This window comes from Geodermatophilus saharensis (assembly GCF_900188205.1).
Classification (GTDB): domain Bacteria; phylum Actinomycetota; class Actinomycetes; order Mycobacteriales; family Geodermatophilaceae; genus Geodermatophilus; species Geodermatophilus saharensis.
The window spans coordinates 57,253-171,208 of sequence record NZ_FZOH01000006.1; the positions used below are offsets into that span (position 1 = coordinate 57,253).

Below are 113,956 nucleotides of genomic sequence, written 5' to 3' on the forward strand. Positions count from 1 at the left end.
TCGTCGTGCTGGCCACCCTGCCCGGCCCCGGCGGCGGCGACGGGCTGGTCCACCTGCGCCGGCAGCGTCACCAGGACCTGCTGCTGGTCCCCGGCCCGCCCACGCCGGGCCCGCGCGTCACCTTCGCCGCCGGGGAGGAGGACCTCGACGAGCGGGCCGCGCAGCTGCGGAGGCGCGCGGCCGGGGGGTCGGTCGAGGGACCGGTGGACACGCCGTGGTCCACCCGCGACCTCGTGGCGACCGACCCGGACGGCTACGTCGTCGTCCTCACCGCGCCGCGGCTCGCCGACGTCGCGGCGGCCCCGGAGTGGACCGACGCGGTCACCGGCTCCCTGGGCCGCCGGCCCGGCGAGGGCGGGTGGCGCAGCGGCGGGGAGCTCAGCGCTCCTGGTCGGTGGGCCGGACGAGGACCTCGTTGACCGCCACGTGCCGCGGCTGGCTGACGACGTAGACGATCGCCCGGGCGACGTCCTCGGCCTGCAGCGGCGTCATCCCGCCGACCATCTGCTGCGTGGCCGCCTTCGCCTCGGGCTGGGTGATGTGGTCGGTGAGCTCGGTGGCCACCGCGCCGGGCTCGACGAGCGAGACCCGCACGCCGCGGGTGGTCACCTCCTGGCGCAGCGACTCGCTGAACGCGTTCACCGCCCACTTGCTGGCGTTGTAGACGCCGGCGCCCTTGCGCGCGGTGCGCCCGGCGACGCTGGAGACGTTCACGACGTCGCCGGAGCCCTGCTCCAGCATGCCGTCGATCGCCGCGTGCGTCGTGTACATCGGGCCGAGCACGTTGGTGGCCATCATCCGCCGCCAGTCCTCGACGTCGGCGCCGACGATGGTGCCCAGCAGCATCACGCCGGCGTTGTTCACCAGGACGTCGAGGCCGCCGAGGTCCGCGCGGGTCCGGGCGACGGCGGCGCGGCAGGACGCCTCGTCGGTGACGTCGAGGTCGAGGGCCAGCACGCGGGCGCCCTCGCCGCGCAGCCGCTCGGCCAGGGCGGAGAGGCGGTCGGCGCGGCGGGCGCCGACCGCGACGGCGGCACCGGCCCGGGCGAGCGCGACCGCCGTCGCCTCGCCGATCCCCGACGACGCCCCGGTGACCAGGGCGACCCTCCCGGACAGTGGTCGGCCGGCGTCGGTCATGCGGTCCTCCTCCCGCGCCACGGGGTGCGGCACCCCCGACAGCCTGCGACCGGACGCGGGATCCGGCAGCGCGGGGAACGGGCGGCTTCCCAGCCGCCCGCTCCCGGGTCTAGACCGTTCCCATGACGACGAGGCGAGGGTTCCTGCTGGGGGCCGGGGCGGGCGTGGCCGGCCTGGCGGTGGGCGCGACGGGCGGCGCGCTGGTCACCGCCGGCGACGACGACGTGCGGCGCCGGGCGACCGCGAGCGCCGAGAAGCGCTTCTTCGAGGCCGCCGGCGCCGCCGACGAGGGCGAGGGGGTGGCCCGGCTCGGCACCCGCCGGGTCGTCTGGAACACCACGGTGACCGAGCCGGTCGCCGCGATCACCTTCGACGACGGCCCGACCCCGGAGTACACCCCGCGCATCCTCGACGCGCTGGAGCGGGCGGGGCTGACCGCGACGTTCAACGTCATGGGCTGGAACGGCGTCCACCACCCCGAGGTGCTGCGCGACGTGGTGGCCGCGGGGCACGAGATCGGCAACCACACCTGGACCCACCGGGACCTCACCACGCTCACCCAGGAGCAGACCCGGGAGGAGATGGTCCGCTGCAAGGACGAGATCGAGGCCCTGCTGGGCCGGCCGTTCACCAGCTTCCGGCCCCCGCGCGGGGAGCTCACCGGCTACGCGCTGCGCATCGCCGCCGAGCTCGGCTACGACACCTACATCTGGTCGGTCACCCGCGGCCCGGGCGACAAGAAGGAGGTCGGCGAGATCGAGGACTACATGGGCCGGACGGTCCAGGCCGGCGACGTCCTGGGCCTGCACGACGGCATCGGCCGCGGCACCTTCGACCCCGAGGCGGCCTTCGCGGTGGCGCTGGCGCAGCGGCGCGAGCTCGAGGTGGCGGCGCTGCCGACCGCGCTGCAGCAGATCGCCGACCGCGGGATCACCCTGGTCAGCGCCAACCGGCTGCTCGAGCGCAGCGTGCCCGAGCCCATCGGGGGCAGCCCGCCACCGCCGTCCGACGGCGACTGAGCGGGCGTCAGACCCGGACGACGATCCCGCGGCGCAGCAGCGCGGCGCACAGCGCCCAGACCACCGCGACCGACAGCACCGGGTAGAGCCAGGCGGACACGACCGCACCGGCGACCGAGGTCACCCAGCCGTCGACCGCGGGCTGCACCGCGTGCGACAGGACCGCCCGGAACACGATCTCGGAGAACACGAACGCCACGACCGCGTTGACCCCGAGCACCTCCAGCGGCCGGAACGGGCGGACGACGCCGCGGACGTCGACCACCCAGTGGCACAGGGCCAGGGCCAGCAGCGCGATGCCGCCGGTGACGAGGACGAACGACGGCGACCACAGCCGCTTGTTGAGCGGGACGACGGGCGCGAGCGCCAGCCCGGCGACCACCAGCCCGGTCCCGCCGGCCACCAGCCGGGTCAGGGCCGCCCGCCCGGGGTGGGAGGCCAGCACGCGCCCGGCGAGCACGCCGAGGAAGACGGTGACGGCGCTGCCGAGGTAGGAGTGCGGCGCCTCGGCGGAGAAGGACACCCCGAGCGCGTCGTCCACGGTCCGCCCCCACGACCGGTCCGGTCCCGCCCCGAGGGTGACGGTCAGGACGCTCAGCGTGGCCAGCACTCCCGCGGCGACCGGCACCTGCACCGGGCGGGGCAGCCGCAGCAGCAGCCAGCACAGCAGGTACGCGCCGGCGATGTGCCCCAGCACGCCCACCCCGGCGGTGAGCGACCAGTACTTCGCCGTCACGACCAGCCAGCCCAGGGCGGCCAGGCGCAGCACCCGGCGCAGCGCCTGCCGCGGCTGCTGGGCCCGCCGGGAGAACGGCACGGACACGCCGACGACCAGCAGGAAGACCGGGAAGACGACGTCGGCCACGCGCAGCCCGTCCCAGGCCGCGTGCTCGAGCTGGTCGTGGATCGCCGCGTTGCCGCGGTTGTCGACGAGCAGCATCCCGACGACGGCGAGCCCGCGCAGCACGTCGACCCCGCGCAGCCGCGACCGCGCCCGCTGCGGCGGCGGCGCGCCGGCCTCCACGCGGGGGGCGCCCGGGCCCGTGGTCACCCCTCCACGCTAGGGCCGCTCACCCCTCCGGCAGGAGGACGCCGAAGCCGCGGACGGCCAGCCGCAGCAGCACCGGCCCGGACCGGCGCAGGTCGGCCACCCGGGCGGCGCTGACCGCCTCGAGCTGGGCCTCCCGGCGGGCGTAGGCGGCGGGGCCCTCGAGCCGCGCCGCGTGCAGCGCCAGGGTGTTGACCCACACCTTGCGCCGCGACTCCCGCAGCACCACCCGGACGGCGGCGCGGTTGACCCCGCCCATGACGCGGTCGAGCGCGGTGCGCCGGCTGCCCGCCGCCGCCAGCGCCCGGTCCTCCGCGCCCACCCGCGCCACGAGGACCTCGTCGATGCGCTCGTGGTCGCGGCGGCGGCTGTCCAGCAGCGGCGGGTCGGCGAAGTCGGCCGGGCCGATCACCCGCACCAGCGACCGGGGCAGGTCGTAGTTGATGTGCGCGTTCATGCCCAGCAGCACGTGGCCCTCGGGCCGGGTGCCCTCGCCGGTGTCGAAGGCCGCCCGCCACGGCGCCGGCGGGGTGGCCGGGTCGCGGCGGTGCGCCTCCAAGGCGTCGAGGTAGAGCCCGGCGAAGTCGACGTCCCAGTCGGTGACCCAGTCCGGGTCCTCGAACCGCCCGGCGTCGATCGCCGCGCCGACGGCCTGCGTGGTGCGCAGGTAGGTGCCGAGGAAGTGACGCGCGGGATCACCCTCGGCGGTCAGCCCGTCGAGCAGCCCCTGCATGCGGTCGATGAGCTCGTCCACCGGCGCGGTCACGCCCGCGATGGTGCCGCGCGAGGGCCGGCTCCGCAGGCCGGCTCCCCGTCAGCGGTCCAGCAGGCCGGAGAGCCGGTCGAGGGCGGCGGTGAGCAGGGCGGGCAGGTCGCCGGCCGTGCCGGCGAGCCAGTCGGCCTGCGCCACCTCGAAGCACCCGAGCGCCAGCTCGGCCAGCAGCAGCGCGTCGCCGGGCGCGACGCCCCGGGCGGTCAGCCCGTCGGCCAGCGCCGACTCCCACCGCCGGTGCTTGGCGGCGGCCCGGGCGGCCAGCGCCGGCACCGTGGCCACCACCTGCTCGCGGGCCAGCAGCAGGTCCCGCAGCGGGGCCACCTGCTCGGCGATGCGCACCGCGGCCGCCCGCAGCGCCGCCCAGGGCGGCAGCTCCGGCGGCACGTCGGCGACGGCGGCCGAGGCAGCCGCGAGCAGGTCGTCCTCGAGCCCGAAGAGCAGGTCCTCGTCGGCGAAGAGCCGGAACAGGGTGCTGCGCGAGAGGTCGGCCGCCGCCGCGACCTGCTCGGTGCTGGTCGCGGCGTACCCCTGGGCGGCGAACAGCGCGACGGCGCGGCAGGTCACCTCGGTCCTCCCGAGCCGCAGGAGCCGTCGTGGACAGGACCCGCACCGCACTCGTCACCGGCGCCACCTCCGGGCTCGGCCGGGCCACCGCCGGCCTGCTCGCCGCCACGCCGGGCTGGCGGGTCCTGCTCGGCGTCCGCGACGTCCCCCGGGGCGAACGGGTCGCCGCAGCGCTCGGTGCGGGGACGGGCGTGGTGGAGCGGGATCTCGCGTCGCTGGCCTCCGTCCGCGCGGCCGCCGCCGAGATCGCCGCCGAGATCGCCGCCCGGAGGCCGCTCGACGTCCTCGTGCTCAACGCCGGCGTCCAGGTGCGCAGCACCGAGGCCGCCTCCGCCGACGGGTACGAGCTCACCTTCGCGGTCAACCACCTCGGCAACCACCTGCTCACCCGGCTGCTGCTGCCGCACCTCGCGCCGGGGGGCCGCGTGGTGGTGCTCAGCAGCGGCACCCACGTCGGCACGCTGCGGAGGTCCGGGCCCTTCCCCCGGCCGCGCTGGGAGTCGCCGCGGGTGCTGGCCACCCCGCGCCCGGGGTCGGGCCAGGTGGCCTACGCGACGTCGAAGCCGGCCACCGTCTACTTCGCCCGGGAGCTGGCCCGCCACTTCCCCGACGTCGACGCGGTCGCCGCCGACCCCGGCCTGGTGCCGGCCACCGGCCTGGCCCGCGCCCACCCGGCCTGGGCCCGCGCGGTTTACCGCACGCTCACACCGCTGCTCGAGCGGCTCCCGGGGGCGCAGACCGACCCCGGGGCGGGCCGCCGCCCAGCTCGCGGCGGTGGCGACCGGCCCGGGCGGGACCAGCGGCCGCTACGTCGAGCGCGGCGTCGAGGCGCCGTCGTCGCCGGAGAGCCTCGACCCGGTCCGGGCGCGCGAGCTGTGGAACGTCAGCGACGAGCTGGTGGGGGCGGCGCCCGCCGGCCGCAGCGCCTAGACGAGGGCGTCGAACCCGTCGTCGGGCGGGAGCAGGCCGGCGTCGACCGGCGGCCGGTGCGGCTGGTCGAGGCCGCGCATCCGGGCCGCGTGCAGCGCCAGCAGCAGGTTCAGCCGCAGCGTCGGGTCGGTGGTGAAGGGCCCCAGCAGCCGCTCGAGCTTGCCGATGCGGTAGCGCATCGTGTTGTAGTGGAAGTGCAGCCGGCGGGCGGACTCGGCGACGTTGAGGTTGGTCTCCAGCAGCACCCGCAGCGTCTCGCGCAGGTCGGCGGAGTCGGGGTCGGCGGCGTCGGCCAGCGAGCCGAGCACCTCGTCGACGTAGCTGCGCAGCTCGGTGCTGTCGGGGATGAGCGACAGCAGCCGGAACACGCCCAGCTGGTCGAAGTGGGTGACGGTGGCCGGGCCGTGGATCTCCTGGCCGACGCCGAGCGCCCGCTGCGCCTGCTGGTAGGCCTCCCCCAGCGCCGACAGCGACCCCGCCGGGCGGCCGATGCCGGTGGCCAGCACGCGGCCCACCCGCCGGACCCGGGCGTTGACCCGGCTGGTGACCGCGGTGACCAGGGCGGTGATCTCCTCGGGGGTGCGGCCGTCGAGCGGCAGCACGGTGACGATCTCGGTGGACAGGCCCGCCACCGCGGCCCCGGAGACCTCCGACTCCAGCGCGGCCCGCCAGCCGTCGGCCAGCCGGTCGAGGACGTCGAGGGCGCGGGTGGGGTCGGCGGCGGGGTCGGCGGCGGTCTCGGTCGCCGTCACCAGCACCACGACCGGGCCGTCGAGGCGCCAGCCGAAGGACCGGGTCTGCGCCAGCGCGCGCTCGGTGTGCCGCAGCGACCCGGCGACCAGCCGGCGGACCAGGTCGCCCTGGAACCGCAGCTCCACCGAGTGCACGGCCTGCTGCCGGATGACCGACAGCGCCGAGACGACGGCGGCCCGCTCGAGGACACCGCCGGCGCCGACCACCATCTGCCCGGTGCGGTGCACCGCCACCAGCCAGCCGTGCCGCTGCTCACCGGCCATGATCGGCGCGACGGCGTACTCCCCCACTCCGCCGGGCAGCTCGTGGTGGCCCGGGACGAGCAGGATGCCGTCGGCCGGGGACAGGTCGGCGTCGGCGAGCACGTCGGCCGGGGTGACGACGGTCTGGTCGGCGCGCACCCCCGAGAGCCGGTTGGCCGGCGCCATCATCGCCAGCTCGTCCTCGGCCTCGGCGTCGAGGAGCCACAGCCAGTCGCTGATCTCGGCGACGTCCTCGGGCGGCCCGGCGGAGGTGACGATGTCGCGGTCGGGACCCAGCCCCAGCACCGCGGCACCCTCCAGGTAGGTGGCCAGCCGGTCGGTGACCTCGGCCAGGCCGCCGCCGCTGAGTGCGACGTCGATGAACTGGTCGTGCATGCGCGCCGAGAGGGTGAGCGCCTCCCCCTGCTTGCGCACAACCGCGCCGAGCACCTCCGACACCGCCTCGTCCATGCGCACCGTGGGCGGCAGCGCGAGCACCGGCAGCCCGCGGCGATCGGCCTCGGCGAGCACCTCGGCGGGCACGGCCGGCGGGCCCTCGGTCCGGCGGTAGGCCAGGGCGGCGGTGCCGGCCTGGTCGAGCCGGTCGACCAGCGCGCGGCAGTCGGCGACGTCGGCCGGGGGCAGCCGGGCGCCGAGGACCACGACGACGTCGGGACCGGCGGTGGCCAGCGGGACCGCGGGGTCGTCGACCACCATGTGCCTCACCACCCGGTCCAGGCCCGAGCGGCCGGCGACGACCTCGGTGCCGGTGAGGCGGGGCAGCCGCAGCGCCTCGTCGAGCCGCAGGCCGACCCGGTCGCGCCACTCGTGCCGCGGGGTCGCCGCCCGCGCCGCCCCGGCGGACTGCCATCCGCGCGGGAACGACATCGGTGCGGTGGGGTAGGACCCGGAGGCCATCGAGACCTCACCCTGCGTCACGACTCGCCCTCCTAGTGGCCCGATGGTGTTCTCGAGTTGCTTGAACCTGGCAGGTGTGCCTGGACGGCACCCCCCATTCTTGGCCACATTCGCCATACGAGGACGTGCGACTCGCCGCTTAGCTTCGAAGCCGGCCAGTTCCCGTCCGCTGGATGGTAGGCGGTCACCGATCCCGGTGCCCTCCCGCCTCCGGCGGTGGGACCGGCCCCGTGGGAGGACCCGAGCGGAGGGTCGTACCCATTGTCCCGACGGGGAAGGACGAAGCGGATGCGCACCATCGACCACACCACCGGCGGCGCCGGGACGGATCGGGGGCGCGCGGCCCGCGCCGGTGTCCCCCTGATCCCGCTCCCGCGCGCATCGGTCCAGGAGACGCTGCGGACGGCGTCGCCGGCCCGTACCGCCTCCGCCGTCCCGTCCTCGGCCAGCACCGGGGTGGCCGACCTGCTGCGCGGCCCGGTGCGCCCGGCCCGCGTGCTGATGAGCGCCCCCGCGGCGGTCTACCTGCAGGTCCCCACCGACCGCGGCAGCGACGTCGTCGGCGTCCTCACCAGCGACGCCGCCCGGCTGCCCCTGGGCTGCGTGCTGTTCCGGCCCAGCAACGGCCGCCCGCTCGTCTCGCTGCCCAGCGGCGCCCCCGCCGAGGTGGGCGGCGGCCGCATCGTCGTCGGCGACCTGGTGGTGCGCGCCGCCGCGTGGTGGGACCCCCGGCCCCGGCTGCCCAGCCCGCGCCCGGCCCTGCTGCCCGAGGGCGTGCGCCAGCTGCGCACCACCCTCTACGGCGAGGGCGTGCCGCACAGCGCCTTCACGCTGCCCGGCCTGCCCGCCGGTCCCGGTGGCCCGCTGGCCGCGCTGCGCGGCGCGGTCCGCCGCGCCGACCTCGACGCGGCGCTGCGCACCGCGGCCCGGCTGGTGGGCCTCGGCCCCGGCCTGACCCCGGCCGGCGACGACGTCATGGCCGGCACCATGGCCGGCCTGGTGCTGCTCGGGCACCCGGCCGCCGAGCGGTTCGCCGCCGGCGTCTACTCGCTGGCCGCCGGCCGCACGACCGAGCTGTCGCGGGCGCTGCTGCGCCACGCGGCGGCCGGCCGGGTCAGCGGCGAGTACGCGGCGGTCCTGCAGGGCCTGGTCGGTGAGCGGCCGCTGGGCCCGGCGATCGAGGGCCTGCTGGCCACCGGCTCCACCAGTGGCCGGGCCATGGCGCTGGGCCTGTGCACCGCGATCGACCTGGTCGACCGCACCACGCGGGTGCGCTGACCCCACCGGCACCGACGGCGGCGGCCCCCTCCCCACCCGGGGAGGGGGCCGCCGTCGCGTGCGGGGGCCGGAGGACTCAGCCGTGGCCGCCGTGGCGGCCGAGGGTCTGCTCGGGGGTCGCGCCGGGGCGGGTCCACTGCGGCACCGGCCGGCTGGTGGGGCCCCTGGTGGCGTTCCCGTCCGCGTCGGAGCGCCAGTACCAGCAGATCGGCGCGCCGTGCCCGCCGACCGGCGAGCCCACCTGCGGGGCCGCGGGCCAGCCCTCGGGGACGTCCTCCCACGCCTCGCGGCGGCCGTAGGGGGTCAGGTCGAGCAGGCCGAAGGTCCCGGCGGCCGGCTCGTTGCCCCGGCCGGTCGTGGCGTAGGTGAGGAACGCGCGGTCGCCGTCGCGCAGGAAGACGGTGAGCGAGCCCATGTCGCCGCCGACCGGCGCGGCCAGCCCGCGCACCGGGTACCAGGGCTGGGGGTAGCCCATGAACGCGACGTAGGGGGCCACCTCCTCCCACCGGCCGGAGGTCAGGACGGCGGAGGAGACGCCGCGGGCGTCGAGGTAGGCGGTGTCCCTGAGGTGCCACGTGGTGAAGGTGCAGCCCTCGCACTGCCCCTGGTGGGGCGCGCCGTCGTACCACATGTGCTTGTAGACGACGAGCTCGTCGCGGCCCCGGAACAGGTCCAGGAACGGGACCGGGCCGTCGGGGCCGGTGACCTCGACGCCCGCGGCGACCTCGACCATCGGCAGCCGGCGGCGGGCGGCGGCGAGCGCGTCGCCCTCGCGGGTGTGGGCCTTCTCGCGGGCCAGCAGCTCGTCGCGGGCGGCCTGCCAGGTGGCCAGGTCGACCACGGGCGGGCGGCCGCGCGGCGTGGGGGTCGGGTGGTCCGGGATGGTCGTCACGGTGCCCTCCGGGGGTCTCGTGCCGGACGGCGTCCGGCGAGGGTCACCAGGACGGACCCGCCGCCGGGCCGGAACTCATCGCGGCGGGAGCGCCCTCAGTCCCGGCAGCGGGTCGCCGACGCCGACCGGGCCGGGCAGCAGCGGGCCCAGGGCGTCCCACTGCGCGATCCGGCAGCCGTCGGTCCGCGACAGCGCGCGGTCGACCGGGACGCCGCCCCAGGTGCCGGTGACGCGGGCGGTCTGCGGCCCGCCGTAGACCTCGGTGCAGGCGACGTCGTCGGGCAGCGGCGCGAACGGGTCCTCGAGGCCGGCCAGGTGCGCGCAGGCCGCCGCCGGGTCGGGGTGGTCCCCGGCGGGGACGTCCCCGCAGGTGAGCGTGTACCGCGCGGCGGCCACGCCGCCGCCCGGGTCGACCTCGACGAGCAGCTCGTCGGCCGGCGGCCGGGTCGCCGCGCCGGGGCCGGTGGGCCCGCTCCCCCGGTCGGCGCAGCCGGCCACCAGCAGCGCGCCCGCCAGGACCAGGGGTGCGCCCTGGGCCCTCACAACCGGCAGGCGTGGATGCTGGTGACCAGGATGGCGCGCGCGCCCAGCTCCCAGAGCTCGTCCATGACCCGGTTGGTGTCGCTCTGCCGGACCATCGCCCGCACCGCCGACCAGTCCGGGGTCTGCAGCGGGCTGACCGTCGGCCCCTCCAGACCCGGGGTGAGCGCGGTGGCGCGCTCGAGCAGCTCGTTGGGGCAGTCGTAGTCGAGCATCACGTACTGCCGGGCGACCAGCACCCCGCGCAGCCGGCGGCGCAGCTGGGCGACGGCGGGGACCTCCTCGGCGCCCTCGCGGCCGACGAGCACCGCCTCGCTGGTCAGCAGCGGCTCGCCGATGATCCGCAGGCCCGCGGCGCGCAGCGTCGTCCCCGTCTCGACGACGTCGCAGACCGCGTCGGCCACCCCGAGCCGGCAGGCGGTCTCCACCGCGCCGTCGAGCCGGACCACGCTCGCCTTGATGCCCTGCTCCTGCAGGTGGTGCTGCAGCAGCACCGGGTAGGCGGTGGCGATCCGCCGGCCGGCGAGCTGCTCGACGGAGTCGATGCCGGACTCGACGGGGCTGGCGAACCGGAAGGAGGACCGGCCGAACCCCAGCGGCATCACCTCGACGGCGGCGGGGCCCTCGCCGTCGGCCGGGGTGGTCTCCAGCAGCATGTCGCGGCCGGTGATGCCGACGTCGAGGGTGCCGGAGGCGACGTAGACGGCGATGTCGCGCGGGCGCAGGTAGAAGAACTCGGTGTCGCTGTCGGGGTCGTAGACGGCGAGGTCCTTGGTGCTGCGCCGCTGGCGGTAGCCGCTCTCGGCGAGCATCGCGGCCGCCGGCTCGCTGAGGACGCCCTTGTTGGGCACGGCGACACGCAGCACGGTCGATCTCCTTCGCAGAAGCGGTTCGGCCCCGTCCAGAGGCTCGCCCCGAGCCTGCGAGGGGTGAGGAGGACGGGGTCCTTCGTCAGAGGTGGGTGTAGACGTCGTCGAGGGTCAGCCCGCGGGCGAGCATGAGGACCTGCACCCGGTAGAGCAGCTGGCTGATCTCCTCCGCGGTCCGCTCGGGGCCCTCGTGCTCGGCGGCCATCCAGGACTCCGCGGCCTCCTCGACCACCTTCTTGCCGGCGGCGTGCACGCCGTCGCGGACGGCGGTGACGGTGCCCGAGGCGGGATCGCCCGCGGCGACCTTGGCCGACAGCTCGTCGAAGAGCGCGTCGAAGGTCTTCACGCCCGGTTCCCGAGAGCGGGGCCCGGCCCGGACGCCGGGACGGCCTGGAAGCCGGTGGTGTGCCGCGGCCCGCGGAGGTCGCGGAGGGTGAGCGCGGTGGCCAGCGCGGCGATCGCGGCCTCCCAGCCCTTGTCCTCGGCCGAGCCGGGCAGGCCCGCACGGTCGCGGGCCTGCTGCTCGGTGTCGCAGGTCAGCACGCCGTTGCCGACCGGCCGGCCGGCGTCGAGGGCGACCCGGGTCAGGCCCGCGGTGACCGCGTCGCAGACGTACTCGAAGTGCGGCGTGCCCCCGCGGATGACCACCCCGAGGGCGACGACGGCGTCGTGCCGCTCGGCGAGCGCCTGGGCGACGACGGGCAGCTCCACGGCACCGGGCGCGCGGACGACGGTCGGCTCGGGGACGCCGCTGGCGCGGGCGGCCTCGACGGCGCGGGCGAGCAGGCTGTCGGTGATCTCGGCGTGCCAGGTGGTGGCGACGATGCCGAGGGAGAGCCCGGCGGCGTCGACCGCCCCCGCCTCGGGCCGGCCCCGACCACTCACAGCCGCTGCTCCTGCTGCCCCAGCGGCACGTCGGTGCCCGGGACGGTGGCCGGGCTGGCGGTAGGGCTCGCGACCGGGACGTCGGCCGGGCCGGACTCGGTCTCGGGCTCGATGATGTCGAGCAGGTGCCCCATCCGGTCGCGCTTGGTGCGCAGGTAGGACAGGTTCTCCGCGGTCACGTGGCTGGGCAGCGGCACCCGGCCGGTGATCTTCAGGCCGTAGCCCTCGAGGCCGGCCCGCTTGGCCGGGTTGTTGGTCAGCAGCCGCATGGTGTGCACGCCGAGGTCGACGAGGATCTGCGCGCCGGTGCCGTAGTCGCGGGCGTCGGCGGGCAGGCCCAGGTCGAGGTTGGCGTCGACGGTGTCCACGCCGGCGTCCTGCAGCTGGTAGGCCTGCAGCTTGTGCAGCAGGCCGATGCCCCGGCCCTCGTGCCCGCGGATGTAGAGCACGACCCCGCGGCCCTCCTGGGCGACGGCGGCGAGCGCGGCCTGCAGCTGCGGGCCGCAGTCGCAGCGCAGCGAGCCGAAGACGTCGCCGGTGAGGCACTCGGAGTGCACCCGCACCAGCACGTCCTCGCCGTCGCCGACGTCGCCGTAGACGAAGGCGACGTGCTCGCGGTCGTCGTAGGAGCTGCGGTAGCCGACGGCGGTGAAGGTGCCCGGCCCCAGCGGCACGGTGGCCTCGGCGACCCGCTCGACGAGCTTGTCGAAGCGCTTGCGGTAGGCGATGAGGTCGGCGATGGAGATCAGGCACAGGTCGTGCTCGTCGGCGAAGACCCGCAGCTCCTCGGCGCGGGCCATGCCGGTCGGGTCCTTCTCGCTGACCAGCTCGCACAGCGTGCCCGAGGGCCGCAGCCCGGCGAGGACGGCGAGGTCGACGGCGGCCTCGGTGTGCCCGGGCCGGCGCAGCACGCCGCCGTCCTTGGCGCGCAGCGGCACGATGTGCCCGGGCCGGGCGAGGTCGGCCGAGGAGGTCTGGGCGTCGGCGAGCAGCCGGATGGTGTGCGCGCGGTCGGCGGCGGAGATGCCGGTGGTGACGCCCTCGCGGGCGTCGACGGTGACGGTGTAGGCGGTGCCGCGGCGGTCCTGGTTGACCCGGAACATCGGCGGCAGGTCCAGCCGGTCGGCGTCGGCCTCGGTGACCGAGACGCAGATGTAGCCCGAGGTGTAGCGGACCATGAAGGCCACGAGCTCGGGGGTGGCGAGCTCGGAGGCGAAGATGAGGTCGCCCTCGTTCTCGCGGTCCTCGTCGTCGATGACGACGACGGGGCGGCCGTCCTTGACCGCGGCGATCGCGCTCTCGACGGTGTCCAGGCGGACCGTTCCGGTCATCGGCGGGCTCCCAGCAGGCGTTCCACGTACTTGGCGATCACGTCGACCTCCAGGTTGACCGGGTCCCCCGGGGCGCGGCCGCCCAGCGTGGTCTCGCGCAGGGTGGCGGGGATGAGGCTCACCTCGAGCCACGGCTCGGGGTCGTCGGCGGCGCTGAGCGCGCTGACCGTGAGCGAGACGCCGTCGACGGTGATCGAGCCCTTCTCGACGACGTAGCGGGCCAGCTGCGGCGGCACGGCCAGGCGCACCACGTCCCAGTGCTCGCCGGGCGTGCGCGAGAGCACCGTGCCGACGCCGTCGACGTGGCCCTGCACGATGTGCCCGCCCAGGCGGGTGGTGGCGCTGACCGCCCGCTCCAGGTTGACCGGGTCGCCGTCGGCGAGCCCACCGAGGCTGCTGCGCCGCAGCGTCTCGGCCATGACGTCGGTGGACCACACGGCGGTGCCGTCGCCGTCGGGCTCGACGCCGGTGACGGTGAGGCAGACGCCGTTGACCGCGATGGAGTCGCCGAGGGAGACGTCCTCGAGCACGCGGCGGGCCCGGATGCGCAGCACCGCGGCGTCGCCCCGGGGTCCGCCGAGGTCCTCGCGCACGACGAGGGTGCCGACCTCCTCGACGATGCCTGTGAACACCTCAGTCCCTCCCGTCCGCCTGACGCCCGACACCAGTGTGCCGGGTGGGCCGCAGGCGCACCTGCACGTCCCCGCCCAGGACCATGACGTCCCGTACGCGCAGGTCCAGCGCCGCGCCGATCGTCGTGATTCCCAGGTCCCCCACCAGCGAGGGACCGGCGCCGAGCAGCTTCGGCGCGAGGTGGACGACGGCCTCGTCGACCAGCCCGGCGCGGAGGAACGCCGCGGCCAGGGTCGGGCCGCCCTCGAGCAGCACCCGCCGGACGTCGCGGTCGAACAGCTCGGCGAGCAGCTCGGCCGGCCCGGCGGCGCGGCTGACCAGGGTGGGCGCGGCGCCGTCGAGGACGCGCGCGCCGGACGGCACCCGGCCACGCCGGTCGTGGACGACGCGCAGCGGCTGCCGGGGCAGGTCGCGGCCGTCGGCGTCGCGGACGGTGAGCCGGGGGTCGTCGGCGAGCACGGTCCCCGAGCCGACGACGACGGCGTCGCAGGTGGCGCGCAGCGCGTGGACGGCGGCACGGGCCACCGGGCCGGTGATCCAGCGGCTGGTGCCGTCGGCGGCGGCGACCCGCCCGTCGAGGGTGGCGCCGGCCTTCCACACGACGAACGGCCGGGACTCGCGGACGCCGGTCAGCCACGCGGCCAGCGCGCCCTCCTCGGCGGCCTGCCGCTCGATCCCGAGCTCGACGTCGACCCCGCCGGCGCGCAGCCGCTGGGCACCGCCGACCGCGAGCTGCGTGGGCTCGGGCACCGCGACGACGACGCGGGCGACGCCGGCGGCCAGCAGCGCGTCGGCGCAGGGGCCGGTGCGGCCGGTGTGCGCGCACGGCTCGAGGGTGACGACGGCGGTACCGCCGCGGGCCCGCTCGCCGGCCTGCGCCAGCGCGTGCACCTCGGCGTGCGGCCCGCCGGGCGGGGAGGTGGCCCCCTCCCCCACCACCGCGCCGGCCGCGTCGAGGACGACGGCGCCGACGGCGGGGTTGGGGCTGGTGGTGCCGAGGACGGACGCGCCGAGCTCGCGCGCCCGGGCCATGGCGGCCGACTCGGCCGGGGTGACCGTCACCCGGCGGCCGCCGCCGTGGCCCGCGCACGGAGGGCGGCGATCGCACGGGCGGGGTCGTCGGCGCCGTAGACGGCCGAGCCCGCGACGAAGACGTCGGCGCCGGCCTCGGCGGCCTGCTCGATGGTGTCGGCGTTGACGCCACCGTCGACCTCGACCAGCAGCGTGAGGTGGCCGGTGTCGACCAGCTCGCGGGCGCGGCGGACCTTGGGCAGCACCTCGGCGATGAAGGCCTGGCCGCCGAAGCCGGGCTCGACGGTCATGACCAGCAGCGTGTCGAAGTCGCGCAGGACGTCCTCGTACCGCTCGAGCGGGGTGCCGGGCTTGATCGCCAGGCCCGCCAGGGCGCCGGCGGCGCGCAGGTCGCGGGCGACGTCGCGGGGGTCGCCGGTGCAGGCCTCGGCGTGCACGGTGACGTTGCGGGCGCCGAGCTCGGCGTAGCCGGGGGCCCAGCGCTCGGGCGCCTCGATCATCAGGTGGCAGTCCAGCGGAACGGGGCTGACCCGCGCGATCGCCTCGACCACCGGGCCGCCCAGGGTCAGGTTGGGCACGAAGTGGGCGTCCATGACGTCGACGTGCAGCCAGTCGGCGTCGGCCACGCGGGCCACCTCGTCGGCCAGCCGGGCGAAGTCCGCGGACAGCAGGCTGGGGGCGATCATCGGGGTCCGGGCCACGCCGTCGGAGTCTAGGTGCGGGTGTGATCACCGTCCGCCGGGCCCGGTCGGGGCGCCGTCAACGGACCGCGCCGTCTCGTATGTCACGGCTTGGTCACGGTCTGTCGACATGTCTCCCTCGACTACCTAGCGTCAACCCGGGCTGCCCGACAGTGACCCTCGGTGGTTCCCCACCGGCGGTCGGCGGCCCTCGTCCGACAACGGGAGACGGTCCTTGACGAAGAGAGCTCTTCCCCTGGTCGTGGGTGCCGCGCTGGTCGTGGCCCTGCCCGCGACCGCGAACGCGGCACCACCCCCGGAGGACCCCGGCGCGGTCCCCGCCCGGGCGCACGACCTGCCCCACCCGCTCGGTGACAAGCAGCGCGAGCTGCGCCAGCAGGCCCTCGAGGAGGTCCTCTCCGGCGAGGCGACGCCGTCCGGCGACAACAGGGTCGTCGAGGTCGCGCGCGGCCAGTACGTCGAGCTGGCCCAGGAGGACAGCGACGCGATCTGGACCGTCCTCGGCGAGTTCGGCGACCTCTCGCACAACGCGATCCCGCAGCCGGACCGCAGCGTGGACAACACCACCATCTGGACCCGGGATTTCTCGCAGGGCCACTACGACGAGATGCTCTACTCGTCGGCCGCCGGCGTGAACTCCGTCGCCAACTTCTACGAGGAGCTGTCCTCGGGCCGCTACACCGTCACCGGCGAGGTCGAGGACTGGGTCACCGTCGACGACCACCCGGCGGCCTACTACGGCGAGGGCGACGACGGCCGGCGCCCCTGGGAGTTCGTGAACGAGTCGGTGAACACCTGGTACGCCGACCAGCTGGCGGCGGGCCGGACGGCCGAGGAGATCGACGGGTACCTCGCGCAGTTCGACGTCTGGGACCGCTACGACCACGACGGGGACGGCGACTTCGACGAGCCCGACGGCTACATCGACCACTTCCAGGCCGTGCACGCGGGCATGGGCGAGGAGGTCGGCGGCGGCGCCCTCGGCGAGGACGCCATCTGGAGCCACCGCTGGTATAACCAGACCACCCGCGTCGGGGCCGGCGGCCCGACCCTCGACGACGGCAGCCAGAACAAGCTCGGTGGCACCCAGGTCGGCGGGTCGCGGTTCTGGATCGGCGACTACACGATCGAGCCGGAGAACGGCGGGGTCGGCGTGTTCGCCCACGAGTTCGGCCACGACCTCGGCCTGCCCGACCTCTACGACACCTCCGGCAACAGCGGCGGTGCCGAGAACAGCACCGCGTTCTGGACGCTGATGTCCTCGGGCTCCTACGGCAACAGCGGCGAGCCCGCCGACGGCATCGGCACCCGGCCGATCCACATGGGCGCGTGGGAGAAGATGCAGCTGGGTTGGCTGGACCCCCAGGTGGTGCTGCCCGGCGCGCGGGCCAACGTCAAGCTCGGCCCGGCCACCGCGACCACCAAGCAGGCGCAGGCGCTGGTCGTCGTGCTGCCCGACCGCGAGGTCACCACGACCATCGGCACGCCGTTCGAGGGCCCGGACTTCTGGTACTCGGGCGCCGGTGACGACCTGGACACCACGATGCTGACCGCGCTGCCCGACGGCGCGGGGACGCTGACCGCGAAGGTCAAGTACCAGATCGAGCAGGACTGGGACTACGCCTACGCCGTCTACACCACCGACGGCGGGCAGACCTTCACCTCGCTGCCGACGAACCGGTCGACCACCACCGACCCCAACGGCCAGAACGCCGGGCAGGGCATCACCGGCAGCACCGGCGGCCAGTGGGTCGACCTGTCCGCCTCGCTGGCCGGCGTCCCGGCCGGTGCCCAGGTGGGCTTCCGTTACTGGACCGACGGCGCGGCCACCGAGCCGGGCCTGCAGGTGGACGCGGTCGCGATCGACGGCACCCCGGTGACCGACTGGGCCCTCGACGGGTTCACCGTCTCCACCGGCACGGCGACGGAGTCGTTCTTCAACGCCTACGTCGCCGAGAACCGGGCCTACACCGGCTACGACGCCGGCCTGCGCACCGGGCCGTACAACTTCGGCGACCCGGAGCACCCCGACTGGGCCGAGCGGCTGCCGTACCAGGACGGCCTGCTGATCAGCTACTGGAACAGCCAGTACGCGGACAACAACGTCGGCGCCCACCCCGGCGCCGGGCTGATCCTGCCGGTCGACGCCCACCCGGGGCTGCTGTACGAGCCGACCGACGACGAGGCCGACGCCGTTCCCGGGGAGAGCTGGCGGCCGCGAATCCAGTCGCACGACGCCACCTTCGGGCGGCAGGCCACCGACCGGATCACGCTGCACGACCCGGACACCGGGGTGGCCGGCACCTACGGTGGGCTGCCCGCCGTGCCGACCTTCGACGACACGCAGGACTGGTACGTGGCGCCGGGTGAGCAGCCCGACGCCAACGGCTGGAGCGGCGTGGACGTGCCGAGGACCGGCACCCGGATCACCGTGGTGAGCACCAGCGCGCACGACGGCTTCATGCAGGTGCGGGTGAACTGACCCGCAGCAGGGAAGGACGGCCCCCCGGCGCACGCCGGGGGGCCGTTCCGCGTCCCGGGGGGCTCAGTCCCGGTCGGGCAGCGCGACCCACTCCGCCCAGGTGAGGTCCCGGCCGACCAGGCGCGGCGCCCGCAGCGGCCAGTCGGCGGCCAGCCAGCGCGGCACGAACGCGTCCAGCGCCGCCTCGACCTCGCTGCCGACCAGCCGGTCGACGACCCACCAGGAGACCTCGGCGTCGGCGTCGCCGGCCTTGGTCGGCGGGTCGACGTACAGGCAGCCGAGCAGCTCGGCCTCGTCCTCCTCGAACAGGCCGTAGAGGAAGCTCTCGTGCGCCTCGATCTCGCGCTCGTGGTGGGCGAGGTCCTCGCGGTCCTGCTCGGGGGTCATGTGCGCCGGCGGCCAGCCCCACGCCTGCCCGTACATGGTCCACAGCCGCTCGCGCGAGCCCATGACGGCCGGGAAGTCGATCTCGGTGTCGGCCGGGCCCATCGGCCGCAGGTGCTGGCCGGTGGGCAGGTCGGCGCGGAGGGGGTGGGCGAAGTCGTCGGGGAGCCAGGTGCTGGAGGGTGCGGACACGGCGGGGCACGCTAGGCGACCGAGGCCGGTCGTGGGAGCCCCGCGCTCCTCAGCGGGTGCGGCGCAGCAGGGCGAGGAACATCGCGTCCGTGCCGTGCCGGTGCGGCCACAGCTGGCCGTACCGTCCGCGCTCGACCCCGGGCACCCCGGGGAACAGTGGCGCCACCGGCAGCACCTCGACGTCGTCGCGCGCGGCAGCGCCGTCGGCGACCGCGACGGTCTCGGCGGCGTGCGGCGAGCAGGTCACGTAGGCGACCACCCCGCCGGGCCGCACGGAGGCCAGCGCCCGGTCCAGCAGCGCCGTCTGCAGGTCGACCAGCGGGCCGACGTCGGCGGGCGTGCGCCGCCAGCGCACCTCCGGGCGGCGGCGCAGCGCGCCCAGCCCGGTGCACGGCGCGTCCAGCAGCACCCGGTCGAAGGAGCCGGGCGCCCACGGCGGCTCTCGCCCGTCGGCCACGAGCACCTCGACGTCGTCCTCGCCGGCCAGGACGCCGCGGACCAGCTCGGCGCGGTGCGGCGCGCGGTCGGCGGCGGTGAGGTGCACCCCCGCCGGGCGGACGGCGGCCAGCAGCCCCGCCTTGCCGCCGGGGCCGGCGCACACGTCGAGCCAGCGCGCGTCGGGGCCCTCCAGCGGGGCGCGGGCCAGCAGCAGCGCGGCGAGCTGGCTGCCCTCGTCCTGCACCGCGGCCGTGCCGGCCCGCACCGACGGCAGCCGCCCGGGGTCTCCCCCGCCCAGGCGCACCGCGTACGGCGACCACGGCCCCGGCGTCCCGCCGGACTCCTCCGCGAGCGCGTCGCGGGACACGTGCCGGGCGACCAGGTGCACCTCCGGGGCGGCGTCGTCGGCCAGCAGGGCCTCCTCGAGCTCGGCGTCCCCGCCGAGGGCCTCGCGCCAGGCGGCCACGATCCAGTCCGGGTGGTCGGTGGCCAGGCCCAGCCGCCGGTCGCCGTCGGCGTCCAGCCGCGCCAGCCACGCGGCCCGGTCGCCGCCGGCGGCCACCTTGCGCAGGACGGCGTTGGCCAGCCCGGACGCGCCGGAGCCGACGATCGCGCGGACGAGGTCGACGGTGGTGGCGACGGCGGCGTGCGCGGGCACCCGCAGGTCGACCAGCTGGTAGGCGCCCAGGCGCAGCAGGTCGAGCAGGCGGCGGTCGAGCTCCTCGAGCGGGCGGTCGACCAGCCCGGCGAGGACGGCGTCGAGGGTGCCCTGCGCGCGCAGCGCGCCGTAGGCGAGCTGGGTGGCGAAGGCGGCGTCGCGCGACTCGAGGTCGCGCTCGCGCAGCAGCTGCGGCAGCAGCAGGTTGGCGTAGGCCTCCCGCGCGGAGACGCCGTCGAGCACGTCGTAGGCGGTCAGCCGGGCGCCGTCGAGGGGTGCCCGGCGGGGCGGACGGCGGTCGCGCCGCCCGCCGCGGGGACCGGCCGGGCGCCGGGGCGGCCCGCTCATGCCCCCAACCGCTCCCCCGGCCGCGGGCGGGCGCCGCGCGCCCAGTCGGCGGCCGGCTGCACCCGCTTGCCGGCCGGCTGCACCTCGCCCAGCCGCACCGCCCCGCGGCCGGTGCCGACGACGACGCCGTCCCGGTCCACCGCCACCTCGCCCGGCTCCAGGGGCGGCCCGGTCAGCGGCTCGACCGGACCGAGCCGGAGGCGGTCACCGCGCCAGGTGGTCCACGCGCCCGGCGCCGGGGTCACCCCGCGCACCCGCCGGTCGACGACGTGCGCCGGCAGCCCCCAGTCGACCTCGGCGTCGGCGGTCTCGATCCGCGGGGCCAGGCTGACGCCGTCGGCCGGCTGCGGGCGGGCCTCCAGGGTGCCGGCCTCGATGCCGTCGAGGGTGGCCACCAGCAGCCGGGCCCCGCTGACGGCGAGCCGGCCCAGCAGGTCGCCGGCGGTGTCGCGCGGGCCGATCGGCTCGGTGACCACGCCGAACACCGGCCCGGTGTCGAGGCCCTGCTCGAGGCGGAAGGTGCACGCGCCGGTGACCTCGTCACCGGCCATGACCGCGTGCTGCACGGGCGCGGCGCCCCGCCAGGCCGGCAGCAGCGAGAAGTGCAGGTTGACCCACCCGTGCCGGGGCAGGTCGAGGGCGGCCGGCGGCACGAGCGCGCCGTAGGCGACGACCGGCGCGCAGTCGACGGCGAGGTCGGCGAGCTGCGCGAGGAACTCCGGCTCGCGCGGCGAGCGGGGCTGCAGCACCGGCAGGCCGGCGGCGTCGGCGCGCTCGGCGACCGGGGAGCGGCTGACCCGGCGGCCGCGGCCGGAGCGGGCGTCGGGCCGGGTGAGGACGGCGGCGACCTCGTGTCCGGAGGCGAGCAGCGCGTCGAGGGAGGGGACGGCCGCCTCGGGCGTCCCGGCGAAGAGCAGCCTCAGTGGGGGCTCACCTCCACCCGCGGGACCCAGGCGGCCACGTCCTTCCACTCGGCCTCGGCGAGGGCGGCGAGGGCGGCGGCGCGGGCCTCGGGGTCGAGCCGGTCGACGAACACGACGCCGTCGAGGTGGTCGACCTCGTGCTGCACCGCGCGGGCGAGCAGGTCCGAGCCCTCGACGCGGACCGGGTCGCCGTGCTGGTTCCACCCGGTGGCGACCACGTGCAGGTGGCGGCGGCAGTCGAAGCGGTAGCCGGGGATGGACAGGCAGCCCTCGGGCGCCTCCTCCGTCTCGTCGCCGACCAGGTCGAGGGAGGGGTTGACCAGGTGGCCGACCTCGCCGTCGACGTACCAGGTGAACACCCGCAGGCCGACGCCGATCTGCGGCGCGGCCAGGCCCGCTCCCCCGGCGGCGTGCATGGTCTCGGTCAGGTCGGTGACCAGCCGCCGCAGCTCGGCGTCGAAGTCGACGACGGGCGCCGCGGGCCGGTGCAGGACCGGGTCGCCGAGGAGCCGGATGGGGGTGACGCTCACCGGTCCAGCGTAGGTGGCGCCCTCCGGGCACTTCCGCGGAAGTGCCCGGGGCGGTCGCTCGCGTCGGGGCGCGCGCCGCCGAGTGAGCACTGGTGGCGGCTCGGCACGGCGTGCCGGCGCGGGTCGCCGACCGCAACTGCCCACTCGGGTCGCGGTCGGCGCCCACCGGGCACTTCCGCGGAAGTGCCCGGGCAGGACCGTCAGACGAGCTCGAGCGGGTCGAGCTGGACGCGCACGTGCTCGCGGGCCTTGCGGGCGCTGCGCACCCCCTGCACCGCGGCCAGCGCGGTGGCCAGCGCGGTGCCCTCCCCGCGCGGCACCCGCACCAGGTAGCGCGCCCGCTCGCCCTCCTGTCCCGGCCGCGGCGGCTCCGGGACCGGCCCGAGCAGGTCGGCGCCGTCGGGCAGCCGGGCGGCGTCGAGGAACTCCGCCAGGGCCGCCGGCGACCCCGACAGGGCGGCCATCCGGGTGGCCGGGGGGAAGCCGAGGGCGCGGCGGTCGGCGAGCTCGCGCGCGGCGAGCCAGGCCGGGTCCCAGCGCACCAGCGCCTGGACGACGGGGTGCGCGGCGTCGGCGGCGACGACGACCGACCCGTGCGGGCGCACCAGCGTGGCGGCGTTCATCCAGCGGCGCAGCGTCTCCTCCCCCGCCCGCAGGTCCGCGCGCCCGAGCAGCGCCCACGAGTCGAGCAGCAGCGCGGCGCCGTAACCGCCCTCGGCCACCGGCTCGGCGCCCGGCGTGGCCACGACCAGCGCCGGCCCGGACGGCACCGACGGCACCACCCCGGACGAGCGCCCCGACACCCGCACGGGCGCGCCGGGGAACGCCCGGCCGAGCTCCTCGGCGGTCCGGGCGGCGCCGACGACCGAGGCGCGCAGCTTGCTCCCGTGGCAGTGCGGGCAGTCGAAGATGGCCGCCGGGCGGGCGCACCAGCGGCAGGCCGGCACCCGGGAGCCGCCCGGGCCCGGCGTGGGAGCAATGCCCAGCGGCCCGGAGCAGACGGCGCACCGGGCCGGTGCCCGGCAGCGGTCGCAGGACAGCCCCGGCGCGTACCCGGCGCGCGGCACCTGGACCAACACGGGGGCGCCCTCGGCCAGCGCCGCGCGGGCCACCCGGTGGGCGAGGCTGGGCAGGCGGGCGGTGCGCGCCGCCGGGTCGCGGGCCAGCTCGGAGTCCTCGCCGAGTGCCTGCACGCGCGGGCCGGCCGCACGCAGCGTGGCCCGGTCGGCGACGAGCTCGTGCGCCCAGCCGCTCTCCACCAGCAGCGTCGCCTCCGCGGTCCGCGCGGTGGCCGCGACGACGGCCGCGCACGAGGCCAGGTGGGCGCGGTGCACCAGCACGTCACGGGCGTGCGCGTAGGGAGCGCGGGGCTCGGCGTGCAGGTCGTCGCCGTCGTCCCAGACCACCACCAGGCCGAGGTCGGCGACCGGCGCGAACACCGACGCCCGGGTACCGAGGACGACCTTCGCGCTGCCGCGGGCGGCGTCGAGGAAGCGGCGGTAGCGGGCGTCGGGGGCGGCGTCGGCACGGAGCACGACGAACGACCCCGCCGGCAGCCGCGCCGTGGCCGCGGCCTCCAGCCGGTCGAGGTCGCGGCCGTCGGGGACGACCACCAGCGCACCACGCCCGCCCGACAGAGCCGCCTGGCACAGCTCGGCCAGCCGGGCGGGCCAGTCCTCCCCGGGCAGCGCCGTCCACACCGCGCGGGCCGGGCGGCCCTCGGCGACGGCGGCCAGCAGGGCCGGCCCGGTCGGGTAGCGCGCGAAGCCGGCCGGGTCCGGCGGCGCCGGGGGCGCGGGCGGGTCGGCCGGCGGGCGCTTCTCCGCGGCGGCGCGGCGCGGCGGGACGGCCAGCCGCAGGACGTCGGGGAGCGTGCCACCCCAGCGCTCGGCGACCGCGCGGGCCAGCGCGGCGACCTCCGGGGTGAGCACCGGCTCGGGCGAGACCAGCTTGGCCAGCGGGGCGAGCGCGCGGCCGGACTCGCTGACGTCGGTGAGCTCCAGGACGAACCCGTCGACCAGCTGCCCGGCGAACCGCACCCGCACCCGGCAGCCGGCCCGGACCTCGCCGGCCATCTCGTCGGGGACGGCGTAGTCGAAGGCCCGGTCGAGGTGGGCCAGCGGCACGTCGACGACGACCCGCGCCACGCGGTCCGGCCCCGCGCGGAGGCTCGCCCCGAGCTCGCGAGGGGTGTGGGGCGCGGGGTCCTTCGACAGGGCCGTCCTCCGTTCGGCGGGGTCGTCGCGCAGCAGTGTCCCCGCCGGGTACGACGGTCCCCGGGCACGGTCACGGGCCCGGGACGGCCCGCCCGCAGGGTCCCGCCGGGAGCCTGCGAGCGGTGGGGGGCGAGGGGGTCCGTCAGCCCACGGCGGAGCGGAGCGCCTCGACCCGGTCGGTGCGCTCCCACGGCAGCTCGACGTCGGTGCGGCCGAAGTGGCCGTAGGCGGCGGTGGGCCCGTAGATCGGCCGCAGCAGGTCCAGGTCGCGCACGATCGCGCCCGGCCGCAGGTCGAACACGGTGGTGACCGCCTTCTCCAGGACGTCGTCGGGGACGGTGCCGGTGCCGTGGGTGTCGACGAACAGGCCGACCGGGTGCGCCGCACCGATCGCGTAGGCCACCTGCACCTCGCAGCGGCGCGCCAGGCCCGCGGCGACGACGTTCTTGGCCACCCAGCGCATCGCGTAGGCGCCCGACCGGTCGACCTTCGAGGGGTCCTTGCCGGAGAAGGCGCCGCCGCCGTGGCGGGCCATGCCGCCGTAGGTGTCGACGATGATCTTGCGGCCGGTGAGGCCGGCGTCGCCCATCGGGCCGCCGATGACGAACTTGCCGGTCGGGTTCACCAGCAGCCGGTAGCCCTCGGTGGGCAGGCCCAGCGCCGTCAGCTCCGGCTCGACGACGAGCTCCTGCACGTCGGGGGTGAGCAGCTGCTCGATGGAGATGTCCTCGGCGTGCTGGGAGGAGACGACGACGGTGTCGACGCCGACCGGCCGGTCGTCCTCGTAGACCACGGTGACCTGGGTCTTGCCGTCGGGGCGCAGGTAGGGCACCGAGCCGTCCTTGCGGACCGCCGACAGCCGGCGTGCCAGCCGGTGCGCCAGCGCGATGGGCAGCGGCATCAGCTCGGGGGTCTCGTCGGTGGCGTAGCCGAACATCAGGCCCTGGTCGCCGGCGCCCTGCCGCTCGATCTCGTCGTCGGCCGCGCCGGAGGTGCGCGCCTCGTAGGCGGTGTCGACGCCCTGGGCGATGTCGGGCGACTGGGCGCCGATCGAGACGCTCACCCCGCAGGAGGAGCCGTCAAAGCCCTTGCGGGAGGAGTCGTAGCCGATCCGCAGGACGGTGCGGCGGACGACGTCGGCGATGTCGACGTAGCCGGCGGTGGTGACCTCGCCGGCGATGTGCACCTGGCCGGTGGTGATCAGGGTCTCCACCGCGACCCGGCTGTGCGGGTCCTGGGTGAGCATCTCGTCGAGGATCGCGTCGCTGATCTGGTCGGCGATCTTGTCCGGGTGGCCCTCGGTCACCGACTCGGACGTGAAGAGGCGGCGTGGCACTCGGTTCTCCCTGCTTCGGTGACGGGGCTCGCGGTCACGAGGTGCGGCGCGGGGCGGTCCGCGCCGGGGGTGCACGTTACCGGCGCGCTCCGGGCGGGGCGGCCGGCGGTCGGGCCAGCCGGGGCAGCACGGCCTGCCAGACCGCGGCGGCGACGGCGTCCTTGGTGCCGTGGGGCACCTCGGTGGCGGTGCCGTCGGCGGCCAGGACGACCGCGGCGTTGTCCGGCCGGCCGAACACCCCGCCGCCGGAGACGTCGTTGACGACCAGCAGGTCGCAGCCCTTGCGGGCGAGCTTGGCCCGGGCGTGGGCCAGCACGTCGCCGGTCTCGTCCCCGGTCTCGGCGGCGAACCCGACCACCAGCTGCCCGGGGGGGCGCTTGGTGACCAGCTCGGCGAGCACGTCGGGGTTGCGCACCAGGGGCACGCTGCCGGGCTCGCTCGCGCTGTCCTTCTTCAGCTTGGTGGCCGCGACCGTCGCCGGCCGGAAGTCGGCCACCGCGGCGGTCATCACCACGACGTCGGCGTCCGGGGCCTCGGCCACCATCGCGGTGCGCAACTCCTCCGCCGTCCCCACCGGGACGACGCGCACACCGAACGGCGCGGGCAGGTCGACGTTGGCCGCGACCAGGGTGACGTCGGCGCCGCGGGCGGCGGCGACGCGGGCCAGCGCCCACCCCTGCTTGCCGGAGGAGCGGTTGCCCAGGTAGCGGACCGGGTCCAGCGGCTCGCGGGTGCCACCGGCGCTGACCACGACGCGGCGGCCGGCGAGGTCGGCGCGCAGCGCGTCGGCGCCGGCGGTGAGCGCGACGTGGGCGAGCGCGGCGACGTCGGCGGGCTCGGGCAGCCGGCCGGGGCCGGAGTCGGGGCCGGTGAGCCGGCCCACGGCCGGGGGGAGCACGACCGCGCCGCGGCGGCGCAGCGTGGCCACGTTGTCCTGGGTGGCCGGGTGCAGCCACATCTCGGTGTGCATGGCCGGCACGAAGACCACCGGGCAGTGCGCGGTGAGCAGCGTCGCGGTGAGCAGGTCGTCGGCCCGGCCGGCGGCGGCGCGGGCGAGCAGGTCGGCGGTGGCCGGGGCGACGACGACGAGGTCGGCGGTCTGCCCGATCCGGACGTGGGCGACCTCGGGGACGTCGGACCACACGTCGGTGGTCACCGGGTTGCCCGACAGCGCCTCGAAGGTGGCCGCCCCGACGAAGTGCAGCGCCCCCGGGGTGGGGACGACGCGGACGTCGTGCCCGGCCTCGGTCAGCGCGCGCAGCAGCAGCGCGGCCTTGTACGCGGCCACGCCCCCGGCGACGCCCAGCACGATCCGGCTCATGCGCTCCATCCTCCCGCAGACACGACGACACCCCGGCACAGGTGCCGGGGCGTCACTCGTGAGGGCCTGGAACGGCCCCTGCGCAGGGCCCCGCCGCGAGCCTGCGAGCGGTGGGGGGCGAGGGGGTCCTCCTAGTTCTCGCCGGCGGTGTGGGTCAGCAGACCCTCGTTGATCTCGCGCAGCGCGATCGACAGCGGCTTCTCCTGCGGCGCGGTGTCGACCAACGGGCCGACGTACTCCAGGAGGCCCTCGGAGAGCTGGCTGTAGTAGGCGTTGATCTGCCGCGCGCGCTTGGCGGCGAAGATCACCAGGCCGTACTTGCTGCTGGTGCGCTCGAGCAGCTCGTCGATCGGCGGGTTGGTGATGCCCTCGGGGGCAGGTGCGACTCCGGACACGGGCGCGGAACTCCTCGGCTGGTTCGACGGGAGTGAGGGGCCTCGGGGGCCGGTCACTCGGAGGCGCCGGTCGTCTCCGACGACGGCGCAGCAAGCAAGGATACCAACTCGTCGGCGGCCCTGGCGACGTCGTCGTTGACCACCACGACGTCGAACTCCCCCGCGGCGTCCAGCTCGGCCTGCGCGATGGCCAGCCGGCGCTCCTGCACGGCGGGCGGCTCCGAGCCCCGGCCGGCCAGCCGGCTCTTCAGCTCGGCCCACGACGGCGGTGCCAGGAAGACCAGCTGGGCCCCGGCGTCGCGCGCGCGGACCTGGCGGGCGCCCTGCAGCTCGATCTCCAGCAGCGCCGGCGCCCCGGTCGCGAGTCGCTCGCGGACCGGGGCGGCCGGTGTGCCGTAGCGGTTGCCCGCGTACTCCGCCCACTCCAGCAGGCCGTCCTCGGCGACGAGCCGGTCGAACTCGGCGTCGTCGACGAAGTGGTAGTGGACGCCGTCCACCTCCCCCGCCCGCGCCCGCCGGGTGGTCACCGACACCGACACCCACACCTCGGGGTACCGGCGGCGGACCTCCGCCACGACGGTGCCCTTGCCGACCCCCGAGGGGCCGGAGAGCACCGTGAGGCGCGCCGGGGCCGGGGACCGTGGTGCAGTGGGCAACGCGTCGTCCTCGTCCTCGGGGCAGTGGTCCTCGGTGCGGTGCTTCCCGGTGCGGTGGTGCGGTGTGCGGGTGGCGGCCCGGGTCAGCTGGCCGAGTCGGCGGGCACCTGGTCGGCGACCACCTGCTCGCCACCGAACTCCGACTCCAGGGCCCGGCGCTGGTTGGCGCCCAGGCCGCGGACCCGGCGGGTCGGGGAGATCTCGAGCCGCTCCATGATCTTCGCAGCCCGCGCCTTGCCCACGCCGGGCAGGGACTCCAGCACCGCCGACACGCGCATCTTCCCGATGACCTCGTCGGTCTCGCCCTGGCGCAGGACGTCGCCGACCGTGGCGCCCTTGCTCTTGAGCCGCTCGCGCAGCTCGGCACGTGCCTTGCGGGCCGCGGCGGCCTTCTCCAGGGCGGCGGCGCGCTGTTCCGGGGACAGGTCAGGCAGGGGCATGGTGCGTCCCAATCGTGTCGTCGCGGGGGTCTGCACCCCGGCGTCTCGGTGCTGTGTCCGTGCCGTGCGGCACCCGTGGTCTCGGGCCCGGCGGTCAACCTAGTAACCGGGAATCCGCAGGTCACGCGCGGTGCGCGCGGAGTTTCCGATCTCCGTCCGTCCGCACCTCACGCTCCGTCCACTGGCTGTGTGACGATGCGTGAGACCCGCAGGTCACGAAGTATACGGAACGTATTAGGCCCGCAAGGACCCGGCGAGACACGCGGAGGACGACACGCCGGTCGCCCCGAGGATCAGCTCCGCGGACGGCGGGCGGAGCGGCGGCCCAGCGCCCACCCGCCGACCCCCGTGAGCACGAGCGCACCCGCCACGAGCAGGCCCGCACCCACCAGGTGGCCACGGTCCCAGAGCACTGCCCACCCGCTGTCGACCGTGGGGGTCAGCGTGCTGTCGTGGGCGTCCACGGGCTCCAGCGGCGCGGAGCCGCGGGGGATCCCCGCTGCCGCCGGGTGGGTGTTCGTCCACCAGAACACGACCACCCCCGCGACGGTGAGGGCCGCGCCCAGCAGCCCGGTCCCCCACGGCAGGGCCCGTCTCACGCCGCGAGCTCCCCCGCCCAGCGCGCCGCCGCCGCGCGCAGGGCGGCCGGGTCGGGACCGGCGGTGAGCACGTCGCGGGAGACGGTCGGGACGACGGCGCGACCGGCGCCGAAGAGCCGGCGCAGGTCCGCCGGCGTCCCGCCCTGGGCGCCCAGCCCGGGCGCGAGCACCGGGCCGCCGAGCCCGTCGAGGTCGACGTCGAGGTCGCGCAGCGTCGCCCCGACCACGACCCCGAAGGACCCGGTGGCCGCCCCCCAGCGGCTGCCGAGGTCCTGCACCGCGCCGAGGTCGGGCAGCGGGTCGCCGACCACCCAGCCGGGGGTGTTCCAGCCGCGCACGGTGTCGACCACGACCTGCGCCACCGACCGCGCCCCCACCGCCGCGGACTGCAGCGCGCCGGCGTCGGGGTTGGAGGTGCGGGCCAGCACGAACAGGCCGCCGCCGGTGAGCCGCGCGGTGTCCACGGCCGGCTGCAGCGCGCCGGGGCCGAGGTAGGGGCTGACGGTCAGCGCGTCGACGGCGCACGGGTGCTCCGGGCGCAGCACGTCGGCGTAGGCGTCCATCGTGGAGCCGATGTCGCCGCGCTTGGCGTCGAGCAGCACCAGCGCGCCGGCGGCGCGGGCCCGGGCGACGCCGTCCTCGAGCACCGCCACGCCGCGCGAGCCGTGCCGCTCGTAGAACGCCGACTGCGGCTTGAGGACGGCGACCTCCCCGGCCAGCGCGCCGACGACGGCGTCGGTGAACCGGGCCAGGCCGTCCGGGGAGTCGGGCAGGCCCCAGCGCTCCAGCAGCCCGGCGTGCGGGTCCAGGCCCACGCACAGCGGGCCGCGGGCGGCGACGGCGTCGGCCAGCCGCTGCCCGAACGGCGCGCTCACCGCGGCACCGCCCGCGGCAGGGTGTCGCCGTGCGCGGCGATGCAGTCGCGGGCCAGGAAGGGGTCGGCGAACGCGCCGGAGGCCGACTGCACGGCGTCGGCGCCGGCGTCGTACAGCGCCCGGAACGAGGCCGGGTCGGTCACCCCGCCCGTCGCCAGCACGTCGAAGCGGTGCCCGCCGGCCTCGCGCAACCCGACCAGCCGGCGGGTGAACTCCAGGGCCTGCCCGCGGACGGCGGCCCCGGACAGCCCGGCCACCGCGCGGCCGGGGAAGGTCGGCTCGCCGTCGCTGCGCACCACCCGGCGGGCGAGCGTGTTGATGCCGGCCACGCCGTCGACCAGCGGCGCCAGCCGGGGCACCAGCGCGGCGAGGCGCTGCTCGTCGAGCCAGGACAGCTTGGCGACCAGGCCGGTGCGGTCGTCGAGGTCGCGGCGCACCGTCTCGACCACCGCGACGGTGGCGTCGGCGTCCAGGCACAGCGGCGGCTTCACGCCGTCGGGGGACGCGGTGAGCGTGTTCGGGCAGGAGAGGTTCAGCTCGACCACCGTCGCGCCGGCCTCCTGCGCCAGCCGCGCCGTCGCGGCGAAGTCCCCGGCCAGGGCCGGGCCGTCGCCGGACCCCATCACGCTGACCAGCAGCAGCTGGTCGTCGTCGACCGCGGCCAGCGACCGCTCGAGGTCGGGCATCCACTCCTCCGGCGCCGGCGAGGGCACCCCGAAGGAGTTCACCGTGCTCACCCCGGGGTTCCCGGGCTCCACCCAGTCCCACGGGTCGGAGACGACGACGTCGCCGTCCGCGGGCCGCGGCGCGAAGGTCCAGTTGGGCCGGGCGTTGGGCTCGTGGGCGCGGCTGCGCACCGTCTTGTAGGTGAGCACGCTGAACCCGTTGCGGGCGTGGAAGCGGACCCACTCCTCACCGCCGCCCAGCACGCACGCGGGCACGCCGAGCGGGAAGCCGACGTCGCGGCCGAGCACCCGCCACCGGCGGTCCCCCGCCCGCGGGCGCTCCGGCAGCCGCGGGCCGACCGGCGTCGCCAGGTTCTCCCGGTAGGAGCGCTGCAGGTCGTAGGACGGCGTCCGGACGCCGTGCGCGGCGAGCACCCCGCCGTGCCCGGCGACGAACAGCACCCGGGTGAGCAGCGGCAGGTCGCTCGTCCCCGCCTCCCCCGCGGCGAGCCGGCCGGCCAGCGCGGCCGCGGGGGCGGTCAGGGCGCCGAGGTCGGGCGGCGTCGCGAAGCGGGTGAGTCCGGCGGTGTAGGCGTCGACGAGCCCGTGGAGGAGCCCGCGGGCGACGAGGTCCTCGCGCACCCGCCCGACCACCCCGTGAGGGGTGCCATTGTCGCGATAATGGCCGCTCACGACGGCGTGGACAGCGCCGCGTGGACCTCCTGCAGGCTGCGCACGCCCAGGCCCCCGCGGCGCAGCGCCTCGATCCCCTGCACCGCCGCGGCCATGCCCTGCACCGTGGTGATGCACGGGATGTCCGCGGCGACGGCGGCGGTGCGGATCTCGTAGCCGTCCAGCCGCGGCCCGCTGTTGCCCGGCGACCCGAACGGCGTGTTGACGACGATGTCGACGTCGCCGGCGAGGATCCGCTCCACGCAGTTGCCCGGGCCCTCGCTGTACTTGCCCACCACCTCGCACTCGACGCCGTTGCGGCGCAGCACCTGCGCGGTGCCGGCGGTGGCGAGCACGCGGAAGCCGAGGTCGGCCAGCCGCTTGACCGGGAAGACGGCGGCCCGCTTGTCCCGGTTGGCCAGCGAGACGAACACCGTGCCGGTCGTGGGCAGCGGGCCGTAGGAGGCCACCTGCGACTTGGCGAACGCGGTGCCGAAGCCGTCGTCGAGGCCCATGACCTCCCCGGTGGACTTCATCTCCGGGCCGAGCACGGTGTCGACGCCGTGGCCGTCGACGGTGCGGAAGCGGTGGAAGGGCAGCACGGCCTCCTTGACCGCGATCGGTGCCCGCTCGGCCAGGTCCGCGCCGTCACCGGTGGCCGGCAGCACGCCCGCGGCCCGCAGCTGGGCGACCGTCTCCCCCACCGCGATGCGGGCCGCGGCCTTGGCCAGCGGCACGGCGGTGGCCTTGGAGACGAACGGCACCGTCCGCGACGCCCGCGGGTTGGCCTCCAGCACGTACAGGACGTCGTCCTTGAGCGCGTACTGCACGTTGAGCAGCCCGCGCACCCCGATCCGGGCGGCCAGCGCCTCGGTGGCGGTGCGGATCCGCGCCAGGTCGGCCGAGACGAGCGTGATCGGCGGCAGCGCGCACGCGGAGTCGCCGGAGTGGATGCCGGCCTCCTCGATGTGCTCCATGACCCCGCCGAGGTAGAGCTCGGTGCCGTCGTAGAGCGCGTCGACGTCGATCTCGACGGCGTCCTCGAGGAACCGGTCGACCAGCACCGGGTGGGCGGGGCTGACGTCGGTGGCCTTGGCGATGTATGCCTCGAGCGTGGCGTCGTCGTAGACGATCTCCATGCCGCGGCCGCCGAGCACGTAGGAGGGGCGCACCAGCACCGGGTAGCCGATGCCGGCGGCGATCTGCCGGGCCTCGGCGAAGGCGGTCGCGGTGCCGTGCTCCGGGGCGCGCAGGCCGGTGTCGGCCAGCACGCGGGAGAACGCCCCGCGGTCCTCGGCGGCGTCGATGGACTCCGGCGAGGTCCCCAGCACCGGCACCCCGGCGTCCTTGAGCCGCTGCGCCAGGCCCAGCGGCGTCTGCCCGCCGAGGGTGCAGACCACCCCGGCGACCGGGCCGGCCGCCCGCTCGGCCTCGACCACCTCGAGGACGTCCTCGAAGGTCAGCGGCTCGAAGTACAGCCGGTCGGCGGTGTCGTAGTCGGTGGAGACGGTCTCGGGGTTGCAGTTGACCATCACGGCCTCGTAGCCGGCGTCCTGCAGCGCCATGACCGCGTGCACGCACGAGTAGTCGAACTCGATGCCCTGGCCGATCCGGTTGGGCCCCGAGCCGAGGATGAGCACCGCCGGCTTCTCGCGCGGCTCGACCTCGGTCTCCTCGTCGTAGGACGAGTAGTGGTAGGGCGTGCGGGCGGCGAACTCCGCGGCGCAGGTGTCGACGGTCTTGAACACCGGCCGGATGCCGAGGCGCCGGCGCAGCACCCGCACGCCGTCCTCGCCGGCGAGCTCGGGCCGCAGCGCGGCGACCTGGCGGTCGGAGAGCCCGTGCCGCTTGGCCCGCCGCAGCAGCTCCGGCGTCAGCGACGGCGCGTCGCGCACCTGCTCGCCGACCTCCTGCACCAGGGCGACCTGGTCGACGAACCACGGATCGAAGCCGCTCGCCTCGGCCACCTGCTCCACCGTCGCGCCCGCGGCCAGCGCCCGCTCGGCCAGGTACAGCCGGCCGTCGACGGGCGTGCGCAGTGCCTCGAGCAGCTCGGCGGCCGAGCGGTGCTCCGGCGGCCCGGTCCAGAAGCCGGCGGCCTTGGTCTCGGTGGACCGCATCGCCTTGCCCAGCGCCTCGGGGAAGTTGCGGCCCAGCGCCATGACCTCGCCGACGCTCTTCATCGTCGTGGTCAGCCGCGGGTCGGCGCCGGGGAACTTCTCGAAGGCGAACCGCGGGATCTTCACCACCACGTAGTCCAGCGCCGGCTCGAAGCTGGCCGGGGTGACGCCGGTGATGTCGTTGGTGATCTCGTCGAGGGTGTAGCCAATCGCGAGCTTGGCGGCGATCTTGGCGATCGGGAAGCCGGTGGCCTTGGACGCCAGCGCCGAGGACCGCGACACCCGCGGGTTCATCTCGATGACGACCAGCCGCCCGTCGGCCGGGTCGACGGCGAACTGGATGTTGCAGCCGCCGGTGTCGACGCCGACCTCGCGCAGCACCGCGATGCCGACGTCGCGCATCCGCTGGTACTCGACGTCGGTGAGCGTCATGGCCGGCGCGACGGTGACCGAGTCGCCGGTGTGCACGCCCATCGCGTCGACGTTCTCGATGGAGCAGACGACGACCACGTTGTCGCTGCGGTCGCGCATGAGCTCGAGCTCGTACTCCTTCCAGCCGAGCACCGACTCCTCGACGAGCACGGTGTGCACCGGGGAGTCGGTCAGGCCGTGCGTGGCCATCCGGCGCAGCATCGCCTCGTCGGTGGCGAAGCCCGACCCGAGCCCGCCCATCGTGAACGACGGCCGGACGACGACGGGGTAGCCGACCTCGGCCGCGGTGGCCAGGGCCTCCTCGACGGTCGAGCAGACCCGCGAGCGCGGGGTGTCGGCGCCGACCGCGCGGACGATGTCCTTGAACAGCTGCCGGTCCTCGCCGCGGTTGATCGCGTCGACGTCGGCGCCGATGAGCCGCACGCCGTACCGCTCCAGCGTGCCGTTCTGGAACAGGCCGATCGCGATGTTGAGCGCCGTCTGCCCGCCGAGGGTGGCCAGCAGCGCGTCGGGGCGCTCCCGGGCGATGACCCGCTCGACGAACTCCGGCGTCAGCGGCTCGACGTAGGTGGCGTCGGCGACCTCGGGGTCGGTCATGATCGTCGCCGGGTTGCTGTTGACCAGGCTGACCCGCAGCCCCTCCGCGCGCAGCACGCGGCAGGCCTGGGTGCCGGAGTAGTCGAACTCCGCGGCCTGCCCGATGAGGATCGGCCCGGAGCCGATGACCAGGACGTGCGAGATGTCGGTGCGCCGGGGCATCAGCGGGCCTCCCCCATCAGGTCGGTGAACCGCTCGAACAGCGGCGCGGCGTCGTGCGGGCCGGCGGCGGACTCGGGGTGGAACTGCACGCTGAACGCCGGGGCGTCGAGGCAGCGCAGCCCCTCGACGACGTCGTCGTTGAGGCCGACGTGGCTGACCTCGACCCGCCCGTAGGCGGTGTCGGTGGGGCGGTCCAGCGGCGCGTCGACGGCGAACCCGTGGTTGTGGCTGGTCACCCGCACGGTGCCGCTGACCCGGTCGAGCACCGGCTGGTTGAGCCCGCGGTGGCCGAAGCGCAGCTTGTAGGTGCCCAGGCCGAGCGCGCGGCCGAGCACCTGGTTGCCGAAGCAGATGCCGAACAGCGGCCGGCCGGCGTCGAGCACGCCCCGCACGGCGGCCACCGCGTAGTCGGCCGCGGCGGGGTCGCCGGGCCCGTTGGAGAGGAAGACGCCGTCGGTGCCGTGCCGCAGCAGGTCCCCGGCGGTCGCCGTCGCGGGCAGCACGTGCGTCTCGACGCCGAGGGCGGCCAGGTGCCGCGGGGTGGCGCTCTTGATGCCCAGGTCGAGCGCGGCGACGGTGAACCGCCGCTCCCCCACCGCCGGCACGACGTAGGGCTCGCGGGTGCTCACCTGCGGCGCGAGGTCGGCGCCGACCATGCTCCCGGCGGCACGCACCCGGGTGAGCAGCGCGTCGGCGTCGAGGGTCTCGCTGCTGATGCCCGCCCGCATGGCGCCGCGCTCGCGCAGGTGCCGGGTCAGGGCGCGGGTGTCGACGCCGCTGATCCCGACGACGCCCTGCGCGGCGAGCTCGTCGTCGAGGCTGCCGGTGGCCCGCCAGTTCGCCGGGCGGCGGGCGGGGTCGCGGACGACGAACCCGGCCACCCACATGCGGCGGCTCTCGTCGTCCTCGCCGTTGACGCCGGTGTTGCCCACGTGCGGCGCGGTCATCGTGACGATCTGGCCGGCGTAGCTGGGGTCGGTCAGCGTCTCCTGGTAGCCGGTCATCCCGGTGGCGAACACCGCCTCGCCCACCGTGGTGCCCACCGCCCCGTAGGCCTCGCCGCGGAACGTCCGCCCGTCCTCCAGGACGAGCACGGCCTCTGTCAACGCACAGCCTCTCCGTCGAGCACCGTCGCCTCGCCGCGCAGGAACGTCGCGACGACGCGGCCGGGCAGCTCCCGCCCGGCGTAGGGGGTGTTGCGGCTGCGGCTGGCCAGCGCGGCCGGGTCGACGGGAACCCGGGCGGCGGGGTCGACCAGCAGCAGGGTGGCCGGCTCGCCGGGCGCCAGCGGGCGGCCGTGCGCCCGGTCCCCGGCCCCGTCGAGGCGGCCGATGGCCGCCGGGCGGACCGACATGCGGTCGGCGACGCCGGCCCAGTCGAGCAGGCCGGGCTCCACCAGCGTCTCGACGACGACCGACAGCGCCTGCTCCAGCCCGAGCATGCCGGGCCGGGCCTGCGCCCACTCGCTCTCCTTGTCCTCCACCGCGTGCGGGGCGTGGTCGGTGGCGACGGCGTCGATCGTGCCGTCGGCCAGCCCGGCCCGCAGCGCCCGGACGTCCTCCTCGGTGCGCAGCGGCGGGTTGACCTTGAACACCGGGTCGTAGGACTCGGCGCAGGCCTCGGTGAGCAGCAGGTGGTGCGGGGTGACCTCGGCGGTCACCTGCACGCCGCGGGACTTCGCCCACCGCAGCAGCTCCACCGACCCGGCGGTGGACACGTGGCAGACGTGCAGCCGGGCGCCGACGTGCTGGGCCAGCAGCACGTCGCGGGCGATCACCGCCTCCTCGGCGGCGGCCGGCCAGCCGGTGAGCCCGAGCCGCGCCGAGCGGTCGCCCTCGTTCATCTGCGCGCCGGCGGTCAGCCGCGGCTCCTCGGCGTGCTGGGCGACGACGCCGTCGAAGGCCTTCACGTACTCCAGCGCCCGCCGCATGAGCGCGGGGTCGGAGACGCAGTGCCCGTCGTCGGAGAACACCCGCACCCGGGCGGCGGAGTCGGCCATCGCGCCGAGCTCGGCCAGCCGCTCGCCGCGCAGCCCGACGGTCACCGCCCCGACCGGGACGACGTCGACCAGCCCGGCCTGCCGGCCCAGCCGCCACACCTGCTCGACGACGCCGGCGGTGTCGGCGACGGGGTCGGTGTTGGCCATGGCGTGCACCGCGGTGAACCCGCCCAGCGCCGCGGCGCGGCTGCCGGTCTCGACGGTCTCGGCGTCCTCGCGGCCGGGCTCGCGCAGGTGGGTGTGCAGGTCGACCAGGCCGGGCAGGGCGACCAGCCCGTCGGCGTCGACGACGGTGGCGCCGGTCGCCGAGAGCCGCTCGCCGACCGCGGCGATCCGGCCGTCCTTGAGCAGCAGGTCGGCGGGGTCGCCGCCGAGGACCCGCGCCCCCTTGACGAGGACGGTCACGCGTTGCCTCCCAGGAGCAGGTAGAGCACGGCCATCCGCACGCTGACGCCGTTGCCGACCTGCTCGACGATCGTCGAGCGGACCGAGTCGGCGACGTCGGCGGCGATCTCCATGCCGCGGTTCATCGGGCCGGGGTGCATGACGATCGCGTCGTCGGACAGCGCGGCCATGCGCACGGCGTCGAGGCCGTAGCGGCGGCTGTACTCCCGGGCGCTGGGGAAGAACGAGGCGTTCATCCGCTCGGCCTGGACCCGCAGCATCATCACCGCGTCGGCCTTGGGCAGCACGGCGTCGAGGTCGTAGGAGACCGCCACCGGCCAGGAGTCCACGCCCACCGGCAGCAGCGTGGGCGGGGCGACGAGGGTGACCTCGGCGCCCAGCGTCGTCAGCAGCCACACGTTGGAGCGGGCCACCCGGCTGTGCAGGACGTCGCCGACGATCGTCACCCGGACGCCGTCGAGGCGGCCCAGCCGGCGGCGGATCGTGTAGGCGTCCAGCAGCGCCTGGGTGGGGTGCTCGTGGGTGCCGTCGCCGGCGTTGACCACGCTGCCCCGCACCCAGCCGGCCAGCCGGTGCGGCGCTCCCGAGGCGCCGTGGCGGACGACGATCGCGTCGCTGCCCATCGCCTCGAGCGTGAGCGCGGTGTCCTTGAGGCTCTCGCCCTTGGAGACGCTGCTGCCCTTGGCGGAGAAGTTGATGACGTCGGCGGAGAGCCGCTTGGCCGCCAGCTCGAAGGAGATGCGGGTGCGGGTGGAGTCCTCGTAGAAGAGGTTGACCACCGTGCGCCCGCGCAGCGTGGGCAGCTTCTTGACCTCGCGGCCGGCCAGCGCCTGGTCGATCTGCGCGGCGGTGTCGAGCACGAGCGTGGCGTCGTCGCGGTCGAGGTCGGCGCTCTCTAGCAGGTGCCGCTTCACCGGCCCTCCCCCTCCGTCACCAGCACCTCGTCGGTGCCGTCGGTCTCGGCCAGGTGGACGCGCACCGTCTGCGCGCGCGAGGTGGGCACGTTCTTGCCCACGTAGTCGGCGCGGATCGGCAGCTCCCGGTGGCCGCGGTCGACCAGGACCGCGAGCTGGACCGCCCGCGGGCGGCCGAGGTCGCGCAGCGCGTCGAGCGCGGCGCGCACCGAGCGCCCGGAGAACAGGACGTCGTCGACGAGGACGACCAGCCGGCCGTCGATCCCCTGCGCCGGCAGGAGGGTGTCCTCCAGCGCCCGGACGCCGCGCAGCCGCAGGTCGTCGCGGTAGAGGGTGATGTCGACGGTGCCGACGTCGACCGCGGTGCCGCTGAACGCGGCGACGCGGGCGGCGAGGCGGCGGGCCAGCGGGGCGCCGCGGGTGGGGATGCCGATCAGCACGAGGTCGGCGAGGGCGTCGCCGGCCTTCTCGATCAGCTGGTGCGCCATGCGGTCGACCACTCGGGCGACGTCGGCGGGGGCGAGCAGGACGCCGGCAGTGGACGTGCGGCTCGCAGCAGGCTCGCGAGAGCCGGCCATCAGGCCTCCTTCCCCGCCTCACGGGACGGGTCGTTAAAGGAGCGGATCGGACCGGTGCCGACCGTACTGCACGCGGTCGGGTGAACGCGTCGCGCCCCGGGGTCCCGCAGGTGGCCCTGCGTGGACGAGGATGCGCACGGACGAGGGATGTGCTGTCGTGACTCCCGCGTTACCAGTACGCTGCGTGACGACCGAGCCCTCCACACGACGACGGACAGTGAGCAGACACGGATGAGCACGGACTACTCGCGGGCCCTCGGTGCCCGGCTGCGGGCGATCCGCAACCAGCAGGGCCTCTCCCTGCAGGGCGTGGAGGACAAGTCGCACGGCCGCTGGAAGGCCGTCGTCGTCGGGTCCTACGAGCGCGGCGACCGGGCGGTCACCGTGCAGCGCCTCTCGGAGCTGGCGGTCTTCTACGGCGTGCCGGTCTCCGAGCTGCTGCCCGACCCGCGCCCCTCGTCGGCCGTCACGTCCACCACCAAGATCGTGCTGAACCTCGAGTCGCTGGGCTCGCTGCCCGCCGACGAGGCCGGCCCGCTGGCCCGCTACGCCTCGACCATCCAGGCGCAGCGGCACGACTACAACGGCAAGGTCCTCTCCATCCGCGCCGAGGACCTCAAGTCGCTGGCGATCATCTACGACATGAGCCCCGACGAGCTGACCACCCGGCTCATCGAGTGGGGCGTGCTCAACCCCGGCGGCATGGACGGCCTCGGCGCCGCCGGTGCCGACGACGAGGACGACGCCTGGGACCGCCGGCGCGCCCCCCGCTGAGGGAGGACCCTCTCGCCCCCACCGCTCGCGAGCTCGCGTCGGACCCTGCGAGAGGGCCGTTCCAGCACGTCACCAGGCCCGTCCCGGCTGCTGCCGGGGCGGGCCTCGTCGCGTCCGGGGTCCGGGCCGGGTCCGCGGTTCGTGCACGCAGCGCGGTCCGCGCGCCGGCCGGCAGCGCTGGGTGCACACAGGGCGGGCGCAGGCCGGTCCCCGGGAACTGTCAGAGGGCGCACCTAGCGTCGGCGACGCCGAGCACGCGCACCCGAGGAGTCCCCGTGAGCACCGCCCCGCCCGTCCCGATGCCCGACCCCGAGGTGCTGCTCGCGGCCGACCTGCGGGCCGCGCTGCGCCGGGCGCGGCGGCTGAACGCCGGGGTCCGGGCGGCGGCGATGCTGGCCGCCGCCGGGGCCGGCGTGCGCGGCTGAGCCGGCGGCCTCAGGACGAGCCGGACCTCAGGACGAGCCGGACCTCAGGACGAGGAGGTGGGCACCTCGGCGTCGAGGATGGCGCCGAGGACGCCGTTGACGTAGGCCGGCGAGTCGTCGGTGGACAGCGCCCGCGCGAGCTCCACGGCCTCGTCGATGACCACGGCGTCGGGGACGTCGTTGACCCACAGCAGCTCGAAGACCGCCATCCGCAGGATCGCCCGGTCGACGTCGGGCAGCCGCTCCAGCGACCAGCCGCGGGCGTGCTGCCCGATCAGCTCGTCGATGCGCCCGGAGTGCGCCGCGACGCCCTCCACCAGCCGGACCGCGTGGTCGGGCACCGGCGGGTCGGCGAGCGCCACGCGCTCGCGCAGCAGCTCCAGCGCGTCGGCGCCCCGCAGGTCGGCTGCGTAGAGGACGTCGACGGCGCGCTTGCGTGCCTTGGTGCGGGCGGCCACGGGACGGGTCCGGGGTGCGGTGCCGGGAGGCGGAGTCAGTTGGCGCGGCCGAGGTACCGGCCGTCGCGGGTGTCCACCTTGAGCTTGTCGCCGGTGTTGACGAACAGCGGCACCTGGATCTGCGCGCCGGTCTCCAGGGTGGCCGGCTTCGTCCCGCCGGTGGAGCGGTCACCCTGCAGGCCCGGGTCGGTGTGCTCGACGACGAGCTCGAGGGTCACCGGGAGCTCCACGTACAGCGGCGTGCCCTCGTGGACGGCGACGACGGCCTCCGTGTTCTCCAGCAGGTAGTCCGCGCCGCTGCCGACGGTCTCGGCCGGCACGTGGATCTGGTCGAACGTCTCGCCGTCCATGAAGACGAAGTCGGCGCCGTCCTTGTACAGGTAGGTCATGTTCCGCTTGTCGACGGTGGCCGTGTCGACCTTGGTGCCGGCGTTGAACGTGCGGTCGACGACCTTGCCCGAGAGCACGTTCTTCAGCGTGGTGCGCACGAACGCACCGCCCTTGCCGGGCTTGACGTGCTGGAACTCGGTGACGGACCACAGCTGGCCGTCGAGGTTGAGGACCATGCCGTTCTTGAGGTCGTTGGTGGTAGCCATCTAGAGGACCAGCAGTTCCTTGCTCGTGAGGGTCAACAGTTCGGGCGCGTCAGCGGTGACGACGAGGGTGTCCTCGATCCGGACACCGCCGTGGCCGGGGAGGTAGACCCCCGGCTCCACGGTGACGGCCATGCCGGCGGCCAGCCTACCCGCGCCCAGCGGGCCGATGCCCGGTGCCTCGTGGATCTCCAGGCCCACGCCGTGGCCGAGGCCGTGGGAGAAGTGCTCGGCGTGCCCGGCGGCGGCGATCACGTCGCGGGCGGCGGCGTCGACGGCGACGACGTCGGCGCCGACGGCCAGCGCCGCCCGCCCGGCCGCCTGCGCCTCGGCGACCAGCGCGTAGACCTCCCGCTGCCAGTCGGCGGCGTGCCCGAGCACCAGCGTGCGGGTCATGTCGGAGTGGTAGCCGTCGACGGTCGCGCCGAAGTCGAGCTTGAGGAGGTCGCCGCCGGCCAGCACCGTGCGGTCGGGGCGGTGGTGCGGGATCGCGGAGTTGGCGCCGGTGGCCACGATCGTCTCGAACGACGGCGCCTCGGCCCCCAGGGTCAGCATCCGGGCGTCGAGCTCCCGGCCGACCTCGAGCTCGGTGCGCCCCGGCCGCAGCGCCCCTTCGGCGGCGAGCTCGGCCAGCGCATGGTCGGCGACCGCGCAGGCCCGCCGCAGGGCGTCGACCTCGTCGTCGTCCTTGACCGCGCGCAGCGCCTCCACCGCCCGCTGCACCGACACCAGCTCGGGCACCGTGCCGCCGTCGGCGGCGTCGGTGAGCACCCGCTGCAGCTGGGCGTGGCCGTCGACGGTGACCTCGTGGCTCTCGTAGCCGATCCGCCCGGCGCCCCGCCGCACCGCCTCGGAGGCCAGCGCCGGCACGGTGGCGCGGTCGACGAGCAGCTCGACGTCGGGCACCTGGGTGCCGGCCTGGGTGGTGTAGCGGCCGTCGGTGCCGAGGACGTCGGCCCCGTCGGTGCGCAGCAGCAGGGCGCCGTTGGAGCCGGTGAACCCGGTCAGGTAGCGCACGTTGAGCAGGTTGGTGACCAGGACGGCGTCCAGGCCGCGCTCGGCGGCCGTCGCCCGCAGCCGCTCGCGCCGCTGCGCCTCCCGCCCGCTCACCGCGCGCCCCGCAGGGACAGCCACTGCAGGGCCAGCACGTAGCCCTCGATGCCGAGACCGGCGATGACGCCGTCGGCCACCGCCGACACGTAGGAGTGGTGCCGGAACGGCTCGCGCTTGTGGATGTTGCTGATGTGCACCTCCACCAACGGCGCGCCGAGCGCGGCGAGCGCGTCGTGCAGCGCGACCGAGGTGTGCGACCAGGCCGCGGGGTTGAGCACCACGGGGTCCCCGGCGTCGGTGGCCTCGTGGATCCAGCGGAGCATCTCCGCCTCGTCGTCGGTCTGCCGGACGCGGACCTCCATCGCCAGCTCGCGTCCGGCGTCCTCGAGCAGCTCGACGAGCTGGGCGTGGGTGGTCGTGCCGTACACCTCCGGCTCGCGGGTGCCGAGCCGGCCGAGGTTGGGGCCGTTGAGGACCTGGACGGTCACGCTTCCTCCGTCGGGGTGGTGGGGCGGGTGGTCACGCGGCGACCGTGGCCCACGCCGCGTCGAGCCATGCCGGATCGGGGTCGGTGAGGATCCCCGGGGTGCCCAGGCCGTCGAGGACGACGAAGCGCAGCGTGGCGCCGCGGGCCTTCTTGTCCACCCGCATCACCGCCTGCAGCGCCGTCCAGTCCCCGGCGTAGCGGGTGGGCAGCCCCATGGCGGTGAGCAGGTCGCGGTGCCGGTCGGCGTCGGCGCGCGAGAGCCGCCCGGCCTGCACGCCGAGCTCGGCGGCGAACACGAGCCCGACGGCGACCGCCTCGCCGTGCCGCCAGCGGAAGTCCTCGACCCGCTCGATGGCGTGGCCGAGGGTGTGGCCGTAGTTGAGGAACTCGCGGACGCCGGTGTCGAAGAGGTCCTGCCCCACCGCGTCGGCCTTGACCCGGACGGCGCGCTCGACGAGCTCCTCGGTGTCGCGGCGGCCGGTGGGGTCGGCCTCGAGCAGGTCGAGGATCGTGCCGTCGGCGATGAGGCCGCACTTGACCACCTCGGCCATGCCGGCGCGGAACTCCGCCTCGGGCAGCCCGGCGAGGACGTCGGTGTCGGCGAGCACGCCGGCCGGCGGGTGGAACGCGCCGACGAGGTTCTTGCCCGCGCCGGTGTTGATGCCGGTCTTGCCGCCCACCGCGGCGTCGACCATGCCGAGCACGCTGGTGGGCAGGTGCACGACGCGCACGCCGCGCACCCAGGTGGCGGCGAGGAACCCGGCGAGGTCGGTGACCGCTCCCCCGCCGACGCCGACGACGGCGTCGGAGCGGGTCAGCCCGAGCCGGCCGAACTCCTCCCAGGCGGCCGCGGCGACCCCGGCGGTCTTGGCCGCCTCCCCGTCGGGGACGACGACGGCCTCGGCGGCCACCCCGGCGGTCTGCAGCGTCTCGACGGCGGCACCGGCGAGGGCGGCCAGCGGCGGGGCGTGCACGACGGCGGCCTTCGGCGTACCGGCCAGCACCAGGCCGAGCTCGGCCTGCGCGCCGGGGCCGATGACGACATCGTAGGGCCGCTCCCCCGCGACGGTCACCCGCCTCACCGGGCGGTCCCGGCGGGCAGCGCGGACAGCACCTCGGCGACGACGTCGTCGGGGGTGCGCCCGCCGGTGGCGACGACCGCGGTGGCCACCTCCGCGTAGAGCGGGGCGCGCTGCTCGAGCAGGGTGCGCAGCATCGCGCGGGGGTTGACCGCCAGCAGCGGGCGGTCGCGGGAGAGCCCGGCGCGCTTGGCGGCCGAGGGCAGGTCGACGTCGAGGTGGACGACGGTGCCGCCGGCCCGCCCGTAGGCCACGAGCAGCTCGCGGCTGGCCGCGCTGAGCACCGCGCCGCCGCCGAGGGCCAGGACGCCGTCGTGCCCGGCCAGCGCCCGCGCCACGGCGGCCTCCTCCAGCGCGCGGAAGTGCGGCTCGCCGTGCGTGACGAACAGGTCGGCGACGGTGGTGCCGGTCTGCGCCTCGACGTCGGCGTCGGTGTCGCGGAAGGGGACGCCGAGGGCGGCGGCGACCGCCGTCCCGACGGTGGTCTTGCCCGACGCCGGCGGGCCCACGAGCACGAGGAGGGGCCGGCTCACCGGAACGGGAGGGCGTCGAGGTAGGCGCGGGCGTTGCGGGCGGTCTCGGCGACCGAGTCGCCGCCGAACTTCTCCAGCGCGGCGTCGGCGCACACGAGGGCGACCATCGCCTCCATCACCACCGACCCGCGCGGCACGGCGCAGGCGTCGCTGCGCTGGTTGATCGCGACCGCGGCGTCGCCGGTGGCGACGTCGACGGTGGCCAGCGCCCGCGGCACGGTGGAGATCGGCTTCATCGCCGCGCGGACCCGCAGCACCTCGCCGTTGGTCATGCCGCCCTCGATGCCGCCGGCGCGGTCGGTGACCCGCCGCAGCCGGCCGTCCTCGCTGACGATCTCGTCGTGGGCGACCGAGCCGCGGCGGCGGGCGGTCTCCAGCCCGTCGCCGACCTCGACGGCCTTGACCGACTGCACGCCCATGAGCGCGGCGGCCAGCCGGGAGTCCAGGCGGCGGTCCCAGTGCACGTGGCTGCCCAGGCCCGGCGGCAGCCCGTGGACGACGACCTCGACGACGCCGCCGAGGGTGTCGCCGTTCTTCCGGGCGTCGTCGACCTCGGCGACCATGACCGCGCTGGTGGCCGGGTCGGCGCAGCGCACCGGGTCCTCGTCGATGCGCGGGTTGTCCTGCGGGCCGGGGACGACGCCGTCGGGGACGGTGACCGGGCCGATCGCGACGACGTGGCTGACCACCTCGACGCCGAGCGCCTGGCGGAGGAACGCCCGCGCGATGGTGCCGAGGGCGACGCGGGCGGCGGTCTCGCGGGCGCTGGCGCGCTCGAGCACCGGGCGGGCGTCGTCGAAGCCGTACTTCTGCATGCCGGCGAGGTCGGCGTGGCCGGGCCGCGGGCGGGTCAGCGGGGCGTTGCGCGCCTGCCCGGCCAGCACCTCGGGGTCGACCGGGTCCGGCGACATGACCGTCTGCCACCTGGGCCACTCGGTGTTGCCCACCTGGACCGCGATCGGCCCGCCCTGGGTGACCCCGTGCCGGACGCCGCCGGTGAGGGTGACCTCGTCCTGCTCGAAGGACATCCGCGCGCCGCGGCCGTGGCCCAGGCGGCGGCGGGCGAGGTCGACGTCGAGGTCGGCGGTCCGGACCCGCACGCCGGCGGGCAGTCCCTCGAGGACGGCGGTGAGCTGCTGGCCGTGCGACTCACCGGCGGTCAGCCAGCGCAACATGCCCCGGATTGTGCCAGCCGGGCGCGCAACCCCCGCCCGCGGCGCCCGGGTGACGGTCCCGGGTGGTGATCCGGTGACCCGATCGTGGCGCACGTGAGTCCCGCTCAGCCGACCGGGCCCTCCAGCAGCAGGGCGAGGACCGCGCCGAGCAGCAGTGGCGGGCCGAACGGCAGCGCGGTGCGCCAGCCCGCGCGCCCGGTGGCGACCAGCAGCAGCGAGACCGCGGCGCCGGCGAGCAGGCCGAGGAACACCCCCGCCAGCAGCACGCCCCACCCGGCCCAGCCGAGCAGCAGGCCGAGCAGCGCGAGCAGCTTGACGTCACCGAGCCCGAGGCCCGCCGGCCCGGCCAGCGCGGCGAGCAGCGCGATGCCCCCGGCGGCGGCCGCGGCGAGCAGCGCCCGCAGCAGCGCCGGCCACGTGCCCAGCAGCGCGGCGTCGGCGAGCAGGGCCGCGACGGCGACCCCGGCGGCCGGGTAGGTGACCCGGTCGGGCAGCCGGTGCACGGCGAGGTCGACCTGCGCGAGGACGACGGCGGCGCCGGCGGCCCAGGCGAGCGCGACCGTGGCCGGCCGGGCGCCGGTGAGCAGCACCGCGCCGCAGAGCAGGACGGCGAGGACGGCGGCCGAGGCGAGCGCGCGGGCCGGGCCGGTGCGGGCGGCGGGGTCGCGGGCGGCCAGCCGGACGGCGGTGCGGGCCAGCAGCGGGCCGGCGACGGCGGCGGTCAGCAGCGCGAGCGCGAGCAGCGGCCCGCGCGGGAGCACGTCGGCCAGTCCGGTCAGCGGGCGTCCAGGGCGGCGCGCATGGCGCCCAGCGGCGCGGGCTGCCCGGTCATCAGCTCGACCTGGACGGTGGCCTGCCAGAACAGCACCTCCAGGCCGCCGAGCACGGTGGCGCCCGCCGCGGCGGCCCGCTCGGCCAGCGGGGTGGGCCAGGGCGCGTAGAGGACGTCGAGCAGGGTCTGCCCGCCGCGCCACTGCAGGCCGGCGAGGTCGGGGTGCGCACCGACCGGGACGGTGCTGACGACGACGGGCGCCTCGACCGGGCCGGGCGCGATCCGCCGGACGTCGGTCTCCACGCCGAGCGCGCCGAGCACGCGGACGACGTCGGCGGCCCGGTCGGGGGTGCGGACGAGGACGTCGACGGACTCCGCGCCGAGCTCGGCGAGCGCCACGGCCGCGGCGGCCGCCGTCCCCCCGGCCCCGACGATCGCCGCGTGCGCGACCCGCTCCACGCCGCCGACCTGCAGCGCCATGCCGACGCCGTGGACGTCGGTGTTCTCCGCCCGCCAGCCGGTGTCGGTGTGCACCAGGGTGTTGGCCGCCCCGAGCAGGCGCGGCAGCGGCTCGACCTCGTCGGCGACCGCGACGGCGGCCTGCTTGCACGGCATGGTCACCGAGAAGCCGCGCCACTCCGGTCCGAGCCCGGCCAGCAGGACCGGCAGGTCCTCGGGGCCGAGGTCGAGCGCGTCGTAGGTCCAGCCGGTCAGCCCGAGCGCGGCGTAGGCCGCGCGGTGCAGCAACGGCGAGAGGGAGTGCCCGACCGGGCGGCCGAGGACGGCCGCCCGGCCGGCGGGACCCGCTCCGGGCACCGGCGCGTCAGCCACCGCACCCGAGGCCGGCGTCGGCGCAGCGCTGCCGGGCGGCCACGAACTCGTCGTAGCTGGCGGTGAAGAAGTGCCGGCCGTCCTGCGACTCGAGCACGTAGTACAGGAGGTCGCCGGTGCTGGGCGCGAGCGCCGCCTCCAGCGAGGCCTCGCCGGGCGCGCTGATCGGCGTCGGCGGCAGCCCGGCCCGGGTGCGGGTGTTGTACGGGCTGTCGGTCTGCAGGTCGGTGACGGTGAGCTCGTTGCCGTTCTTCTGCAGGCCGTAGGCGAGGGTCGCGTCGATGCCGAGCGGGATCCCCTGGGCCAGCCGGTTGTAGACCACCTGCGCGACGTTCGGGCGCTCCTCGTCGAGGAGGGTCTCCGACTGCACCATCGAGGCGACGACGACGACGTCGTACACCGAGCGGCCGGCGGCGGCGGCCCGCTGCTCGAGCTGCAGGTCCGCGGCCATCTCGGTGAACCGCGAGACCATCGACTCCAGCACGTCGGCGGCGGTGGCGTCGGGCTCGACGTCGTAGGTGGCCGGGAACAGGAAGCCCTCGAGCGAGCCGTTGGCGTAGGCCGGCAGGCCCAGCGCGGCGGGGTCGGCCGCGGCGGCGCGCAGGTCCTCGATCGGCAGGCCGGTGGTCTCGGCGATGCGCTGCAGGGTGGCCTCGACGGTGAAGCCCTCGGGCACGGTGACCCGCGAGACCTGGCGGGTGGCGGGGTCGAGCAGCAGGTCCAGGGCGGCCGCGCCGCTCATCTGCTCGCGCATGCTGTAGACGCCGGGCTGGATGCCGGTGGCCGCGGGCTGGCCCTCGGCGGCGTCGACGAACGGCTCGCCGGAGGCGATGACGCCGGCGTCGACGAGCGTGCGGGCGATGTCGCTGAGGGTGTCGCCCTCGCCGACGCGGACCTGCACGGTCCCGGTGCCGGCGCCGGTGTAGTCCTCGGCCTCGGGGTTGACCAGCCCGATGAGGGCGCGCCCGCCGAAGACGATGCCCGCCACGAGGCCGGCGAGGACCAGCAGCGCGAGCAGGTTGGCCAGCGGGCTGCGGCGGCGCCTGCCCGAGCCGGGCGCGCGGCCCGAGCCGAGGACGGGGTGCTCGTCGGTGTGGTCGTCGTCGTGGTGCAGGTCGTCGTCGTGGGGGACGGCGTGGTGGACGTCGTCGTGGTGCTCGGGCTCCGCGGCGGCGCGCCGGCCGCGGAGCCCCCGGCGACCGGGATCCCGGGCGCCGGCGCCCAGCACCTCCAGGCCGCCGGTGGCCTCGTCGTCCTCGTGGGGGTCGGGGTGCGCGAGCTCGTCGGTGTGGTACGCGGCCACGGTGGCGTCGGGGTCGGCACCGCCCCGGTCAGCAGCGCTCCGGTCGGCCATCCGCGACCAGGCGCTCTTCGGGCGCGGCGGCAGGCCGGTCGCGGGCGGCTCGGGCTGCCCGCCGGGCAGCGGTCCGGTGCGGTCGTCGTCCCCCGGGTCGGCGTGCCGGCCGCTGAGCACCGGCCCGGCCCACCGGGAGTCGGCGCGGCCGGGCCCGGTCGGGACCGGGCCCACCGGCAGCTGCGTCGTCGGGGGCACGTCGAACGGCCGGTCGCCCTGCCAGGTGCCCGCGGGGCGCCCGGCGGCGGGGAGGACGTCGGGTCCCGCGTGCCGGCCCCGCCCCCCGTACGGCGGGACCGGACCGCTCACGGGCGCTCCCGCTGGGAGTCGAGATAGGCCTGGAGGATGACCACGGCGGCGGCCTGGTCGATCACGGGGCGCTGGGCGCGGCTGTCGAGCCCGTTCGCCCGCAGGGAACTGGCTGCGGTCACGGTGGAGAGCCTCTCGTCGACGAGGTGCACGGGCACGCTGCCGATGCGCCCGGCGAGTGACCGAGAGTAGGCACGCGCTTCCCGGGCGGAGGCGCCCGACGCACCCGACAGGTGCCTCGGCTCCCCCACGATCACCTCTGTCACCTCGTGTTCGGTGACCAGCGCGGCGATCCGGTCCAGGTCGGACCCGTCCCGCCGGCGCTCGACGGTCTCCAGCGGGCTGGCGAGCGTGCCGGTGGGGTCCGACAGCGCGACGCCGACGCGCACCGTGCCGACGTCGAGACCGAGCCGGCGGCCCTGCCGGGGACGGCGCGGGGGCAGCGGCAGTCCCTGCGACAGGTCGATCTCGGTGGTCTCGTTGCGCACCGGCGGGAACCCGGCGCGCAGGTCGATCTGCTCGGTGCGGTGGTGCACCGGCTGTGGCGGCTGCTGCCGGGGTGGCGCCTGCCGGGGACGCGACGGCGGCACCGCCGGGCGGCCCTGGACGCGCCGCTCCCCCACCTCGCCGGTCTCGTCGGGGCGCTGCTCGGGCACTCCGGTCACCTCCCTGCGGCGGTCTGGACCGCCTGTTCGCCGGCCTGGAGGGCGGCGGGGATGCCGCCCGGGTCCGTGCCGCCCCCCTGGGCGACGTCGGCCTTCCCGCCACCCCGGCCTCCGACCGGGGCCGCCGCGGCGCGCAGCACGTCGTTGGCCGACAGGCCGCGCTCCTGCGCGGCCGGGGTGAGCGCGGCGACGAGAGCCACCTTGCCCGCGGCCTCCGAGGCGAGCAAGACGACACCCGGGCGCTCCCCGAGGCGCGCGCGGACGTCGAGGGCCAGGGTGCGCAGGTCGCCGCCGGAGAGCCCGGCCGGCGCGGCGGTGACGACGGCGACCCCGCCGACGTCGCGCGCGTCGGCGGCCAGCTGCCCGGCCGCGGCCCGGTTCTGCTGGGCGCGCAGCTCGGCGATCTCCCGCTCGGCGTCGCGCAGCCGCGCCAGGATGCCGCCGACCCGGTCGGCCAGCCCGTCGGTGGGCGCCTTGAGCAGCTCGCCGAGCTGGCGGACGAGGTCGCGCTCGCGGGCGAGGTAGCGGAAGCCCTCGAGGCCGACGACGGCCTCGACGCGGCGCGCACCCGACCCGACCGAGGACTCGCCGGTCAGCGCCAGCGTGCCGATCTGCGCGCTGCCGGTGACGTGCGTGCCGCCGCAGAGCTCGCGCGACCAGGGGCCGCCGATCTCCACGACGCGCACCTGCTCGCCGTAGGTCTCGCCGAACAGCGCCAGCGCGCCGATGGCCTGGGCCTCGGGCAGCGTCATGTACTCGGCGCGCACCCGGTGGTCGGCGCGCACGGCGGCGTTGGCGACGTCCTCGATGTCGTGCCGCTGCTGCAGGGTCAGCGCCCCCTGCCAGGCGAAGTCCAGCCGCAGGTAACCGGGGCGGTTGTAGGAGCCCGACTGCAGCGCCTGCGGGCCGAGCACCTGGCGCAGCGCGGCGTGCACCACGTGCGTGCCCGAGTGCGCCTGGCAGGCCGACAGCCGCCACTCGCGGTCGACCTCGGCGGTGAGCTCGGCGCCCTCGGCGAGCTCACCCTCGAGCACCCGCACCTGGTGCACGACCAGGCCCTTGACCGGGCGCTGCACGTCGAGCACCTCGGCGCGGCCGCCGTCCCAGCTCAGCGTGCCGGCGTCGGCGACCTGACCGCCGGACTCGGCGTAGAAGGGCGTGCGGTCGAGGACGACGCGGGTGACCTCCCCCGGGCCGGCCGGGGCGGCCGGCGCGTCGTCCTCACCCAGGTCGCTGACCACGCCGAGTACGCGGGAGTCGGTGCGCAGGGTGTCGTAGGCCCGCCAGTCGGTGGGGCCGTGCTCGGCGAGCAGCCGGCGGTAGGCCAGGACGTCGACCGAGCCGGTGCGCTTGGCGCGGGCGTCGGCGCGGGCCCGGTCGCGCTGCTGCTGCATGAGCGCGCGGAAGCCGGCCTCGTCCACGGTCACGCCCTGCTCGGCGGCCATCTCGAGGGTCACGTCGATCGGGAAGCCGTAGGTGTCGTGCAGCGAGAACGCCTGCTCCCCCGACAGCGACGGCGTGCCGGCGGCCTTGGCCTGCGCCACGGCGGTGTCGAACAGCGCGGTGCCGGAGGTGAGGGTGCGCCGGAACGCCTCCTCCTCGGCGTAGGCGACGGCGCTGATCCGGTCGAAGTCGGCGACGACCTCCGGGTAGCTCGCGCCCATCGCGTCGCGGGAGACCGGCAGCAGCTCGGGCAGGGTGGCGGCGTCGACGCCGAGCAGCCGCATGGAGCGGACGGCGCGGCGCAGCAGCCGGCGCAGGATGTAGCCGCGGCCCTCGTTGCCCGGCGTGACCCCGTCGCCGATGAGCATCAGCCCGCTGCGGACGTGGTCGGCGACCACCCGCAGTCGCACGTCGGCGTCGTGGTCCTTGCCGTAGGTGACCCCGGCGAGGTCGGCGGCGCGGCGCAGCACCGGCGCGACCTCGTCGATCTCGTACATGTTGTCGACGCCCTGCAGCAGGTAGGCCACCCGCTCCAGGCCCATGCCGGTGTCGATGTTCTTCTTCGGCAGCTCGCCGAGGACCCGGAAGTCCTCCTTGCTCCGGACGTCGGTGAGCTCGTACTGCATGAAGACGAGGTTCCAGATCTCCAGGAACCGGTCGCCGGCGGTGTCGACCAGCGGGCCGCCGTCCGGGCCGAACTCCGGACCGCGGTCGTAGTAGATCTCCGAGCACGGGCCACCGGGGCCGTCGGCGCCGGTGTGCCAGTAGTTGTCCTTCTTGCCCAGCCGCTGGATGCGCTCGAGCGGCAGGCCGGCGATGCGGTGCCAGGCGTCGGCGGCCTCGTCGTCGTCGAGGTAGACGGTGACCCAGATGCGGTCGGGGTCGAAGCCGAGCCCGCCGTCCTCGACCCGCCCGGTGACCAGGTCCCAGGCGTGCTGGACGGCGCCCTCCTTGAAGTAGTCGCCGAAGGAGAAGTTGCCGTTCATCTGGAAGAACGTGCCGTGGCGGGTGGTCTTGCCCACCTCCTCGATGTCGAGGGTGCGCACGCACTTCTGCACGCTGGTGGCCCGCGGGAACGGCGCGGGCTCGCGGCCGGTCAGGTACGGGATGAACGGCACCATGCCGGCGACGGTGAACAGCAGCGAGGGGTCGGGGGACACCAGCGAGGCGCTGGGCACGACGGTGTGGCCGCGCTGCTCGAAGTGGTGCAGGAAGCGGCGGCGGATCTCGGCGGTCTGCATGGCCTACTCGGTCCTCAGGGCGGGGGCGTCCCCCGCGGGGTGGGGGCTGCTCAGCGGTCGGCGGCGTGCGCGCCGCCTCGTGCGGGGAGCTGCCGGCCGGGCAGCTCGGGCAGCCGGGCCTGGTCGCGGTCGGGCAGCGGCGCGTCGAGGCCGGTGCCGGCGCGCAGCTCCTCCTCGCGCGCGGCGGCCGCGGCGCGCACGTCGGCGCCGAAGTCGCCGATGGCCTCGGCGAGCTCGCGCAGGCTCTCGGCCAGGGCCCCGGCCACGCCCTGGGGGGTCAGCTTCTCGGCCGCGCGGGAGAGCTTGCGGACGACGAGGGCGCCGATCGTGACGCCCATCGCCAGCCAGAACAGCCGGCGCATCAGGCGGCCCGCCGGGCGGCACGCCGCGCGCGGCGGTCGGCCTTGTCGCGGGCGGCGGCCTCGGCGATCGCCTGGCCCTCCCGGCGCTTGCGGGTGGCGCTGCGCACGCCGTAGCTGAACGCGGCCACCTTGATCAGCGGGCTGCCCACGGTGGCGGCGACGACGCTGGTCAGCGCGGCGACGTTGCTCGACACGTTGGCCGCGTTGCCGGTGATGTCGTCGACCCGCTCGAGGTTGCTGTTGACCTGGGCGATGGTGGTCTGGGCCTGGCCGAGGATCGGCTGGCTCTGCTCACGCACCTGGCGGATGGTCAGCGTCGTCTCGTCCAGGGTGCGCCCGAGCTTCAGCAGCGGGACGGCGAGCAACGCCACCAGCAGCACCAGCGCCAGGGCGGCGATCAGTCCGGCCCACTCTCCTGCGGACACGCGGCGTCTCCTCTTCTGCGTCGGCGGCCGGCGTGGTCGGCAACGCCCGGCGTGGCCACAGTAGTCGCGGCCCTCCGCGGTCAGCGGGTGCGCCGGAGGATGGCCCGGAGCTTGGCCAGCCGCGCGCCGATGGCGCTCTCCGCGCCGCGGCTGGTGGGCCGGTAGTAGTCGCGCCCGACCAGCGCGTCGGGCGGGTACTGCTGCGGCACGATCCCCTCGGGCGCGTCGTGCGGGTAGACGTAGCTCGTGCCGTGCCCGAGCTTCTTCGCGCCGCCGTAGTGGGCGTCGCGCAGGCCGGGGGGCACCGGTCCGGCCAGCCCCGCCCGCACGTCGGCGACCGACTCGCCGATGGCCACGGTGACCGCGTTGGACTTCGGCGCGGTGGCCAGGTGGACGACGGCGTGCGCGAGCGGGAAGTGGCCCTCGGGCATGCCGATGAAGGCGACCGCCTCGGCCGCGGCGACCGCGGTCTGCAGCGCCGTCGGGTCGGCCATGCCGATGTCCTCGCTGGCTGCGATGACCAGGCGGCGGGCGATGAAGCGCGGGTCCTCCCCCGCCACGACCATGCGCGCCAGGTAGTGCAGCGCGGCGTCGACGTCGCTGCCGCGGATGGACTTGATCAGCGCGCTGGCGACGTCGTAGTGCGCGTCGCCCTGCCGGTCGTAGCGGACGGCGGCCTGCGCGACGGCGGTCTCCAGCGTGGCGAGGTCGATCTCGCCCGCGCCCGCCGACCGCGCGGCGCCGGCCCCGGACTCCAGCGCGGTGAGCGCCTTGCGCCCGTCGCCACCGGCGACGCGGACCAGGTGCTCCTCGGCCTCGGCGCTCAGCGTCACCGCCCCGCCCAGGCCGCGCTCGCTGGTGAGGGCGCGGTGCAGCAGCGCGCGGACGTCGTCGTCGGACAGCGGCTGCAGGGCGAGCACGAGGCTGCGCGAGAGCAGCGGGCTGACGACGGAGAAGAACGGGTTCTCCGTGGTGGCCGCGATCAGGCTGACGATGCGGTCCTCGACCGCCGACAGCAGGGAGTCCTGCTGGGTCTTGGAGAAGCGGTGCACCTCGTCGATGAACAGCACGGTGCGCCGGCCGGCGTAGGTGAGCTCGCGCTTGGCGCCCGAGATGACCGCGCGGACCTCCTTGACGCCGGCGTCGAGGGCCGACAGCTGCACGAACTGGCGCTTGGTGGCCAGGGAGATGACGTGCGCCAGCGTGGTCTTGCCGGTGCCCGGCGGGCCGTAGAGGACCAGCGACATGGGCTCGTCGGCCTCCACCAGCCGCCGCAGCGGCGCGCGCGGGCCGAGCAGGTGCGACTGGCCGACGACCTCGTCGAGCGAGCGCGGCCGCATGCGCACCGCCAGCGGCGCACCGGGGTCGACGGCGCCGCTCTCCTCCACCGGCTCGTCGAACAGCGACGTCACGGGTAGCGACGCTACCCGCGGGGCACGACAGCCCCGTGCAGCAGCGACACATCGGAGACCGCACCGTCAGCGCCGTCGGGCTCGGGGCGATGCCCCTGTCCACCCGGACCGACCGCCCCTCCCGCGAGGACGCCGTCGCCACCGTGCACGCCGCGCTCGACGCGGGCGTGACGCTGGTCGACACCGCCGACGCCTACGCCCTCGACGAGTCCGAGTTCGGGCACAACGAGTCCCTCGTGGCGGAGGCGCTGGCCGCCTACGGCCCCGGAGCCCGCGACGTGCTCGTGGCCACCAAGGGCGGGCACACCCGGCGCGGCACCGACTGGGAGCTCGACGGGTCGCCGGGCTACCTGCGGCGGGCGTGCGAGGCGTCGCTGCGGCGGCTCGGCGTCGACGCGATCGGGCTCTACCAGTTCCACCGGCCCGACCCGGCGACGCCGTGGGAGGAGTCGATGGGCGCGCTGCGGCAGCTCGCCGACGACGGCCTGGTGCAGATGGTGGGCGTCTCCAACGCCGACGTCGCGCAGATCGACGTCGCCCGCTCGATCGTGGGCCCGGCGCTGACGGCGGTGCAGAACCAGTTCTCGCCGGGGTGGCGGCACTCGGCCGGCGAGATCGCGCACTGCGCCGGGCACGGGCTGGCGTTCATCCCGTGGAGCCCGTTCGGCGGGGTGTCGTCGGCGGGGTCGCTGGGGTCGGCGGCGCCGGCGTTCGCCGAGGTCGCCGACGAGCTGGGTGTGTCGGTGTACCGGGTCACGCTGGCCTGGCACCTCGCGCAGGCCGACGTCGTCGTGCCCATCCCGGGGGCGTCGCGGGCGTCGTCGATCCGCGACTCCGCGGCCGCCGCCGACCTGCGGCTCACCCCCGAGCAGCTGGCCCGCCTGGACGGCTGAGGGGCCTGCCTCGCGTCGATCATCGGCTCGTTGCCGCCCGCACCGGCGTGTCCGCGCGTGTCGGCGGCAACCAGCCGATGATCAACTCCCCGGCCGCCACCCCCGGGTGAGCAGCGCCCGCCGCGTGCGCTCGACGACGACGGCTGGACCGGTCAGGTGCCGGCCCGCGAAGCGCAGCACCAGCCACCCGCCCGCCGCCATGAGCGAGTACCGGTCGACGTCGCGGCCGAACTGCGCCGCCTCGGCGTGCTGCCGGCCCTCGTACTCGATGGCCACCCGGTGTTCGGCGTAGCCCAGGTCGGCGTGCGCCACGACGCAGCCGCGGCGGTCCAGCACGGGCACCTGCACCTGCGGGTCGGGCAGGTCGCTGCTCACCAGCCAGTACCGCAGCAGGGACTCCGGCCGCGACATCGCGCCGGGTGACAGCAGCGCCGCGCACTCCCGCGCCCGCACCACGCCGCGCACCCGGCCGGCCCGCGCCAGCCGGCGCTCGAGAGCGGCGGCGTCCAGGTGACCGGACCGCAGGAGCGCATCGCCGACGGCGACCAGTTCCGCCGGCGGGAGGCGCTGCGCCAGGTCGAGGAAGGTCTGCGCGCCGGAGGAGACCCGCAGTCCCGCGACCTCGGTGACGTCCTCGGACCGGAGGTCCCGCGCGTGCACCGCCAGTCCCCGCCGCTGGGGCAGGACCGGACGCGGCCGCAGCACCACCTCGACCTCAGGTGGAGGGTCAGTCTGCGCGCCGAGCAGGACGGCGGCGGTGCCCACCCCGAACGCCGCATCGGGGGGCAGGAGGCGCGTCCAGGCGCGGCAGCGGGGAACGAGACCGTCCTCCGCCGCGGCCGACAGGTACAGGCCGCGGGTCAGCCGCCGCCCGTCCGCGGTCACCTGCCGCCGGCGTGCACCGGCGCTCCGGGCCTCGCTCCAGGTGTAGGTGAGCGGCAGCTCGACGTCGTCCATGCGACGACGGTGCTGTCACCGCAGCGGGCGACACCGGGCCCGGGACCACCTGTGGACACGGGGCGGCCCTGTGGAAGTCGGCCGCCGGAGACGACCATCGGCTCGTTGCCGCTCGCACCGGCGCGTCGGTGTGTGTCGGCGGCAACGAGCCGATGATCAACGGGAGGTGCGCCTACCGCTCAGTCGTCGAAGACGAGCGACGGTGTGTCCTGCCGCAGCGTCTGACCGCGGAAGAACTCCGGGTGCCGCGAGCGCCACACCAGCATGAGCACCGCGCCGAGCACGAGCAGGCCGATGCCGATGACGAACACGCTGCCCAGCCCGAACACCGACGAGCCGCTGCCGTAGGCGGGGTCGAGGGTGTCGACGGCGGTCTGGACGAACACCGCCGTCAGCATCAGGGCCCCGAGCAGGGGCATGACGCCCTTGATCCACAGGTCCTTGGCGCTGCGGCGCAGCTCGTGGCGGAAGTACCAGACGCAGGCGTAGGCGGTCAGCCCGTAGTAGAAGCAGATCATCAGCCCGAGCGCGTAGATCGTGTCGATGAGCACGTTCTCGCTGATGAGGGTCATCCCCACGTAGAAGACCGCCGTCGCGACGCCGGCGACCAGCGTGGCCGTCGACGGGCCGCGGTAGCGCGGGTGCACGTCGGCCAGGCCCTTGGGCAGCGCGCCGTAGGTGGCCATCGCCAGCAGGGTGCGCGTCGGCGGGAGGAACGTGGTCTGCAGCGACGACGCCGAGCTCGCCACCACCGCGAGGAAGAGCAGGAACGCCAGGCCGGGGCCGAGCACCGGGCCGGCGAGGGCGGCGAAGACGTTGTCCCCGGTGTCCGGGTTGCCCAGCCCGGTGCCCTCGGTGCCGATGCCGGCGTACATCTGCACCGCGATCGCCGCGGTCAGGTACGTGAGCACGATGACGACGATGGTCAGCAGCGCCGCCCGCCCGGGCGTGCGCGCCGAGCCGGTCGTCTCCTCGTTGACCGTCAGGCAGGTGTCCCAGCCCCAGTAGATGAACAGCGACAGCGACAGCCCCGCGGTGAACGCGCTGAACGAGGAGACCGCGGTCGGGTCCAGCCAGGAGAACTCGAACGGGATGCCGCCCGGCGCCGAGCCGGACTTGACCAGCGCCAGCACCACGAACAGCAGCAGCACCGCCATCTGGAAACCGACCAGCGTGTACTGCAGCCGCTTGGTCGCCTCGACCCCGCGGTAGGTGATCCAGGTGGCCAGCGCCACGAACACCACGCAGGTCAGCACGTTGACCAGCCGGTTGTCGCCCAGCGCGCCGACGGTCTCCGAGCCGGTGATCTCACCGAGCAGCAGGTAGAAGAAGGAGACGGCGACCCCGGCGAGGTTGGACAGCACGATGACCGTCGCCAGCAGCGCCCCCCAGCCGGCCAGCCAGCCGACGTAGGGGTTGAACGCCTTGGTGGCCCAGGTGAACGAGGTGCCGCAGTCCGGGGCGACCCGGTTGAGCTCCCGGTAGCCGTAGGCCACCAGCAGCATCGGGATGAAGCCGACGAGGAAGACCGCCGGCATCTGCAGGCCCACCTCGGTCACCGTCGGGCCCAGCGTCGCGGTGAGCGCGTAGACCGGCGCGATGCTGGAGATGCCGAGGACGACGCTGGCGAGCAGGCCGACCGAGTTGCTCGACAGGCCCTTGGCCCTCAGGTCCGCCGGCCCGGTCGCCGACCGCTGGTCCAGAGTCATGCACGTCCTCCTCGTCGCGCCGAGCCGGCGCACAGGCAGACCCGGCGTGTGCGGCGGGTCACAGCGGAGACGATCAGGTGGCCGTCCCGGGAGCGGAAGACTCCGTCCCGTATACCGACGGCGGGGCGCATCGACAGTCCGGCGCCTCGGATCCCGCGGATCCCCGCGCCAGGAGCGCTGTCGATCACCGTTTCGCGCGCCGGTCGGCAGCTCCTGCACGCTTTCCGCGGTCGCCCGGCGCGTCGAGCGCAACTCACCGCCCGACCGCGGCAACGAGTGCCTGCGATGGTCCACACAGCCGGATTCCGTCGTCCGGGGTCCTTGACAGCGCGGATCCCGTCGTCAGGATGGACCCGTACCCTGCGGGCACCCCGGCCGCACGAACGATCGGACTCGACGCGATGACGCGCTATGGCGCCCAGTACGGGCCCGACATCACCTACCTCGGCGTGGAGCGCTGTGATCTCGACGACCCCGCCACCTACGACGGCGCCGACGTCGTCGTCCTCGGGGCGCCCTTCGACGGGGGGACGTCGCACCGGCCCGGCACCCGGTTCGGCCCGCAGGCCATCCGGATGACCGACTACCTGCCGCACGACGGCTCCCGGCCCAGCCTGGCGCTGCGCACCGACGGCCTGCGCGACCTGCGGGTGGTCGACGCCGGCGACGTCGAGATGTACTCCGGCGACATCGAGACGGCGTTGCCGGCGCTCGAGGCCGCCGTCGAGAAGGTCGCCCGCGCCGGCGCGATCCCGGTGGTGCTCGGCGGGGACCACTCGATCGCCTTCGCCGACGCCAAGGGCGTGGCCAACGTCCTCGGCCACGGCCGGGTCTCGATGATCCACTTCGACGCGCACGCCGACACCGGCGACATCGAGTTCGGCTCGCTGTGGGGTCACGGCCAGCCCATGCGCCGGCTGATCGAGTCCGGTGCGCTGCGCGGCGACCGGTTCCTGCAGGTCGGTCTGCGGGGCTACTGGCCGCCGCCGGAGACCCTCGACTGGATGGCGCAGCAGCGGATGCGCTCCTACGAGATGACCGAGATCGGGCACCGCGGGCTCGACGCGTGCCTCACCGAGGCCTCGGCCATCGCCACCGACGAGTGCGACGGCGTCTTCCTCTCCGTCGACATCGACGTCTGCGACCCCGGGCACGCACCGGGCACCGGCACCCCCGAACCCGGCGGGCTGACCGCGCGGCAGCTGCTCGACGCCGTCCGCCGGCTCTGCCTCGAGCTGCCGGTGGTCGGGGTCGACGTCGTCGAGGTCAGCCCGCCCTACGACCACGCCGACGTCACCGCCGCCCTCGCCAACCGGGTGGTGCTCGAGGCCCTCTCGGCCATCGCCCGCCGCCGCCGCGACGCCCGCGACGGCACCCGCTGGGACCCCGCCCTCCCCCTCCTCGCCGACCGCCCCGACCCGACCCCGGAGACCCAGGCATGACCGCTCACCCGCTCGACCCGCTGACCACCGACGAGTTCCGCGCCGCCGCGGCCGTCCTCCGCCGCGACAAGGGGGTCGACGAGCGCTGGCGGTTCGCCTCGATCGAGCTCAAGGAGCCGGCCAAGGACGTCGTCCGCGCGTTCACGCCCGGCGACCCGATCCGGCGCGAGGCCCGCGTCACCGTGTGGAGCCGCGACGAGGGGACGCCGTACAAGGCGGTCGTCTCGCTCACCGACGACGCCGTCGTCTCGTGGGAGACGGTGCCCGGCCAGCAGGCCAACATGACCCTCGACGAGTGGCACGAGGCGCACGAGGTGCTCATCCGGCACCCCGACGTCGTGGCGGCGCTGGCCAAGCGCGGCATCACCGACCTCGACCTGGTGCTCATCGACACCTGGGCCTACGGCCACTCGCTCATCCCGCAGGGGCTGCAGGACCGCCGGGTCGGCTGGACCGACGTCTGGCGGCGCTCCGCCCCCGACGCCAACCCCTACGCCAACCCGGTGATGGGCCTGCACTTCGTCGTCGACCTCAACACGATGGAGCTGCTGCAGATCGAGGACACCCCGCCGCCGGCGCAGCCCGCCGCCATGGGCGAGTACCTGCCCGCGCTGGTGCCCGGCCTGCAGCAGCGCACCGACGTCCGGCCGCTGGAGATCACCCAGCCCGAGGGCGTCTCCTTCGAGCTCGACGGCTCCGAGCTGCGCTGGCAGAAGTGGTCGATGCGGCTGGGCTTCAACCACCGCGAGGGCCTGGTGATCCACCGGCTGGCCTACGACGGGCGCCCGATCGCGCACCGGATGTCCTTCGCCGAGATGGTCGTGCCCTACCGCGACCCCAGCCCCGACCACCACCGGCGCACCGCCTTCGACATCGGCGAGTGGGGCCTGGGCTACATGACCACGTCGCTGAAGCTCGGCTGCGACTGCCTGGGCGAGATCACCTACGTCGACGCCGTCCTCAGCGACAGCCGCGGCGAGCCGTACACCATCGAGAACGCCATCTGCCTGCACGAGGAGGACGACGGCGTGCTGTGGAAGCACGTCGACGAGCAGGCGGGGTCGGAGGTGCGCCGTTCCCGGCGGATGGTCGTCTCGTTCCACGCGACGGTGGCCAACTACGAGTACCTGACCTACTGGCGCTTCTACCAGGACGGCACGGTCCAGTGCGAGGTCCGCGCCACCGGGATCATGGTGACCAGCGCCTACGAGGGCACCGCGCCGGCGTTCGGCACCGTCGTCGACGAGCGCACCTACGCGCCGATCCACCAGCACTTCATCGTCGCCCGGCTCGACATGGAGGTCGACGGCCCGGACAACACCGTCGTCGTCACCGAGAGCGAGGCCCTGCCGGTCTCCGACGACAACCCCTACGGCCTGGCAGTGGTCACCCGCAGCCGACCGCTGCGATCGGAGGCCGAGGGCCGCGTCGACGTCGACTTCGCGACCCAGCGGTCGGTCAAGGTGGTCAACCGCACCCGCCCCAACCGGCTCGGGACGGCGCCGGGCTACAAGCTGTACGCCAACTCGCCGCTGCCGGCCCTCGCCGACCCCGGCGCGCCGTTCCGGCAGCGCGCCCAGGTCATCGACCACCCGGTGTGGGTCAGCCGGTTCGACGAGGAGGAGCGCTGGCCGGCCGGCGAGTTCTGCAACCAGAGCCGCCGGGACGCCGGGCTGCCGGTCTGGCAGGAGGCCGACCGCCCGCTGGAGGACACCGACGTCGTGCTGTGGCACGTGTTCGGCATCCACCACGTGCCGCGCCCCGAGGACTGGCCGGTCATGCCGGTCGACGTGGTGTCCTTCGAGCTCAAGCCGGTCGGGTTCTTCGACCGCAACCCCGCCCTGGACGTGCCGCCCTCGACGGCGCGGCACTGCCATTGATGGAGGACCCCCTCCCTCCTCACCGCTCGTCCCTCGTGGCGGGCCCCTGGGAGGGGGCCGTTCCAGGACCTCACCGTCCCCACGGTGGCGGCGGGCCGCAGCTGCTGGCCGCCACCGCGGCGGGGGTGGCGGCGGCGTCCGCGCTGCTGCACCTGCCGCTGCTGGGGCCCGGCCGGCACGGGGTGCTGTCGCTGGCCGTCGGCCTGGCCTGCGTGGCGTGCGCGGTGCACCTGTGGCGCCGCCCGGGCCCGGCGGCGTGGTCGGGGCACGTGGCGGCGGCGGCGCTGATGCCGGCCCACCTCCTGCTCACCCCGGCCGGCCCGGGTCACCACGCCGGGCCGGCGGCCGTTGCGGGCTCGGCGGCGGACGCGGCGGCGTGGGCGCCGTACGCGCTGCTCCTGCTGGCCGGCCTCGGGGTCGCGCTGGGGCTGGTGCGCTGGGCGGTGGGCGCCGACGTCCCGCTGCGCGCCGGGTCGGCTCAGATGCCGGCGGCCGTCGGCGGCAGGTCGGGACGGCGGGTGCCCCAGGCGTAGGTCTGCTTGCGCAGGCCCAGGTAGAGGTGGGTCTCGGTGGACGTCACGCCCTCGACCGCCCGGATGCGGGCCACCGTGCCGAGCAGCTGGTCGTCGTCCTCGGCGACCACCTCGACGAGCAGGTCGGCGGGGCCCGCGGTGACCACCACGTAGATGACCTCGGTCAGCGCCGCGATCGCGTCGCCCACCTCGCGCGGGTCGCCGGCGGTCCGCACCGTCACCATCGCCTGGCGGGAGAACCCCACCTGCAGCGGGTCGGTCACGGCCACGACCTGCATGACCCCGGCGTCGAGCAGCCGCTGCACGCGCTGGCGGACGGCGGCCTCGGACAGCCCGACGGCGTGCGCGACCCGGGCGTAGGGCCGCCGGCCGTCCTGCTGGAGCTGCTCGATGATCGCCCTGGAGACGTCGTCCAGGACGAACTCACGCTCCCGGATCGCCACCGCCCCCTCCCGGCCGCTGCTGTGCCTGCAGCCTAGCGACGGGGAGGCCCTCGCCCACCGGCGCGCCACCCCTCCGGGTCAGGACACCCGCGAGCCGGACGCCGCCGCTCAGGCCGGCGGGTGCAGCGCCAGCCACAGCTCGGCGCGGGTGCCGGGCTCGTCGAGGTCGCGGCCGAGCAGGTCGCCGGCCCGCGTCATGCGCTTGCGCAGCGTGTGCCGGTGCACCCCGAGGGCCGCAGCGGCCGGCTCCCACTGCCCGTGGTGGGCCAGCCACGCCCGCAGCGAGTCGACCAGGTCGCCGGCACCGGCGCGGTCGGCCGCCACGAGCGGCGCGAGCAGGGCGTCGGCGAAGGCGCGGGTGGCCGCCGGGTCGAGCAGGGCGGGCAGTCCACGGCCGGCGAGCTCGGCGAAGCCGGCCACCCCGCCGCCGCGCGCCCGGCTGTGCTCGGCCGCCTGCCGGGCCTGGCGCACGCCGTCGGCCAGCCGGCTCCACGGCACCGGACCGGACACGCCGACCGCCGTCTGCGGCACCCGCTCCGGCAGCCGCGCCAGCCGCTCCGGCAGCGGCCCGTCGGAGGCGACCAGCAGCACCAGGGCGTCGCCGTCGAGCTCGGCGGAGAAGGACGGCGAGCCGGTCGCGGCCGCGGCGTCGGCGGCGACGTCGACGGCGGCCGCCCGCTGGCCGACCTCGCCGAGGACCACGTGCACCCGCAGCGGCTCGGCGGGCAGCCGCTCCCCCAGCGCGTCGACCGCCTCGACGACGGCGGCCTCCTCGCCGGCCAGCAGCATCCGCAGCAGCGCCGCGCGCAGCGCCGCCATGGCGCTGTCGAGGCCGCGGGACTGCTCCAGCCGCAGGGTGAGCAGTCCGACGGCGGCGTTGACGACGTGCCGGTCGGCGGCGTGGACCGGCCCGGGCCGGCCGACGGCGAGGAAGCCGCGGGTGCGCCGCTCGTTGCCCAGCGACTGCAGCAGCACCGTCTCCCCCGGCCCGGTCAGCGCCGCGCTCGCCGGCGCGCGCACCGACCGCAGCCGGTCCAGCTCCGGGCGCAGCGCCTCGGCCCGGCCGGCGGCCGCCGCCGGCACCGCCTCGAGCACGGTGCCGGCGGTGTCGAGCAGCAGCACCCAGCCGCCGACCTGCCGGGCCAGGCGCTGCAGCAGCGGTGCCGGTGAGCCGGGGGCCAGGGCCGCGCGGGTGAGCTCCTGCTGCGCGGTCGCCGCCCGGGCCACCGCGGCGTACTCGTCGGCGGCCAGCGCGGCCGACACGCTGCGCGACAGCGCGATGAACGGCGTCCGGTGCGGCACCTCCAGCAGCGCCAGCCCGGCGCGCTCGGCGGCGGCGACCAGGTCCGCCGGGACGGCGTCGACGCCCAGCCCCGTGCCCAGCCCCAGGCCGACGACGCCGGCCGCGGCCAGCCGCGACACGTACCCCTCCACCGGCTCGTCGCGCAGCGCCAGGCCGGTGGTCAGCAGCAGCTCCCCGCCCTCGAGGAACGGCGTCGGGTCGGCCAGCTCGCTGACGTGCACCCAGGACACCGGCCGGTCGACCCCGCCGCCCGGGGTGTGCAGCACCAGGCCGAGCGCCGGGTCGGCGACCAGGTCGGCGACGGTGACCGGCACGGCAGCTCCCGGCGACGAAGTGGACATCCGCGCGTGGTCCACGCGCCGGTCTGGACGGTACCGCCGGTGTGGCGGGCGTCCCACACTCGAGCAGGGAGCCTCCCCCGCCGGAGGCACCGGCCCGCCCGCGACGTCGAGGAGCACCCGTGACCGACCTGCTCGAGCCCACCACCACGTTGCCCCAGGAGCGGCGGCTGGTCACCCCGGTCCCCGGCCCGCGGTCGGCGGAGCTCATGGCCCGCCGGTCGGCCACCGTCTCGGCCGGCGTCGGCACCACCCTGCCGGTCTTCGTCGAGCGCGCCGGCGGCGGCGTGGTCGTCGACGTCGACGGCAACTCGCTCATCGACCTCGGCTCGGGCATCGCCGTGGTCAACGTCGGCAACGCCGCGCCGCGGGTGGTGGCCGCGGTGCAGGAGCAGGTGGCCGCCTTCACGCACACCTGCTTCATGGTCACGCCCTACGAGGGCTACGTCGCCGTCTGCGAGGAGCTCGCCCGCGTCACCCCCGGCGACCACGAGAAGCGCTCGGCGCTGTTCAACACCGGCTCCGAGGCCGTCGAGAACGCCGTCAAGATCGCCCGGCACGCCACCGGCCGGCAGGCCGTCGTCGTCTTCGACCACGCCTACCACGGCCGCACCAACCTCACGATGGCGCTGACGGCGAAGAACATGCCGTACAAGCACCGCTTCGGCCCGTTCGCGCCCGAGGTCTACCGGGTGCCGATGTCCTACCCGTTCCGCGACGAGCCCGGCCTGACCGGCGCCGAGGCGGCCGCGCGCGCCATCGCCCAGATCGAGGCGCAGGTCGGCGCGGCCAACGTCGCCGCGGTGCTCATCGAGCCGATCCAGGGCGAGGGCGGCTTCGTCGTCCCGGCCCCCGGTTTCCTGCCGGCGCTGGCCGAGTGGTGCCGCGCGTCGGGTTCGGTGTTCGTCGCCGACGAGGTGCAGACCGGCTTCTGCCGCACCGGCGACTGGTTCGCCACCGAGCACGAGGGCGTCGTCCCCGACCTGGTGACCCTCGCCAAGGGCATGGCCGGCGGCATGCCGCTGGCCGCCGTGACCGGCCGCGCCGAGATCATGGACGCCGTCCACACCGGCGGGCTCGGCGGCACCTACGGTGGCAACCCGGTGGCCTGCGCCGCCGCGCTGGCCTCCATCGAGACCATGCGCGCGCAGGACCTCGCCGGGGCCGCGCGCGCCATCGGCGACACCATGCTCCCCCGCCTGCGGGCGCTGCAGGAGCGGACGCCGGCCGTCGGCGACGTCCGCGGCCGGGGCGCCATGGTCGCCGTCGAGATCGTGAAGCCGGGCACCACCGAGCCCGACCCCGAGCTGACCGGCCGGGTGGCGCGCGCCTGCCACGCCGACGGCGTCGTCGTCCTGACCGCCGGCACCTTCGGCAACGTGCTGCGGTTCCTGCCGCCGCTGGTCATCGGCCAGGAGCTGCTCGGCGAGGGCCTCGACGTCCTCGACGCGGCCTTCGCCGAGCACGCCGGCTGATGGCCGCGCCGACCGCCCTGCGGCCGGCGCGGCGCGTCACCCTGCAGCCGGACCCGGGCACCGGGTCCGGCGGCAGGGTCGTGGCCGTGGCCGGGTGGCCCGGGCAGCGCCCGCTGCTCGCCGACGTCGTGCCCGTCTTCGAGCGGCTCGGCGTCCGGGTCGCCGACGCCGTCGCGCTGCCCGGTGCCGACGGCGTCGCGCCCTCCCGGCTGGAGCTCGTGCTGCCGGAGTCCGCCTCCCCCGACACCGCGCTGCCGGCGCTGGAGCAGGCGCTGGCGGCGGCCTGGCCGGGGAGACCGAGCTCGACGGGCTGTCGCGGCTGACCGTCCTCGCCGGCGTGCCGGTGCGCGACGTCGCGGTCCTGCGGGCCGCCTGCCGCTACCTCGCCCAGACCGGGACGGGACTCTCCCGCGGGTACGTGGAGGAGACCGTCCTCGGCGCCCCGGACGTCGCCCGGGCGCTGCTGCGGCACTTCACCGCCCGCCACGACCCCGACGCCCGCGACCCCGCCGCCGAGCGGCGGGCGGCCGCGGAGCTCGACGCGCTGCTGGCGGCGACCACCAGCCTCGACCAGGACCGCATCCTGCGCGGGCTGCGCGACGTCCTCGCCGCGGTGCTGCGCACCAACGCCTTCCAGCGCGACGCCGAGGGCCGGCCGCGCCCGCAGCTGGCGCTGAAGACCGGGCCCGCGCGCTGCGGGCGGACCTGCTCGCGGCCGGCGCCCCCGCCGAGCTGGCGGAGGGGCTGGCCGCGCTGCGCTGCGCCGGCGACGTCCTCGAGCTGGTGGAGCTCGCCGACGACGCCGGCCGGCCCGTGGCCGCGGTGGTCGACGCGCACGTGCTGCTGGGTGAGCAGCTGGGCCTGCCGGCCGTGCGCGACCGGGTGGTCGACGAGCCCGCGGACACCTCCTGGGTGCTGGCGGCCAAGAGCGCACTGCGCGACCAGCTCGACGCCTGCCGGGTCGCGCTGAGCCGCGCGGCGGTGACGACGGCGGACGGCGACGTCGCCGCGTTCGTCGGGCGTTCCACCGCCTGAGGGCGGACGCGACGAGGCCCCGGCGCCTCACGGGAGCCGGGGCCTCGGAGCGTCCGGGGTCAGACGTCGATGCCGGTGAGCACGAGCACGCGCTCCTCGGTGAGGTCCTCCATGGCCGCGTGCACGCCCTCGCGGCCGGTGCCGGAGTCCTTCACCCCGCCGTAGGGCATCTGGTCGGCGCGGAAGCTGGGCACGTCGCCCACGACGACGCCGCCGACGTCGAGCACCTGCGCGGCGCGGAAGGCGACCTGCAGGTCGCGGGTGAAGACGCCGGCCTGCAGCCCGAAGCGGCTGTCGTTCACGCGGTCGAACGCCTCGTCGAGGGAGTCGACGGCGTCGATCACCACGACCGGGCCGAAGACCTCCTCGCAGGACAGCTTCGCCGTCGGCGGGACGTCGGTGAGCACGGTCGGCGCGTACGTGGCGCCCTCGCGCACGCCGCCGGTGAGCACCCGGGCGCCCGCGGCGACGGCCTCGTCGACCCAGCTCTCCACCCGGCGCGCGGCGGCCTCGTCGATGAGCGGCCCGACGTCGGTGGCCGGGTCGGTGGGGTCGCCGGTGGCCAGCCGCTGCACGGCCTCCACGACCCGCGTGGTCAGCGCCTCGGCGACCGCGCGGTGGGCGAAGACCCGCTGCACGGAGATGCAGGACTGCCCGGCCTGGTACATGGCGAAGGTCGCGATCCGCGACGCCGCCCACGACAGCGACTTCTCGTCGTCCTGGTCCGGGCCGACGACGGCGGCCGCGTTGCCGCCCAGCTCGAGGGTCACGTGCTTGCGCGGCGCGGACTCGCGGATCGACCAGCCCACCGGCACCGACCCGGTGAAGGAGACGACCGGCAGGCGCGGGTCGCGCACCAGGCCGGCGGCGACCTCGTTGGGCACCGGCAGCACCGACCACGAGCCCGACGGCAGCTCGGTCTCGGCGAGCAGCTCCCCGAGCAGCAGCGCGGTCAGCGGGGTGGCCGGGGCGGGCTTGAGCACGATGGGCGCGCCGACGGCGATGGCCGGGGCGACCTTGTGGGCGACCAGGTTGAGCGGGAAGTTGAACGGCGCGATGCCGAGCACCGGGCCGCGGGGCACGCGCCGCACCAGGGCCATCCGGCCGGTGGCGGCCGGGTCGGTGTCCAGCCGCTGCAGCGTGCCCGACCAGCGGCGGGCCTCCTCGGCGCCCCAGCGGAAGGTCGACACCGCCCGCGCGACCTCCAGGCGCGCCCACTTCAGCGGCTTCCCCGACTCGGCGGTGATCAGCGCGGCGACCTCCTCGGCCCGCTCGGCCAGGCGGCGGGAGACGGTGTCGAGGGCGGCGGACCGCACGTGCGCGGGGGTGGCGGCGAACTCCCGGCGCACCCGCGCGGCCTCGGCGACCGCGGTCTCGACGTCGTCGGGGGTGGCGGAGGTGGTCCGGCCGGCGAGCGACCCGTCGTGCGGCGAGCGGACCTCGAGCACCTCGCTGCCGTGGGCGGGGCGCCCGGCGATCCAGTACGGGGTGGTCATGGGTCCTCCTCGGGGGACGGAGCGGGTGCTGCGAGCGTGCCGGACCACCCCCGCGTCCCGGGACGGCCGAACCGTCCACCGCCGCGGCGGAGGGACGCCGTCCTGGCACCCCCGGGGCGGTGCCGCCGGACGGCGCGCGCCGCTACGATCCGGACACCCAGGACGTCCTCCGACGACGGGATCCGTTGCCATGACCACCACGGAGCAGGACTTCACGCCGTCCGGACGGCCCGCCGCCGCGGACGACACCGCCAACCTGTGGCTGCACTTCTCCCGCATGGGCGCCTACCGCCACGCCCCGCCGCCGGTGATCGTCCGCGGCGAGGGCGCCCGGATCTTCGACGACCGCGGCCGCAGCTACCTCGACGGGCTGTCCGGGCTGTTCGTCGTCCAGGCCGGCCACGGGCGCCGCGTGCTGGCCGAGGCCGCCGCGCGGCAGGCCGAGCAGCTGGCGTTCTTCCCGCTGTGGTCCTACGCCCACCCGGCGGCGGTGGAGCTCTCGCAGCGGCTGGCCGCCGCCACCCCCGGCGACCTGGACCGGGTCTTCTTCACCACCGGCGGCAGCGAGGCCGTGGAGACGGCGTGGAAGGTGGCCAAGCAGTACTTCAAGCTGACCGGCCGGCCGCAGAAGACCAAGGTGATCAGCCGGGCGGTGGCCTACCACGGGACCACGCACGGGGCGCTGTCCATCACCGGGATCCCCGCGCTCAAGACGCCCTTCGAGCCGCTGGTGCCCGGCAGCGTCCGGGTGCCCAACACCAACATCTACCGGGCGCCCCTGTTCGGCGACGACCCCGAGGCGTTCGGCCGGTGGGCGGCCGACCAGATCGAGCAGGCGATCGTCTTCGAGGGCCCCGACACCGTGGCGGCGGTGTTCCTCGAGCCGGTGCAGAACGCCGGCGGCTGCTTCCCTCCGCCGCCGGGCTACTTCGCGCGGGTGCGCGAGATCTGCGACCGGCACGACGTACTGCTGGTCAGCGACGAGGTGATCTGCGCCTTCGGCCGGCTGGGCACCACCTTCGCCTGCGAGAAGTTCGGCTTCGTGCCCGACATGATCACCTGCGCCAAGGGCATGACCTCGGGCTACTCCCCGATCGGCGCGATGATCGCCTCAGGCCGCGTCGTCGAGCCCTTCCTGCGTGACACCGCGTCGTTCCCGCACGGCTACACCTTCGGCGGGCACCCGGTCAGCTGCGCGGTGGCCCTGGCCAACCTCGACCTGATGGAGGACGAGCAGCTCGGGCAGCGGGTGCTCGCCTCCGAGGACGCCTTCCGCGCCACGCTGGAGAAGCTGCTGGACCTGCCGATCGTCGGCGACGTCCGCGGCGACGGGTACTTCTACGGCATCGAGCTGGTCAAGGACCGGGCGACGAAGGAGACCTTCGACGCCGCGGAGTCCGAGCGGCTGCTGCGCGGGTTCCTCTCCGGCGCGCTGTTCGAGGCGGGCCTGTACTGCCGCGCCGACGACCGCGGCGATCCGGTCGTCCAGCTCGCCCCGCCGCTGATCTGCGGGCAGGCCGAGTTCGACGAGATGGAGCAGGTCCTCCGCGGCGTGCTGACCGAGGCCTGGCAGAAGCTGTGACCGCCCAGGCACCGCCCGGCACAGGAGGCTCTCCGCACGTCCTGGCGCCCAGGACGTGCGGAGAGCTTCCTATGCCTCGTCTCCCCCCACGGGCACGCACAGCACCGGGCGGTCGGACAGGTGCAGCAGCTTGTGCGACACCGACCCCAGGAAGGCGCCGCGCAGCGGGCTCTCCCCGCGGGTGCCGACGACGATGAACCGGCCGTCGTGCCGGTGCGCGGCCTCGACCAGCGCCTGGGCCGGCTTCTGGGACAGCACCTCGACCACCGTCGCGACGCCGGCTGCCTGTGCCTCCTCGACGGCGTGCGCGACCGCGGTGCGGCCGATCTCGGTGAGCGCCCGCTGGTGGGCCTGGAACTCCTCCCCCATCCCCCCGGGCGGCTCGACGCCGTAGACGAGGACCAGCGGCTCGCCGAACCGGGCGGCCAGCGAGATCGCCGTGGCCAGCGCCGGCCGCGACCCCGGCGACTCGTCGTAGCCCAGCACGATGCTCATCGCAGGTCCTCGTCGACGTCGATGCGCTCCCCGGCGATCCCGGGCCGCTCCTGCCAGTACCGCCCGTCCCGGGTCCGCCAGACGACCATCAGCACGAGACCGACGAGGAAGATCCCGACGCCGATGACCAGCGGCGGCCCCACGCCGAGCCACGCCTGGCCGGTGTAGGAGTTCGCCGGGTCGGCGAGGTCGCGGATCGACAGCACCAGCAGCCAGATGAGCAGCCCCGCCCCCACCAGCGGGCCGAGCCCGATGAGCAGGAACGCCGACACGCTGCGGGTCAGCCGCCGGCGGTGGTAGACGGCGCAGGCGATGCCGGTGAGCGCGTAGTAGAAGGCGATGAGCAGCGACAGCGCGGTGATCGAGTCGAACAGCGCGTTCTCGCTGACCAGGCTCACCACGACGAACCAGACGCTGGCGATGACGCCGACCCACCAGGTGGAGACGTCGGGGGTGCGGTGGCGCGGCGAGATGTGCCCGAACCGGCGGGGCAGCGCGTGCCGGCGGGCCATCGACAGGCCGGTGCGCGAGGCCGGGAGGATCGTCGTCTGGGTGGACGCGATCGCCGCGGTGGCCACCGACAGCAGGACCACCCAGTCCCAGCCGCCCATCACCTCGGTGGACAGCAGGGCGAAGATCGCCTCCTCCTCGTCGGCGTTGTCGGCGAGGTAGTCGGTGCCGGCGAAGGCGAGCACCGCGATCGCGACGGCGACGTAGGTGACCAGCAGGACGAGGGTGGACACGATCGCGGCGCGGCCGGGCGTGGAGGTGGAGTCGCGGGTCTCCTCGGTGAGGTTCACCGCCGACTCCCAGCCCCAGTAGGCGAACACGCCGAGCAGCAGCCCGCCGGAGAGCGCCGCGCCGCCCGCGCCGAAGGGGTTCAGCCAGCTCCAGCCGGGGTCCAGGCCGCCCAGCGGGCTGTCGCCGGTCACCCCGCGGTAGATCGCGACCGCGGCGAACACCAGCAGGGCCGCGGTCTGAGCGAGGATCAGCGCGTTCTGCAGCCGGGCCGACAGCTCGGTGCCGAGCACGCAGATCCAGGTCATGAGCAGGATCAGCGCGACGGTCAGCACGAGGACGACGGCGGTGTTGTCGGCCAGCGAGTCGAGGTCCAGCGTCCGGAGCGTGAAGACGACGCCGACGTTGGCCAGCGACCCGATGATCAGGACGCCGGTCATCGTGATGGCCCAGCCGCCGATCCACCCGGCCCACGGCCCCATGGCGCGGGTGACCCAGGAGAACGTCGTCCCGCAGTCGGGGTCGACCCGGTTGAGGGCGGCGAAGGCCGAGGCGATGAGCAGCATCGGCACGAAGGAGGCCAGGAGCACGCCGGGGGCGTGCACCCCGGTGAGGGCCACCAGCGCGCCGATGATGGCCGCCAGCGAGTAGGCCGGCGAGGTGGAGGCCAGGCCGATCACGAGGGCGTCGAGGAACCCGATGGCGCCCGGACGGAGGGTCGCCTCGTCCCCGGGGCGGACCACGGAGTCGGCTGGATCCGGCTTCATGCGACGGTTATGGCAGCAGATCGCCCGTTCGACAAGGGTTCGGCGTTCGCAGACCTGTCCTCGCTGCGGAACTCGTCGCTAGGGTGGCCGCCTCCCGTGGAGGTGGACATGCGCATCCTGCTGGTCGGCGCCGGCGGTGTCGGCAGCGCGGTGACGGCCATCGCGGCGCGCCGCGGCTTCCTGGAACGCCTCGTCGTCGCCGACTTCGACCCGGCCCGTGCCGAGAAGGCGGTGGCCGCGACCGGCGACCCCCGCCTGGTCGCCGCCCGGGTCGACGCCGCCGACGAGGCCTCCGTCCGGGCCCTGCTCGCCGAGCACCGCTGCGACGCGCTGCTCAACGCCACCGACCCGCGGTTCGTCATGCCGCTGTTCCGGGCGTCGCTCGCGGCCGGCGTCGACTACCTGGACATGGCGATGTCGCTGTCGCGCCCGCACCCCGAGCGCCCGTACGAGCAGACCGGGGTCAAGCTCGGCGACGAGCAGTTCGCCCTCGCCGCCGAGTGGGAGGCGGCCGGGCGGCTGGCCCTCGTGGGCATGGGCGTGGAGCCGGGCCTGTCCGACGTGTTCGCCCGCTACGCCGCCGACCACCTGTTCGCCGGGATCGACGAGCTCGGGGTCCGCGACGGGTCGGACCTGACCGTGCGGGGCCACGCGTTCGCACCGTCGTTCAGCATCTGGACCACCATCGAGGAGTGCCTCAACCCGCCGGTGGTGTGGGAGCGGGACCGGGGCTGGTACACCACCGAGCCCTTCAGCGAGCCGGAGGTCTTCGACTTCCCCGAGGGCATCGGCCCGGTCGAGTGCGTCAACGTGGAGCACGAGGAGGTGCTCCTCATGCCGCGCTGGGTCGACGCCCGCCGGGTCACCTTCAAGTACGGCCTCGGCAGCGAGTTCATCTCCGTGCTCAAGGCCCTGCACACCACCGGCCTGGACTCGACGACGCCGGTCCGCGTCGGGGACGTCGAGGTCGCCCCGCGCGACCTGGTCGCCGCGGCCCTGCCCGACCCCGCCACGCTCGGTGAGCTCATGACCGGGCGGACCTGCGCCGGCCTGTGGGTGTCCGGCACGGGCACCGACGGCAGCCCGCGGCAGGTCTACCTGTACCACGTGGTGGACAACGCCTGGTCCATGGCCGAGTACGGGTCCCAGGCCGTGGTCTGGCAGACCGCCGTCAACCCCGTGGTCGCCCTCGAGCTGCTGGCCACCGGCCGGTGGCGGGGCAGCGGGGTGCTCGGCCCGGAGGCGTTCGACGCGGTGCCCTTCCTCGACCTGCTGACTGCCTACGGCTCGCCCTGGGGGATGCGCGAGGGCGGCTGAACGCCACAGGGGCCCGGCCTCCCCGGGGAGGCCGGGCCCATGCCGCGGTGCTGGAACGGCCCTCGTGCACGGGCCCACGCCGAGCGCCATCGAGGGGTGGGGGGCAAGAGGGTCCTTCAGAAGGCGGGCATGACCTCGTCGTGGATGAGCCGCAGCTGCTCGTCGACGGTGGCCACCCCGGCCAGCTCGCGGCCGGTGAACGCCTTGACCAGGGAGGCGTCGGTGATGGCGGCGATGAGGTGGTTGACCCCCGTCGGCTCGATCTCCTTGATCTTCGCCGTGACCTCCTCGGGCGTGCCGGAGAACGACAGCTTGTCGGCGATCTCCGGGCTGGTCAGCTCGATGCCCTTGGCGAGGTCCCCGCCGGCGATCGCGTCGATGATCGGCTCGAGGCTCTTCGGGTCCACGCCGTTGCGCTCGAGCTGTTCGGCGGGCATGGAGGAGGCGTAGATGCCGACCATGCTGCGGGCGGCGTCCTTGGCGGCGGCGGAGTCGCGGCCGACCGAGACGACCACCCACGCGCCGAAGTCCAGCGTCGTCCAGTCCTTGCCGGCCCGCTCGGCGCCGGCGCGCAGGTTCTCGGCGGCGTACTCGTAGGCCTCGCGGGTGTAGCTCAGCGCGTGGTGGCAGCCGTCGGAGTGCTCGGCGGCGGCCTGGAAGGACTTCGGCCCGCGCATCGCGCCCATCTTCACCGGCAGGTGCTGCTGCACCGGCCGGGCGAAGGTGAACAGCCCGTCGTAGGAGAAGAACTCGCCGTCGAAGGTGATGGCGCCGTCGTCGAGGAAGGTGCGCATGACCTTCACGCCCTCGACGACGCGCGAGAGCGGCTTGGTCGTCTTCCAGTCCGTCTTGTACTGGGCCAGCAGGCCGAAGTTGCCGCTGGAGAGGACGACCTCCGCCCGCCCGCCGGTGAGCTCGTCGAGGGTCGCGGCGGCCTGGGCGATGAGGGTCGGCTCGCGCAGGGTGACCGCCGAGACGCTCGGGCCCATCCGGACGCGCGAGGTGCGCGCCGCCGCGGCCGCGAACAGCAGCCACAGGTCCTTGTGCCAGGTCTCGTCCGCGGCGTACACCGCGTGGAAGCCGAGCTCGTCGGCGAGCTCGATCGCCCGCAGCGACTCCTCGAGCGGGTAGTCGGGCAGCATCGCGTAGCTGAACTTCATCGGATCTCCTCACTCACCGGGACACCGGCGTCCCGCCGGATCTGCTGGAGCTGTGCGGCCACCTCGCGGGCGTCGCCCTCGGGGACGTGTGCAGAGTGCCGGTCGGGCCGGGCGCCGAACAGGTACAGCAGCCCGGTGCCGGCGACGATCGCCAGGCCGATCGCGACGATCCAGCGGTCGAGGAAGGTCTCCGTGCCCGGCGCGGGCTTGATCAGCAGGACGATGGCGAAGACCCCGTAGGCCAGCGCGAGGACGTTGACCACCAGGCCGGCCGGGCCGAGGTTCCACACCCCCGCAGGGCGCCAGCCGCGCAGCCGCTGCCGCAGCGCGGCGAGCACCACGGCCTGGAAGGCGACGTAGATGCCGAGGACGGCGAACGCGGTGACGCGGGCCAGGGAGTCCGGCCGCCAGAAGACGAACAGGCAGATGAGCACGGGGACGACGCAGACGACCAGCAGCGCGTTGGTCGGGACCGAGTGGCGGCTGGAGACGTGCGACAGCCAGCCGCTGGCCGGGAGCATCCGGTCGCGGGCGAAGGCGTAGAGCAGCCGGCTGCCGGCCGCCTGCAGCGACAGCACGCACGAGACGAACGCGACGACGGTGACGACGAGGAAGACCTTCGAGCCGACGGTCCCCAGCGCGCTCTCCAGGATGGTGGGGATCGGGTCGACGTCCTCACCGGCCATGATCGCCTGTAGCTGGGCGCCGGGGGCGGCCAGCACGTAGCCGGCGTAGGACAGGAAGCCCGAGACCCCGCCGACGAGGATGGTCAGGATCATCGCCCGCGGGATGCGGCGGGCCGGGTCGGCGACCTCCTCGGCGACGTCGCCGCAGGCCTCGAACCCGTAGAAGAGGAACAGCCCGGACAGCGCCGCGGCGAGGAAGGTGCCGAGGTAGCCCTCGCCGCCGCCGGCGCCGAGGGTGTCGAAGAAGACGCCGAAGGGCTGCTCGCGGCGGAACAGCAGCAGGAACAGCCCGAGCGCGACGACGCCGACGAGCTCGGCGGCCAGCCCGATGCGGGCGATGCGGGCGAGGGTGCGGGTGCCGCTGTAGTTGACGCAGAAGGCGACGACGAGCAGCGCCACCGCCGTGGCGAGGACGACGCCGGGGGTGGCGTCGATCCCGAACAGCGCGGCCACGAACCCGCCGCCGAACTCGGCGACCGCGGTGACGGTGACGATGATCGCCCAGATGTAGACCCACGAGACGATCCAGGCGTAGCGCCGGTTCCACAGCCGCCGGGTCCACGGGTAGATGCCGCCGGCGAGCGGGTACTGCGAGACGACCTCGCCGAAGACCAGCGCGACCAGCAGCTGCCCGAACCCGACGATGACGATCCACCAGATCGCCGGCGGCCCCCCGATGGAGAGGCTGTAGGCGAACAGCGAGTACACGCCGACCAGCGGCGACAGGTAGGTGAAGCCCAGGGCCATGTTGGCCCACAGGCCCATGCTCCGGTCGAACTCGCGGGAGTACCCGAGAGCAGCGAGCTGGGCGTCGTCGTCGGTCCTGCCGACGGGTCCTCCTGGTGCGGTCACCGGGCGGTCTCCTCGCGAGGGTGGGGGGCGTGCCGGCGCGGACGCCGGTGTGCCCCAGGCCACAGGGACCGCCGAAACCTATAGAGCCAGAGGTCACAGGACAAGAGCCGTCGCGCCTCCCTCCGGAGGCCGGGCTCAGGCGGTGAGCAGGCTGCGGTCCTCGACCGGCACGAGCCGCCACGGGACGCCGGGGACGGCGGTGGCCGGCCCGGTGGCGATCCCGTCCGGGGGGACCAGCGCGCCGACCAGCCACCGCGGCGAGGTCGACAGGACGACGCGGTCCGCGCCGTTGAGGAGCAGGAACGGCGCCCCCGGGCCGAGCCGGCCCAGCAGGTGCGCCTCGAAGCGGCCCACCGAGACGTCGGCCCCGGCCACCCCGACGAACTCGCCGTCGACGACGACCGGCTCGGTCAGCGTCAGCAGGTACCGCCCGGTGCCGTGGACGTCGACGTAGGGGCCGACGACGTGCCGCCGCCCGGTCCGGCGGGGGACGTCGAACCACTCGGCCGCCGTGTAGTCGTAGTAGCCGAGGCTGGTCGGCCGCAGGTCGGGCTCGAGCGTGCGCAGCCGGCCGCCGTCGGGGTCGAGCTGCCACCACTCCAGGCGCAGCGGCAGGCCGCGGTCGGGGCGCGGCGCGACGACCAGCCCGAGCCCGACGGCGAGCTGGCCGGGCCGGTGCAGCAGCTCTCGGACGTCGTCGTCGAGGACCGGCCGGCCGGTCCGCAACCCCTCGCGCGCGGCCGGCCGCAGCGCCGCGGCGTGCACCTCGGCGACCGTGGCGAAGACCCCCTCGACGACCTCTCCGACGACCGCGGCCACGGTCTCCGGCACGGCGGCGGTCACGAGACCTCCCGGCGGTCGGCGGTCCCCTCGCCCCCGCGCAGCCGCAGCTCGATCGACCACCGCGTGCGGGCCTCGACGTGCTCCTCGGTGAGCGTGCGCGCCGTGGCCGGGTCGCGGGCCTCGATCGCGTCGAGCACCGCGCGGTGGCAGGCGACGATGCGGTCGAGCAGCCCGGGCGCGTGGGCCGGCGGCCACGGCAGTTGCCCCAGCTCGAGGTGCAGGTCCATCTCCTGCATGGTCAGGCGCACCGACTGCGCGCAGGCGGCCAGCTCGACGTAGTAGCGGCCCTCGGCCCGTCGCTGCCCGGTCACCGTGTCGGCCCGGGCCAGCCGGTCGACGATGTCGCGCAGCCGGGCGATCTCGACGCGGGAGGCCCGGGTCGCGGCGAGCCGGGCGGCGGCCGAGGCGACCGCGCCGTGCACGTCGCCGAGCTCGCGCAGGTCGGTGGTGGCCAGCTCGGCCAACCGGGCGTCGGCGAGCTCGGCGAGGACGTCGTCGCGGGCCTGCACGAAGCTGCCCCCGCCGCGGCCGCGGCGGGTCGCGACCAGCCCGAGCCCGCGCAGCTCGGCCAGCGCCTCGCGCAGGGTCATCGTCGAGACGTTGAGCATGGTGGCCAGCTCGGTCTCGGCCGGGAGCTGCTCGCCGTCGCCGAGCAGGCCCAGGGCGATGGCGCTGCCCACCCGGCGCACCACCGCCTCGCTGCGCAGGGCGCCGTCGTCGAGGGGGGCGAAGACCGCGCGACGGGCGTCCCCGCTGAGCAGTTGCACGCTCGCCTCCTGTGACGGGTGGTCCCCCAGTGTGACACCGGGGATCTGCTGTCTTAACCGTTGAATCCATAGGTTTTCGTGGCTAGCGTGACGCACACCCCAGCCACCCTGTGACGAGGAGCACGCAGTGACACAGGTCGAGCCCGACCGGGCGACGGGGACGAGCCCCCGTGTCGACGCCCTCTCCGAGCCGTTCACCCCGGGCGCCCCGTCCAACCCGCCGGAGCTGGCGGACTACCCCGAGACGCTGGCCGGGCCGATCCCCCCGCCGCGCCAGGACCCGAGGACGGCGGCCTTCGTCGAGCAGTGGCGCAACGCCTCGTACAACTGCTACTCCTCGGGCCACAAGTTCTGCCGCGAGGTCTGCCCGGTCACCCAGGTGGAGCGCAACGAGTCGTGGACGCCCACGGCGTTCCACGCCAACGTCGTCGCCATGGAGCGCGGCGAGCTCGACATCGAGGACGTCGCCGCCGACTACGTCAACTGCACCCAGTGCGGCGCGTGCGAGCTGCGCTGCCCGAACACGCTGTTCACCGGCGACTTCTACCGCTTCCGCACCCGCACCGTCGACGTCGTCAAGGCGGTGCGCTCGCTGGCGGTCGAGAGCGGCGTGCACCAGCCGAGCTGGCAGATCTGGAACCAGCGCACCGACCTGCGCACCCACGAGCCGGTGCTCGGCGAGACCCCGGTCAGCCAGGAGCGGGTGCGCGACTGGGCCGAGGGCCTCGACATCCCGGTCGGCGGCGAGACGGTCCTGTTCGTCGACTGCGAGGCCGCGTTCTACCGGACGTCGGTGCCCCGCGCGGTGGCGCAGGTGCTGCAGCTGGCCGGCTACGAGTTCGGCCTCATGGGCGAGCAGTGGTGCTGCGGCGGGCCGGCCGCGGAGATGGGCTACGCCGAGCAGGCCAAGCGCTTCGCCCGGCACAACCTGGACGACTGGCGGGCCACCGGCACCAGGCGGCTGCTGGTGCTCGACCCGCACGACTACATCAGCTTCACCGAGGACTACCCGCGCTACTTCGGCGAGGAGTTCGACATCGAGGTCGTGCTCGTCATCGAGGTGTTCGCCCAGCTGCTGCGCGAGGGCCGGCTGACGCCGTCGGTGCCCGTGGACCGGGCGATCACCTACCACGACCCGTGCCGGCTCAACAAGCGCAAGGGCATCTGGGCGGAGCCGCGGGAGCTGCTGCGCGCCATCCCCGGGCTGCGCTTCGAGGACGTCGACCGGGTCACCCAGTGGTCCTACTGCTCCGGCGGCGGCGGTGGCCTGCCGATCGAGAAGCCCGAGCTCACCGCGAAGATCAGCGCGCTGCGCCTGGAGCGCGCCGCCGAGCTCGACGTCGACACCCTCGTCAGCGCCTGCCCCTGGTCGGAGCGCCCGCTGTCGGAGGCCGGCGACGCGCAGGACATCGACGTCGTCGACCTGCACGAGCTGTTCGCCCAGTCCCTGGGCATCACCGTCGGCGGCTCCCGCGGCGACGTCGGCGACCGCCGGCTGGCCCAGGAGCGCACCGGCGTCCCCGGCCGCGCCCGGCGGGCCACCGGCACCGGCTGCGGAGGTGGTGGAGGCGGGTGCGGCGGCGGCTGCGGCACCGGGTCCGGCGGCTGCGGGTGCGGGGGGCACTGACCATGACGATGACCGAACCGATGGGGACCGAACCGATGGGGACCGAACCGGCGCCCTTCACCACCGAGCCGCTCGGCGAGGACCGGCTCAACCAACTGGTCGCGGCGCTGCGGCCGGTGCTGGCCGACGACCAGGTCCTGCTCGCCAAGACCGACCGCTACAACCGCGCCCGGGTGCCCGCGCCCTTCCCGGTGCACCGGTGGTCCGAGCGGGTCCCGGACGTGGTGGTCATGCCCACCTCCACCGAGCAGGTGGCCGCGGTGGTGCGGATCGCCAACGAGCTGGAGATCCCCGTCGTCCCCCGCGACGGCGGTACCGGCCTGACCGACGGCGCGGTCCCGCACCGCCGCGGCATCGTCGTCGACGTCAAGAAGATGAACCAGATCCACGAGCTGGACCTGGTCAACCGGACCGTCACCGTCGGCACGGGCATCAACATGCTCAAGCTCAACGAGCGGCTGGCGCAGCACGGGCTGTTCTACCCCGACGACCCGGCGTCCTACCCGTGCTCGCTGGTCGGCGGCCGGATCGGCACCAGCGGCTGGTCGCTGATCGGCGCCCGCTACGGCCACACCCGCGACCTGGTGCTCAGCTTCGACCACGTGCTGCCCACCGGCGAGGTGCTGCACGTCGGCGACGGCATCGGCCGCAAGATCAGCAAGAGCTCCAGCGGCTACCAGCTCAAGCACCTGTTCATGGGCCACCAGGGCACCCTCGGCATCGCCACGAAGGCGACGCTGAAGCTGTTCCCCAAGCCCGAGGCCGAGCTCTCGCCGTTCTGGGCGTTCGACGACTACGACGCCGCCCACGCCTGCACCGGCGCGCTCGCCCGCGCCGGGGTGGCCACCTTCGCCGGCGCGGTGCTCTTCGACGAGCACAAGGTCGCCTATCTGCGGCGCGACGACGAGGCCTACATCCCGCAGCCGGCCGACGTCCGGGCGCTGGTCTGCGCGGTCATGTACGGCTACGAGGACGAGGTGCGCGCCGGCGGCAAGCGGCTGTTCCGGATCGCCAGGGAGCACGGCGCCCGCTACCTCGGCGACGAGATCTCCGAGGGCGACTGGGCCGCCCGCCACGACCGGTACGCCACTCCCCTGCACGGCCGCACCAAGGACGGCCAGGTCATCCCGATGTCGTGGCACTGCGAGGACGCCGCGGTGAACTTCTCCGCCGTCCCCGCCGTCAGCCGGGCCTGGCACGAGATCATGGCCGACCTGCGCCGGCGGACCGACGTCTTCGACGACTGGGGCATGTTCGCCTACACCTCCGGCGCCACCGGGGTCGACTACCTCACCGAGATCGACGTCGGCATCTGGGAGCAGCGCCTCGACGACGCGGCCTGGGCGGCGTGGGTGCAGGCCAAGCGCGACATCGCCGCGGTGGCGATCGCGCACGGCGGGTCGATGAGCGCCTGCCACGGCTCCTGCCGGGAGGGCGAGGTCGACCTGCTGCCCGAGGAGCTGGGCCGGGGCTTCGACGTGATGCTCGAGGTCAAGCGGGCGCTGGACCCCAACAACGTGATGAACCCGGGCAAGTACCTGCTCGACCGGGCCTACGGGAGGGACACCACCGATGAGAACCGATGACCGGCCCGCCGCCCCGGCTCCTCCCGGCCCCGCGGCGACCGCGCCGTACCGGTTCGCCGAGCAGCACACCCCGCCGGCGCCGGTGCGGGCCAGCGAGGTGGCGCAGACGACCTTCGAGCACGTCTACGAGGTCGACCCGCGGCTGATGCAGGAGCACGTGCTGCAGCAGGTGTTCCCCAACTGGGACACGCTGCGGATCATGCGCAGCCGCCACGACCACCTGGCCTGGATGCACCGGCACTTCGCCCACCGGGTCGTCACCGGGTCCGAGCTGCTCGCCGAGGTGGAGGCGGAGGACCCGGGGATTCCGCAGGGATCGGAGTCCGACACTGGACCGATCAGCGGTCCGGTAGCACCATGACGACTGGATCAGCACAGACGTCGGACGAGAGGGACCTGGAGTGAGCGAGAAGCTCGAGCTGCGCAACGTCGTCGGCGGTGAGCACGTCGACACTGCCGACGGGCGCCGGATGGACCTGGTCGACCCCTCCACCGGCGAGGTGTTCGCCTCGGCCCCGGTGTCGGGCGCCGAGGACGTCGACCGCGCCTACCGGGTGGCCGCCGACGCGTTCGAGACCTGGCGCGACACCACCCCGTCGGAGCGGCAGCAGGCGCTGCTGAAGCTGGCCGACGCGGTGGAGGAGCACGCCGAGGAACTGGTGGCGCTGGAGAGCCGCAACACCGGCAAGCCGATCGGGCTGACCGCCTCGGAGGAGATCCCCCCGATGGTCGACCAGATCCGCTTCTTCGCCGGCGCGGCCCGCACGCTGGAGGGCAAGGCCGCCGCGGAGTACATGAAGGGGCACACCAGCTTCGTCCGCCGCGAGCCGATCGGCGTCGTCGGCCAGGTGACGCCCTGGAACTACCCCATGATGATGGCGGTCTGGAAGATCGCCCCGGCGCTGGCGGCCGGCAACACCGTCGTCCTCAAGCCCAGCGACACCACGCCGGTCACCACGCTGCGGCTGGCCGAGCTGGCGGCGGAGATCCTGCCGCCGGGCGTGCTCAACGTCGTCTGCGGCGACCGCGACACCGGCCGGGCGCTGGTCGAGCACCGGACCCCGCAGCTGGTGGCCATCACCGGGTCGGTGCGCGCCGGCATGGAGGTCGCCGGCGCCGCGGCCAAGGACGTCAAGCGGGTGCACCTGGAGCTGGGCGGCAAGGCGCCGGTCGTCGTCTTCGACGACGCCGACCTCGAGGCCGCCGCCGAGGCGATCGCCGTCGCCGGGTACTTCAACGCCGGGCAGGACTGCACCGCCGCCTCCCGCGTGCTGGCCGGCCCCGGCATCCACGACGACTTCGTCGCGGCGCTGACCGAGCAGGCCCGCACCACCGCCACCACCTACGCGAAGGGCGCCGAGGACGAGGACGCCCTGGTGCCGCCGGTGAACAACGCCAACCAGCTCGCGCACGTCACCGGCTTCCTCGACCGCGCGCCGGACCACGCGCAGATCACCGCCGGTGGGCACCGGCAGGGCGACCGCGGCTTCTTCGTCGAGCCCACGGTCGTGGCGGGCCTGCGGCAGGACGACGAGATGGTGCAGCGCGAGGTCTTCGGCCCGGTGATCACCGTGCAGCGGTTCACCGACGAGGACGAGGCGGTGCGCTGGGCCAACGGCGTCGAGCTGGGCCTGGCCTCCAGCGTGTGGACGAAGGACTTCGGCCGCGCGATGCGGATGAGCAAGCGGCTGGACTTCGGCTGCGTGTGGATCAACACGCACATCCCGCTGGTCGCCGAGATGCCGCACGGCGGGTTCAAGCACTCCGGCTACGGCAAGGACCTCTCGCTGTACGGCCTGGAGGACTACACCCGCGTCAAGCACGTCATGGCCAACATCGAGTCCTGACCCGACCGGCGGCGGGGCCCCGGTCCGGGTGGACCGGGGCCCCGCCGTCGTCGTGTCCCTGCCGAGTGGGCACCTGCGGTCGACGACACGCGCGGACGCGCCGGGGCCGGCGACCGCGACTGCGCACCCGGCCGGGATCCACAGGCGCAGCGCTCGTCCACCGGTGCCCGCGGCCCCCGGCCGGCGGGCGCCGTCGGGGCGAGCGTCGGTGCGTGACCCGGTACGTCCTCCCACCCGTCTACACCCGCGCGGCCGCCGACCTGGCCGAGCTGACCCGCGCCCAGCGCGCGAGCGACGGCGTCCGGGTCACCCGCGGCGCCTACGTCTCGCGGTCGGTCGCGCTGACGACGGCGAGCGCCGCGCGTGCCGCGCTCGCCGTCCTCCCGGCGGGCACGGTCGCCTCCCACCGCACCGCGGCCGTCCTGCTGGGGGCACCGCTGCGGGCGTCGTGGCCGCTGGAGTTCGCCGTGCGGCCGGGCGTGTACCGGGCCCGCCGGCAGCGCGTCCGCGTCCACGTGCGCGACCTGACCGCCCGGGACGAGGTCCGGGTCGCGGGGCTCCCGGTCACCAGCGGTCCGCAGACCTGGCTGGACCTGGCCGCCCGACTGCCGGGCGCGGAGCTGGTCGCCGTCGGGGACGCCCTGTACCGGGCCGGGCACCTCGACGCCGCGGCGCTCGCCGAGCGGCTGGACCGGGCCGACGGCGTCCGTGGCGTGGTCCGGGCCCGGCAGGGCGCTCCCCTGCTGACGCCGCTGGCCGCCTCCCGGCCGGAGAGCCTCATCCGCTACTGGCTGGTCTCGAGCGGGCTGCCCGACCCCGTGCCGCAGCAACCCGTCGTCGACCGCCGGGGTCGCACCGTGGCCCACGCGGACCTCGGCTACGAGCAGTGGCGGATCGCGCTGGAGTACGAGGGACGCCAGCACGCCGAGCGCCGGCAGTTCCTACGGGACCTCGACCGGTACTCGCTCATGGCCGCGCACGGATGGCTCGTCCTGCGCTTCGGCGAGGACGACCTCGACCGGCGGGACCGGGTGCTGTCCCGGGTGGCCGGGGCCCTGCGGAGCCGCGGCGCCCGGTGGTGACCGCCGGCCGAGTGCGCAGTCGCGGTCGACGACACGCGCGGACGCGCCGGGGACGGCGACCGCGACTGCGCACTCGGCCGGGTCAGCGGGCGCAGCTCAGCGGCCGAGCACCTCCCGCAGCGCGGCCAGCACCAGCGCCACCCTGTCCGGCGCCGCGTTGGGCCCCATGAGCCCGATCCGCCAGACCGTGGCCGCGTACGCGCCGACCCCGCCGCCGATCTCCAGGTCGTAGCGCTCGAGCAGCTCCTTGCGCACCGCCGCCGCGTCGACGCCCTCGGGTACCCGCACGGTGGTCAGCTCCGGCAGCCGGTGCCCCTCGGCGGCGAACAGCTCCAGGCCCATCTCCTGCAGGCCCTCGTGCAGCAGCCGCCCGGCCTCGGCGTGCCGCGCGTGCACCGCCTCGAGGCCCTCGTCGAGGACGCGGCCGAGCCCGGCGTGCAGCGAGACCACCATGCCGGTGGGCGCGGTGTGGTGGTAGGTGCGGCCCCCGGAGCCCGCGGCCTCACCGGCGTAGCCGCCGAGCATGCCGAGGTCGAGGTACCAGCTCTGCGGCTTCTCGATCCGCCGCTCCCACGCCCGGTCGGAGATGGTGAACGGCGCGAGGCCCGGGGCCACGCCCAGACACTTCTGCGTGCCGGAATAGGCCAGGTCCACGCCCCACTCGTCCAGCCGCACCGGGATGCCGCCGAGGGAGGTGACGCAGTCGGCCAGCAGCAGCGCGTCGCCCTTCCCGGCGGCCAGCGGCTCCAGGTCCGAGCGCACACCGGTGGAGGTCTCGGCGTGCACCGCGGCGATCAGCTTCGGCGAGGGGTGCGCGGCCAGCACCCGCTCGGCGTCGACCGGCTGCCCCCACTCGTGCTCGACGGGCACCACCTCCGCGCCGCAGCGGGAGGCGACGTCGACCATCCGCTGGCCGAACAGGCCGTTGACCGCCACGACGACGACGTCGCCGGGGCCCACCGTGTTGACGAACGACGCCTCCATGCCCGCCGACCCGGTCGCCGACAGCGGCAGCGTGCGGCGGTTGGCGGTGCCGAACACCGTGCGCAGCCGCTCGGAGGTCTCGTCGAGGATGCCGAGGAACACCGGGTCGAGGTGGCCCAGCAGCGGCTGCCCGAGGGCGACGGTCGCCTCCGGGTAGGGGTTGGAGGGACCGGGACCGAGCAGGGTGCGGGCACGCAGCGGCATGCCCGCGACGCTACCGAGCCGAGGAGGAGCCCACATGACCACCGACGACGCGCCGGGGACGCTGCGCCGCGAGGAGGCCGCCGCGATGTGGCGGGACTACGCCGCCACCCGCCCGGCGGGCGGCCCGCCCGAGGACGAGCCGCCCGTCGAGCGCTTCGGCGACGGCCGGGCGCTGGCCGACGAGCTGATCGCGCTGGTGCTCGCCGGCACCAAGCGGGCCACCGCCGGGCTGGTCGACGACTTCGCGCGCGAGGGCGAGCCGCTCCCCCGCATCGGCGGGCACTGGATCGCCTGCGACGGCGAGGGGCGGCCCCGGGCGGTGCTGCGCTCGACCGAGCTGCGCGTGGGCCGGCTCGACAGCGTCGACGACGCCTTCGCCTGGGACGAGGGCGAGGGCGACCGCACCCGCGCCGACTGGCTGGCCGGGCACCTGCGCTACTTCACCCGCACGCTCGCCGCCCTGGGCCAGGAGTGGGACGACGACCTCGAGGTGGTCTTCGAGCGCTTCGCCGTCGTCTGGCCACCCGAGGTGGCCGACCGAGCCGACCGGGCCGGGTGAGCCGGCCCGGCCGGGACCTCAGCGGGTGGGGTCGCTCGGCCCCGGCGCGCCGGGCTGGCCGGGCAGCGCCGGCTCCTCGGCGGCGGCGTCGATGCCCGCCTCCTTGCGCTGCGCGTCGGTGATCGGCGTCGGGGCGCCGGTCAGCGGGTCGAAGCCGGCACCGGTCTTCGGGAAGGCGATGACCTCGCGGATGGAGTCGACGCCGGCCAGCAGCGCGGTGAGCCGGTCCCAGCCCAGGGCGGCGCCGGCGTGCGGCGGCGGGCCGTAGGAGAAGGCCTCGAGGAAGAACCCGAACCGCTCGCGGGCCTCCTCGCGGGACATGCCGAGGGTCTCGAACACCCGCTCCTGCAGCTCGGGGTCGGCGATCCGGACCGAGCCGCTGGCCAGCTCGTTGCCGTTGACCACCAGGTCGTAGGCGTCGGAGAGGGCCGCGCCCTTGTCCTCGGCGAAGCGGTCCCGCCACTCCGGGGTGGGCGAGGTGAACGGGTGGTGCATGAAGGTCCAGTCGCCGTCCTCGGTCTGCTCGAACATCGGGAAGTCGACGACGAACAGGAACGACCACGACCCCGGCTCGACCAGCTCCAGCCGCTTGGCGATCTCGTTGCGCGCCGCGCCGAGCAGCTCCTGCGAGGACCGGCGCGGCCCGGCGGCGAAGAACACGCAGTCCCCGGGCTGCGCGCCGACGGCGGCCACGAGCCCCTCGCGCTCGGCGTCGGAGACGTTCTTGGCCACCGGCCCGCCCAGGGTGCCGTCCTCGGCGACGGTGACGTAGGCCAGGCCGCGGTAGCCGCGGGAGCGGGCCCAGTCCTGCCAGGCGTCGAACGCGCGCCGGGGCTGCGAGCCGCCGCCGGGCATGACCACCGCGCCCACGTAGGGGGCCTGGAACACCCGGAACGGGGTGTCGGCGAAGAACTCCGTCAGCTCGGTGAGCTCGATGCCGAACCGCAGGTCGGGCTTGTCCGACCCGAACCGGTCCATGGCCTCGCGGTAGGTCATCCGCGGGATCTCGGGGACCTCGTACCCGGCCAGCTCCCGCCACAGCGCGCCGACGACGGACTCGACGACGGCCAGGACGTCGTCGCGCTCGACGAAGCTCATCTCGAGGTCGAGCTGGGTGAACTCCGGCTGCCGGTCGGCGCGGAAGTCCTCGTCGCGGAAGCAGCGGGCGATCTGGTAGTAGCGCTCCAGCCCGCCGATCATCAACAGCTGCTTGAACAGCTGCGGCGACTGCGGCAGCGCGTACCACTTGCCCGGCTGCAGCCGCACCGGCACCAGGAAGTCGCGGGCGCCCTCCGGCGTGGAGCGGGTGAGGTCGGGCGTCTCGACCTCGACGAAGCCGTGCTGGGCCATGACGCCGCGGGCGATCCGGTTGACCTCGCTGCGCAGCCGCAGGATCCGCGCCGGGCCCTGCCGGCGCAGGTCGAGGTAGCGGTACTTGTAGCGGACGTCGTCGGAGGCGGCCTGGTCGGTCTCGATCGGGAACGGCAGCGGCGCCGCCGGGGAGAGGACGCGCAGCTCGGTGGCCGCGACCTCGACCTCGCCCGTCGGCAGCTCGGGGTTCTCGTTGCCGGCCGGCCGCTGCCGCACCTCGCCGGTGACCAGCACGCAGAACTCGTTGCGGAGGGCGTGCGCCTCCTCCTCGCGGACGACCACCTGGACGTAGCCCGAGGCGTCGCGCAGGTCGACGAAGACGACGCCGCCGTGGTCGCGCCGGCGGGCCACCCAGCCGGCGAGGGTGACGGTGGAACCGGCGTCGGACGCGCGCAGCGTGCCGGCGTCGTGGGTGCGGAGCACAGGGGTCTCTCTCTCGTGGGGGTGGTCAGCTCACCAGCGGTCGTGCACGTGCTGCCGGATGCGCTCGTCGTAGAGGCGCTCGAGGTCGGCGAGCTCGGCGTCGGTCAGCGGCGGGAGGGCGGCGGCCTCGACGTTGGACCGCACCTGCTCCACCCGGCTGGCGCCGGGGATGACCGACGTGACGCCGGGCTGCTGGATCACCCAGCGCAGCGCGACCGCCGCGGGCGCCCGGTCCCCCGCGATCTCGACGAACTCGCGGGCCGCGGCGACGCCGACCTCGTACGGCACCCCGGCGAAGGTCTCGCCGACGTCGAAGGCCTCGCCGTGGCGGTTGTAGTTCCGGTGGTCGTCGGCGCCGAACGTCGTGGACTCGGTGAAGCGTCCCGACAGCAGCCCGCTGGCCAGCGGCACCCGCGCCAGGATCCCCACGCCGGCCGCGGCGGCCGCGGGCAGCAGCTCCTCCAGCGGCTTGCGCCGGAACACGTTGAGGATCACCTGGATGCTCTGCACGCCGGGGTGCTCGAGGGCGGTCAGTCCCTCGGCGACGGTCTCCACCGACACGCCGTAGGCGGCGATCGCGCCGTCGTCGACCATGGCGTCGAGCGCGTCGTACACCCGCCGGTCGGAGTAGACCGCCGTCGGCGGGCAGTGCAGCTGCACCAGGTCGAGGGTGTCGACGCCGAGGTTGCGCCGCGACCGGTCGACCCAGGCGCGCAGGTTCTCCGGGGTGTACTGCGCCGCCTCGAACGGGTCGGCGCGGCGGCCGGCCTTGGTGGCGACGAACGGGCGCTCCGACCGCGCGGCGAGCGCCTTGCGGATGCGCTCCTCGCTGCGGCCGTCGCCGTAGACGTCGGCGGTGTCGAGCAGCGTCACCCCCGCGTCCAGGGCGGCGTCGAGCACACCGGCCGCGGTGTCCTCGTCGACGTCGCCCCAGTCGCCGCCCAGCTGCCAGGTGCCCAGGCCGACGACCGAGACCTCCGCGCCGGTCCGTCCGAGGGGTCGGGTCTCCATCACGCGCTCACCGCCGTCCGCAGCGCCTCGAACAGGTCACCCACGGGGACGGCGCGCTGCTCCCCCGTGCGCAGGTCCTTCAGCTGGCCGACGCCGTCGGCCAGGTCCCGCTCCCCGACGACGACCGCGTGCGAGGCACCCGAGCGCTCGGCGGCGCGCATCGCGCCCTTGAGCCCGCGGTCGCCGTAGACGGTGTCGGCCGGTACCCCGGCCTGCCGCAGCTGCCCGACCAGCCGCACCGCCAGCCGCTTGGCCTCGGCGCCCAGCGGGACGACGAAGGCCCGCACCCCGGCGGCCGCGGCGACGTCGAGCCCCTCGGCCTGCACGGCCAGCAGGGTGCGGTCGACGCCGACGGCGTAGCCGATGCCGCTCACGTCGGGACCGCCCAGCGCCGCCGACAGCCCGTCGTAGCGCCCGCCGCCGCCGATCGCCGACTGCGCGCCCAGCCCGGAGTGCACGAACTCGAAGGTCGTCTTCGTGTAGTAGTCCAGACCGCGCACCAGCCGGGGCGCCTCGGTCCAGGTCACGCCGAGGTCGGTGAGGTGCTGGCGGACGGCGTCGTAGTGCGCCCGGGTGGCGTCCGACAGGTGGTCGACCATCAGCGGGGCGTCGTCGAGCTGGGCCTGCACCTCCGGCCGCTTGTCGTCGAGCACCCGCAGCGGGTTGATCTCCGCCCGGCGGCGGGTCTCCTCGTCGAGGTCGAGCTTCTCGAGGTACTCGACCAGCTTCTCCCGGTAGGGCGGGCGGTCGGTCGCGTCCCCGAGCGAGGTCAGCAGCAGCTCGAAGTCGGTCAGCCCCAGGTCGCGGAAGCCCTGCACGCCCAGCGCCACCACCTCGGCGTCGAGCGCGGGGTCGTCGACGCCGAGCGCCTCCATGTCGACCTGGGTGAAGTGCCGGTACCGGCCGGCCTGCGGGCGCTCGTAGCGGAACGCCGAGCCGACCGTCCACAGCTTCACCGGCAGCGGCCCGGTGTGCAGCCGGTGCTCGATGAAGGCCCGCACCAGCCCGGCGGTGAGCTCCGGGCGCAGCGTGAGCGAGCGGCCGCCGCGGTCGTCGAAGGTGTACATCTCCTTCGTGACGACGTCGGTGGACTCCCCGACGCCGCGGGAGAAGACCTCGGTGTGCTCGAACACCGGCGTCTCGACGTAGCCGTACCCGGCCCTCCGCAGCGGCGCCGTGAGCGTCTCGCGGACGGCGAGGAAGCGCGCGGACTCCGGCGGCAGGACGTCGAAGGTGCCCTTCGGCGCGGTCAGCCCGCTCACGACGTCATCCCTCCTCGCTCCGCTCGGCTGTCCGCTCCGCTCCTCGCTCGCCGGCGCTCGCTGCGATGCTCACTCACAGGCCCCGACCCCTCGGCGCGGCGCCCTCACCGGCGGCGGCCTCGGCGAGGTAGGGGTTGGTCGCCCGCTCGCGGCCGATCGTCGTCGCCGGGCCGTGGCCGGGCAGCACCACGGTGTCGTCGTCCAGGGGCAGCACCACGTCGCGCAGCGAGCGCAGCATGTCCGGCCACGAGCCACCCGGCAGGTCGACCCGGCCCACCGACCCGGCGAAGAGCACGTCACCGGCGAGCAGGCCGGGGGCCTCCCCGAGGTCGAGGGAGAACACCACCGAGCCGCGGGTGTGGCCCGGTGCGTGGCGGACGGTCAGCTCGACACCGGCCAGGGACAGCACGGCGCCGTCGTCGAGCGGGCGGACCTCGGCGGGGTCGGGCAGCCGCAGGCCGGTGAGCAGCGGCGCCAGCGCGGGGCCGTGCCAGCGGGCGGGGTCGGCGAGCATCCCGGAGTCCTCGGGGTGCAGGTAGGCCGGGATGTCGTAGCCGTCGCACACCGGCAGCACGGAGAAGGTGTGGTCGAGGTGGCCGTGGGTGAGCACCACCGCGACCGGCTTCAGGCCGTCCTCGGCCAGCATCCGGGCCAGCGGCTCGACGGCGTCCATGCCGGGGTCGACCACGACGCACTCCGAGCGCGGCCCCGTGGCGACGGCGTAGCAGTTGGTGCCGAAGGCGCCGGCCGGGAACGAGCGGATGAGCACCCGTGCAGGTTACGCGGGTGCCACGGCGCGCCCTCCCGGTCCGGCGGACCGGCGTCCCCAGGGAGGCCACCTACACTCGCGGATCGACCAGCGGGGGCGCCGGGGGCGCGGCCGGGAGCCGCGACCGGGCCCCGCGCAGCAGCCGTCCGTCCGAGGAGTGTCCGACCCGTGCCGACCAACAAGCAGCGGCGGGTTGCCGCGCAGCGCCGCCTGCAGCGCCAGCTCGAGCGCCGCGCCGAGCTGGCCCGCAAGCGCCGCCGCAACCTGCTCGTCGTGGTGACCGTGCTCGCCGTCGTCCTGGTGGGCGGCGCGGTCTCCCTCGTCGCCGGCTTCGGCGGCGGGGAGGACCCGGGCACCGAGGAGGCGGCGACCAGCACCAGCGCGGCGCCGACCACGCCGGGCGTCGTGGACGGCAGCGACGGCACCTGCGACTGGACCCCCGCCGACACGGCCAGCAACCCCGACCTGCGCGCGGACTCCGGGACCCCGCCCACCGAGGTCGTGCCGACCGGCACCACCCCGGTGACGATCACCACGAACGTCGGGGCGATCGGGCTGACCCTCGACAACGCCAACGCCCCCTGCGGCGTGGCGAGCATGGTCCACCTCGCCCGGCAGGGCTTCTTCGACGGCACGGTCTGCCACCGCGAGACCGACTCCGAGGGCCTGAAGGTCCTGCAGTGCGGCGACCCCAGCGGCACCGGCCGCGGCGGCCCGGCCTACCAGTTCCCCACGCAGGTGACCGGCGACGAGACCTACCCGCGCGGCACGGTCGCCATGGCCAACAGCGGGCAGGGCTTCGACGGCAGCCAGTTCTTCCTGGTCTACGGCGACAGCCAGCTCCCGCCGAGCTACACCGTCCTGGGCACCATCGACGAGGCCGGCCTGGCCACGCTGGACACCATCGCCGCCAACGGCAACGACGGCAGCAACGGCCCCGGCGACGGTGCGCCGACCCAGGAGGTCCGCATCGAGTCCGTGACCGTCCCCGCGTGAGCACCCCGGCGCCCCCGCCGCGCGCCGGGGTGCTCGCCGGGGTGCTGGCCGGTGCCCTGGCCGCGCTGACCGCCTGCTCGGGCACGGTGGCGGGCTCGGCGGCGCCGGCCACCGGGGACGCCGGCGGCGGGGGCGGGTCCGGCCCGGCCGGGACGACGGCCACCTGCGAGTGGGTCGCGGCGCGGTCGGGCAACCCCTACGCCGTCGACGTCGACCCGCCCGCCCCCGAGGTGCCCGCCGAGGGCACCGCGCAGCTGCGGATGACGACGTCGCTGGGCGGGCTGGTCCTCACCCTCGACCGTGCCGGCGCGCCGTGCGCGGCGGCGAGCATGGTGCACCTGGCCGGGCTGGGCTTCTTCGACGGCTCCGCCTGCCACCGCGAGGTCGACAGCGAGAGCCTCAAGGTGCTGCAGTGCGGCGACCCCACCGGCACCGGCGCGGGCGGACCCACCTACGCGTTCGCCACCGACGTCGACGGCGACGAGACCTACCCGCGCGGCACGGTGGCGATGGCCAACAGCGGGCAGGGTCTCGACGGCAGCCAGTTCTTCCTGGTGTGGGGCGACAGCCGGCTGCCGCCGGACTACACCGTCGTCGGCACGATCGACGACGCCGGGCTGGCCGTGCTCGACGTGGTCGCCGCCCACGGCAACGACGGCTCGCTCGACCCCTCCCCGGGTGGCGGCGCCCCGACCGTGCCGGTCACCGTCGAGTCGATGACCCTGGTCCCGTGACCGACCCCCACGCGGGCTTCCCGCCGGGCTTCTTCGCGCGCGCCGACGAGCGTCCCGACGCGGAGTTCTACGGCCCGCCGCGGCTGGTGACCCACATCGACGACGCCGCGATCGCCGCCGTCGGCGGGCTCTACGCCGAGCTGGGCATCGACGGGTCGGCGCCGGCGCCCGTGCGGGTGCTCGACCTCATGTCCTCGTGGGTGTCGCACTTCCGCACGCCCCCGGCCGAGCTGGTCGTGCTGGGCATGAACGCCGCCGAGCTGGCCGCGAACGACGCGGCCACCGAGCGGGTCGTGCACGACCTCAACGCCGACCCGCGGCTGCCGCTGCCCGACGCCGACGTCGACGCCGCCGTCTGCTGCGTGTCGATCGACTACCTGACCCGGCCGGTCGAGGTGCTCGCCGAGGTGGGCCGGGTGCTGCGCCCGGGCGGGCCGCTGGCGATCACCTTCTCCGACCGGTGCTTCCCCACCAAGGCGGTGCGCGGCTGGCTGCTCACCTCCGACGAGCAGCACGGCGCGCTGGTGGCCGAGCTGGTCCGGCGCGCGGGGTGCTTCACCGGGCCGCAGCTGTCGCTGCGCACCCCGCCCGGCGGCGACGGCGACCCGCTGTGGGCCGTCGTCGCCCACCGCACCTGACCCTCTGCGGCTCGGCCGATCGTCGCGGTCGGGGCCGTCGTCAGGCGGTGACGCGCTCGACGTCGAAGACGCCGTCGACGTTGCGCACCGCCTGCAGCACCGCACCGAGGTGCGCGGGGTCGGCCAGCTCGAAGGTGAACCGGCTGACCGCCACCCGGTCGCGGCTGGTCTGCACCGACGCCGACAGGATGTTCACCCGCTCGTCGGCCAGCGCCTTGGTGACGTCGGAGAGCAGGCGGTGCCGGTCGAGCGCCTCGACCTGGATCGCCACGAGGAACACCGACCCGGGGTGGCTGGCCCACTCGACCTCGACCAGCCGCTCGCTCTTGCGGCGCAGGTCGGCGGCGTTGGTGCAGTCGGTGCGGTGCACGCTGACCCCGCCGCCGCGGGTGACGAAGCCGAGGATGTCGTCGCCGGGCACCGGGGTGCAGCACTTGGCGAGCTTGGCCCACACGTCGCTCATGCCGTGCACGACGACGCCCGGGTCGCCGCTGCCGGTGCGCCGGTGCACCGGCCGGCGGGTGGGGATCGCCGTCTCGGCGATGTCCTCGACCGCGCCCTCGGCCCCGCCCAGGGCGGTCATCAGCTTGTCGACGACCGACGCCGCCGAGATCTGGTTCTCCCCCACCGCGGCGTAGAGCGAGGTGACGTCGGCGTAGCGCAGGTCCTTGGCCAGCGTGGCCAGGGCGTCACCGCCGAGCAGCCGCTGCAGCGGCAGCCCGGCCTTGCGCATGGCGCGGGTCAGCGCCTCCTTGCCGGCCTCGACGGCGTCGTCGCGCCGCTCCTTGGTGAACCACTGCCGGATCTTGGTGCGCGCCCGGGAGGAGCCGACGAACTGCAGCCAGTCCTTCGACGGGCCGGCCGTGGGCGAGCGGGAGGTGAAGATCTCCACCACGTCGCCGTTGGACAGCTTGCTGTCCAGGCTGACCAGCGCGCCGTTGACCCGGGCGCCGATGCAGCGGTGCCCGACCTCGGTGTGCACCGCGTAGGCGAAGTCGACCGGCGTGGCCCCACCGGGGAGGCTGACGACGTCGCCCTTGGGCGTGAAGACGAAGACCTCCTGCGGCCCCAGGTCGTAGCGCAGCGTCTCGAGGAACTCGCCGGGCTCCTGGGCCTCGCGCTGCCAGTCGAGCAGCTGGCGCAGCCACAGCATGTCGTCGGGGGTGCCGACCTTGCTGGCGCCGAACTCACCGGGCCCGGGCCGGCCGCCGGTGCGGGCCTTCTCCTTGTACTTCCAGTGCGCGGCGATGCCGTACTCGGCGGTGCGGTGCATGTCGTGCGTGCGGATCTGCAGCTCGACGGGCTTGCCGTGCGGCCCGATCACCGTCGTGTGCAGCGACTGGTACATGTTGAACTTCGGCATCGCGACGAAGTCCTTGAACCGCCCGGGCACCGGCTGCCAGTGCGCGTGCATGATGCCCAGGGCCGCGTAGCAGTCGCGGACGGTGTCGACCAGGATCCGGATGCCGACCAGGTCCCAGATGTCGGTGAAGTCCCGGCCGCGGACGATCATCTTCTGGTAGATCGAGTAGTAGTGCTTGGGCCGGCCGGTGACGACCGCCTCGATCCTGGCCGCCTTGAGCTGCTCGGTGACCGCGGTGGTGACCTCGGCGAGGTAGGTGTCGCGCGAGGGCGCCCGCTCGGCCACCAGCCGGACGATCTCGTCGTAGCGCTTGGGGTAGAGCGTGGCGAACGCCAGGTCCTCGAGCTCCCACTTGATGGTGTTCATGCCCAGGCGGTGGGCCAGCGGGGCGAGGATCTCCAGCGTCTCGCGCGCCTTCTTCTCCTGCTTCTCCGGCGGGAGGAAGCGCAGCGTGCGCATGTTGTGCAGCCGGTCAGCGAGCTTGATGACCAGCACCCGGGGGTCGCGGGCCATCGCCACGATCATCTTGCGGATCGTCTCGGCCTGGGCGGCGTCGCCGAGCTTCACCTTGTCGATCTTGGTGACGCCGTCGACGAGGTGGGCGACCTCCGGGCCGAAGTCGGCGCTGATGGCCTCGAGGGTCTTGCCGGTGTCCTCGACCGTGTCGTGCAGCAGCGCGGCCACCAGCGTGGTGGTGTCCATGCCCAGGCCGGCCAGGACGGTGGCCACGGCCAGCGGGTGGGTGATGTAGGGGTCGCCGCTCTTGCGCCTCTGGCTGGCGTGCGCGGCCTCGGCGACGTCGTAGGCGCGCTGCAGCAGCGCGAGGTCGGCCTTCGGGTGGCTCTGCCGGTGCAGGGCGGCCAGCGGTTCGAGGACCGGGCGGACGACGCCGCTGCGCTGCCCGGCGACGATGCGGCGGGCCAGCCGGTCGCGGACGCGCCGGGGCCGCGGGGACCCGGTCCCGCCCTCCTCCGGCGGCTCGCTGCCGACGTCGTCGGGGCGGCGGACCAGCGGCCGGCCCGGCAGGGGGGACGTCTGCTGCGGGTCCTGGACCGTCGGCGACGGGGTCGGGGTGCCCTGCGCGGCCGGGCCCTGCGCGGTCGGGCCCGGGGCGGCCTGCCCGGGCGGTACCGGGCCGCCGGGCTGGTCGGGCCGCGCGCCAGCCACGCGGGTGGCGGGCGCGTCGGGGGCCACGGGACTCCTGCCGGCAGACGAGGGAGGACCTCTCCCATGCTAACCGGGAGAGGTCACGGAACGGCCCATCCGGGGCCGGACCTCCCCCTCAGGCGGTCCACAGCGCGTGCACGGCGTGCGGGACCAGCCGCTCGCGGCCCTCGAGGGCGGTCAGCTCGACGACCACCGACACCGCGGTGACCACGCCGCCGAGCTCCTCCACCAGCGCGACCGACGCCGCCAGCGTGCCACCGGTGGCCAGCACGTCGTCGACCAGCAGCACCCGCTGCCCGCGCCGCAGCGAGTCGGTGTGCATCTCGACGGTGGCGGTGCCGTACTCCAGCGCGTAGTCGGCGCGGACGCACTCGCGCGGCAGCTTGCCGGCCTTGCGCACCGGCACCACGCCGACGCCGGCCCGCAGCGCCACCGCCGCGGCGAGCAGGAAGCCGCGGGCCTCGACGCCGACCACGACGTCGAAGCCCGGGTCGCCCGGGACGCCGTCGTCGGCGTGCGCCACCGCGGCCGCCCGCGGGTCCTCCAGCGCCGGCGCGGCCAGGCCCTCGACCACCCGGCGGAAGGCCGGTCCGTCGGCGAAGACCGGCGTCAGGTCCCGGAAGAGGACCCCCGGGTTCGGGAAGTCCGGGACGTCGACGGACAGCCCGGCGATGAGCTCGTCGAGCGGCTCGGTACCGGTCACCGACGCTCCTCGGTCCCGGGTCACCGACGCTTCTTGGTCCCCGGGCGCTGCGGGCGCTGACCCGGGCGCGGGGCCGCCGTGGCCCCGTGCGGCCGGCGGGGTACCTCCGGGCCCACCGACGCCGGGGACTCCACCGCCACGTCGGCCGGCGCGGGACCGAGCGTGTCGACGTCGCGCTCGGCGAGCGCCACCCCGCCCCCCGGCGCGGCCCGGCGGTTGCGCCGGGCGCTGGCCACCGGGCCGGCGGCGGCGCGCGCACCGGACCGGGCGGCGGCCGACCGGCGGGCGAGCACCCGGCGGCGCAGCGCCTGCACCCCGGGCTCGCGGTCCTTGAGGTCGGCGACGATCGGGGTGGCCAGGAAGATCGAGGAGTAGGCGCCGGCGGCGAGGCCGACGAAGAGCACCAGCGCGAGGTCCTTCAGGGTCCCGACGCCGAGCAGGCCCGCCCCGACGAACAGCAGGCCGGCGACCGGCAGCAGCGCGATCACCGAGGTGTTGATCGAGCGCATGAGGGTCTGGTTGACCGCCAGGTTCGCCGCCTCCCCCCAGGTCATGCGGGCCGAGCGCTCGAGGTCGCGGGTGTTCTCGTCGACCTTGTCGAAGACGACGACGGTGTCGTAGAGGGAGAACCCGAGGATGGTCAGCAGGCCGATGACCGTCGACGGCGTGACCTCGAACCCGATCAGCGAGTACACGCCGGCGGTGACGACGAGGTCGTGCAGCAGGGCGACGATCGCGCCCACCGCCATCTTCGGCTGGAACCGGATGGCGAGGAACGCGATGACCGCGACGAGGAAGACCGCCAGCGCCAGCAGCGCCTGGTCGGTGATGTCCTGGCCCCACTCGGCGCTCACCGACTCGGGGCTGACCTGGTCCGGCGCGATCCCCGCGGCGTCGGCGACCGCGTCGACGACCGCGCGCTCGCCGTCGTTGTCGAGGGCACCGGTGCGCAGCAGGATCGTGTTGCCGCCGACCACCTGGGCCGAGGCGACGTCCGCGCCGGCGTCGGTGGCGGCCTCGCGGACGTCGGCGAGCTGCTCGGTGCCGCCGGGCAACCGGAAGCTGTTGCCGCCGGCGAAGTCGATGCCGAAGTTGAAGCCGCGGAACAGCATCGAGGCGATGCAGACCAGCACGAGGACGGCGGTGACCTTGTAGATCAGCCGGCTGCGGCCGACGACGTCGAGGCCTGCCTCGCCGTTGTAGAGCCGGTGCGCCAGCGAGGCCCGGTGCGGCGGGCGGCGGGTGGCCTCCCCCTCGGCCGGCAGGCCGGCGTCGGCGAGCGCCTCGTCGTCGGCGGCCGCGGCGGCGTCCTCGACGGCGTCGGCACCGGCGGCGCGGGCCTCGTCGGCCTCGGTGCCGACCGGCACCTCGTCGTCGCGGGTGGTGTCCCCGCGGACGTCGCGGTCCTGCTGGCGGCTCATGCCTGGCTCCTGTCCTGGGACGCGCGGGCACCGCTGCCGGCGCCGCGGCCGGTGCCGCTGCCGGCACCGACCAGCTCGCGGTCGGCGGCGACGACGGGTGCGGCGGAGCGGCGCGAGCGGTCGACCCGGCCGAGGCCGGAGAAGCGGCTCTGGCCGAAGCTCCGGAAGCGGGCCAGCACCGCCATCAGCGGGTGGGTGAAGAGGAAGACGACGACGAGGTCGAGCACCGTGGACAGACCCAGGGTGAACGCGAAGCCCTTCACGTCGCCGATCGCCAGCCAGTAGAGGATCGCCGCGGCGAGGAAGCTGACCGCGTCGGCCGACAGGATCGTGCGGCGGGCGCGCACCCAGGCCCGCGGCACCGCCGAGCGCAGGCTGCGGCCCTCGCGGATCTCGTCCTTGAGCCGTTCGAAGTAGACGACGAAGGAGTCGGCCGTGATGCCGATGGACACGATGAACCCGGCGATGCCGGCGAGGCTCAGGGTGAAGCCGATCTCGCGGCCGAGCAGCACCAGGCTGGCGTAGACGACGACCGCCGACAGCAGCAGGCTGGCGATCATCACCAGGCCGAGCAGCCGGTAGTAGACCAGCGCGTAGACGAACACCAGGGCGACACCGATGGCCCCGGCGATCAGCCCGGCCCGCAGCTGCTCGGCGCCGAGCTCGGTGGAGATCGACTGCGCGGTGGCCTGGGTGAAGGTCAGCGGCAGCGCGCCGTAGCGCAGCTGGTTGGCCAGCTCCTCGGCGCTCTGCTGGTCGAACGAGCCGGTGATGGTGGTCTGCCCGTTGATGGCGCCCTGGACGGTGGGCGCGGAGACCACGCGGCCGTCGAGGGTGAACGCCACGTTCTTGCCGACGTTGGCGGCGGTGTACTCCGCCCAGGTGGCCCGGCCCTCGCTGTTGAAGTCGAGCAGGACGACCCACTCACCGGTGGTCGGCTGGGTGCCGGCCGAGGCGTCGGCGATCTCGGTGCCCTCGATGATCGTCGGGCCGAGGAGGTACTTCTGCGTGCCGTCCTCGCTGCAGGCGGCGACGTGGTCGTCGGGGCGGGCCACCTCGCTGGTGACGTCGTCGGGCGAGCAGGTCAGCGTGGCGTACTCCGCCGCCGCCTCCTCCTGCGTCACGGCCGGCCGGTCGGGGTCGAGCGCCGGGTCGCTGATCGCGCCGTCGGACGACGTGGAGCCCGCCGCCGAGTCGGTGGGCGCGGCCGAGTCGGTGGGCGCGGCCGAGTCGGTGGGCGCGGCCAAGTCGGTGGGCGCGGCCGAGTCGCTCGGCGCGGCCGAGTCGCTCGGCGCGGCGGCGTCGCTCGGCGTGGCGCCGTCGGTGGGCGCCGCGGGGTCGGTGGTCTCGGCGAGGACCGCCGGCTCCGGGCCGGTGATCACCGGCCGGAACCGCAGCTGCGCCGTCTGGCCCAGCTCGCGCGCCTGCTCGCCGTCGTCACCGGGGACGGAGATGACGATGTTCGACTCGCCCTCGGTGACCACCTCGGCCTCGGCCACGCCGAGGCCGTTGACCCGCTGCTCGATGATCTGGCGGGCGAGCTCGAGGTCCTCGGGCGCGGGGGCCTGGCCGTCGGGGGTGCGGGCGGTCAGCGTCACCGTCGTGCCGCCGCGCAGGTCGAGCCCGAGCTGCGGCGTGCGGTCGGTGCCGGTGAGGAAGATCAGGCCGTACATGACGGCCACGATCAGGACGAACGCGCCGAAGTACCGGCTCGCGGGCAGGGCGCGGTTGGCCACCGGACGCCCCGTCAGAGGGTCTTGCCGGTGGAGCCGTCACCGCGCCGGTCGTCCCGCGCGGTCTCGTCCACCGCGGGGTCGACCACCGGGTCGACCGCCGGGTCCACCACCGTCTCCCCGGCGACGACCGGGCCGGCGACCCCGCCGGCCGGTGGGCGCACCTGCAGGACCGCCTGGCGCGCGTAGGTGACGACGACGCCCGGGGCAATCTCGACCCGGACGGTCTCCGGGTCGCCGAGGCCCGCCACGGTGCCGTGGACACCCCCGGCCATGATCACCGGGACGCCGATCGCCAGCGCCGACTGCGTCTGGGTCTGCTGGCGCTTGCGGGCGCGCGCCGGCAGCACCACCAGGGCCACGAAGGCCAGCACGAGCAGGAGCAGGGGGAACAGTTCCACGACGGTGGTGCCTCTCTACCGCGCCGGGTGCACGCGGTCGGTGCGGCCCGGGTAGGGACCGCTCGGGTACGTCGGTCGAGGCGCGCGGGGCCGGCCCCCGCCGACACCGGGTCGCGGAGCCGGGACCCGAACGGCCCGGCGAGGGGCCGACTTGCGCGCCAGCGCCGCTCAGTCTAGGCGTCGAAGAGCGGTTCCGACGACGAACCCGGGTCACGCGCGGCGCCCGTGCTCCCTCCGAGGGGGATCCCGCCGCGCGGCAGCGGGCGGCCGAGGTGCCGCCAGGCGGCCTCGGTGGCCACCCGCCCGCGGGGCGTGCGGGCCAGCAGCCCAGCGCGCACCAGGAACGGCTCGCACACCTCCTCGACGGTGTGCGGCTCCTCCCCCACCGCGACGGCCAGCGTGCTGACGCCCACCGGCCCGCCGGAGAACTTGGTGACGAGCGCGTCGAGGACCTCGCGGTCGAGCCGGTCGAGGCCGAGCTCGTCGACGTCGTAGAGCGCGAGCGCGGCCCGCGCGACCGCGCGGGTCACCCGCCCGTCGGCCTCGACCTCGGCGTAGTCGCGCACCCGGCGCAGCAGCCGGTTGGCGATGCGCGGGGTGCCCCGGGAGCGGCGGGCGATCTCGGCCGAGCCGTCGTCGGTGAGCTCGACGCCGAGCAGGTCGGCGCTGCGGGCGAGCACCTGCTGCAGCTCGGCGGGCTCGTAGAACTCCATCTGCCCGACGAAGCCGAACCGGTCGCGCAGCGGACCGGTGAGCAGGCCCGCCCGCGTGGTCGCCCCCACGAGGGTGAACGGGCTGATCTCCAGGGGGATGGCCGTGGCGCCGGGCCCCTTGCCGACGACGACGTCGACCCGGAAGTCCTCCATCGCCATGTACAGCAGTTCCTCGGCCGGCCGGGCGATGCGGTGGATCTCGTCGATGAACAGCACGTCACCGGGGCCGAGGTTGGACAGCATCGCGGCGAGGTCGCCGGAGCGCTCGATCGCCGGGCCGCTGGTGATCTTCACCGAGGTGCCGAGCTCGGAGCCGATGATCAGGGCGAGGCTCGTCTTGCCCAGGCCGGGCGGGCCCGACAGCAGCACGTGGTCCGGCGGCCGGCCGCGGCGCTTGGCGCCCTCCAGGACCAGCGCGAGCTGGCGGGCGACCTTGGGCTGGCCGATGAAGTCGGGCAGCGAGTGCGGCCGCAGCGCCGACTCGACCACCCGCTCCTCGTCACCGGCCTGCGGCGAGACGCCGTACTCGCGCCCCAGCCCGGTCTCCACCTCACCGGTCAGCGACCGGTCGAACGGCGCGCTCACGGCCGGCCCAGCAGCTGCAGCGCCTGGCGCAGCAGCAGCGCGACGTCGACCCGGCCGGTGCCGGTCAGCTGCTCGTCGGCGACCGGCGCGAGCGCGGTGACCGCGGTGTCGGCCTCGCGGCCGGACCAGCCCAGGCCGACCAGGGCGGCGGTGAGCTGGTCGCGCCACGGCGCCACCGGGGCGACGGGAGCGCCCCCGCCGGCCGGCATCGGGCCGTCGAGCTGGGTGTCCGACGTGGTGGAGCCCAGCCGGTCGCGCAGCTCCAGGATCAGCCGCTCGGCGCCCTTCTTGCCGATGCCGGGCACCTGCATCAGCGCCTTGACGTCGGCCATCGACACCGCGCGGCGCACCTCCCGCGGCGGGTGGATGGCCAGCACCGCCTGCGCGAGCCGCGGGCCGACGCCGTTGGCGGTCTGCAGCAGCTCGAACAGCTGGCGCTCGTCGTCGTCGGCGAAGCCGTAGAGGGTGAGGGAGTCCTCGCGCACGACCAGGCTGGTGGCCAGCCGCGCCTGCTCCCCCACCGTCAGCCGGGCGATGGTGCCGGGGGTGCACTGCACCGCCAGCCCGACGCCGCCGACCTCGACCACCGCACCCTCCGGGCCCACGGCGGCCACCCGGCCGTTCACCGAGGCGATCACCGCGACACCCCCTGCCAGCGCGGCAGCGTGCGCTGCACCACCGGCGCGCCGATGCCGCCGGCGATGGCGGCGCTGCGCAGCCGCTGCTGCGCCGGGCCGCGCCACACGTGGCAGACCGCCAGCGCCAGCGCGTCGGCGGCGTCGGCCGGCTTGGGGGCGGCCGACAGGCCCAGCACCCGGGTGACCATGAGGGTGACCTGCTCCTTGTCCGCGCGGCCGTTGCCGGAGATGGCCGCCTTGACCTCGCTGGGCGTGTGCCAGGCGACCGGCCGGTCGGCCTGCGCCGCGGCCAGCGCCGCGACCCCGGCCGCCTGGGCGGTGCCGGTGGCGGTGCCCTTGTTGTTCTGGGTGAAGACCCGCTCGATGGCGACGACGTCGGGCCGGTGCTCGCGCAGCAGCGCGGTCACCTGGGTGTGCAGCTCCAGCAGCCGCAGCTCCAGGTCCAGGTCGGCGGAGCTGCGGATCACGCCCACCCCGACGGCCTGCGGTCGGGCGCCGGGGCGGCCGTCGACCACGCCCCACCCGCACCGGGTCAGCCCCGGGTCGATGCCGAGCACCCGCACCTGCGCCTCCCGATGCCGAACTGGTGTTCGACCGAGGCTAACCGTCGCGGCCGGTGATCGGGGGCGACACGCCCACCTGGTGACGTGCTGGAACGGCCCCCTCGCAGGGACCCGCACCGAGCGGAGCGAGGTGTGGGGGCGAGGGGGTCCTTCCTCAGCCGACCTTCTCGAGCACCTCGTCGGACACGTCGTAGTTGGCGTACACGTTCTGCACGTCGTCGCAGTCCTCGAGGGCGTCGATGAGGCGGAACACCTTGCCGGCGCCCTCCTCGTCGAGCTCGACGGTGACGCTGGGGACGAAGCCGGCCTCGGCGGAGTCGTAGTCGATGCCGGCGTCCTGCAGGGCGGTGCGCACGGCCACCAGGTCGGTGGGCTCGCTGACCACCTCGAGGGTGTCGCCGAGGTCGCGGACCTCCTCGGCGCCGGCGTCGAGGACGGCCAGCAGCACGCTGTCCTCGTCGACGCCGTCGGACTTGGGGACGACGACGACGCCCTTGCGGCTGAACAGGTAGGACACCGAGCCCGGGTCGGCCATGGAGCCGCCGTTGCGGGTCATCGCGGTGCGCACCTCGGAGGCCGCGCGGTTGCGGTTGTCGGTCAGGCACTCGACGAGGACCGCGACGCCGCCGGCCGCGTAGCCCTCGTAGGTGATGTTCTGGTAGTCCGCCCCGCCGGCCTCGGCGCCCGAGCCGCGCTTGACCGCGCGGTCGATGTTGTCGTTGGGGACCGAGGACTTCTTCGCCTTCTGGATGGCGTCGTAGAGCGTCGGGTTGCCCGCGGGGTCACCGCCGCCGGTCCGGGCCGCGACCTCGATGTTCTTGATCAGCTTGGCGAACAGCTTGCCGCGCTTGGCGTCGATCGCGGCCTTCTTGTGCTTGGTGGTCGCCCACTTGGAATGGCCGCTCACGGCTGTCCTCCTCGTCCGGGCGCCCGGCACCGGCACCCGGGCGCACCCGCCGATCCTACCGGCGCCGGCCGCGGGGCCCGTCCGCCCTCAGGGTCCGGCCGCCCGCCGCGAGCTCCAGGTCAGCAGCCGTTCCAGCGGGCCGCGGCCCAGCTGCCAGCGCCACACCGACGCCAGCAGCACGGCGGTGAGGCTGAAGCGCGCCCACTGCCCCCAGCTCTGTCCGTAGCCGACGTCGAGCACCGCGATGGCCACGATCTGGGCGGTGTAGACCGACAGCGCCAGCGCGCCCACCGACGCCAGCGGCCAGGTCAGGCGCGGCAGCAGGTCGGCGAGGACCAGGCACAGCCCGATGACGGCCACCGCGACCCCGCCGGAGCCGACCACCTCGAACGTCGTGGCGCTGTGCGGCTGGGCACCGGCGAGCCACGCGGGGTCCCAGTCCCCCGGGACGCCGAAGCCGTCCTCGATCCCGGCCAGCCGCTGCCCGGGCGCGAGCGCCCGGGTGCTCAGCAGGCCGCCCGCGTAGCCCAGGACCGCCGCGGCCGTCCCGCCGGCGAGCAGGCCGGCCCGCACCCGGGCGGCGCCGAGGTCGAGCCGGCCGACCGCGAGCCCGGCCAGGACGAAGGCCAGCCAGACAGCGGCCGGGTAGTAGCCGGTGAACAGCAGGAACGCGAAGGCGTTGCCCTCCTCGCCCCGCTCGGTGGCGTACCGCCCGACCGCCAGCGCCAGCGGGGGACCGACGAGGGCGACGACGGCCGCGGCCGACAGCAGGCGCGCCGGCGACCAGCGCAGGAACGGCAGGGCGAGCACGAACAGCACCGCGTAGACGCCGAGGACGATCGCGACGAAGGTGTCGAGCAGCTCCAGGACGCCGCCGACGGCGAACACCCACGCGGCGCGGACGAGGACGCGCGTGCGGGCGCGGGCCAGCTCCGCCCCGGACGCCGGGGTGCGGCCCCCGGACAGCAGGGCGACGGAGACCCCGGCCAGCGTGGCGAACAGGATCGACGAGCGGCCGTCGACCACCGCCCGCCAGGTGGCCGGGTCCCAGCCGAGCTCGCCCGTGTCACCCAGGTGCGCGGCGAACATCCCCAGCACGGCGATCCCGCGGGCGAGGTCGACGCCCCGCAGCCGCCCCCGGGATCCCGCCTCGGGCGCTGCGGGCGCTCGGGTGCCGCCGACCTCGTCCTGCCGTGCCGTCACCGGGTCGACGCCTCGCCGAGCGCTCAGCCGCGAGGGGTGCCGGCGGCGGCCGGGACGGCGTCGAGGCCGTCCTCGACGTCGAAGAAGCGCGGCAGCGGGCGGTCGGCGTGCAGCCGCAGCAGCCGGGGCAGCCGGCGCAGCCGCAGCAGGTGGGTGTCGCGGACGGCGTCGTTGTAGAAGCGGCGGGCCAGGGCCATGCGCGCGTCGGCCTCGGCCAGCGCGGCCAGGCACGCCGGCGGGATGCCGGGGACCTCGCGGGGCAGGGCGCGCAGCTCGCGGCCGAGGGCGTTCTCGGCCAGCTCGCGGTCGCCGGCCAGCGGGTCGTGGGCGTCGTGCGCGGCCGCCTTGAGGCGCGTGGCGCGGTCCTCGCCCAGCGCGGCGGAGTGGTCGGAGGCCAGGTCGGCGGCGAGCGCCGCGCGCTGCCGCAGCCGGCCGTCGAGGACCGTCCACGCGCGCGCCACCCGGGTCTCCAGGCGCCGCAGCCGGGTGAGCGTCCAGGCCGTCCACGCCAGCAGGAGCGCGACGACGCCGAGGGCGAGGAGCAGCCAGGCGTCGGGCGTCATGCCTGCCCACGCTAGCGGCGGACGCGCCTCAACAGGGACGGGAACACCCCGTCGGCCGCGGCGAGCTCGTCGTCGTCGGCGGCGGTCACCCCGCCGGCACCGGGCAGCGCCACGGTCTCGTAGACGGCGAGCACCCGGCGGGCCACGGCCTGCCAGTCGTAGCCGGCCGCCGCCTCCCGCCCGGCCGACGACAGCGCCGTGCGGCGGGCCGGGTCGGCGAGCAGGTCCGACAGCGCCCGGGCCAGCGCGCCGACGTCCCCGCGGCGGACCAGCACGCCGGCCGCGCCGTCCTCGAGGACCCGCGCGAACGCGTCGAGGTCGCTGGCCACGATCGGCGCGCCGGCGGCCATCGCCTCGATGAGCACGACGCCGAAGCTCTCGCCGAGCAGGTTGGGCGCGCAGTAGACGTCGACCGAGCGCAGGAACGCACCCTTGTCGGCCTCGGACAGCTCACCGAGCAGCGCCACCGACGGGCGCAGGTCCTCCCCCACCGCGTCGCGCAGCGCGTCCGGGTCGCCGCGGCCGGCGATGAGCAGGCGGGCACCCGGGTGCTCGCGGACGACGGTGCGCATGGCCTCGAGCAGCACCGGCAGCCCCTTGCGCGGCTCGTCGTAGCGGCCGAGGAAGCCGATGGTGGGGCCGTCGACGCCGCGGGCGGTCCCGGGCAGCGTCGGCCCCTCGGCGAAGGCGGCCACGTGCACGCCGTTGGGGATGATCACCGCGTCGCCGCCGAGGTGCTCGACCTGCAGCCGGCGGGCGAAGTCGGAGACGGCGATCCGGCCGCTGATCCGCTCCAGCCACGGGCGCACCACCGGGCCCCACGCGGCCAGCCACTTCGACCGCACGGTGGCGGCGTGGAAGGTGGCCACGATCGGCCCCTTGGCGATCATGCAGACCAGCAGGCCGATCGACGGCGGCGCGGGGTCGTGCACGTGGACGACGTCGAAGCGGCCGTCGCGCAGCCACCGGCGCACCCGGGACGCCGACACCGGGCCGAACTGCACGCTGGCCATCGAGCCGTTGTAGGGGATGGGCACGGTGCGCCCGGCGAAGGTGAGCCAGGGGTCGGTCAGCGACTCCTCCCGCTCGGCGGGCGTGAGCACCCCGACGTGGTGGCCGAGCCCGAGCAGCGTCTCGGCGAGGTCGCGCACGTGGTACTGCACCCCGCCGGGCACGTCCCACTGGTAGGGACAGACCAGGCCGATGCGCATCAGCCGCGCTCCGGCGCCGGCGGGTCGGGCGGCACGTCGGCCCAGATCCGCCCCAGCACGTGCCAGTCCTCGGGCTGCCGGGCGATGGTGTCGGTGAAGGCGTCGGCCACGCCCTGCATCGCCGTCGCCACCCGGTCGCGCAGCCGCACACCGCCGTCGAGGGGGACCTCCGGGCACACCGCGTGCACCCAGCCGAGCCCGCTGAACCGGGAGACCGCCGGGTGCAGGGCGGCCCCGGTGCGCGCGGCCAGCAGCGCAGGGCCCCCGGGCATCGTGGTCGGCCGGCCGAAGAACTCCACCGGCACGCCCCCGGGGCCGAGGTCGCGGTCGACGAGCAGGCAGACCGAGCGGCCGCCGGCGAGCCACTCGCGCAGCACGTCGGAGCTCGGCCGGGGCCCGCCGGTGAGCGGTACGACGCGGAAGCCGAGGGTCTCGCGGTAGGCGAGGAATCGCTCGTAGAGCGACTCGGGGCGCAGCCGCTCGGCGACGGTCATGAAGGGCCCGCCGAGCCAGTCGACGAACCACACGCCGGCGGCGTCCCAGTTGCCGCTGTGCGGCAGCGCGAGGACCACCGGGCGGCCCTGCGCCCGCGCCCGCTCGAGGTGCTCCTGCCCCTCCATGACGGTGTCGCGCAGCACGCGGGCGGGATCGAGCCGCGGCAGGCGGAAGGCCTCCTGCCAGTAGCGCGCGTAGGAGCGCAGCGCGCGGCCGGTGAGCTCGTCGAGCGCCTCCTCGTCGAGCTCGCCGCCGGTGGCGACCCGCAGGTTGGCCCGCAGCTGCCGGGTGCCCCGGCCCTCGCGCCGGGCGGCGACGCGGGCACCGGCGTCGAACGCGCCGCGGGCCACCGGCTCGGGCAGCCACTGCACCGCGCGCCAGCCGGCCGCGTAGCCGAGGTCGGTGACGCGGGCACCGACCCGGGACGCGACGGAGCCACGGCGCCCGCTCACGGAGCCGGCGCCGGCAGGGCCTGCCCGCGCGCCCCCCGGTGGACGGCGACCACCCGCTGCCCCACCGTGATCGCGCCCCCGGCGACCAGCAGCCACAGCCCGACGTCGACGGCGTACGGGATGCCGAGCCCGGTCAGGCCGGTGCCGGCGAGGGCCAGGATCAGCCGCTCGGTGCGCTCGACCAGCCCGACGTCGCAGGGGATGCCCACGCCCTCGGCGCGCGCCTTGATGTAGCTGGTCAGCACGCCCAGGACCAGGCCGACGAGGGCCAGCAGCGCCAACAGGCGGTCCTCGCCCGCGCCGGTGAACCACCAGACCAGCGCCCCGAAGACGGCGGCGTCGACAGCGCGGTCGCAGGTGGAGTCCAGCACCGCGCCGAACGCCGACCCGCCGCCCCGGGCGCGGGCGAGGGCGCCGTCGAGCATGTCGAGCAGCACGAACAGCGTGACGGTGAACGCGCCCCAGAACAGCACGCCGTCCGCGATGAGCAGCACCGCGGCGGCGATCGCACCCAGCGTCCCGGTGACGGTGACCGCGTCCGGGGTCACCCCGGCGCGGGCCAGCCGGGCCACCACCGGCGCCCAGAACCGGCCGACCACCGCGCGCGCCCCCTGGCCGAGCACGTCAGCTCCCCGGGACCGGCGCGGTCGCGCCCGGCCAGTGCTCGGCGAGCAGCGCCCGGGTCTCGGCGAGCACCTGCGGCAGCACCCGGGTCAGGCCGATCACCGGCATGAAGTTGGTGTCCCCGCCCCAGCGGGGCACCGCGTGCTGGTGCAGGTGGTCGGCGATGCCGGCGCCGGCCACCGAGCCCTGGTTCATGCCGATGTTGAACCCGTGGGCGCCGGTCACCCGCCGCACCACGCGCATCGCCGTCTGCGTGAACGCGCCGAACTCGGCGACCTCGGCGTCGGTGAGGTCGGTGTAGTCGGGCACGTGCCGGTACGGGACCACCATCAGGTGCCCGGCGTTGTACGGGTACAGGTTGAGCACGGCGAAGACCGTGGTGCCGCGCGCCACCACCAGCCCCTCCTCGTCCGGCATGGCCGGGATGAGGCAGAACGGGCAGTCGTGTTCCCCGGTGGGCTTGCCCGAGCCGCGGATGTAGGCCATCCGGTAGGGCGTCCACAGGTGCTCGAAGACGGTGGCCGGGCCGCCGTCGTCGCTGGAGACCGGGACGGAGAACCCGTCCGGGCCGGTGGTCACGGGCTCTCCAGCGGCGCGTCCGCGGTCGGGTCGACGTTGTGCCGCCCGGCCACCCAGGCGACGATCGCGTCGACGGCGTCGTCGACGGGCACGCCGTTGCGCTGGCTGCCGTCGCGGTAGCGGAAGGACACCGCCCCGGCCTCGGCGTCGGTGGCCCCGGCGATGAGCACGAAGGGCACCTTCTGCTTGCTGGCGTTGCGGATCTTCTTCTGCATGCGGTCGTCGGAGTCGTCGACGTCGACGCGGATGCCGCGCGCCCGCAGCCGCAGCGCGACGTCGGCGAGGTAGCCGACCTGGTCGTCGGTGACCGGGATGCCGACCACCTGCACCGGCGCGAGCCACGCGGGGAAGGCGCCGGCGTAGTGCTCGGTGAGGATGCCGAAGAACCGCTCGATGGAGCCGAACAGCGCGCGGTGCAGCATGACCGGCCGCTTGCGGGTGCCGTCGGCGGCGGTGTACTCCAGCGCGAACCGCTCGGGGAAGTTGAAGTCGACCTGCAGGGTCGACATCTGCCACGAGCGGCCGATGGCGTCGCGGGCCTGCACGGAGATCTTCGGCCCGTAGAACGCCGCGCCGCCCGGGTCGGGCACCAGCTCCAGCCCCGAGGCGTCGGCGGCCGCCTGCAGCGCCGCGGTCGCCTCCTCCCACTGGGCGTCCTCGCCGATGAACTTCGGCGAGTCGTCGCGGGTGGACAGCTCCAGGTAGAAGTCGTCGAGGCCGTAGTCGCGCAGCAGGCCCAGGACGAAGTCGAGGACCCCGCGGATCTCGGCGGCCATGTCCTCGCGGGTGGTGAAGATGTGCGAGTCGTCCATCGTCAGGCCGCGCACCCGGGTCAGCCCGTGCACCACCCCGGACTTCTCGTAGCGGTACACCGTGCCGAACTCGAACAGCCGCAGCGGCAGCTCGCGGTAGGACCGCCCGCGGCTGCGGTACACGAGGATGTGCATCGGGCAGTTCATCGGCTTGAGGTAGTAGTTCGCGCCCTCGAACTCCATGGGCGGGAACATGGTGTCCGCGTAGTACGGCAGGTGCCCGCTGGTGAGGAACAGGTCCTCCTTGGTGATGTGCGGGGTGTTGACGAAGGAGTAGCCGCCCTCCTCGTGCCGCCGGCGGCTGTAGTCCTCGAGCTCGCGGCGGACGATCCCGCCCTTGGGGTGGAAGACCGCCAGCCCCGAGCCGATCTCGTCGGGGAAGCTGAACAGGTCCAGCTCGGCGCCCAGGCGCCGGTGGTCGCGGCGCTCGGCCTCGGCCAGGTGCTCCAGGTACCCCTTGTGCGCCTCGCGGCTCTCCCACGCGGTGCCGTACACCCGCTGCAGCTGCGGGTTCTTCTCGTCGCCGCGCCAGTAGGCGGCCGCCGAGCGGGTGAGGCTGAAGGCCGGGATGCCGTTGGTGCGGGGCAGGTGCGGGCCGCGGCACAGGTCGGTCCACACCCGCTCGCCGGTGCGCGCGTCGAGGTTGTCGTACATGGTCAGCTGCCCGCTGCCGACCTCGACGTCGGCGCCGTCGGCGGCCCCGCCCTTGAGGTCGACGAGCTCGAGCTTGTACGGCTCGTGCGCGAGCTCGGCGCGGGCCTCGTCCTCGGTGACCTCCCGGCGGCTGAACCGCTGCCCGGCCTTCACGATCTGCTGCATGCGCTTCTCCAGCGCCTGCAGGTCCTCCGGGGTGAAGGGCCGCTCGGGGTCGAAGTCGTAGTAGAAGCCGTTCTCCACCGGCGGCCCGATGCCCAGGCGGGTGCCCGGGAAGAGGTCCTGGACGGCCTGGGCGAGCACGTGCGCGGTGGAGTGGCGGATCACCGCGCGGCCCTCGGGGCTGGCGGCGACGACCGGCTCCACCTCGGCGTCGGCACCGGGGACCCAGGACAGGTCGCGCAGGTCGCCGGTGGCCAGGTCGCGGACGACGACGGCGCCGTCGGGGCCCTTGAGCGCGACCCCGGCGTCCTTGAGCGCCTGCTCGGCCGTGGTCCCGGCCGGCACCCGGATCGGGGTGGTGACGGCGGGGGGTGGCGCGGCGGACACGGGATCTCCTGGGGGTCGCTGGGCGGTTCGCGCGGCGTCCGCGCGGCGGGCGTCGCGCAGGCCAGCGTATCGACCGCCGGGGCGCTCACCGGGCCGACTCGGCTCCTCCGCCGACCGGCTGCACGGGATCACCGACCGCGACCGTCCCCGGCTGCGCCACCTCGGCGTAGACACCCAGGCAGTGCTTCGGCAGCCGGGTGACCTCCAGCACGACCGACCCCAGCCGCAGCCGCCGGCCCACCCAGGTCCGCTCGTCGTCGCCGGCGGGCAGGTCGAGCACGAGGTTGGCCCGCGGGTCCTCGGCGCCGCAGCCGGCCGGGACGACACCCGCGGCCGCGCGCTCCAGCGCCTGCCGGGAGACCAGGTGCACCGCCGCGGCGCCGTCGGGCCGGCCGGTCAGCGGCCGGATCCGCACCGGCCGCCCCAGCGCCGCGGAGACGGCGGCGGCGTCGAGGTCGGGGGAACCGGTCGGGACGACGCCGGCGAGCTCCGGGGCGTCCTTGCCGCGCAGCACCCGCCCGTCGGCCTCGGCGACGGCGCAGGCGCGGTCACCGGCCAGGCCGGCGGGGCCGACGTCGGCCCGCTGCAGCGGCGTCCCCGCGCAGCCGCGCACCGGGTAGACCGAGACGGCCACGACCGTTCCCGCGCTCACGCGGGCCACGCTACGCAGGCCGGGCGGCGGGGGTGCCCCGGCGGCGCAGCCTCCGCAGCTGCGCGTCGAGGTAGGGCCGGGCGCGGCGCTGGCCGCCGCGGTCGGCGATCGCCGCGGCCAGGTCGGCCAGCACCCGGGCCAGCCGGGCCTCGTCGGCGGGCCAGCCGCGGCGCAGGCACTCCTCCAGCCACTCGACCGGCGCGGTGTGCCCCCGCTCGCCGTTGCACCGGCGGCAGGCGGCGACCTCGTTCTCCAGCCACGACGGGCCGCCCTTGACCCGCGGTACGACGTGCTCGGTGGTCGCGGTGACCTGCCCGGTCAGCGCGCGGCCGCACCAGATGCACGTGGAGCCGTCCCGTTCCACGGCCGCGTCCAGGCGGGCGGCCCTGTCCAGTGCCATCCCCTCCATGGTCCGCCCACCCGCGCCTGGCGGCGCGGCCCCGGGCTGCCGCCGCTGTGACGTCGGTGACACGGCGCGTCCGGTGCCGATGAGTTCCGCCGTCGGCCAGGGTCTCCCCGACGACACCGACCGACCCGGACGGGCCGACCGCCGGACCAGCAGTGAGGAGCACGACATGGGCGTCATCAGGGTGCACGAGTTCACCACCGTCGACGGGGTGGTCGACGCCCCGATGTGGACGGTGGACTACGGCTTCCCCGACGACCTCGCCGCCTCGATCGGCGCGATCACCGCGCCCGCGGGCGGCATCCTGCTCGGCCGGACCACCTTCGAGATGTTCGCCCCCGCCTGGTCCACCCGGACCGCCGAGGAGGACGAGGGCGCGCCGTTCTTCAACGACACGACCAAGTACGTCGTCTCCTCGACGCTGACCGACGCCGAGTCGGTGTGGCGCAACTCGACGTCGGTCGGCGGCTACGACCCCGCGCGGATCCGCGAGCTGAAGGCCGACCGCGACCTCTACGTCAGCGGCAGCGCCACGCTGGTGCGGGCGCTGGTCGCCGACGGCCTGGCCGACGAGCTGCACCTCTACGTCTACCCCGTCGCCGTCGGGCAGGGCATCCGGCTGTTCCCCGAGGGCACCGCGCAGAAGCTGGCGCTGCTGGACGTGGAGAAGCTCAGCAACGGGGTGGCGCACCTGACCTACGGTCCCGCCTGACCGACCCGCCCGAGCGACGACGAGAGGGCCGGTCCCGTACGGGACCGGCCCTCTCGTGCGCGTGGGCGATACTGGGTTCGAACCAGTGACCTCTTCGGTGTGAACGAAGCGCTCTACCACTGAGCCAATCGCCCGCTGCGCCGTCCATGATGCCAGACGCTCAGCGCCACAGGGGCACCCACCCCGGCACCCAGTCGGGCACGCCGGTCAGGTGCAGGACGACCACCAGGGCGCCGTAGACGAACGCCGCCGTCAGCGCGCCGATGCCCAGCCGCACCCAGATCGGCTGCCGGCCCAGCCAGTCGGTCCAGGCCCGGACGTTGCGCCGGGTGAAGTCGAGCAGCCGCTCGGCCCACCGGAACTCGGTGGCGAGGACGACGAGGCCGGCGATGACGGTCAGCCAGCCGGGGCCGGGCAGCGGGATGGTGGCCAGGCCCACCGCGACGACCAGGCCGCCGACGATCCCGACGACGACGCGGTAGGCGGAGTCGATCGAGCGGCGTGCGGCCACGCGCCGGCGCCAGCGGGTCCCGGCGACGCGCTCGCGCAGGCTGTGGTGCCCGTCCTGCGCGGCGTGCTCCCGCCGCCGCCCCTCGCCCTGCCGCGCCGCCTCCTCCTGCGGGAGGGGCGGCACGGTGTCCTGTCCGCTCAGCTGGTCACCTGCCCGTCCGCCACCACCTCCGACGGTTCCGCCGGAGCCTGCCGACCGGGCTCGATGCTGATCGCGTACGCGTCGTACGCGTCGCTGCCGGTCGGGGCGGACTCTACGGTCCGGAGGTCGGTCTGCGGGGAGATCACGTCGAAGGTGCCCAACGCCACCGGGCCGTCCCCGGCGATCCCCCACACGACGTAGGTGCTGTCGCTGCTGTCGTTCACCCGCAGCCCGTCGGTGACCACCTGCACCCGGCCGTCGCGGGCGACCACCGTGGCGAGCACGTCCTGCCCCTCGGTGTCGACCACCGGCGCGATGGCCGCCCGGCCCGGCTCCAGCAGCGCGTCGATCACCTCCGCCTGCCGGGTGGCGACCGCCTGCGCGTCGTCACGCGCCGACCCGAGGACGACGGTCCAGGTGCCCAGCGCCAGGATCGCGGCCACCGCGGCCGCGACCAGGGCGTTGGGCAGCACCCGCCGCCACACCGACCGGGGGTCGGCACCCGGGCCGGGGACCGGGGACGTGTAGTCGGGGAACCCGGTGGCCCGCCGGCCGGCCGCCGTGGACCCGGCCGCCGTGGACCCGGCCGCCGTCGGCCCGGCGCCGGGGACGTCGGTGCGCCGCCTGCCGCCCGGGGGTGCGGGGGGCACGGGCGGGAGGGCCGGCGGGGCCGGTGGGGCCGGCTCCGCGCCGGCCGGGGGCGGCAGCTGCTCGGTGCGCTCGACGGCGTCCCGCAGCCGCTCGCGCAGCCGCTCGGAGGGTTCGGCGGCCGGCAGGTCACCGGCCAGCGCGGACATCACCTCGGCGGTCTCGGCGACCGTGCGCGCGCACCGGGGGCAGGTGGCCAGGTGGGCCCCGAAGACCGCCTCGTCCTCGGGCTCGAGCGCGTGCAGCGCCCAGCCGACGGCGAGCTCGTCGAAGGTCTGGTGGTCGTCGTGCCGCGCGCTCACCGCGCACCCCCGTCGACCGCTGCGGAGTCGCTGAGCGCGCCCCCGGCCGTGGCACCGGCCACCGCGCCCAGCTCCTCCTTCAGCCGGCGCATGCCGGCGAGCATGCGGGTCTTGACCGTGCCCAGCGGCGCGCGGGTCAGTGCCGCCACCTCCCGCTGGGTGTAGCCGCCGTAGTAGGCCAGCGTCAGCGCCTCGCGCTGGGCGTCGGGCAGGGTGCCCAGGGCCAGCCGCACCCGCTCGGACACCACCCGGGTCCAGGCCTCGTCCTCGACGTCGTGGGCGCTGGTCGGCGCGCGCAGCGCCAGGTCGTCCTCGGCTCGGGACTGCCGGCGCCGGTGGGCCTCCTCGCGGCGGACGGCGTCGACCGCCTTGTGGTGCACCATCGCCATCAGCCAGGAGGAGAAGCTGCCGCGGGCCCCGTCGTACGCGTGCGGGTCGCGCCACACGCTCAGGAACACGTCCTGGACGACGTCCTCGGCGAGCGTGTCGTCGGCCAGGATCCGCCGGGCGAGGGCGAAGGCCGGCCGGCGGAACCGGTCGTAGAGGTCGTCGACGGCACCGCGGTCCCCCGCGCGCACCCGCAGCACGAGGTCGGCATCACCGGGATCGCCCTCCGGTCGTCGTGCCGGACGCGTCACGGACCCCATCGTCACACGACGGGTTCGACAGGCACACTCATCCCGGTTCACCACGCCACGGGACGGGTACCGACAGGAGACCCGGACGGATGACACGCCCGGGCGTCGGGACGCGCACCGTCCTGTCGTACCGGTCGTTGGAGAGGTCATGTCGCACCGCGCTACCCCCGGGTACTCCGTCCCTACGACGCTGCACCTGGTCGGCCCCGGCTCGTGGACAGAGGTGCCCGCCGTGCTGTCCTACGAGGTGAGCGACCCCTTCGCGGTCCGGATCGGGTTCGGCGAACCCGGCGACCCGGCCGACGACGGCATCACCTGGCTGCTGGGCCGCGAGCTGCTGACCGCGGGCCTCGAGCACCCGGCCGGCGACGGCGACGTGCGGCTGTGGCCGGCCCGCACCAGCGGCGACGTGCTGTACCTGCACCTGCGTGCCCCCTCCGGCGAGGCGCTGTTCGAGCTGTCCCGCGCCACGGTGGCCGCCTTCCTGCAGCAGACCGAGGCCCTGGTCCCGACCGGCCAGGAGACCGCGGCCCTCGACGTCGACGAGGAGCTGGCCGTCCTGCTCGGCGGCGGCGACCCCGGCGCGCACTGACCCCCCGGGGGGACCCCCCGTGAAGGCCCCTGTGCGGGTCGGGTATGGTTCTCCCTGCACGACAGCAACGCGGACGTGGCTCAGTTGGTAGAGCATCACCTTGCCAAGGTGAGGGTCGCGGGTTCGAATCCCGTCGTCCGCTCGGGACCTCGAGCGCTGGTCGCACGACCGGGCGCTCGTGTGTGCGGTGGAGTGGCCGAGAGGCGAGGCAACGGCCTGCAAAGCCGTCTACACGGGTTCAAATCCCGTCTCCACCTCGCCTCCTCGCCGAGGGCGGTGGAGCGGGCCGGTCACACGACCGGACTCGGGCGATTAGCGCAGTGGTAGCGCGCTTCCCTGACACGGAAGAGGTCACTGGTTCGAACCCAGTATCGCCCACCAGCACGGGAGCCCCGGACCACGCGGTCCGGGGCTCCTGTCGTCCCGGGACCGGCTCAGCCCCGCTCCCCCACCACCGGGGCGACGCGCTCGGTCCAGAAGTCCTCGACCTGCCCGGCGAGCGCCTCGGGGGCGCCGCTGTTGTCCAGGACGACGTCGGCGACCGCCCGGCGCTGCTCGTCGGTCGCCTGGGCAGCGATGCGGGCCCGGGCGTCGTCCTCGGACAGCCCGCGGCGCACCAGGCGGGCCAGCCGCGTCTGCAGGTCGGTCTCGACCACCAGCACGAGGTCGAACCGGCCGGCCTGACCGGTCTCCACCAGCAGCGGCACGTCCTGGACGACGACGGCGTCCGGCGGCGCCGCCGCGACCAGCTCCTGCGCCCGCGCCCGCACCAGCGGGTGGACGATCCCGTCGAGCCGGGCACGCGCCTGCGGGTCGCCGAAGACGATCGACGCCAGCGCCGCGCGGTCCAGCGCGCCGCCGGCGGTGAGCACCTGCGGCCCGAACGCGTCGACGACGGCGGCCAGGCCCGGCGTGCCCGGCTCGACGACCTCCCGCGCG

112 protein-coding genes, 4 tRNA genes and 2 pseudogenes (2 of these 118 running past the window's edge) are annotated in these 113,956 nt (G+C 75.6%); 32 read left to right on the top strand and 86 right to left on the bottom strand.

Features of this window, described 5'->3' with window-relative positions; all coding sequences use genetic code 11:
• On the top strand, positions 1-419 hold the 3' portion of the coding sequence (locus tag CHC04_RS15285) for a VOC family protein (protein ID WP_089404821.1). 115 nt of this gene lie to the left of the window's left edge; only the last 419 of its 534 coding nucleotides appear in the window; its start codon lies beyond the left edge, outside the window; the stop codon is at positions 417-419.
• Here CHC04_RS15285 and CHC04_RS15290 read toward each other — a convergent pair.
• Positions 379-1,137 (bottom strand): SDR family NAD(P)-dependent oxidoreductase, encoded by a 759-nt coding sequence (locus CHC04_RS15290; protein WP_089404822.1) that lies wholly within the window; start codon positions 1,135-1,137, stop codon positions 379-381. The two genes, CHC04_RS15285 and CHC04_RS15290, sit on opposite strands and share 41 nt — an antisense overlap.
• Positions 1,138-1,259: 122 nt before the next feature.
• Here CHC04_RS15290 and CHC04_RS15295 point away from each other — a divergent pair, with 122 nt between their 5' ends.
• A complete protein-coding gene (locus CHC04_RS15295; protein ID WP_089404823.1) occupies positions 1,260-2,156 on the top strand; it encodes a polysaccharide deacetylase family protein in 897 nt (298 codons plus the stop codon).
• 7 nt (positions 2,157-2,163) lie between these two features.
• On the opposite strand, the gene CHC04_RS15300 is transcribed toward CHC04_RS15295, so the two are convergent.
• From CHC04_RS15300 to CHC04_RS15310, 3 genes are read right to left on the bottom strand one after another with little or no spacing between them, the layout of a single operon-like run.
• A complete protein-coding gene (locus tag CHC04_RS15300; protein ID WP_089404824.1) occupies positions 2,164-3,207 on the bottom strand; it encodes a heparan-alpha-glucosaminide N-acetyltransferase domain-containing protein in 1,044 nt (347 codons plus the stop codon).
• Between the two features lie 19 nt (positions 3,208-3,226).
• Complete coding sequence (locus CHC04_RS15305) at positions 3,227-3,970, bottom strand: DUF5995 family protein (protein ID WP_089404825.1); 744 nt, start codon at positions 3,968-3,970, stop codon at positions 3,227-3,229.
• 48 nt (positions 3,971-4,018) lie between these two features.
• The gene (locus CHC04_RS15310; protein WP_176450045.1) at positions 4,019-4,543 is read right to left on the bottom strand and encodes a TetR/AcrR family transcriptional regulator; all 525 of its coding nucleotides are present in this window, start codon (positions 4,541-4,543) and stop codon (positions 4,019-4,021) included.
• 29 nt (positions 4,544-4,572) lie between these two features.
• On the opposite strand from CHC04_RS15310, the pseudogene CHC04_RS25575 reads away from it, so the two are divergent.
• A pseudogene (locus CHC04_RS25575) lies at positions 4,573-4,980 on the top strand (SDR family NAD(P)-dependent oxidoreductase); the annotation flags it as partial.
• A 337-nt stretch (positions 4,981-5,317) separates the two neighbouring features.
• Positions 5,318-5,473 (top strand): hypothetical protein, encoded by a 156-nt coding sequence (locus tag CHC04_RS24250; protein ID WP_176450031.1) that lies wholly within the window; start codon positions 5,318-5,320, stop codon positions 5,471-5,473.
• Here CHC04_RS24250 and CHC04_RS15320 read toward each other — a convergent pair.
• Positions 5,470-7,407, bottom strand: a complete 1,938-nt coding sequence (locus tag CHC04_RS15320; RefSeq protein ID WP_245817277.1) for a PucR family transcriptional regulator — start codon at positions 7,405-7,407, stop codon at positions 5,470-5,472. The genes CHC04_RS24250 and CHC04_RS15320 overlap by 4 nt on opposite strands.
• Positions 7,408-7,674: 267 nt before the next feature.
• Here CHC04_RS15320 and CHC04_RS15325 point away from each other — a divergent pair, with 267 nt between their 5' ends.
• On the top strand, positions 7,675-8,664 hold the full coding sequence (locus CHC04_RS15325) for an oxamate carbamoyltransferase subunit AllH family protein (RefSeq protein WP_089404826.1): 990 nt from the start codon (positions 7,675-7,677) through the stop codon (positions 8,662-8,664).
• A gap of 76 nt (positions 8,665-8,740) precedes the next feature.
• Here CHC04_RS15325 and CHC04_RS15330 read toward each other — a convergent pair whose 3' ends face one another.
• From CHC04_RS15330 to rpe, 9 genes are all read right to left on the bottom strand, one after another.
• Positions 8,741-9,556, bottom strand: coding sequence for a DUF899 family protein (locus CHC04_RS15330; RefSeq protein ID WP_089404827.1), 816 nt, complete (start codon positions 9,554-9,556; stop codon positions 8,741-8,743).
• Between the two features lie 75 nt (positions 9,557-9,631).
• On the bottom strand, positions 9,632-10,099 hold the full coding sequence (locus CHC04_RS15335; protein ID WP_217897391.1) for an SSI family serine proteinase inhibitor: 468 nt from the start codon (positions 10,097-10,099) through the stop codon (positions 9,632-9,634).
• Positions 10,096-10,962, bottom strand: coding sequence for an ATP phosphoribosyltransferase (gene hisG / locus CHC04_RS15340; protein WP_089404828.1), 867 nt, complete (start codon positions 10,960-10,962; stop codon positions 10,096-10,098). The genes CHC04_RS15335 and hisG overlap by 4 nt, the downstream gene beginning before the upstream one ends.
• A gap of 85 nt (positions 10,963-11,047) precedes the next feature.
• Positions 11,048-11,311: a phosphoribosyl-ATP diphosphatase gene (locus CHC04_RS15345; RefSeq protein ID WP_089404829.1), complete on the bottom strand. Its 264-nt coding sequence runs from the start codon at positions 11,309-11,311 to the stop codon at positions 11,048-11,050.
• Positions 11,308-11,850 carry a 6,7-dimethyl-8-ribityllumazine synthase gene (gene ribH / locus CHC04_RS15350; protein ID WP_089404830.1) on the bottom strand — a complete coding sequence of 181 codons (543 nt, stop codon included), beginning with the start codon at positions 11,848-11,850 and terminating at the stop codon, positions 11,308-11,310. Before ribH ends, CHC04_RS15345 begins: the two co-directional genes overlap by 4 nt.
• Positions 11,847-13,181, bottom strand: coding sequence for a bifunctional 3,4-dihydroxy-2-butanone-4-phosphate synthase/GTP cyclohydrolase II (locus CHC04_RS15355; RefSeq protein WP_089404831.1), 1,335 nt, complete (start codon positions 13,179-13,181; stop codon positions 11,847-11,849). Before CHC04_RS15355 ends, ribH begins: the two co-directional genes overlap by 4 nt.
• On the bottom strand, positions 13,178-13,813 hold the full coding sequence (locus tag CHC04_RS15360; protein WP_089404832.1) for a riboflavin synthase: 636 nt from the start codon (positions 13,811-13,813) through the stop codon (positions 13,178-13,180). The genes CHC04_RS15355 and CHC04_RS15360 overlap by 4 nt, the downstream gene beginning before the upstream one ends.
• Position 13,814: 1 nt before the next feature.
• Positions 13,815-14,876 carry a bifunctional diaminohydroxyphosphoribosylaminopyrimidine deaminase/5-amino-6-(5-phosphoribosylamino)uracil reductase RibD gene (gene ribD, locus CHC04_RS15365; protein ID WP_245817279.1) on the bottom strand — a complete coding sequence of 354 codons (1,062 nt, stop codon included), beginning with the start codon at positions 14,874-14,876 and terminating at the stop codon, positions 13,815-13,817.
• Positions 14,873-15,547: a ribulose-phosphate 3-epimerase gene (rpe, locus tag CHC04_RS15370; RefSeq protein WP_245817281.1), complete on the bottom strand. Its 675-nt coding sequence runs from the start codon at positions 15,545-15,547 to the stop codon at positions 14,873-14,875. The genes ribD and rpe overlap by 4 nt, the downstream gene beginning before the upstream one ends.
• A gap of 214 nt (positions 15,548-15,761) precedes the next feature.
• Here rpe and CHC04_RS15375 point away from each other — a divergent pair, with 214 nt between their 5' ends.
• The gene (locus tag CHC04_RS15375; protein ID WP_089404833.1) at positions 15,762-18,029 is read left to right on the top strand and encodes an immune inhibitor A domain-containing protein; all 2,268 of its coding nucleotides are present in this window, start codon (positions 15,762-15,764) and stop codon (positions 18,027-18,029) included.
• A gap of 63 nt (positions 18,030-18,092) precedes the next feature.
• Here the strand turns inward: CHC04_RS15375 and CHC04_RS15380 are convergent, their stop codons facing one another.
• The 18 genes from CHC04_RS15380 to pyrR all read right to left on the bottom strand — a co-directional run bounded on the left by CHC04_RS15380 (position 18,093) and on the right by pyrR (position 37,884).
• Positions 18,093-18,605, bottom strand: a complete 513-nt coding sequence (locus CHC04_RS15380) for a GNAT family N-acetyltransferase (RefSeq protein ID WP_089404834.1) — start codon at positions 18,603-18,605, stop codon at positions 18,093-18,095.
• Between the two features lie 49 nt (positions 18,606-18,654).
• On the bottom strand, positions 18,655-20,049 hold the full coding sequence (locus CHC04_RS15385) for an RsmB/NOP family class I SAM-dependent RNA methyltransferase (protein WP_089404835.1): 1,395 nt from the start codon (positions 20,047-20,049) through the stop codon (positions 18,655-18,657).
• Complete coding sequence (gene fmt, locus CHC04_RS15390) at positions 20,046-21,020, bottom strand: methionyl-tRNA formyltransferase (protein ID WP_245817283.1); 975 nt, start codon at positions 21,018-21,020, stop codon at positions 20,046-20,048. The genes CHC04_RS15385 and fmt overlap by 4 nt, the downstream gene beginning before the upstream one ends.
• Positions 20,969-21,502, bottom strand: a complete 534-nt coding sequence (gene def, locus CHC04_RS15395) for a peptide deformylase (protein WP_089404836.1) — start codon at positions 21,500-21,502, stop codon at positions 20,969-20,971. The genes fmt and def overlap by 52 nt, the downstream gene beginning before the upstream one ends.
• 200 nt (positions 21,503-21,702) lie before the next feature.
• Entirely contained in the window at positions 21,703-23,649 is a 1,947-nt protein-coding gene (locus CHC04_RS15400) for a primosomal protein N' (RefSeq protein WP_089404837.1), read from the bottom strand.
• Between the two features lie 211 nt (positions 23,650-23,860).
• Entirely contained in the window at positions 23,861-25,054 is a 1,194-nt protein-coding gene (metK, locus tag CHC04_RS15405) for a methionine adenosyltransferase (RefSeq protein ID WP_089404838.1), read from the bottom strand.
• Positions 25,055-25,130: 76 nt separating this feature from the next.
• Positions 25,131-26,375 (bottom strand): bifunctional phosphopantothenoylcysteine decarboxylase/phosphopantothenate--cysteine ligase CoaBC, encoded by a 1,245-nt coding sequence (gene coaBC / locus CHC04_RS15410; protein ID WP_089404839.1) that lies wholly within the window; start codon positions 26,373-26,375, stop codon positions 25,131-25,133.
• A 131-nt stretch (positions 26,376-26,506) separates the two neighbouring features.
• On the bottom strand, positions 26,507-26,770 hold the full coding sequence (gene rpoZ, locus CHC04_RS15415) for a DNA-directed RNA polymerase subunit omega (RefSeq protein ID WP_012949163.1): 264 nt from the start codon (positions 26,768-26,770) through the stop codon (positions 26,507-26,509).
• A 53-nt stretch (positions 26,771-26,823) separates the two neighbouring features.
• Complete coding sequence (gmk, locus tag CHC04_RS15420; protein ID WP_089404840.1) at positions 26,824-27,426, bottom strand: guanylate kinase; 603 nt, start codon at positions 27,424-27,426, stop codon at positions 26,824-26,826.
• 83 nt (positions 27,427-27,509) lie between these two features.
• Positions 27,510-27,866: an integration host factor, actinobacterial type gene (mihF, locus tag CHC04_RS15425; protein ID WP_089404841.1), complete on the bottom strand. Its 357-nt coding sequence runs from the start codon at positions 27,864-27,866 to the stop codon at positions 27,510-27,512.
• A 293-nt stretch (positions 27,867-28,159) separates the two neighbouring features.
• On the bottom strand, positions 28,160-28,465 hold the full coding sequence (locus CHC04_RS15430; RefSeq protein ID WP_089404842.1) for a hypothetical protein: 306 nt from the start codon (positions 28,463-28,465) through the stop codon (positions 28,160-28,162).
• Positions 28,462-29,340, bottom strand: coding sequence for an orotidine-5'-phosphate decarboxylase (gene pyrF / locus CHC04_RS15435; protein WP_089404843.1), 879 nt, complete (start codon positions 29,338-29,340; stop codon positions 28,462-28,464). Before pyrF ends, CHC04_RS15430 begins: the two co-directional genes overlap by 4 nt.
• Positions 29,337-30,659, bottom strand: coding sequence for a beta/alpha barrel domain-containing protein (locus CHC04_RS15440; protein ID WP_245817285.1), 1,323 nt, complete (start codon positions 30,657-30,659; stop codon positions 29,337-29,339). The genes pyrF and CHC04_RS15440 overlap by 4 nt, the downstream gene beginning before the upstream one ends.
• A 35-nt stretch (positions 30,660-30,694) precedes the next feature.
• Entirely contained in the window at positions 30,695-33,988 is a 3,294-nt protein-coding gene (gene carB, locus CHC04_RS15445) for a carbamoyl-phosphate synthase large subunit (protein ID WP_089404844.1), read from the bottom strand.
• Positions 33,988-35,094, bottom strand: a complete 1,107-nt coding sequence (gene carA, locus CHC04_RS15450) for a glutamine-hydrolyzing carbamoyl-phosphate synthase small subunit (RefSeq protein ID WP_089404845.1) — start codon at positions 35,092-35,094, stop codon at positions 33,988-33,990. The genes carB and carA overlap by 1 nt, the downstream gene beginning before the upstream one ends.
• Complete coding sequence (locus CHC04_RS15455) at positions 35,091-36,392, bottom strand: dihydroorotase (protein ID WP_089404846.1); 1,302 nt, start codon at positions 36,390-36,392, stop codon at positions 35,091-35,093. Before CHC04_RS15455 ends, carA begins: the two co-directional genes overlap by 4 nt.
• A complete protein-coding gene (locus tag CHC04_RS15460) occupies positions 36,389-37,306 on the bottom strand; it encodes an aspartate carbamoyltransferase catalytic subunit (RefSeq protein ID WP_089404847.1) in 918 nt (305 codons plus the stop codon). Before CHC04_RS15460 ends, CHC04_RS15455 begins: the two co-directional genes overlap by 4 nt.
• Positions 37,303-37,884, bottom strand: a complete 582-nt coding sequence (gene pyrR / locus CHC04_RS15465; RefSeq protein ID WP_089404848.1) for a bifunctional pyr operon transcriptional regulator/uracil phosphoribosyltransferase PyrR — start codon at positions 37,882-37,884, stop codon at positions 37,303-37,305. Before pyrR ends, CHC04_RS15460 begins: the two co-directional genes overlap by 4 nt.
• Before the next feature lie 231 nt (positions 37,885-38,115).
• Here pyrR and bldD point away from each other — a divergent pair, with 231 nt between their 5' ends.
• Together bldD and CHC04_RS24255 are read left to right on the top strand one after the other, a co-directional pair.
• Complete coding sequence (gene bldD, locus CHC04_RS15470) at positions 38,116-38,658, top strand: transcriptional regulator BldD (protein WP_089404849.1); 543 nt, start codon at positions 38,116-38,118, stop codon at positions 38,656-38,658.
• 275 nt (positions 38,659-38,933) lie between these two features.
• On the top strand, positions 38,934-39,083 hold the full coding sequence (locus CHC04_RS24255; protein WP_176450032.1) for a hypothetical protein: 150 nt from the start codon (positions 38,934-38,936) through the stop codon (positions 39,081-39,083).
• A 44-nt stretch (positions 39,084-39,127) separates the two neighbouring features.
• Here the strand turns inward: CHC04_RS24255 and nusB are convergent, their stop codons facing one another.
• The 15 genes from nusB to CHC04_RS15545 form a co-directional block, all read right to left on the bottom strand.
• Positions 39,128-39,541, bottom strand: coding sequence for a transcription antitermination factor NusB (nusB, locus tag CHC04_RS15475; protein ID WP_089404850.1), 414 nt, complete (start codon positions 39,539-39,541; stop codon positions 39,128-39,130).
• 35 nt (positions 39,542-39,576) lie between these two features.
• The gene (gene efp, locus CHC04_RS15480) at positions 39,577-40,137 is read right to left on the bottom strand and encodes an elongation factor P (RefSeq protein ID WP_089404851.1); all 561 of its coding nucleotides are present in this window, start codon (positions 40,135-40,137) and stop codon (positions 39,577-39,579) included.
• Entirely contained in the window at positions 40,138-41,244 is a 1,107-nt protein-coding gene (locus CHC04_RS15485; protein ID WP_089404852.1) for a M24 family metallopeptidase, read from the bottom strand.
• Positions 41,241-41,675: a type II 3-dehydroquinate dehydratase gene (gene aroQ / locus CHC04_RS15490; RefSeq protein WP_089404853.1), complete on the bottom strand. Its 435-nt coding sequence runs from the start codon at positions 41,673-41,675 to the stop codon at positions 41,241-41,243. The genes CHC04_RS15485 and aroQ overlap by 4 nt, the downstream gene beginning before the upstream one ends.
• 31 nt (positions 41,676-41,706) lie before the next feature.
• On the bottom strand, positions 41,707-42,747 hold the full coding sequence (gene aroB / locus CHC04_RS15495; RefSeq protein ID WP_245817287.1) for a 3-dehydroquinate synthase: 1,041 nt from the start codon (positions 42,745-42,747) through the stop codon (positions 41,707-41,709).
• A gap of 5 nt (positions 42,748-42,752) precedes the next feature.
• A complete protein-coding gene (locus CHC04_RS15500; RefSeq protein WP_089404855.1) occupies positions 42,753-43,286 on the bottom strand; it encodes a shikimate kinase in 534 nt (177 codons plus the stop codon).
• Complete coding sequence (gene aroC, locus CHC04_RS15505; protein ID WP_089404856.1) at positions 43,283-44,461, bottom strand: chorismate synthase; 1,179 nt, start codon at positions 44,459-44,461, stop codon at positions 43,283-43,285. Before aroC ends, CHC04_RS15500 begins: the two co-directional genes overlap by 4 nt.
• A gap of 104 nt (positions 44,462-44,565) precedes the next feature.
• Complete coding sequence (locus CHC04_RS15510) at positions 44,566-45,222, bottom strand: prepilin peptidase (protein ID WP_245817289.1); 657 nt, start codon at positions 45,220-45,222, stop codon at positions 44,566-44,568.
• A 14-nt stretch (positions 45,223-45,236) separates the two neighbouring features.
• A complete protein-coding gene (locus CHC04_RS15515) occupies positions 45,237-46,064 on the bottom strand; it encodes a shikimate dehydrogenase (protein WP_089404857.1) in 828 nt (275 codons plus the stop codon).
• Positions 46,057-47,727: an endolytic transglycosylase MltG gene (mltG, locus tag CHC04_RS15520; RefSeq protein ID WP_089404858.1), complete on the bottom strand. Its 1,671-nt coding sequence runs from the start codon at positions 47,725-47,727 to the stop codon at positions 46,057-46,059. The genes CHC04_RS15515 and mltG overlap by 8 nt, the downstream gene beginning before the upstream one ends.
• Positions 47,724-48,383, bottom strand: coding sequence for a Holliday junction resolvase RuvX (ruvX, locus tag CHC04_RS15525; RefSeq protein WP_217897392.1), 660 nt, complete (start codon positions 48,381-48,383; stop codon positions 47,724-47,726). Before ruvX ends, mltG begins: the two co-directional genes overlap by 4 nt.
• A 5-nt stretch (positions 48,384-48,388) precedes the next feature.
• Positions 48,389-51,076 carry an alanine--tRNA ligase gene (alaS, locus tag CHC04_RS15530; RefSeq protein WP_089404859.1) on the bottom strand — a complete coding sequence of 896 codons (2,688 nt, stop codon included), beginning with the start codon at positions 51,074-51,076 and terminating at the stop codon, positions 48,389-48,391.
• A gap of 50 nt (positions 51,077-51,126) precedes the next feature.
• Positions 51,127-51,438, bottom strand: a complete 312-nt coding sequence (locus CHC04_RS15535; protein WP_089404860.1) for a hypothetical protein — start codon at positions 51,436-51,438, stop codon at positions 51,127-51,129.
• A complete protein-coding gene (locus CHC04_RS15540) occupies positions 51,438-51,863 on the bottom strand; it encodes a DUF948 domain-containing protein (protein WP_089404861.1) in 426 nt (141 codons plus the stop codon). Before CHC04_RS15540 ends, CHC04_RS15535 begins: the two co-directional genes overlap by 1 nt.
• 80 nt (positions 51,864-51,943) lie before the next feature.
• Positions 51,944-53,275 (bottom strand): replication-associated recombination protein A, encoded by a 1,332-nt coding sequence (locus CHC04_RS15545; protein ID WP_089404862.1) that lies wholly within the window; start codon positions 53,273-53,275, stop codon positions 51,944-51,946.
• 35 nt (positions 53,276-53,310) lie between these two features.
• Here CHC04_RS15545 and CHC04_RS15550 point away from each other — a divergent pair, with 35 nt between their 5' ends.
• Positions 53,311-54,168 (top strand): aldo/keto reductase, encoded by an 858-nt coding sequence (locus tag CHC04_RS15550; RefSeq protein ID WP_089404863.1) that lies wholly within the window; start codon positions 53,311-53,313, stop codon positions 54,166-54,168.
• 81 nt (positions 54,169-54,249) lie between these two features.
• Here CHC04_RS15550 and CHC04_RS15555 read toward each other — a convergent pair whose 3' ends face one another.
• Together CHC04_RS15555 and CHC04_RS15560 are read right to left on the bottom strand one after the other, a co-directional pair.
• Positions 54,250-55,125 (bottom strand): endonuclease domain-containing protein, encoded by an 876-nt coding sequence (locus tag CHC04_RS15555; protein WP_089404864.1) that lies wholly within the window; start codon positions 55,123-55,125, stop codon positions 54,250-54,252.
• 179 nt (positions 55,126-55,304) lie between these two features.
• The gene (locus CHC04_RS15560) at positions 55,305-56,834 is read right to left on the bottom strand and encodes an APC family permease (protein WP_089404865.1); all 1,530 of its coding nucleotides are present in this window, start codon (positions 56,832-56,834) and stop codon (positions 55,305-55,307) included.
• Positions 56,835-57,235: 401 nt separating this feature from the next.
• Between CHC04_RS15560 and speB the strand changes: the two genes are divergently transcribed.
• The 3 genes from speB (at position 57,236) to CHC04_RS15575 (ending at position 60,689) form a co-directional block, all read left to right on the top strand.
• Positions 57,236-58,276 (top strand): agmatinase, encoded by a 1,041-nt coding sequence (gene speB, locus CHC04_RS15565; protein WP_089404866.1) that lies wholly within the window; start codon positions 57,236-57,238, stop codon positions 58,274-58,276.
• Positions 58,273-60,156 carry a primary-amine oxidase gene (locus CHC04_RS15570; RefSeq protein WP_089404867.1) on the top strand — a complete coding sequence of 628 codons (1,884 nt, stop codon included), beginning with the start codon at positions 58,273-58,275 and terminating at the stop codon, positions 60,154-60,156. Before speB ends, CHC04_RS15570 begins: the two co-directional genes overlap by 4 nt.
• A 125-nt stretch (positions 60,157-60,281) precedes the next feature.
• Positions 60,282-60,689 carry a hypothetical protein gene (locus CHC04_RS15575; protein ID WP_141233822.1) on the top strand — a complete coding sequence of 136 codons (408 nt, stop codon included), beginning with the start codon at positions 60,282-60,284 and terminating at the stop codon, positions 60,687-60,689.
• On the opposite strand, the gene CHC04_RS15580 is transcribed toward CHC04_RS15575, so the two are convergent.
• The gene (locus CHC04_RS15580) at positions 60,635-61,132 is read right to left on the bottom strand and encodes an Lrp/AsnC family transcriptional regulator (protein ID WP_089404869.1); all 498 of its coding nucleotides are present in this window, start codon (positions 61,130-61,132) and stop codon (positions 60,635-60,637) included. The genes CHC04_RS15575 and CHC04_RS15580 overlap by 55 nt on opposite strands.
• Positions 61,133-61,240: 108 nt before the next feature.
• Positions 61,241-62,749 carry a PucR family transcriptional regulator gene (locus CHC04_RS15585; RefSeq protein WP_089404870.1) on the bottom strand — a complete coding sequence of 503 codons (1,509 nt, stop codon included), beginning with the start codon at positions 62,747-62,749 and terminating at the stop codon, positions 61,241-61,243.
• 146 nt (positions 62,750-62,895) lie between these two features.
• Between CHC04_RS15585 and gabT the strand changes: the two genes are divergently transcribed.
• From gabT to CHC04_RS25585, 4 genes and pseudogenes are all read left to right on the top strand, one after another.
• Entirely contained in the window at positions 62,896-64,248 is a 1,353-nt protein-coding gene (gabT, locus tag CHC04_RS15590) for a 4-aminobutyrate--2-oxoglutarate transaminase (RefSeq protein WP_089404871.1), read from the top strand.
• Complete coding sequence (locus tag CHC04_RS25020) at positions 64,248-64,571, top strand: hypothetical protein (protein ID WP_245817291.1); 324 nt, start codon at positions 64,248-64,250, stop codon at positions 64,569-64,571. The genes gabT and CHC04_RS25020 overlap by 1 nt, the downstream gene beginning before the upstream one ends.
• 20 nt (positions 64,572-64,591) lie before the next feature.
• Positions 64,592-64,885: pseudogene (locus tag CHC04_RS25580) on the top strand (hypothetical protein); the annotation flags it as partial.
• Positions 64,886-64,980: 95 nt separating this feature from the next.
• Positions 64,981-65,283 (top strand): hypothetical protein, encoded by a 303-nt coding sequence (locus CHC04_RS25585; RefSeq protein WP_425432459.1) that lies wholly within the window; start codon positions 64,981-64,983, stop codon positions 65,281-65,283.
• Between the two features lie 59 nt (positions 65,284-65,342).
• Here the strand turns inward: CHC04_RS25585 and CHC04_RS15600 are convergent, their stop codons facing one another.
• Complete coding sequence (locus CHC04_RS15600; protein ID WP_089404872.1) at positions 65,343-66,779, bottom strand: aldehyde dehydrogenase family protein; 1,437 nt, start codon at positions 66,777-66,779, stop codon at positions 65,343-65,345.
• 190 nt (positions 66,780-66,969) lie between these two features.
• Here CHC04_RS15600 and CHC04_RS15605 point away from each other — a divergent pair, with 190 nt between their 5' ends.
• Complete coding sequence (locus CHC04_RS15605; RefSeq protein WP_089404873.1) at positions 66,970-68,361, top strand: aspartate aminotransferase family protein; 1,392 nt, start codon at positions 66,970-66,972, stop codon at positions 68,359-68,361.
• A gap of 69 nt (positions 68,362-68,430) precedes the next feature.
• Here CHC04_RS15605 and CHC04_RS15610 read toward each other — a convergent pair whose 3' ends face one another.
• Both CHC04_RS15610 and CHC04_RS15615 read right to left on the bottom strand, forming a co-directional pair.
• Positions 68,431-68,856: a universal stress protein gene (locus tag CHC04_RS15610; RefSeq protein WP_089404874.1), complete on the bottom strand. Its 426-nt coding sequence runs from the start codon at positions 68,854-68,856 to the stop codon at positions 68,431-68,433.
• Positions 68,853-70,361 (bottom strand): APC family permease, encoded by a 1,509-nt coding sequence (locus CHC04_RS15615; RefSeq protein ID WP_089404875.1) that lies wholly within the window; start codon positions 70,359-70,361, stop codon positions 68,853-68,855. Before CHC04_RS15615 ends, CHC04_RS15610 begins: the two co-directional genes overlap by 4 nt.
• A gap of 108 nt (positions 70,362-70,469) precedes the next feature.
• On the opposite strand from CHC04_RS15615, the gene CHC04_RS15620 reads away from it, so the two are divergent.
• Positions 70,470-71,678, top strand: coding sequence for a saccharopine dehydrogenase family protein (locus CHC04_RS15620; RefSeq protein ID WP_089405026.1), 1,209 nt, complete (start codon positions 70,470-70,472; stop codon positions 71,676-71,678).
• A gap of 116 nt (positions 71,679-71,794) precedes the next feature.
• On the opposite strand, the gene CHC04_RS15625 is transcribed toward CHC04_RS15620, so the two are convergent.
• From CHC04_RS15625 to CHC04_RS15640, 4 genes are all read right to left on the bottom strand, one after another.
• On the bottom strand, positions 71,795-72,838 hold the full coding sequence (locus CHC04_RS15625) for an LLM class flavin-dependent oxidoreductase (RefSeq protein WP_089404876.1): 1,044 nt from the start codon (positions 72,836-72,838) through the stop codon (positions 71,795-71,797).
• Positions 72,835-74,376 carry an APC family permease gene (locus CHC04_RS15630; protein ID WP_217897394.1) on the bottom strand — a complete coding sequence of 514 codons (1,542 nt, stop codon included), beginning with the start codon at positions 74,374-74,376 and terminating at the stop codon, positions 72,835-72,837. The genes CHC04_RS15625 and CHC04_RS15630 overlap by 4 nt, the downstream gene beginning before the upstream one ends.
• Positions 74,377-74,511: 135 nt before the next feature.
• A complete protein-coding gene (locus tag CHC04_RS15635; protein WP_089404877.1) occupies positions 74,512-75,219 on the bottom strand; it encodes a cache domain-containing protein in 708 nt (235 codons plus the stop codon).
• Complete coding sequence (locus CHC04_RS15640) at positions 75,216-75,986, bottom strand: FadR/GntR family transcriptional regulator (RefSeq protein ID WP_089404878.1); 771 nt, start codon at positions 75,984-75,986, stop codon at positions 75,216-75,218. The genes CHC04_RS15635 and CHC04_RS15640 overlap by 4 nt, the downstream gene beginning before the upstream one ends.
• Before the next feature lie 127 nt (positions 75,987-76,113).
• Between CHC04_RS15640 and CHC04_RS15645 the strand changes: the two genes are divergently transcribed.
• From CHC04_RS15645 to CHC04_RS15665, 5 genes are all read left to right on the top strand, one after another.
• Complete coding sequence (locus CHC04_RS15645) at positions 76,114-77,613, top strand: (Fe-S)-binding protein (protein WP_217897395.1); 1,500 nt, start codon at positions 76,114-76,116, stop codon at positions 77,611-77,613.
• Between the two features lie 35 nt (positions 77,614-77,648).
• The gene (locus CHC04_RS15650; RefSeq protein ID WP_089405029.1) at positions 77,649-79,199 is read left to right on the top strand and encodes an FAD-binding oxidoreductase; all 1,551 of its coding nucleotides are present in this window, start codon (positions 77,649-77,651) and stop codon (positions 79,197-79,199) included.
• The gene (locus tag CHC04_RS15655; RefSeq protein ID WP_176450033.1) at positions 79,186-79,560 is read left to right on the top strand and encodes a hypothetical protein; all 375 of its coding nucleotides are present in this window, start codon (positions 79,186-79,188) and stop codon (positions 79,558-79,560) included. Before CHC04_RS15650 ends, CHC04_RS15655 begins: the two co-directional genes overlap by 14 nt.
• Before the next feature lie 40 nt (positions 79,561-79,600).
• Positions 79,601-81,046, top strand: coding sequence for a gamma-aminobutyraldehyde dehydrogenase (locus CHC04_RS15660; RefSeq protein WP_089404879.1), 1,446 nt, complete (start codon positions 79,601-79,603; stop codon positions 81,044-81,046).
• A 212-nt stretch (positions 81,047-81,258) separates the two neighbouring features.
• Positions 81,259-82,128: an endonuclease domain-containing protein gene (locus CHC04_RS15665; protein ID WP_089404880.1), complete on the top strand. Its 870-nt coding sequence runs from the start codon at positions 81,259-81,261 to the stop codon at positions 82,126-82,128.
• A gap of 96 nt (positions 82,129-82,224) precedes the next feature.
• Here CHC04_RS15665 and CHC04_RS15670 read toward each other — a convergent pair whose 3' ends face one another.
• Complete coding sequence (locus tag CHC04_RS15670; protein WP_089404881.1) at positions 82,225-83,316, bottom strand: pyridoxal-phosphate-dependent aminotransferase family protein; 1,092 nt, start codon at positions 83,314-83,316, stop codon at positions 82,225-82,227.
• Positions 83,317-83,350: 34 nt separating this feature from the next.
• Here CHC04_RS15670 and CHC04_RS15675 point away from each other — a divergent pair, with 34 nt between their 5' ends.
• Complete coding sequence (locus tag CHC04_RS15675) at positions 83,351-83,875, top strand: ASCH domain-containing protein (protein WP_217897396.1); 525 nt, start codon at positions 83,351-83,353, stop codon at positions 83,873-83,875.
• 18 nt (positions 83,876-83,893) lie between these two features.
• Here CHC04_RS15675 and aspS read toward each other — a convergent pair whose 3' ends face one another.
• The 4 genes from aspS to CHC04_RS15695 all read right to left on the bottom strand — a co-directional run bounded on the left by aspS (position 83,894) and on the right by CHC04_RS15695 (position 88,711).
• A complete protein-coding gene (gene aspS / locus CHC04_RS15680) occupies positions 83,894-85,669 on the bottom strand; it encodes an aspartate--tRNA ligase (RefSeq protein WP_089404882.1) in 1,776 nt (591 codons plus the stop codon).
• Between the two features lie 30 nt (positions 85,670-85,699).
• Positions 85,700-86,680: an aldo/keto reductase gene (locus tag CHC04_RS15685; protein WP_089404883.1), complete on the bottom strand. Its 981-nt coding sequence runs from the start codon at positions 86,678-86,680 to the stop codon at positions 85,700-85,702.
• A complete protein-coding gene (gene hisS, locus CHC04_RS15690) occupies positions 86,680-87,942 on the bottom strand; it encodes a histidine--tRNA ligase (RefSeq protein ID WP_089404884.1) in 1,263 nt (420 codons plus the stop codon). The genes CHC04_RS15685 and hisS overlap by 1 nt, the downstream gene beginning before the upstream one ends.
• Before the next feature lie 73 nt (positions 87,943-88,015).
• Positions 88,016-88,711, bottom strand: coding sequence for an MBL fold metallo-hydrolase (locus tag CHC04_RS15695; RefSeq protein WP_089404885.1), 696 nt, complete (start codon positions 88,709-88,711; stop codon positions 88,016-88,018).
• A 168-nt stretch (positions 88,712-88,879) separates the two neighbouring features.
• Here CHC04_RS15695 and CHC04_RS15700 point away from each other — a divergent pair, with 168 nt between their 5' ends.
• From CHC04_RS15700 to CHC04_RS15710, 3 genes are read left to right on the top strand one after another with little or no spacing between them, the layout of a single operon-like run.
• Complete coding sequence (locus CHC04_RS15700; RefSeq protein WP_089404886.1) at positions 88,880-89,707, top strand: peptidylprolyl isomerase; 828 nt, start codon at positions 88,880-88,882, stop codon at positions 89,705-89,707.
• Positions 89,704-90,441 carry a peptidylprolyl isomerase gene (locus CHC04_RS15705; protein WP_245817295.1) on the top strand — a complete coding sequence of 246 codons (738 nt, stop codon included), beginning with the start codon at positions 89,704-89,706 and terminating at the stop codon, positions 90,439-90,441. Before CHC04_RS15700 ends, CHC04_RS15705 begins: the two co-directional genes overlap by 4 nt.
• On the top strand, positions 90,438-91,079 hold the full coding sequence (locus CHC04_RS15710) for a class I SAM-dependent methyltransferase (RefSeq protein ID WP_089404887.1): 642 nt from the start codon (positions 90,438-90,440) through the stop codon (positions 91,077-91,079). Before CHC04_RS15705 ends, CHC04_RS15710 begins: the two co-directional genes overlap by 4 nt.
• 40 nt (positions 91,080-91,119) lie before the next feature.
• Here CHC04_RS15710 and CHC04_RS15715 read toward each other — a convergent pair whose 3' ends face one another.
• The 18 genes from CHC04_RS15715 to CHC04_RS15800 form a co-directional block, all read right to left on the bottom strand.
• A complete protein-coding gene (locus CHC04_RS15715) occupies positions 91,120-93,636 on the bottom strand; it encodes a RelA/SpoT family protein (protein ID WP_281252247.1) in 2,517 nt (838 codons plus the stop codon).
• 88 nt (positions 93,637-93,724) lie between these two features.
• Positions 93,725-94,312: an adenine phosphoribosyltransferase gene (locus CHC04_RS15720; protein WP_217897397.1), complete on the bottom strand. Its 588-nt coding sequence runs from the start codon at positions 94,310-94,312 to the stop codon at positions 93,725-93,727.
• Between the two features lie 20 nt (positions 94,313-94,332).
• Positions 94,333-95,733: a protein translocase subunit SecF gene (gene secF / locus CHC04_RS15725; protein WP_089404889.1), complete on the bottom strand. Its 1,401-nt coding sequence runs from the start codon at positions 95,731-95,733 to the stop codon at positions 94,333-94,335.
• Complete coding sequence (gene secD, locus CHC04_RS15730; RefSeq protein WP_089404890.1) at positions 95,730-97,469, bottom strand: protein translocase subunit SecD; 1,740 nt, start codon at positions 97,467-97,469, stop codon at positions 95,730-95,732. Before secD ends, secF begins: the two co-directional genes overlap by 4 nt.
• Before the next feature lie 11 nt (positions 97,470-97,480).
• Positions 97,481-97,867 carry a preprotein translocase subunit YajC gene (locus CHC04_RS15735; RefSeq protein WP_089404891.1) on the bottom strand — a complete coding sequence of 129 codons (387 nt, stop codon included), beginning with the start codon at positions 97,865-97,867 and terminating at the stop codon, positions 97,481-97,483.
• A gap of 173 nt (positions 97,868-98,040) precedes the next feature.
• Positions 98,041-99,165 carry a Holliday junction branch migration DNA helicase RuvB gene (gene ruvB / locus CHC04_RS15740; protein WP_089404892.1) on the bottom strand — a complete coding sequence of 375 codons (1,125 nt, stop codon included), beginning with the start codon at positions 99,163-99,165 and terminating at the stop codon, positions 98,041-98,043.
• Positions 99,162-99,803, bottom strand: a complete 642-nt coding sequence (ruvA, locus tag CHC04_RS15745) for a Holliday junction branch migration protein RuvA (protein WP_089404893.1) — start codon at positions 99,801-99,803, stop codon at positions 99,162-99,164. Before ruvA ends, ruvB begins: the two co-directional genes overlap by 4 nt.
• A complete protein-coding gene (ruvC, locus tag CHC04_RS15750; RefSeq protein WP_089404894.1) occupies positions 99,800-100,366 on the bottom strand; it encodes a crossover junction endodeoxyribonuclease RuvC in 567 nt (188 codons plus the stop codon). The genes ruvA and ruvC overlap by 4 nt, the downstream gene beginning before the upstream one ends.
• 154 nt (positions 100,367-100,520) lie before the next feature.
• Positions 100,521-101,273 carry a YebC/PmpR family DNA-binding transcriptional regulator gene (locus tag CHC04_RS15755; protein ID WP_089404895.1) on the bottom strand — a complete coding sequence of 251 codons (753 nt, stop codon included), beginning with the start codon at positions 101,271-101,273 and terminating at the stop codon, positions 100,521-100,523.
• Positions 101,274-101,360: 87 nt separating this feature from the next.
• Complete coding sequence (locus tag CHC04_RS15760) at positions 101,361-102,476, bottom strand: heparan-alpha-glucosaminide N-acetyltransferase domain-containing protein (protein WP_089404896.1); 1,116 nt, start codon at positions 102,474-102,476, stop codon at positions 101,361-101,363.
• A 23-nt stretch (positions 102,477-102,499) separates the two neighbouring features.
• On the bottom strand, positions 102,500-103,039 hold the full coding sequence (locus tag CHC04_RS15765; protein ID WP_089404897.1) for a hypothetical protein: 540 nt from the start codon (positions 103,037-103,039) through the stop codon (positions 102,500-102,502).
• Positions 103,040-103,050: 11 nt separating this feature from the next.
• Positions 103,051-104,250 carry a glycosyltransferase family 4 protein gene (locus tag CHC04_RS15770; RefSeq protein ID WP_089404898.1) on the bottom strand — a complete coding sequence of 400 codons (1,200 nt, stop codon included), beginning with the start codon at positions 104,248-104,250 and terminating at the stop codon, positions 103,051-103,053.
• Positions 104,250-105,197 carry a phosphatidylinositol mannoside acyltransferase gene (locus tag CHC04_RS15775; protein ID WP_089404899.1) on the bottom strand — a complete coding sequence of 316 codons (948 nt, stop codon included), beginning with the start codon at positions 105,195-105,197 and terminating at the stop codon, positions 104,250-104,252. Before CHC04_RS15775 ends, CHC04_RS15770 begins: the two co-directional genes overlap by 1 nt.
• Positions 105,194-105,820, bottom strand: coding sequence for a phosphatidylinositol phosphate synthase (gene pgsA / locus CHC04_RS15780; protein WP_089404900.1), 627 nt, complete (start codon positions 105,818-105,820; stop codon positions 105,194-105,196). The genes CHC04_RS15775 and pgsA overlap by 4 nt, the downstream gene beginning before the upstream one ends.
• A gap of 1 nt (position 105,821) precedes the next feature.
• Positions 105,822-106,400, bottom strand: coding sequence for an HIT family protein (locus CHC04_RS15785; protein WP_176450034.1), 579 nt, complete (start codon positions 106,398-106,400; stop codon positions 105,822-105,824).
• Positions 106,397-108,415, bottom strand: coding sequence for a threonine--tRNA ligase (gene thrS, locus CHC04_RS15790; protein ID WP_089404901.1), 2,019 nt, complete (start codon positions 108,413-108,415; stop codon positions 106,397-106,399). Before thrS ends, CHC04_RS15785 begins: the two co-directional genes overlap by 4 nt.
• 85 nt (positions 108,416-108,500) lie before the next feature.
• On the bottom strand, positions 108,501-109,067 hold the full coding sequence (locus CHC04_RS15795) for an MOSC N-terminal beta barrel domain-containing protein (protein ID WP_089405033.1): 567 nt from the start codon (positions 109,065-109,067) through the stop codon (positions 108,501-108,503).
• Between the two features lie 10 nt (positions 109,068-109,077).
• Positions 109,078-109,467 carry an HNH endonuclease gene (locus CHC04_RS15800; protein WP_176450035.1) on the bottom strand — a complete coding sequence of 130 codons (390 nt, stop codon included), beginning with the start codon at positions 109,465-109,467 and terminating at the stop codon, positions 109,078-109,080.
• Positions 109,468-109,642: 175 nt separating this feature from the next.
• Here CHC04_RS15800 and CHC04_RS15805 point away from each other — a divergent pair, with 175 nt between their 5' ends.
• Positions 109,643-110,185, top strand: a complete 543-nt coding sequence (locus CHC04_RS15805) for a dihydrofolate reductase family protein (protein ID WP_089404902.1) — start codon at positions 109,643-109,645, stop codon at positions 110,183-110,185.
• A 62-nt stretch (positions 110,186-110,247) separates the two neighbouring features.
• On the opposite strand, the gene CHC04_RS15810 is transcribed toward CHC04_RS15805, so the two are convergent.
• The 4 genes from CHC04_RS15810 to CHC04_RS15825 form a co-directional block, all read right to left on the bottom strand.
• A tRNA-Val gene (locus tag CHC04_RS15810) sits at positions 110,248-110,319 on the bottom strand.
• A 26-nt stretch (positions 110,320-110,345) separates the two neighbouring features.
• Positions 110,346-110,819, bottom strand: a complete 474-nt coding sequence (locus tag CHC04_RS25025; RefSeq protein ID WP_245817297.1) for a TIGR02611 family protein — start codon at positions 110,817-110,819, stop codon at positions 110,346-110,348.
• A gap of 14 nt (positions 110,820-110,833) precedes the next feature.
• Positions 110,834-111,787: an anti-sigma factor domain-containing protein gene (locus CHC04_RS15820; RefSeq protein ID WP_089404903.1), complete on the bottom strand. Its 954-nt coding sequence runs from the start codon at positions 111,785-111,787 to the stop codon at positions 110,834-110,836.
• The gene (locus tag CHC04_RS15825) at positions 111,784-112,434 is read right to left on the bottom strand and encodes a sigma-70 family RNA polymerase sigma factor (RefSeq protein ID WP_245817299.1); all 651 of its coding nucleotides are present in this window, start codon (positions 112,432-112,434) and stop codon (positions 111,784-111,786) included. The genes CHC04_RS15820 and CHC04_RS15825 overlap by 4 nt, the downstream gene beginning before the upstream one ends.
• Before the next feature lie 139 nt (positions 112,435-112,573).
• Here CHC04_RS15825 and CHC04_RS15830 point away from each other — a divergent pair, with 139 nt between their 5' ends.
• The 4 genes from CHC04_RS15830 to CHC04_RS15845 all read left to right on the top strand — a co-directional run bounded on the left by CHC04_RS15830 (position 112,574) and on the right by CHC04_RS15845 (position 113,398).
• Positions 112,574-113,017, top strand: coding sequence for an SsgA family sporulation/cell division regulator (locus CHC04_RS15830; RefSeq protein ID WP_089404905.1), 444 nt, complete (start codon positions 112,574-112,576; stop codon positions 113,015-113,017).
• Positions 113,018-113,086: 69 nt separating this feature from the next.
• Positions 113,087-113,159 (top strand) — tRNA-Gly (locus CHC04_RS15835).
• 44 nt (positions 113,160-113,203) lie between these two features.
• Positions 113,204-113,274: transfer RNA gene (locus CHC04_RS15840), tRNA-Cys, on the top strand.
• Positions 113,275-113,323: 49 nt separating this feature from the next.
• Positions 113,324-113,398 (top strand) — tRNA-Val (locus CHC04_RS15845).
• 53 nt (positions 113,399-113,451) lie between these two features.
• On the opposite strand, the gene coaE is transcribed toward CHC04_RS15845, so the two are convergent.
• Positions 113,452-113,956, bottom strand: the 3' portion of a protein-coding gene (coaE, locus tag CHC04_RS15850; protein ID WP_089404906.1) for a dephospho-CoA kinase. It continues 101 nt past the right edge of the window; only the last 505 of its 606 coding nucleotides appear in the window; the start codon falls outside the window, past its right edge — the gene reads right to left on this strand; it ends in the stop codon at positions 113,452-113,454.

Excerpts from the sequence above, each read along its gene's own strand:
- secF (WP_089404889.1), bottom strand. The coding sequence starts at position 95,733 with ATGAGCCGCCAGCAGGACCGCGACGTCCGCGGGGACACCACCCGCGAC.
- CHC04_RS15295 (WP_089404823.1), top strand. The coding sequence starts at position 1,260 with ATGACGACGAGGCGAGGGTTCCTGCTGGGGGCCGGGGCGGGCGTGGCC.
- CHC04_RS15800 (WP_176450035.1), bottom strand. The coding sequence starts at position 109,467 with ATGGCACTGGACAGGGCCGCCCGCCTGGACGCGGCCGTGGAACGGGAC.
- CHC04_RS15610 (WP_089404874.1), bottom strand. The coding sequence starts at position 68,856 with ATGAGCATCGTGCTGGGCTACGACGAGTCGCCGGGGTCGCGGCCGGCG.
- aroC (WP_089404856.1), bottom strand. The coding sequence starts at position 44,461 with ATGTTGCGCTGGCTGACCGCCGGTGAGTCGCACGGCCAGCAGCTCACC.
- CHC04_RS15805 (WP_089404902.1), top strand. The coding sequence starts at position 109,643 with ATGGGCGTCATCAGGGTGCACGAGTTCACCACCGTCGACGGGGTGGTC.
- alaS (WP_089404859.1), bottom strand. The coding sequence starts at position 51,076 with ATGCAGACCGCCGAGATCCGCCGCCGCTTCCTGCACCACTTCGAGCAG.
- efp (WP_089404851.1), bottom strand. The coding sequence starts at position 40,137 with ATGGCTACCACCAACGACCTCAAGAACGGCATGGTCCTCAACCTCGAC.
- CHC04_RS15765 (WP_089404897.1), bottom strand. The coding sequence starts at position 103,039 with ATGACGCCCGACGCCTGGCTGCTCCTCGCCCTCGGCGTCGTCGCGCTC.
- CHC04_RS15615 (WP_089404875.1), bottom strand. The coding sequence starts at position 70,361 with ATGAAGCCGGATCCAGCCGACTCCGTGGTCCGCCCCGGGGACGAGGCG.
- pyrR (WP_089404848.1), bottom strand. The coding sequence starts at position 37,884 with ATGGCCGGCTCTCGCGAGCCTGCTGCGAGCCGCACGTCCACTGCCGGC.
- CHC04_RS15830 (WP_089404905.1), top strand. The coding sequence starts at position 112,574 with ATGTCGCACCGCGCTACCCCCGGGTACTCCGTCCCTACGACGCTGCAC.
- CHC04_RS15560 (WP_089404865.1), bottom strand. The coding sequence starts at position 56,834 with ATGACTCTGGACCAGCGGTCGGCGACCGGGCCGGCGGACCTGAGGGCC.
- carB (WP_089404844.1), bottom strand. The coding sequence starts at position 33,988 with ATGCCCCGGCGCACCGACATCTCGCACGTCCTGGTCATCGGCTCCGGG.
- CHC04_RS25020 (WP_245817291.1), top strand. The coding sequence starts at position 64,248 with ATGGCCGCGCCGACCGCCCTGCGGCCGGCGCGGCGCGTCACCCTGCAG.
- bldD (WP_089404849.1), top strand. The coding sequence starts at position 38,116 with ATGAGCACGGACTACTCGCGGGCCCTCGGTGCCCGGCTGCGGGCGATC.
- CHC04_RS15355 (WP_089404831.1), bottom strand. The coding sequence starts at position 13,181 with ATGACCGGAACGGTCCGCCTGGACACCGTCGAGAGCGCGATCGCCGCG.
- CHC04_RS15620 (WP_089405026.1), top strand. The coding sequence starts at position 70,470 with ATGCGCATCCTGCTGGTCGGCGCCGGCGGTGTCGGCAGCGCGGTGACG.
- CHC04_RS15655 (WP_176450033.1), top strand. The coding sequence starts at position 79,186 with ATGAGAACCGATGACCGGCCCGCCGCCCCGGCTCCTCCCGGCCCCGCG.
- CHC04_RS15670 (WP_089404881.1), bottom strand. The coding sequence starts at position 83,316 with ATGCCGCTGCGTGCCCGCACCCTGCTCGGTCCCGGTCCCTCCAACCCC.
- CHC04_RS15605 (WP_089404873.1), top strand. The coding sequence starts at position 66,970 with ATGACCACCACGGAGCAGGACTTCACGCCGTCCGGACGGCCCGCCGCC.
- CHC04_RS15385 (WP_089404835.1), bottom strand. The coding sequence starts at position 20,049 with ATGAGCGGGCCGCCCCGGCGCCCGGCCGGTCCCCGCGGCGGGCGGCGC.
- CHC04_RS15685 (WP_089404883.1), bottom strand. The coding sequence starts at position 86,680 with ATGGAGACCCGACCCCTCGGACGGACCGGCGCGGAGGTCTCGGTCGTC.
- CHC04_RS15625 (WP_089404876.1), bottom strand. The coding sequence starts at position 72,838 with ATGAAGTTCAGCTACGCGATGCTGCCCGACTACCCGCTCGAGGAGTCG.
- CHC04_RS15555 (WP_089404864.1), bottom strand. The coding sequence starts at position 55,125 with ATGGACGACGTCGAGCTGCCGCTCACCTACACCTGGAGCGAGGCCCGG.
- CHC04_RS15325 (WP_089404826.1), top strand. The coding sequence starts at position 7,675 with ATGCGCACCATCGACCACACCACCGGCGGCGCCGGGACGGATCGGGGG.
- CHC04_RS15600 (WP_089404872.1), bottom strand. The coding sequence starts at position 66,779 with ATGACCACCCCGTACTGGATCGCCGGGCGCCCCGCCCACGGCAGCGAG.
- CHC04_RS15570 (WP_089404867.1), top strand. The coding sequence starts at position 58,273 with ATGACCGCTCACCCGCTCGACCCGCTGACCACCGACGAGTTCCGCGCC.
- speB (WP_089404866.1), top strand. The coding sequence starts at position 57,236 with ATGACGCGCTATGGCGCCCAGTACGGGCCCGACATCACCTACCTCGGC.
- CHC04_RS15770 (WP_089404898.1), bottom strand. The coding sequence starts at position 104,250 with ATGCGCATCGGCCTGGTCTGTCCCTACCAGTGGGACGTGCCCGGCGGG.
- CHC04_RS15290 (WP_089404822.1), bottom strand. The coding sequence starts at position 1,137 with ATGACCGACGCCGGCCGACCACTGTCCGGGAGGGTCGCCCTGGTCACC.
- CHC04_RS15675 (WP_217897396.1), top strand. The coding sequence starts at position 83,351 with ATGACCACCGACGACGCGCCGGGGACGCTGCGCCGCGAGGAGGCCGCC.
- CHC04_RS15825 (WP_245817299.1), bottom strand. The coding sequence starts at position 112,434 with ATGGGGTCCGTGACGCGTCCGGCACGACGACCGGAGGGCGATCCCGGT.
- CHC04_RS15650 (WP_089405029.1), top strand. The coding sequence starts at position 77,649 with ATGGGGACCGAACCGGCGCCCTTCACCACCGAGCCGCTCGGCGAGGAC.
- mihF (WP_089404841.1), bottom strand. The coding sequence starts at position 27,866 with ATGCCCCTGCCTGACCTGTCCCCGGAACAGCGCGCCGCCGCCCTGGAG.
- coaBC (WP_089404839.1), bottom strand. The coding sequence starts at position 26,375 with ATGAGCCGGATCGTGCTGGGCGTCGCCGGGGGCGTGGCCGCGTACAAG.
- CHC04_RS15535 (WP_089404860.1), bottom strand. The coding sequence starts at position 51,438 with ATGCGCCGGCTGTTCTGGCTGGCGATGGGCGTCACGATCGGCGCCCTC.